The sequence below is a fragment of the Halomonas rhizosphaerae genome, from assembly GCF_030012485.1.
Lineage (GTDB): Bacteria > Pseudomonadota > Gammaproteobacteria > Pseudomonadales > Halomonadaceae > Halomonas > Halomonas rhizosphaerae.
This window is the reverse complement of record NZ_JASCQQ010000037.1, coordinates 56226-147330: the sequence shown is the minus strand read 5'-3', so window position 1 is coordinate 147330 and position 91105 is coordinate 56226. Positions and strand designations below refer to the sequence as shown.

The window sequence follows — 91105 nt, the reverse complement described above, 5'->3', positions numbered from 1 at the left end:
GAAGGTGGATCGAGAGGTCTGCTGGAGGTATCACGAGTGCGAATGCTGACATGAGTAACGACAAGGGGAGTGAAAAACTCCCCCGCCGGAAGACCAAGGGTTTCTGTTCGACGCTAATCGGAGCAGAGTGAGTCGGCCCCTAAGGCGAGGCCGAAAGGCGTAGTCGATGGGAAACGGGTCAATATTCCCGTACCTCACTGTATTGCGATGGGGGGACGAAGAAGGCTAGGTGAGCCAGGCGTTGGTTGTCCTGGTGAAAGTCAGTAGGCTGGGGAGTCAGGCAAATCCGGTTCCCCAAGGCCGAGAGACGAGACGAACTGACCACGGTCAGGAAGTCATCGATGCCACGCTTCCAGGAAAAGCCTCTAAGCTTCAGATACAGTGGGACCGTACCCCAAACCGACACAGGTGGTCAGGTAGAGAATACCCAGGCGCTTGAGAGAACTCGGGTGAAGGAACTAGGCAAAATGGTGCCGTAACTTCGGGAGAAGGCACGCCGGCATAGGGTGACGGGACTTGCTCCCCGAGCCTGAACCGGTCGAAGATACCAGGTGGCTGCAACTGTTTATTAAAAACACAGCACTCTGCAAACGCGCAAGCGGACGTATAGGGTGTGACGCCTGCCCGGTGCCGGAAGGTTAAGTGATGGTGTTAGCTCACGCGAAGCTCCTGATCGAAGCCCCGGTAAACGGCGGCCGTAACTATAACGGTCCTAAGGTAGCGAAATTCCTTGTCGGGTAAGTTCCGACCTGCACGAATGGCGTAATGATGGCCACGCTGTCTCCACCCGAGACTCAGTGAAATTGAAATCGCAGTGAAGATGCTGTGTACCCGCGGCTAGACGGAAAGACCCCGTGAACCTTTACTATAGCTTCACACTGGACGCTGATGTTGCTTGTGTAGGATAGCTGGGAGGCTTGGAAACCCGGACGCCAGTTCGGGTGGAGCCAACCTTGAAATACCAGCCTGGCATCATTGGCGTTCTAACTCAGGTCCGTGATCCGGATCGAGGACCGTGTGTGGTGGGTAGTTTGACTGGGGCGGTCTCCTCCCAAAGCGTAACGGAGGAGCACGAAGGTACCCTCAGCACGGTTGGAAATCGTGCATTGAGTGCAAGAGCATAAGGGTGCTTAACTGCGAGACAGACACGTCGAGCAGGTACGAAAGTAGGTTCTAGTGATCCGGTGGTTCTGTATGGAAGGGCCATCGCTCAACGGATAAAAGGTACTCCGGGGATAACAGGCTGATACCGCCCAAGAGTTCACATCGACGGCGGTGTTTGGCACCTCGATGTCGGCTCATCACATCCTGGGGCTGAAGTCGGTCCCAAGGGTATGGCTGTTCGCCATTTAAAGTGGTACGCGAGCTGGGTTTAGAACGTCGTGAGACAGTTCGGTCCCTATCTGCCGTGGGCGTTGGATGTTTGAGAAGTGCTGCTCCTAGTACGAGAGGACCGGAGTGGACGCACCTCTGGTGTTCCGGTTGTCACGCCAGTGGCATTGCCGGGTAGCTATGTGCGGACGGGATAACCGCTGAAAGCATCTAAGCGGGAAGCCCCCTTCAAGATGAGACATCCCCGAGGCCTCGAGCCTCCTGAAGGGCCCAGCGAGACCAGCTGGTTGATAGGCCGGGTGTGGAAGCGCTGCAAGGCGTTGAGCTAACCGGTACTAATGGCCCGTGAGGCTTGACCATATAACACCCAAGCGGTCTGCCGATGGCGACCGACAGCCGGATACGACGAGACGTTCTCGCCAGCATGATTCACCGTTTTTCGCCTGACGACCATAGCGTGCGGGAACCACCTGATCCCATGCCGAACTCAGCAGTGAAACCGCTCAGCGCCGATGGTAGTGTGGGGCCTCCCCATGCGAGAGTAGGTCATCGTCAGGCACCTATTCAGAAACCCCGGCCATTGGTCGGGGTTTCGTCGTTTCGGGGCCTCCCCATGGAGAGTCCCGGAGTGCCGGCCAAGTCATCGTCAGGCACCTATTCCGAGAAGACCCCGTGTTCGAAAGAGCACGGGGTTTTTTCATGTCTGAAGGTCGATGCCGCTTACCCACTTTGGTCGCTGGCGTTTCCGGGGGCTGGCCGCATCCGCTAGAATGTCACATTTCCCGTCAGGGGCATGAGCATGACCATCGGTGACCTGATCCGACTGCTGAGCGATGGCGAGTTCCACTCCGGCGAACAGCTGGGTGAACGGCTGGGCGTGTCGCGGGCAGCAGTATGGAAGCAGTTGCGCAAGCTGGAGTCCCTGGGCATTCCCATGGAGGCGGTCAAGGGTCAGGGGTATCGACTGGTCGAGCGCCTCGAGTTGCTGGATGGAGGCGCCATCGTGGCCGGCCTCTCGCGAGAGGCGCGTCACCACCTGACGCGGCTGTTCGTGGAAGAGAGCCTGCCGTCCAGCAACGCCTTCCTGCGTGAGCGTTTCTCCCAGGGGGCAGGGCACGGTGAGGTCTGCCTGGTGGAGCAGCAGAGCGAGGGGCGCGGACGCCGAGGGCGCGCCTGGGTGACCCCCTGGGGGCGCACCCTGATGCTCTCGATCGGCTGGCGGGTCGAGGCGGGAGTGGCGTCGCTGGAGGGGCTGAGCCTGGCGCTGGGCGTGGCCCTTGCCAGGGTACTCGAGCGCCATGGCGTCAGGCCTCGCCTCAAGTGGCCCAATGACGTGCTGCTGGAGGGTGACGACGGGGCGCTCGGCAAGCTGGCGGGCATCCTGATGGAGATCAGTGGTGATGCCGCGGGCCCGTGCGAGGTGGTGGTGGGCATGGGCATCAATGTCGACTTGCCGGCGGCGTTCCGAGGGGGCATCGACCAGGCCGTCGCGGCGGTCCATGACCAGGCGCCGGGGCTCTCACGCAATGTCCTGGCCGTCGAGCTGCTGGACGAGCTGCTGCCCCTGCTGGCGGGCTTCGAGCAGCAGGGGTTCTCCGCCTGGCGTGACGACTGGAACGCCCGACACGCCTTCGCCGGCTGCGAGGTGGAGATCCTGCAGCGGGGAGTCCGGGAGTCGGCCACCGCCGGGGATGTGGACGAGGCCGGCAATCTCTGGGTGCAGCAGGAGGGGCGGCCGGTGCGGCTGGCCGGCGGCGAGATCAGCGTGCGGAGACGCGCATGATCCTGGACCTCGATATCGGCAACACCCTGTCCAAGTGGCGGCTCAAGGATGCCGACAGCAGCGAGATCCGTTCCCGCGGGGCGGTCTGGACACGGGAGGAGTGGCGCCCGGGCGCGGATATCCCGGACCTCGACGTGGTCGAGGCGGTGCGCATCTCCAGCGTGGCGCGCAGGGCGGTACTGGAGGAGACGGTGTCGCTGCTGCGCCGTCGGGTCGGTACCGTCCATGTGGCGCGCTCGACGGCCGAGGCCCTGGGGGTCACCAATGGCTACGAGGAGCCCGGCCGGCTGGGGGTCGACCGCTGGATGGGAGCACTGGCGGGCTACCAGCTCGCCGGTGGCTGCTGCGCCGTGGACTGCGGCAGCGCCATCACCGTCGACTTCGTGCTGCCCGGCGGGCGTCACCTGGGCGGCTACATCCTGCCCGGGCTGCGGCTGATGAAGGAGAGCCTGAAGCTCGGCACCCGCAACGTGGCGATCGACCCGGACAGCGAGGCCGAAGAGCTGCTGGAGCCTGGCAGGCGCACCGTCGAGGCGGTCAACCATGGTATCTACATGGCGGCGGTGAGCGCGGTCAACCGCATCTACAGCGAGGTGTGTGACCAGCAGGGGGTGGCGCTGCCGATGATGCTGACCGGCGGGGATGCCCGGGTGGTGTCACGTGGCATCCAGGTGCCCCATGCAGTCTGGCCGGACATGGTCTACGGTGGGCTCGAGGCCTGCTTCCCGCTGACTGCGGCCGAGCGGGCGGGGCGCCTGTCCGGGGCGCCCCGCGTGCCCTCGCCGGTGGCGCTGGAAAAGATACGCGCCGCGCTTGCATTCTCCATGCTCCTTTGACACAATGCGCCGCGTTCCGGAGAGGCGTGCACGGCAGTCCCGTCGCGTTCGATCAAGAGCCAAAGAAAACAGGCACTTGACACCGAGAACAGACGCGGTAGAATGCATCGCCAGCTGGAGGGGTTCCCGAGTGGCCAAAGGGAGCAGACTGTAAATCTGCCGCGAAAGCTTCGAAGGTTCGAATCCTTCCCCCTCCACCAGGTTCAGCCGCACCCGATGCGTCGTGTGGTGGCAAGCAAGAGTGGGTCGGCGGGCATAGTTCAATGGTAGAACCTCAGCCTTCCAAGCTGATGATGCGGGTTCGATCCCCGCTGCCCGCTCCAGGTATCAGGATGTGATGCCACAAGGTTGCGCTCATGTAGCTCAGGGGTAGAGCACACCCTTGGTAAGGGTGAGGTCGACGGTTCAAATCCGTCCATGAGCTCCATATCGAGAAGGCGAGCCCCGGCTCGCCTTTTCTTTTTCTTCCCCGTGCTGATGTTGTGCGGGGGAGGGGTTGCCAGAGAGAGCGGCTTTCGCTATCATGGCGCCCGCTGTCGTACAGGTCGCCTGCAAAGGGCGGTCGCGGAAGCAGATACAGGCCAGTAGCTCAATTGGCAGAGCAGCGGTCTCCAAAACCGCAGGTTGGGGGTTCGATTCCCTCCTGGCCTGCCAGTCTTCCCCAGGCTGGCGAGATCTCATATACTTTCATGTTTCGATTGCCGCACCCTGAGGAGTCTCGTTTTCATGAAGCATAACGCCGAGGTGCAGGAGTCGCGCCACGACGGGCTCAAGTGGGCGGTTGTCGTCACTCTGCTGGTCCTTGCCGTGGTCGGCAATACCTATTTCGCCGACCAGGCGCTTCTCTATCGTGTGCTCGGTGTCGTCGTGCTCAGCGTGGCGGCGGCACTGGTGGCGCTGACCACGACCAAGGGTCGTGATCTGGTCGAGCTCGCCAGGAGTGCGAAGAAGGAAATCCAGCGTGTCGTCTGGCCGACCCGGCCCGAGACCGTGCAGACCACCGCCATCGTGCTGGTGGCCGTGCTGGTGGTCGGCTTGATGCTCTGGCTGATCGACACCCTTCTTGGCTGGGCGATGTCCGGCGTCATCGGTTAGGAGTTTTCATGTCCAAGCGTTGGTATGTCGTCCACGCCTACTCCGGCTTCGAGAAGCATGTCATGCGCTCGCTCATCGAGCGCGTGAAGATGCACGGCATGGAGGATCGCTTCGGCGAGATCCTGGTGCCGACCGAAGAGGTCGTCGAGGTGCGTGACGGCAAGCGTCGCAAGAGCGAGCGCAAGTTCTATCCCGGCTACGTGCTGGTCGAGATGGAGATGGATGACGAGACCTGGCACCTGGTCAACGAGACCCCTCGCGTCATGGGGTTCATCGGCGGCACCAAGGAGAAGCCGGCCCCGATCACCCGCAAGGAGGCGGATGCCATCCTCAGCCGAGTCAAGGACGGCACCGACAAGCCGAAGCCCAAGACGCTCTTCGAGCCGGGCCAGTCTGTGCGCGTCATCGACGGACCCTTCGCCGACTTCAACGGGGTCGTCGAGGAGGTCAACTACGACAAGAGCCGTGTGCAGGTCAGCGTGCTGATCTTCGGCCGCTCCACGCCCGTCGAGCTGGAGTTTGCCCAGGTCGAGAAGGAATAGCCTTCCGGCCCTGTCTGTTTCGTGACAACCACCCGCGGGTGGTTGTGTAACCCGGGGAGCCGCAAGGCGCTACTACCCAACTGGAGTCCATCATGGCCAAGAAAGTACAGGCTTACATCAAGCTGCAGGTCGCAGCTGGCAAGGCCAACCCGAGTCCCCCCGTGGGCCCCGCGCTGGGCCAGCACGGCGTCAACATCATGGAGTTCTGCAAGGCGTTCAACGCCGCGACCCAGGAGATCGAGCCGGGCCTGCCGACCCCCGTGGTCATCACCGTCTACTCCGACCGCAGCTTCACCTTCATCACCAAGACCCCGCCTGCCGCGGTCCTGCTGAAGAAGGCGGCCGGCATCAAGTCCGGCTCCGGCGAGCCGAACAAGACCAAGGTCGGCACCGTGACCCGCGAGCAGCTCGAGGAGATCGCCAAGACCAAGGAGCCCGACCTGACGGCTGCCGATCTCGACGCCGCGGTGCGTACCATTGCCGGTAGTGCCCGCAGCATGGGCCTGAACGTGGAGGGTCTCTGATCATGGCCAAGCTTACCAAGCGTGCACAGCAGATTCGCGAGAAGGTCGACGCCAACCGGACCTACTCCCTCGACGAGGCCGTGGCCCTGCTCTCCGAGCTGTCCACCGTCAAGTTCAAGGAGTCCCTGGACGTCGCCATCAACCTGGGCGTCGACCCGCGTAAGTCCGACCAGGTCGTGCGTGGCGCCACCGTCATGCCCAACGGTACCGGCAAGGACGTGCGTGTCGCGGTCTTCACCCAGGGTGCCAACGTCGATGCCGCCAAGGAAGCCGGTGCCGACATCGTCGGCATGGACGACCTGGCCGAGCAGGTCAAGAAGGGTCAGCTGGACTTCGACGTGGTCATCGCCTCGCCGGACGCCATGCGCGTCGTCGGCCAGCTGGGCCAGATCCTCGGTCCGCGCGGCCTGATGCCGAACCCCAAGGTCGGAACCGTGACCCCTGACGTGGCCACTGCCGTCAAGAACGCCAAGGCCGGCCAGGTACGCTTCCGCACCGACAAGAACGGCATCATCCATACCACCCTTGGCAAGGTCGACTTCGATGCCTCTGCCATCCAGGGCAACCTGGAGGCGCTGGTCGCCGACCTGAAGAAGCTCAAGCCGAGCACCTCCAAGGGCATCTATCTCAAGAAGGTCACCCTGTCCACCACCATGGGCCCGGGGCTGACCATCGATCATTCCGCCCTGGCCTGATCGGGCGGCGATCGAGACGATTGCAGGAACTTTGCGGTCCCCGTGCCGGGCTATCCTCGCCGGCGGGGCATCGTCAAAGACCGCAGGTGCCGCGTCTCTTGCGAGCGCGGCTTAATCTTCCCCCGGGGAGGCCTGCGCAGATGGTGTGGCCGCCAGGTATCTGGTGAGCACCATCACCCAGGACTCCCGACCTCCGGTCGGGAGAGATGGTAACCACCGGAATCCTCTCGCGAGGTTCCGGCACGAAGGAGTGATCACTGTGCCACTAGCACTCGAAGGCAAGAAGGCAATCGTTGCCGAGGTCAGTGAAGCGGCCAAGGATGCGCTCTCCGTCGTAGTTGCCGACTCTCGTGGCGTCGCGGTCAGCGCGATGACCGACCTGCGCAAGCAGGCCCGCGAGAATGGCGTGCAGATTCGTGTTGTCCGCAACACTCTGGCACGCCGCGCCCTGTCCGGAACTCCCTGGGAGATTCTGGACGAGACCTTCTCCGGTCCGACCATGCTGGCTTTCTCCTATGAGCACCCGGGCGCCGCCGCCCGTCTGTTCAAGGAGTTCGCCAAGGGTCAGAAGGAGTTCGAGGTCAAGGCGCTGGCCTACGAAGGTGAGCTGATCCCGGCAAGCGACATCGACCGTCTGGCAACCCTGCCGACCTACGATGAGGCGATCGCCAAGCTGATGTCCGTCATGAAGGAAGCTTCTGCCGGCAAGCTGGTCCGTACCCTCGCGGCGCTGCGTGACCAGAAGCAGGAAGAGGCCGCCTGATCGGCGAACTCTTGCGCGCAGCCCGAATCGAACATTGAATCCCCGAGCCATCGCGATGCCGAGGCTCCCGCAAAGTTAGGAATCTAGACAATGGCACTGACCAAAGAAGACATCATCAACGCCGTCGCCGACATGTCCGTCATGGAAGTGGCCGAGCTGATCGAGGCCATGGAAGAGAAGTTCGGTGTCTCTGCTGCCGCTGCCGTCGTGGCCGGCCCGGGTGGCGGTGAAGCCGCTGCCGAGGAAGAGCAGACCGAGTTCGACGTGGTGCTGACCGGCGCCGGCGACAAGAAGGTCAACGTGATCAAGGCGGTCCGCGAGATCACCGGCCTGGGCCTCAAGGAAGCCAAGGGTGCCGTCGACGGCGCACCGGCGACCATCAAGGAAGGCCTGTCCAAGGACGACGCCGAAGCAGCAAAGAAGAAGCTGGAAGACGCCGGCGCGAGCGTGGAGCTCAAGTAACCCTTGTGCCCATGGCTTCACGCGCTGCGTAAGCTTCCACGGCTGGTGGCGGGACACCCGCTGCCGGCCTTTTTCTGTTGTCACTAGCCGGTCGCCCTCGGGCCACCGCTAGCCGAGAATTCCGACGGCGAGCCTCCTGGTGGAGGCTTGCCGTCAGCGCCTGACGGAGCCGTACCCGTCGGGTGACGCCGACACGCATCGGTCACCCATGGTGAACAAGCTGGGGAATACAGATGGCTTACTCATACACTGAGAAAAAACGCATCCGCAAGGATTTCGGCAAACTGCCCCAAGTGATGGATGTGCCCTACCTGCTGGCCATCCAGCTTGATTCCTACTACGAGTTTCTCCAGCAGGATCGCTCACCCGAAGAACGCCTGGAAATCGGCCTGCACGCCGCCTTCAAGTCGGTCTTCCCGATCGCGAGCTTCTCCGGCAACGCTGCCCTGGAGTATGTCAGCTACCGTTTCGGCACTCCGGCCTTCGACGTCAAGGAGTGCCAGCTGCGTGGCGTCACCTATTCGGCTCCCCTGCGCGTCAAGGTCCGCCTGATCATCTACGACAAGGACTCGTCCAACAAGGCGATCAAGGACATCAAGGAGCAGGAAGTCTACATGGGGGAGATCCCCCTGATGACCGAGAACGGTACCTTCGTCATCAACGGTACCGAGCGCGTCATCGTTTCCCAGCTGCACCGCTCGCCCGGCGTGTTCTTCGACCACGACAAGGGCAAGAGCCACTCCTCCGGCAAGCTGCTCTATTCCGCACGGGTGATCCCCTACCGCGGCTCCTGGCTCGACTTCGAGTTCGATCCCAAGGACAGCGTCTTTGTGCGCATCGACCGTCGCCGCAAGCTGCCGGCCACGGTGCTGCTGCGCGCCTTGGGCATGAGCGCCGAGGAGATCCTCGATAACTTCTTCGAGCTCAGCACCTTCCACATCGAGAAGTCCGGCTTCTCCGTGGAGCTGGTGCCCTCGCGCCTGCGCGGCGAGACCGCCACCTTCGACATCAAGGACGGCGACGGCAACGTCATCGTCGAGGAAGGTCGCCGGATCACCCAGAAGCACATCCGCCAGCTGGAAAAGGCCGGTCTCGAGCGCCTCGACGTGCCGATGGACTACCTGTTCGGCAAGACCCTGGCCAAGGATCAGGTCGACCCGAACACCGGCGAGCTGATCTGCCCCTGCAATACCGAGATCACGCCCGAGCTGCTGGAGAAGATCGGCCAGGCGGGCATCACCACCCTCGAGACGCTCTACACCAACGACCTCGACTGTGGCCCCTTCATCTCCGACACCCTCAAGCTGGACACCACCGGGTCCCGCCTCGAGGCGCTGGTCGAGATCTACCGCATGATGCGCCCCGGCGAGCCGCCCACCAAGGAGGCCGCCGAGACGCTGTTCAACAACCTGTTCTTCAGCGAGGACCGCTACGACCTGTCGGGCGTGGGTCGCATGAAGTTCAACCGCCGGCTGCGTCGCGACAGCGACACCGGCTCCGGCGTCCTCGACCAGCAGGACATCCTCGACGTGCTGCGCGAGATGATCGCGATCCGCAACGGCTTCGGTGATGTCGACGATATCGACCATCTGGGCAACCGCCGCATCCGCTGCGTCGGCGAGATGGCCGAGAACCAGTTCCGCGTGGGCCTGGTGCGCGTCGAGCGCGCGGTCAAGGAACGCCTCTCCATGGCCGAGAGCGAAGGCCTGATGCCCCAGGACCTGATCAATGCCAAGCCCGTGGCGGCGGCGGTCAAGGAGTTCTTCGGTTCCAGCCAGCTCTCGCAGTTCATGGACCAGAACAACCCGCTCTCCGAGGTCACCCACAAGCGTCGCGTCTCGGCGCTCGGCCCGGGCGGCCTGACCCGCGAGCGGGCCGGCTTCGAGGTGCGTGACGTCCACGCCACCCACTACGGTCGCCTGTGTCCCATCGAGACGCCGGAAGGCCCGAACATCGGCCTGATCAACTCCCTGGCCACCTACAGCCACACCAACAGCTACGGCTTCCTCGAGACGCCGTATCGCAAGGTCGTGGATGCCCAGGTGACCGACGACGTGGTGCACCTCTCGGCCATCGAGGAGGGCGACTTCGTCATCGCCCAGGCCTCCGCCACCGTGGACGAGTCGAACAAGCTGGTCGACGACCTGGTGCAGGTCCGCCACCGCGGCGAGACCACCTTCATGCGTCCCGAGCAGGTCACCCTGATGGACGTGTCGCCGCGCCAGGTGGTATCCGTGGCCGCGGCGCTGATCCCCTTCCTCGAGCACGACGACGCCAACCGCGCCCTGATGGGGGCGAACATGCAGCGCCAGGCCGTGCCGACCCTGCGTGCCGACAAGCCGCTGGTGGGTACCGGCATGGAGCGCTTCGTGGCACGCGACTCCGGCGTCTGCGAGGTGGCCCGCCGCGGCGGGGTGATCGACTCGGTCGACGCCAAGCGCATCGTGGTGCGGGTCAGCGAGGACGAGATCATCGGCGGCGAGGCCGGCGTCGATATCTACAACCTGACCAAGTACCTGCGCTCCAACCAGAACACCTGCATGAACCAGCGGCCCATCGTGCGCCCCGGTGACCAGGTGCGCCGCGGCGACATCCTGGCCGACGGTCCCTCCGTCGACATGGGCGACCTGGCGCTGGGCCAGAACATGCGCATCGCCTTCATGCCGTGGAACGGCTACAACTTCGAGGACTCCATCCTGCTCTCCGAGCGGGCGGTCCAGGAAGATCGCTTCACCACCATCCACATCCAGGAGCTGACCTGCGTCTCCCGTGACACCAAGCTGGGGCCGGAGGAGATCACCTCCGACATCCCCAACGTCGGCGAGTCGGCGCTGGGCAAGCTGGACGAGGCCGGGGTGGTCTACATCGGCGCCGAGGTCGGCGCCGGTGACATCCTGGTGGGCAAGGTGACGCCCAAGGGCGAGACCCAGCTGACCCCGGAAGAGAAGTTGCTGCGTGCCATCTTCGGCGAGAAGGCGTCCGACGTAAAGGACACCTCGCTGCGTGCCCCGACCGGCATGAAGGGCACCGTCATAGACGTCCAGGTGTTCACCCGTGACGGCGTGGAGAAGGACTCCCGGGCGCTCTCCATCGAGCAGATGCAGCTCGACGAGGTGCGCAAGGACCTGCAGGAGACCTACCGCATCGCCGAGGATGCCACCTTCGAGCGCCTCAAGCGCACCCTCTCCGGCCAGGTCGTCAACGGCGGGCCCAAGCTGAAGAAGGGCGACGTGCTCTCCGACAGCTACCTCGAGGAGCTGCCGCGCCAGCAGTGGTTCAAGCTGCGTCTGCAGGACGAGACCTTCAATGAACTGCTGGCCCAGGCCGACGAGCAGCTGGAGAGCCGTCGCAAGGAGATGGACGAGCGCTTCGAGGACAAGAAGCGCAAGCTCACCCAGGGCGACGACCTGGCGCCGGGCGTGCTGAAGATCGTCAAGGTCTACCTGGCGATCAAGCGCCGCCTGCAGCCGGGCGACAAGATGGCCGGCCGCCACGGCAACAAGGGCGTCATCTCGGCGATCATGCCCATCGAGGACATGCCCTTCGATGACAACGGCGAGCCCATCGACGTGGTGCTCAACCCGCTGGGCGTCCCCTCGCGGATGAACGTGGGCCAGATCCTCGAGACCCACCTGGGCATGGCGGCACGTGGCCTCGGGGTCAAGATCGAGGGGCTGCTGCGCGATGCCCGTGAGCAGCAGGTGGCCGAGATCCGCGACTTCCTGGGACAGGTCTACAACACCACCCAGGGGACCCGCGTCGAGGACATCGACTCGCTCTCCGACGAGGAGGTGATCGCCCTGGCGAAGAACCTCAAGGGCGGCGTGCCGATGTCCACGCCGGTGTTCGACGGCGCCCAGGAGCACGAGATCAAGCACCTGCTGCGCCTCGCCGACCTGCCGGATTCGGGCCAGATGGCCCTCTACGACGGCCGTACCGGCGATGCCTTCGACCGGCCGGTGACCGTGGGCTACATGTACATGCTCAAGCTCAACCACCTGGTGGATGACAAGATGCATGCGCGCTCCACCGGCTCCTACTCGCTGGTCACCCAGCAACCGCTGGGCGGCAAGGCGCAGTTCGGTGGCCAGCGCTTCGGCGAGATGGAGGTCTGGGCCCTGGAGGCCTACGGCGCGGCCTACACGCTCCAGGAGATGCTCACCGTCAAGTCCGACGACGTGGAGGGGCGCACCAAGATGTACAAGAGCATCGTGGACGGCGACCACACCATGCAGGCGGGCATGCCGGAATCCTTCAACGTGCTGGTGAAGGAAATCCGCTCGCTGGGCATCGATATCGAACTGGAAAGCTGAGGCTGCACCGCCTGCGCTTCACAGAATGACGGTCCGCGGGGGCGGCAAGGCCCCCGCCCATGACAACTCCGCAACGGAGCCGACCCCATGAAAGATTTGGTGAAAGTCCTCAAATCGCAGTCTCAGTCCGACGAGTTCGACGCGATCAAGATCACGCTGGCGTCGCCGGACATGATTCGCTCCTGGTCCTACGGCGAGGTCAAGAAGCCGGAGACCATCAACTACCGCACCTTCAAGCCGGAGCGTGACGGCCTGTTCTGTGCCAAGATCTTCGGCCCGGTGAAGGACTACGAGTGCCTGTGCGGCAAGTACAAGCGCATGAAGCACCGCGGCATCATCTGCGAGAAGTGCGGCGTCGAGGTCACCAAGGCGGCGGTGCGTCGCGAGCGCATGGGTCACATCGAGCTGGCAAGCCCGGTCGCCCATATCTGGTTCCTCAAGTCGCTGCCGTCGCGCATCGGCATGTTCCTGGACATGACCCTGCGCGACATCGAGCGCGTGCTCTATTTCGAGAGCTTCATGGTCATCGACCCGGGCATGACCACCCTCGAGCGCGGCCAGTTGCTCAACGACGAGCAGTACTTCGAGGCCCTCGAGGAGTTCGGCGACGATTTCGACGCCCGCATGGGCGCCGAGGCCGTCCAGGCACTGCTCAAGGACATCGACCTGGGCGAGGAGATCGACCGCCTGCGCGAGGAGATCCCGCAGACCAACTCCGAGACCAAGATCAAGAAGCTCTCCAAGCGCCTCAAGCTGCTGGAAGCCTTCCAGGGCTCCGGCAACGACCCGGCGTGGATGGTCATGGAGGTGCTGCCGGTACTGCCGCCGGACCTGCGCCCGCTGGTGCCGCTGGACGGTGGCCGCTTCGCGACCTCGGACCTCAACGACCTCTACCGTCGCGTGATCAACCGCAACAACCGCCTCAAGCGGCTGCTCGACCTCAATGCGCCCGACATCATCGTGCGCAACGAGAAGCGCATGCTGCAGGAGTCGGTGGACGCCCTGCTCGACAACGGCCGCCGCGGCCGCGCCATCACCGGCTCCAACAAGCGCCCGCTGAAGTCCCTGGCCGACATGATCAAGGGCAAGCAGGGTCGCTTCCGTCAGAACCTGCTGGGCAAGCGCGTCGACTACTCCGGCCGCTCGGTGATCACCGTGGGCCCGACCCTGCGCCTGCACCAGTGCGGCCTGCCGAAGAAGATGGCGCTGGAGCTGTTCAAGCCGTTCATCTACTCCAAGCTGCAGTCGCTGGGCTATGCCTCCACCATCAAGGCGGCCAAGAAGATGGTCGAGCGCGAGCTGCCCGAGGTGTGGGACATCCTCGCCGACGTCATCCGCGAGCACCCGGTCCTGCTCAACCGCGCCCCGACCCTGCACCGCCTCGGCATCCAGGCCTTCGAGCCGCTGCTGATCGAGGGCAAGGCGATCCAGCTGCACCCGCTGGTGTGTGCCGCCTACAACGCCGACTTCGACGGTGACCAGATGGCGGTGCACGTGCCGCTGACCCTGGAAGCCCAGCTCGAGGCCCGCGCGCTGATGATGGCCACCAACAACGTGCTGTCACCGGCCAACGGCGAGCCGATCATCGTGCCGTCCCAGGACGTGGTGCTGGGCCTGTACTACATGACCCGCGAGCGCATCAACGACAAGGGCGAGGGCATGGTGTTCTCCGGCCTCGACGAGGTGGAGCGCGCCTTCGGCACCCAGAGCGTGTCGATGCATGCCCGCGTCAAGGTGCGCCTCGACGAGGTGGACATCGACGAGGAGACCGGCGAGACGAGCCACCATCGCCGCATCTACGACACCACCGTGGGCCGCGCGCTGCTGTTCCGCATCCTGCCCGAGGGCGTGCCCTTCGAGCTGGTCGACCAGCCGATGAAGAAGAAGGCCATCTCGAAGCTGATCAACGAGGTCTATCGCCGCGCCGGCCTCAAGCCGACGGTGATCTTCGCCGACCAGCTGATGTACACCGGCTTCCGCCTGGCCACCTGGTCCGGCGCCTCCATCGGCGTCAACGACTTCGTCATCCCGGACGCCAAGGCCGAGATCGTCGAAGCCGCCGAGGACGAGGTGAAGGAGATCGAGGACCAGTTTTCCTCCGGCCTCGTCACCGCCGGCGAGAAGTACAACAAGGTCATCGATATCTGGGCCCGGGCCAACGACCAGGTCGCCAAGGCGATGATGGCCGGGATCTCCAAGGAGACCGTGGTGGACCGCGACGGGAAGGAGGTCGAGCAGGACTCTTTCAACAGCGTCTTCATCATGGCCGACTCCGGTGCCCGGGGTAGTGCCGCCCAGATCCGCCAGCTGGCGGGCATGCGCGGCCTGATGGCCAAGCCGGACGGCTCGATCATCGAGACTCCGATCGTCGCCAACTTCCGCGAGGGCCTGAACGTTCTCCAGTACTTCATCTCGACCCACGGCGCGCGGAAGGGCCTGGCGGACACGGCACTCAAGACCGCCAACTCCGGTTACCTGACCCGTCGCCTGGTCGACGTGGCCCAGGACATGGTGATCACCGAGCCCGACTGCGGCACCGAGCGCGGCCTGACGCTGCACCCGGTCATCGAGGGCGGCGACATCATCGTCTCCCTGGCCCAGCGCGTGCTGGGTCGCGTGGTCGCCCAGGACGTCATCGACCCGGCCAGCGACGAGGTGCTGATCCCGCGCGGTACCCTGCTCGACGAGAAGTGGTGTGCCGAGCTCGACACCATGGGCGTCGACGAGATCGTGGTGCGCTCGACCATCACCTGCGAGACACCGCATGGCGTCTGCTCGGCCTGTTACGGCCGTGACCTGGCGCGTGGCCACCAGGTGAACATCGGCGAGTCCGTGGGCGTCATCGCCGCCCAGTCCATCGGCGAGCCGGGCACCCAGCTGACCATGCGGACCTTCCACATCGGCGGGGCGGCCTCCCGGGCCTCCGCGGTGGACAGCGTCCAGGTCAAGCACGGCGGCAAGGTGCGCCTGCACAACATCAAGCACGTCGAGCGCGGCGACGGGAAGCTGGTGGTGGTCTCGCGCTCCAGTGCCCTGGCGGTGGCCGACGATCACGGCCGCGAGCGCGAGTACTACAAGCTGCCCTACGGGGCCGAGCTGGACGTACGCAACGGCGACAGCGTCGAGGCCGGCCAGGCCGTGGCCAAGTGGGACCCGCACACCCACCCGATCATCGCCGAGGCCGAGGGACAGGTGCAGTACCGTGATCTCGACGAGGGCGTCACCATGCACCGCAGCGTGGACGAGATGACCGGTCTCTCCTCCATCGAGGTGATCGAGTCGGCCGCGCGGCCCATGGCGGGCCGCGACAAGCGCCCGATGATCATGCTGACCGATGCCGCCGGCAAGCCGGTCACCGTCTCCGGCTCCGACACGCCGGTGCAGTACCCGCTGCCCGGCAAGGCGATCATCACCGTCGACAACGGCTCGACGATCGGCGTCGGCGAGGTGGTGGCCCGTATCCCGGTGGAAGCCACCGGCAACAAGGACATCACCGGGGGTCTGCCGCGCGTCGCCGATCTGTTCGAGGCGCGCAAGCCGAAGGAGCCGGCGATCCTCGCCGAGATCAGCGGCGTGATCAGCTTCGGCAAGGAGACCAAGGGCAAGCGGCGCCTGACCATCACCCCGGAAGACGGCGATCCCTTCGAGATGCTGATCCCGAAGTGGCGCCAGATCGCGGTCTTCGAGGGCGAGTCGGTCGAGAAGGGCGAGGTGATCTCGGACGGCCCGAGCAACCCGCACGACATCCTGCGTCTGCTGGGCATCGCCGAGCTGGCCAAGTACATCACCACCGAGGTGCAGGACGTCTATCGCCTGCAGGGCGTGGGCATCAACGACAAGCACATCGAGGTGATCGTGCGTCAGATGCTGCGCAAGGTAGAGATCACAGACGCCGGCGACAGCGACTTCATCCCGGGCGACCAGGCCGAGCTGGTCCGCGTGCTCGAGCAGAACGCGCGCCTGGAGAAGGAGGAGAAGTTCCCGGCCAAGTACCAGCGGCTGCTGCTGGGGATCACCAAGGCCAGCCTGGCCACCGAGTCGTTCATCTCCGCGGCCTCCTTCCAGGAGACCACGCGGGTGCTGACCGAGGCGGCGGTGACCGGCAAGCGCGACTACCTGCGCGGCCTGAAGGAGAACGTGGTGGTGGGACGCCTGATCCCGGCCGGTACCGGCCTGACCCACCACGCGGAGCGTCGCCGCAAGCGTGAAGACGCCGAGCGACTGCTCCACCCGTCGGCCTACGACGTCGAGCAGGAGCTGGGCGCCCAGCTCACCGCACTGGACTCGGACGACGACGAGATCTGACGCCCGTGTCTCGGCACTGCGCCTCCCAGGAGGCGCAGTGCTTGACGACGCGCCGTGTCAGCCATTAGAATGCGCAGCCTTTAACAGTGGGGCGGGTGCGCCCGCACCCGCTGGACAAGGCAAGGCAACCCATTGGAGTCAGCTACACACCATGGCAACGATCAATCAGCTCGTGCGCAAGCCGCGCAAGCGCCAGGCCGCCAAGAGCGACGTGCCTGCGCTGCAGGCCTGCCCGCAGAAGCGCGGCGTCTGCACCCGCGTCTACACCACCACCCCGAAGAAGCCGAACTCCGCACTGCGCAAGGTGTGCCGTGTTCGCCTGACCAACGGCTACGAGGTCTCCTCGTACATCGGCGGTGAAGGCCACAACCTCCAGGAGCACTCCGTGGTCCTGATCCGCGGCGGCCGCGTCAAGGACCTTCCCGGTGTGCGCTATCACACCGTGCGTGGCGCCCTGGACACCTCCGGCGTGCAGAACCGCAAGCAGGGCCGTTCCAAGTACGGCACCAAGCGTCCGAAGGTCTGACCGGCCGCGGTACGCAGCAGTCACCCCATTTTGACCACGGTCTGATAAGAGTAAGGTCGAGCGCTGCCGTCGGCAGGAGTCTCGGGTTTACCTGAAGGATCCTTTGATGAGGGCTTATCATGCCTAGAAGAAGAGTTGCGGCCAAGCGCGAGATCCTGCCGGATCCCAAGTTCGGAAGCGAGCGCCTGGCGAAGTTCATGAACCACCTGATGATCGGCGGCAAGAAGTCCGTAGCTGAGCGTATCGTCTATGGTGCGCTGGACAGGGTTGCCGAGCGTAGCAAGGAAGAGCCGCTGGAGATCTTCGACAAGGCGCTGGAAGCCATCCAGCCCATGGTCGAGGTCAAGTCACGCCGCGTCGGCGGCGCGACCTATCAGGTGCCCGTGGAAGTTCGCCCCTCGCGCCGTCATGCGCTGGCCATGCGCTGGCTGGTCGATGCGGCCCGTCGCCGTGGCGAGAAGACCATGGTGCTGCGCCTCGCCGGCGAGATGCTCGATGCCGCCGAAGGCAAGGGCTCGGCCGTCAAGAAGCGGGAAGACGTGCATCGCATGGCAGAGGCCAACAAGGCCTTCTCTCACTACCGCTTCTAAACGCATCGCCAACCACAGGGGAGTTCCACCGTGGCTCGCAAGACTCCACTAAAGCGCTATCGCAACATCGGCATCGTGGCGCACGTCGATGCCGGCAAGACCACCACGACCGAGCGCGTCCTGTTCTACACCGGCCTCTCCCACAAGGTCGGCGAGGTCCATGACGGCGCTGCCACCATGGACTGGATGGAGCAGGAGCAGGAGCGTGGCATCACCATCACCTCCGCGGCGACCACCTGCTTCTGGCAGGGCATGGACAAGCAGTTCGATGAGCATCGCATCAACATCATCGACACCCCCGGACACGTCGACTTCACCATCGAGGTGGAGCGTTCGCTGCGCGTGCTCGACGGTGCCGTGGTGGTGCTGTGCGGTTCGTCCGGCGTTCAGCCCCAGACCGAGACCGTCTGGCGCCAGGCCAACAAGTACGAAGTGCCGCGCATGGTGTTCGTCAACAAGATGGACCGTACCGGCGCCGACTTCTTCATGGTCGTCGATCAGCTCAAGCAGAAGCTGGGTGCCAACGCCGTACCGATCCAGATCAACTGGGGCACCGAGGAAGAGTTCAAGGGTGTCGTCGACCTGATCAGGATGAAGGCGATCCTCTGGGACGAGGACAGCCTCGGCATGAACTACGAGCTGGTGGATATCCCCGCCGAGCTCCAGGAGACCGCCGAGAAGTACCGTGAGGAGATGGTCGAGGCGGCAGCCGAGGCCTCCGAGGAGCTGATGGACAAGTACCTCGAGGAGGGCGAGCTCACCATCGAGGAGATCAAGGCCGGCCTGCGGCGCCGTACCCTGGACAACGAGATCGTGCTGGTCACCTGCGGCTCCGCCTTCAAGAATAAGGGCGTTCAGGCCGTGCTGGATGGCGTCATCGAGTACATGCCGTCACCCACCGAGGTCAAGGCCATCGAGGGTGAGCTGGACGACAAGGACGGTACCATCGCCACCCGTGAGGCGGACGACAGCGCCCCCTTCTCCGCGCTGGCCTTCAAGATCGCCACCGACCCCTTCGTCGGTACTCTGACCTTCATCCGCGTCTATTCGGGCGTGCTGAAGTCGGGCGACAGCGTCTACAACTCCGTCAAGGAGAAGAAGGAGCGCGTCGGCCGTATCGTCCAGATGCACGCCAACTCCCGCGAGGAGATCAAGGAAGTGCTGGCCGGCGACATCGCCGCCTGCATCGGCCTGAAGGACGTCACCACCGGTGATACCCTGTGCGACCTGAACGACAAGATTGTGCTCGAGCGCATGGAGTTCCCTGATCCGGTGATCTCCGTGGCCGTGGAGCCCAAGTCCAAGGCCGACCAGGAGAAGATGGGCGTGGCACTGGGCAAGCTGGCCCAGGAGGATCCCTCCTTCCAGGTCCGCACCGATGAGGAGACCGGCCAGACCATCATCTCCGGCATGGGTGAGCTTCACCTCGACATCCTCGTCGACCGCATGCGTCGCGAGTTCAAGGTCGACGCCAACATCGGCAAGCCGCAGGTGGCCTATCGCGAGACCATCCGCGCCAAGGTCGAGCAGGAAGGCAAGTTCGTTCGCCAGTCCGGCGGTCGCGGCCAGTACGGTCATGTGCACCTGCGCATCGAGCCGCTCACCGCAGAGGACAAGGGCGAAGACGAGGACATGCACTTCAAGTTCGCCTCGGAGATCGTTGGCGGCGTGGTTCCCAAGGAATACGTGCCGGCCGTCGAGAAAGGGGCCTACGAGCAGCTGCAGAACGGTGTCATCGCGGGCTACCCGATGATTGACGTCAAGGTCACGCTGTTCGACGGTTCCTACCATGACGTGGACTCTAACGAGACCGCGTTCAAGGTTGCCTCTTCCATGGCGGTCAAGGAAGGTGCCAAGAAGGCCAAGGCCGTGCTCCTCGAGCCGGTGATGAAGGTCGAGGTCGTGACCCCCGAAGAGTTCATGGGTGACGTCATGGGCGACCTGAACCGCCGTCGGGGTCTCGTCCAGGGCATGGATGACTCCTCCATGGGCAAGATCATCCGCGCCACGGTACCTCTGGCTGAGATGTTCGGTTACGCGACCGATCTGCGCTCTCAGACCCAGGGCCGCGCAAGCTACGTGATGGAGTTTGCGGACTACGAAGAGGCGCCGTCCAGCGTCGTTGAAGCCGTCATCAACCAGAACGGTTAACCGTTAGCTAACGTAAAGAGGTTATAGCAGTGGCTAAGGAAAAATTTGAACGTTCCAAACCGCACGTCAACGTCGGTACCATCGGTCACGTCGACCACGGCAAGACCACGCTGACTGCGGCCCTGACTCGCGTTTCCGCCGAGGTGTTCGGTGGTGACTGGAGCGAGTTCGACGCCATCGACAATGCGCCGGAAGAGCGTGAGCGTGGTATCACCATCGCCACCTCTCACGTCGAGTACCAGTCCGAGGCGCGTCACTACGCGCACGTGGACTGCCCGGGGCACGCCGACTACGTCAAGAACATGATCACCGGTGCCGCCCAGATGGACGGCGCTATCCTGGTCGTGTCCGCCGCCGATGGCCCCATGCCGCAGACCCGCGAGCATATCCTGCTGTCTCGCCAGGTCGGCGTGCCGTACATCGTCGTGTTCCTGAACAAGGCCGACATGGTCGACGACGAGGAGCTGCTCGAGCTGGTCGAGATGGAAGTCCGTGAGCTCCTCGACGAGTACGACTTCCCGGGTGACGACACCCCGATCATCACCGGTTCCGCCCTGATGGCCCTGGAAGGCAAGGACGACAACGGCATGGGTACCACCGCCGTTGCCAACCTGATCAAGGCCCTGGACGACTACATCCCGGAGCCGGAGCGTGCCATCGATCAGCCGTTCCTGATGCCGATCGAGGACGTGTTCTCCATCTCCGGTCGTGGCACCGTGGTCACCGGCCGCGTCGAGCGTGGCGTGGTCAAGGCCGGCGAGGAAGTCGAGATCGTCGGTATCAAGGACACCGTCAAGACCGTCGTGACCGGCGTCGAGATGTTCCGCAAGCTGCTGGACGAGGGTCGTGCCGGTGAGAACGTCGGCGCCCTGCTGCGTGGCACCAAGCGTGACGACGTCGAGCGTGGCCAGGTCCTGGCCAAGCCGGGCACCATCACCCCGCACACCAAGTTCGAGGCCGAGGTGTACGTGCTGTCCAAGGACGAGGGTGGTCGTCACACCCCGTTCTTCAAGGGCTACCGTCCGCAGTTCTACTTCCGTACCACCGACATCACCGGTACCTGTGAGCTGCCGGAAGGCGTCGAGATGGTCATGCCGGGCGACAACGTCAAGATGGTTGTCACCCTGATCGCCCCGATCGCCATGGATGACGGCCTGCGCTTCGCCATCCGTGAAGGTGGCCGTACCGTCGGCGCCGGCGTCGTGGCCAAGATCATCGAGTAAGCGTCCCGCTGCTTGACCGATCGAAGGGGGCTCCGACAGGAGCCCCCTTTCTGCGCACCGGACGCGAGTGTTTGACTCTCGTCGCCGGCGTGCCTATAATGCGCATCCTTTGAATGCGTGGGTTGACGGCTCGCGCCGTCAGAATCCATTGGAGTTAGGGCAAATGCAGAACCAGAAGATTCGCATTCGGTTGAAGGCCTTCGACCATCGCCTGATCGACCAGTCCGCCGCGGAGATCGTAGAAACCGCCAAGCGTACCGGCGCCCAGGTCCGTGGTCCGATTCCTCTGCCGACCAATCGCGAGCGTTACACCGTGCTGATCTCTCCGCACGTCAACAAGGACGCGCGCGACCAGTACGAGATTCGTACCCACAAGCGGGTGCTCGATATCGTCGAGCCCACCGAAAAGACCGTTGATGCCCTGATGAAGCTCGACCTCGCCGCCGGCGTGGACGTGCAGATCAAGCTCGACTGACACCACACTAGACACTCGCGGCCCAGCGCCTGGTCTGTCCACCAAGAAGGCAGCGCCACGCAGCAGCCGCCACGCCGGGATGGCGTCATACAACGTGCTAGTGGAATGCTCTGGAAAGGGCAGCCATAGCGGGTGACAGCCCCGTACACTAAAGGAGACTGAGAATGACTATCGGTTTAGTCGGTAGGAAGGCCGGTATGACCCGTGTCTTCACCGAAGATGGCGCATCCGTGCCCGTGACCGTGATCGAGGTTGAGCCCAACCGCGTGACACGCGTGAAGTCCGTCGAGTCCGACGGCTACGCCGCGGTTCAGGTGACAACCGGCTCCCGCAAGGCCAAGCATCTGTCGAAAGCCCAGGCCGGGCAGTTCGCCAAGGCAGGTGTCGAGGCCGGTCGTTCGCTGATGGAGTTCCGCCTTGCAGAAGGTGACGAGGCTCCGGAAGTGGGCGGCGAACTCACCGTATCCCTCTTCGAAGCTGGTCAGATGATCGACGTGACCGGCACCTCCAAGGGCAAGGGTTTCCAGGGCGCCGTCAAGCGCTGGAACTTCCGCACCCAGGACAACAGCCACGGTAACTCCCTGTCGCATCGCGCGCCGGGTTCCATCGGCATGTGCCAGACACCGGGCCGCGTGTTCAAGGGCAAGAAGATGGCCGGCCAGATGGGCAATGTTCGCTGCACCGTGCAGAGCCTGGAAGTCGTCCGTGTCGACGCCGAACGCAACCTGCTGCTGATCAAGGGTGCCGTACCCGGTGCCACCGGCAGTGATGTCATCGTGCGCAGCGCCGTCAAAGCAGGCTGAAGGGGAACTTACCGATGAATCTGAATCTTGCAGGTGCAGGCGCCGGTACTGTCGAAGTATCCGATGCCACCTTTGGCAAAGAATTCAACGAGGCTCTCGTGCACCAGGTCGTCACCGCCTATCTGGCCGGTGGTCGCCAGGGCACTCGCGCCCAGAAGAACCGTTCCGACGTGCGCGGCGGCGGCAAGAAGCCGTGGCGCCAGAAGGGCACCGGTCGTGCCCGTGCCGGTACCATCCGCTCGCCGATCTGGCGCAGCGGCGGCGTGACCTTCGCGGCTCGTCCGCAGGACCATTCCCAGAAGGTCAACCGCAAGATGTACCGCGCGGCCATGCGCTCGATTCTCTCCGAGCTGGTCCGCCAGGAACGCCTGGTGGCCGTCGATGGCTTCGCCGTCGAGGCCCCGAAGACCAAGCAGCTGGTTGCCAAGCTCGAGGAGCTGGGCCTGGAGAAGGTGCTGATCGTCACCGAGGAAGTCGACGAGAATCTGTACCTCGCCGCCCGCAACATCCCGAACGTGGATGTGGTGGACGTCGCCGCCGCTGATCCGGTGAGCCTGGTCGCCTTCGACAAGGTGCTGGTCACCGTCTCCGCTCTGCGTAAATTCGAGGAGAAGCTGGCATGAACCAGGAGCGTGTATTCAAGGTTCTGCTCGGTCCGCACGTGACCGAGAAGGCCGCCATGGCCGCCGAGCGCAACCAGTACGTGTTCAAGGTGGCAAGCGACGCGACCAAGCCCGAGATCAAGGCTGCCGTCCAGGAGCTGTTCGGCAAGAAGGTCGACCGTGTTCAGGTGCTGAACATGAAGGGCAAGACCAAGCGCACCGCGCAGGGTCTGGGTCACCGCAAGGGTTATCGCAAGGCGTACGTGACACTGGCCGCCGGCGAAACCCTTGAAGACTTCTCTGGCGCCGAATAAGGGCAGGAGTACGGATCATGGCAATCGTCAAGACTAAACCCACATCCGCCGGTCGTCGCCACGTCGTCAAGATTGTTGGTGAGGAGCTGTACAAGGGCCGCGCCTACGCGCCGTTGCTCGAGAAGCAGTCCAAGTCCGGTGGCCGTAACAACTACGGTCGCATCACCACCCGCCACGTGGGCGGTGGTCACCGTCATCACTACCGGATCATCGACTTCAAGCGCACCAAGGATGGCATTCCGGCCACCGTCGAGCGCCTGGAGCATGACCCGAACCGCAGCGCACACATTGCCCTGCTCAAGTACCTCGACGGCGAGCGTCGCTACATCATCGCGCCCAAGGGCGTGAGCGCCGGCGACCGTCTCGAGTCCGGTGTCAACGCGCCCATCAAGAAGGGCAACGCGTTGCCGCTGCGCAATATCCCGCTGGGTTCCACCGTGCACTGCATCGAGCTCAAGCCCGGCAAGGGCGCCCAGCTTGCACGCAGTGCCGGCACCAGCGCCCAGCTGGTCGCCCGTGAAGGCAACTACGCCACCCTGCGTCTGCGCTCCGGCGAGATGCGCAAGGTGCTGGCCGAATGCCGCGCGACCCTGGGGGAAGTGAGCAACTCCGAGCACAGCCTGCGTCAGCTTGGCAAGGCCGGTGCGAAGCGCTGGAGAGGGGTGCGCCCGACCGTTCGCGGCGTGGCCATGAACCCGGTGGATCACCCGCACGGCGGCGGCGAAGGCCGCAGCAGCGGCGGGCGTCACCCGGTGTCTCCGTGGGGCATCCCCACCAAGGGCCACAAGACCCGCAAGAACAAGCGCACCGACAAGCTGATCATCCGTCGCCGCAAGGCCCGGAAATAAGATCCAACGCCAAGACATCAAGAGGTAACGGCTGTGCCACGTTCACTGAAGAAAGGTCCCTTTATTGACCTTCATCTGCTGAAGAAGGTTGAGACTGCAGTGGAGAAGAGCGACCGCAAACCGATCAAGACCTGGTCGCGTCGTTCGATGATCCTGCCCAACATGGTCGGGCTCACCATTGCAGTCCATAACGGTCGCCAACACGTCCCGGTGCACGTCTCCGAGGAAATGGTTGGCCACAAGCTGGGCGAATTCGCTGCTACCCGCCTCTACCGCGGTCATGTGGCGGACAAGAAAGCCAAACGGTAAGCCAGAGAGGATTGAGAGATGGAAGTCACAGCAAAGCTGCGTGGCGCTCGTTTATCCGCCCAGAAGGCCCGTTTGGTGGCTGACCAGGTGCGCGGTAAACCTGTCGCCGAGGCGCTCGACCTGCTGACCTTCTCCCCGAAGAAGGCCGCGAAGCTGGTCAAGAAGGTGCTGCAGTCCGCCATCGCGAATGCGGAAGAAAACGACGGCATGGATATCGACGAGCTGCGTGTCTCGACCATCTGCGTCGATGAGGGCATGACGCTCAAGCGCATCCGTCCGCGCGCCAAGGGCCGTGCGGATCGCATCCTGAAGCGCACTTGCCACATCACCGTCAAGGTAGCCGAGAAGTAGGAGTCGACCAGATGGGTCAGAAAGTCAATCCAACAGGCATTCGCCTGGGTATCGTCAAGGACCATACCTCGGTGTGGTATGCCGAGCGCGGCGCCTATGCCGACAAGCTGAACAGCGACCTCGAAGTGCGTCGCTTCCTGGAAGAGCGCCTGAAGAATGCGTCCGTGAGTCGCATCACCATCGAGCGCCCGGCCAACAACGCCCGCATCACCATTCACACTGCCCGTCCGGGCATCGTGATCGGCAAGAAGGGCGAAGACGTCGATCGTCTGCGTCGCGACGTCACCGCGATGATGGGCGTGCCTGTGCACGTCAACATCGAGGAAGTCCGCAAGCCGGAACTCGATGCCAAGCTCGTCGCGCAGAACATCGCCGGGCAGCTCGAGCGTCGCGTGATGTTCCGTCGCGCCATGAAGCGGTCCGTGCAGAACGCCATGCGCCTGGGCGCCGGCGGTATCAAGGTGATGCTTTCCGGTCGCCTCGGCGGCGCGGAAATCGCCCGTACCGAATGGTACCGGGAAGGTCGCGTCCCGCTGCATACCCTGCGCGCGGACATCGACTACGCCACCTACGAGGCCAAGACCACCTACGGCATCATCGGTGTCAAGGTCTGGGTCTTCAAGGGTGAAATCCTCGGGGGCATCGAGGAGGTCCGCGCCAAGGCGAAACAGCCGCAGGCCGCGCCCTCCAAGAAGAAAGGTTCCAGGTAAGGGGAGAGCGAGTCGATGTTACAACCTAAGCGTATGAAGTTCCGCAAGATGCAGAAGGGCCGCAACCGTGGCCTGGCGCATCGCGGAAGCAAGGTGAGCTTCGGCGAGTATGGCCTCAAGGCCACTGGCCGGGGCCGTGTCACCGCCCGTCAGATCGAGGCTGGTCGTCGTGCGATCACCCGTCACGTAAAGCGTGGCGGCAAGATCTGGATCCGTGTCTTCCCGGACAAGCCGATTTCCAAGAAGCCGCTGGAAGTCCGCATGGGTAAGGGGAAGGGCTCCGTCGAGTACTGGGTCGCGCAGATCCAGCCGGGTCGGGTCCTGTACGAGATCGAAGGCGTTTCCGAGGAGCTGGCTCGCGAGGCATTCGCCCTGGCTGCCCAGAAGTTCCCGGTCTCCACCACCTTTGTGAAACGGACGGTGATGTGATGAAAGCCCAGGAAATTCGTGAGAAGTCAGCCGAGCAGCTCCAGGAGCAGCTCTTCGAACTCCTCCGCGAGCAGTTCAACCTGCGCATGCAGAAGGCCACCGGTCAGCTGAGCCAGACTCATCTGCTCAAGCAGGTTCGTCGGGACATTGCCCGCGTGAAGACTGTGCTCAACGAGAAGGCAGGTGACTGAGATGGCCGAAGAGAAGAAAGCCCGTACGCTCACCGGGAAGGTGGTGAGCGACAAGATGGACAAGTCCATCGTTGTGATGATCGAGCGTCGTGAGCGCCACCCGATCTACGGCAAATACGTCAAGCGCTCCACCAAGCTGCACGCCCACGACGAGTCGAACCAGGCCAAGGCCGGCGACACGGTGTCCATCCAGGAATGCCGTCCGCTGTCGAAGAACAAGGCCTGGACCCTGATCGAAGTCGTCGAACAGGCCAAGGGTTGATCGGCTCAGGCCGGTCAAGCCAGTGCAGTCAGATTAGGTTTGGAGAAAACCGATGATTCAGACTCAGACAATGCTGGATGTCGCCGACAACAGCGGAGCGCGCCGGGTGCAGTGCATCAAGGTGCTGGGCGGTTCTCACCGTCGCTACGCTCGCATCGGTGACATCATCAAGGTCACGGTGAAGGAAGCCATTCCGCGTGGCAAGGTCAAGAAGGGCCAGGTCCTCAAGGCGGTGGTGGTTCGCACCCGTAGTGGCGTCCGTCGTAACGACGGGTCGCTGATCCGCTTCGATGGAAATGCGGCTGTGCTGTTGAACAACACCAACGATCAGCCGATCGGTACCCGTATCTTCGGGCCGGTGACGCGTGAGCTTCGCAACGAGAAGTTCATGAAGATCATTTCCTTGGCGCCTGAAGTGCTGTAAGGAGCGAGGCGGATATGCAAAAGATCAAACGTGACGATGAAGTGATCGTCATCGCCGGCAAGGACAAGGGCAAGCGCGGCACCGTCAAGCGGGTTCTCGAAAACCGCTTCGTGGTGTCCGGTGTGAACATGATCAAGCGTCACACCAAGCCCAACCCGATGGCGGGCAACCAGGGCGGTATCGTCGAGCGCGAGGCACCGATTCACGCGTCCAACGTGGCCATCTTCAACCAGGAGACCGGCAAGGCGGATCGCGTCGGCTTCCAGGTTCAGGAAGACGGTACCAAGGTACGTATCTACAAGTCGACGCAGTCGCAGATCGACGCCTAACGCGAGTCGGATAGCAAAATGGCGAACTTGAAAGAACGTTATCAGAACGAGGTGGTGGCTCAACTCCAAGAGCAGTTCAGCTACGCCAACGTGATGCAGGTACCGCGGGTCACCAAGGTGACCCTGAACATGGGTATCGGCGAAGCGACCAGCGACAAGAAGCTGATCGACAACGCCATCGGCGACCTGGAGAAGCTCTCCGGTCAGAAGCCGCTGGTGACCAAGGCACGCAAGTCCATCGCGGGCTTCAAGGTGCGTGAAGGCTGGCCGATCGGGATCAAGGTGACCCTGCGCTCCGAGCGCATGTGGGACTTCCTCGATCGCCTGGTGAATATCGCGATCCCCCGCGTTCGTGACTTCCGTGGTCTCAACCCGAAGTCCTTCGACGGTCGTGGCAACTACTCCATGGGGGTGCGTGAGCAGATCATCTTCCCGGAGATCGAGTATGATAAGATCGACCGGATCCGTGGTCTGGATGTCACCATCACCACCACCGCCAAAACCGATGAAGAAGGTCGCGCGCTACTCGGCGCGTTGAACTTCCCGTTCAAGAAATAAGGGTGGGATCATGGCAAAGAAAAGCATGGTAGAACGCGAGCTCAAGCGCACCAAGCTGGTGGCGAAGTATGCCGCCAAGCGCGCCGAGCTCAAGGCGGTCATCCAGGACGTCAACGCTTCTGACGAAGAGCGCTTCGACGCGCAGCTCAAGCTGCAGCAGTTGCCGCGCGACTCCAGCCCGGTGCGTCAGCGCAACCGCTGCCGCATCACTGGACGCCCGCACGGCTACTACAACAAGTTCGGCCTCGGCCGCAACAAGCTGCGTGAAGCCGCCATGCGTGGCGACGTGCCCGGGCTCAAGAAGTCCAGCTGGTAACGCCACGTAGAATCATCAGGAGCGCAACGTAAATGAGCATGCAAGACACTCTGGCGGATATGTTCACCCGTATCCGCAATGCGCAGATGGCCACCAAGGAGACGGTTTCCATGCCGTCCTCCAAGCTCAAGGTCGAGGTGGCCCGCGTGCTGAAGGAAGAGGGCTATATCAGCGACTTCGCCGTCAGCGAGACCGCCAAGCCCGAGTTGACCGTGACCCTCAAGTACTTCGAGGGCAAGCCGGTCATCGAGCACCTGCAGCGGGTTTCCAAGCCGTCCCTGCGCCAGTACAAGGGCAAGGACGCGCTGCCGAAGGTCGCCGAAGGTCTGGGCGTTGCCATCGTCACCACCTCCAATGGGGTGATGACCGATCGCGCGGCGCGTCAGGCGGGTGTCGGTGGTGAAGTCATCTGCACCGTATTCTAGGAGTTTGGAATGTCCCGCGTAGCCAAATATCCGGTCAAATTGCCCGCAGGCGTCGAGGTCAAGCTCGACGGTGACCAGCTGTCCGTCAAGGGCAGCCAGGGCACGCTGTCCCAGACCGTTCACCCCGATGTGGTGATCGGTCAGGAAGAGGGACAGCTGACCTTCCAGCCGAGCGAGTCCGCGAAGAGCTGGGCAATGGTCGGTACCACCCGTGCCCTGGTCCAGAACCTGGTCACCGGTGTCAGCGAGGGCTTCACCAAGAGCCTCGAAATCATCGGCGTCGGTTATCGTGCCCAGGCCAAGGGCCAGACGCTCAATCTTACACTGGGCTTCTCGCACCCGGTCGATTACACGCTGCCTGAAGGTGTCACGGCGGAAACGCCCAAGAACACCATCATCGTGCTGAAAAGCGCGGACAAGCAGAAGCTCGGCCAGTGTGCTGCGGAAATCCGCGCCTTCCGTCCGCCCGAGCCCTACAAGGGCAAGGGTGTCCGGTACGTCGACGAGCAGGTGCGTCGCAAAGAAGCCAAGAAGAAGTAAGGCAGGGTTATGAACGCGAAGAAAGAATCTCGTCTCCGTCGTGCCCGCCGTGCTCGCGCCAAGATCCGCGAGCTGGGCGTGTATCGCCTGTGCGTCAACCGTACCCCCCGCCACATCTACGCGCAGATCATCTCGCCGGATGGTGGCAAGGTCCTCGCCAGCGCTTCCACGCTGGACAAGGCCCTGCGCGAGGGTGCGACCGGCAATGCCGACGCCGCCGCCAAGGTGGGCGCACTGATTGCCGAACGTGCCAAGCAGGCTGGCATCACCCAGGTGGCCTTCGATCGTGCCGGCTTCAAGTACCACGGTCGTGTGAAGGCCCTGGCCGACGCCGCTCGTGAAGGCGGCCTGGAATTCTAAAGGGTTTTACGATGGCGAAGAACGAACAGCAAAGCGGCGATCTGCAGGAAAAACTCGTGCAGATCAACCGTGTCGCCAAGGTGGTCAAGGGTGGCCGAATCTTCGGTTTCACCGCCCTGACCGTCGTGGGTGACGGTAACGGTCGTGTGGGTTTCGGTCGTGGCAAGGCACGTGAAGTGCCGGTCGCGATCCAGAAGGCCATGGACCAGGCGCGTCGCAACATGGTCAAGGTGAACCTCACCGGTGGCACCCTGCAGTACCCCGTCAAGGCCCGTCACGGCGCCTCCAAGGTGTACATGCAGCCCGCCTCCGAGGGTACCGGGATCATCGCCGGCGGCGCCATGCGCTCCGTGCTCGAACTGGCCGGCGTGCACAACGTCCTGGCCAAGTGCTACGGCTCCACCAACCCGGTGAACGTGGTGCGGGCGACCGTCAACGGTCTGGCCTCCCTGCAGTCGCCGGAAGACGTGGCCGCCAAGCGCGGTCTGCCTGTCGAAGCGATCACGGGGTAAGCACCATGTCAGCAACGATCAAGGTTACCCAGACCCGCAGCACCATCGGCGTACTGGCCAAGCACAAGGCCACCATGAAGGGCCTCGGCCTGCGTCGCATCGGTCACACGGTTGAACTGGAAGACACCCCTGCCGTCCGCGGCATGATCCACAAGGTCAATTACCTTGTGCGTGTTGAGGGAGAGTAATCCATGAAACTCAATAGCCTGAGCCCGGCACCGGGTTCCAAGCACGCCGAGAAGCGCGTCGGCCGTGGCATCGGCTCCGGTCTGGGCAAGACCGGCGGCCGTGGCCACAAGGGCCTGAAATCGCGCAGCGGCGGCAGCGTGAAGCCCGGTTTCGAGGGCGGTCAGATGCCGCTGCAGCGGCGCCTGCCCAAGTTCGGCTTCACTTCCGCGAAGTCGCTGGTTTCCGAGGAAGTCCGCCTGGCCGAGCTGGCCCGGGTCGCGGGTGACGAAGTCACCCTGGACACCCTCAAGGAAGCCAACGTGCTGAAGGACGCCACCAAGCATGCCAAGGTGATCCTGTCCGGCGAACTGAACAAGGCGGTCACGGTCCGCGGCATCAAGGTCACCAAGGGTGCCCGTGCCGCGATCGAAGCCGCCGGCGGCAAGGTAGAGGACTAAATGGCCAAGTCAGGAAACATGCCGGCGATGGGCAGCGGTCTGGGTGAACTCTGGGCGCGTCTGCGCTTCGTGCTCCTCGCCATCGTGGTTTACCGTATCGGTGCCCACATCCCCGTGCCCGGTATCAATCCTGACCAGCTTGCTGCCTTGTTCAGGGAGCAGCAGGGCACCATCCTGGGCATGTTCAACATGTTCTCGGGTGGCGCCCTGGAGCGCATGAGCATCATGGCGCTGGGCATCATGCCCTACATCTCGGCGTCGATCATCATGCAGCTGATGACCGCGGTCTCGCCGCAGCTCGAGCAGCTGAAGAAGGAAGGTGAGGCCGGTCGCCGCAAGATCAGCCAGTACACGCGCTACGGCACCGTGCTGCTGGCCCTGGTCCAAGCCACCGGCATGTCGGTGGGCCTGGCCAGCCAGGGGATCGCCTACACGGCCGACTTCAGCTTCTACTTCACCGCCATCGTGACGTTCGTCACCGGGGCGGTGTTCCTGATGTGGCTGGGCGAGCAGATCACCGAGAAGGGCATCGGCAACGGCATCTCGCTGCTGATCTTCGCGGGTATCGTCGCCGGTCTGCCGGGCGCCGTGGGGCAGGCCTTCGAGCTGGCCCGCAACGAGGGTGCCTGGAACGTCCTGCCGCTGCTGGCCCTCACCGTGCTTGGCGTGGCTACCGTGGCCTTCGTGGTGTTCATCGAGCGCGGCCAGCGCCGCATCACGGTGAACTACCCGCGTCGCCAGGTGGGCAACAAGATGTATGCCGGCCAGAGCAGCTACCTGCCGCTCAAGGTCAACATGGCGGGCGTGATCCCGGCGATCTTCGCCTCCAGCATCCTGCTGTTCCCGGCCTCGCTGGGGCAGTGGGTGGGTGCCGGCGATGGCATGGAGTGGCTGCAGCGTGCGTCCCAGGCCCTGGGCCCGGGTCAGCCGCTCTACATCTTGCTTTTCGGCGCGGCGGTGGTATTCTTCTGCTTCTTTTACACAGCGCTGGTCTTCAACCCCAAGGATGTCGCTGACAACCTCAAGAAGTCAGGGGCCTTCCTGCCGGGCATCCGCCCTGGCGAGCAGACCGCTCGCTACATCGACAAGGTCATGACCCGTCTGACCCTGTTCGGTGCCCTCTACATCACTGCGGTTTCCCTGATGCCCCAGTTCCTGATCGTGGCCTGGAACGTGCCGTTCTTCTTCGGCGGTACCTCGCTGCTGATCGTGGTAGTGGTCATCATGGACTTCATGGCCCAGGTGCAGTCGCACCTCATGTCGCACCAGTACGAGTCGGTGATGAAGAAGTCCAACCTGAAAGGCTACGGTAGCGGCGGCATCATGCGCTGAGAGGCGTCGCTGGCGACTTGGTGCGCCGCGAGCCGGGTTTCGGCTCGCGGCGCGAGCCAACTTTGGAGATGGAACGATGAAAGTCCGAGCTTCCGTGAAGAAAATGTGCCGCAACTGCAAGATCATTCGTCGCAATGGCGCCGTGCGCGTCATCTGCATCGAACCGCGGCACAAGCAGCGCCAGGGTTGATCCCGACGCTGCACTGAACCGGGTGCCGGCATGCCCCTTGTCCTCGAGCGAGGAAAGGGGTATGCTGTTGCGCCTTTTGTAGATGATTAATCGAGCAAGCCGCTCAAATTTCGGAGTAAGCTGATGGCCCGTATTGCAGGCGTCAATATCCCGGACAACAAGCATGCGGCGATCTCGCTGACCTATATCTTCGGGATTGGCCGTACGCGCGCTCAGGACATCTGTGCCGCGACCGGCATCGCGCCGACCACCAAGATCCAGGAGCTGTCCAGTGAAGATCTGGATACCCTGCGGTCCGAGGTCGGCAAGTACACCGTGGAAGGTGACCTGCGTCGTGATGTCACGCTTAACATCAAGCGTCTCATGGACCTGGGTTGCTATCGTGGTCTGCGTCATCGTCGTGGTCTTCCGCTGCGTGGTCAGCGTACCAAGACCAATGCGCGTACCCGCAAGGGCCCGCGCAAGCCGATCCGCAAATAACACGCACGTTCTGGCGTAAAGACAGGAATAGACATCAACATGGCTAACCCGCGTAGCAACCGTAAAAAGGTTAAAAAGCAGGTAGTGGATGCCATCGCGCATATCCACGCCTCTTTTAACAACACGATCATTACGATCACAGACCGCCAGGGCAACGCCCTTTCCTGGGCGACTGCCGGTGGTTCGGGTTTTCGTGGTTCTCGCAAGAGCACCCCGTTCGCTGCTCAAGTGGCAAGCGAACGTGCAGCGACCGCTGCAGCCGAGTATGGTGTGAAAAACGTCGACGTGCTGGTCAAGGGCCCCGGTCCTGGCCGTGAATCCGCCGTGCGCGCGCTCAATGCCGCCGGCTTCCGCGTGCAGAGCATCACCGACGCGACGCCCATTCCCCACAATGGCTGCCGTCCGCCGAAGAAACGCCGCGTTTAAGGAGACAGATTCATGGCTCGTTACATTGGACCGAAGTGCAAACTGTCTCGTCGTGAGGGGACCGACCTCTTCCTCAAGAGCGGTGTCACTCCCTTCGAGAAGAAGTGCAAATCCGAGCAGATCCCGGGTGTGCACGGCCAGCGCCGTCAGCGTCTTTCCGACTACGGCTTGCAGCTTCGCGAGAAGCAGAAAGTACGTCGTATGTACGGCGTACTCGAGAAGCAGTTCCGCAACTACTACAAGGAAGCGGCCCGCCTGAAGGGCGCGACCGGTGAGCTGTTGCTGCAGCTTCTCGAATCCCGACTGGACAACGTCGTCTACCGCATGGGCTTCGGCTCCACTCGTTCCGAGGCGCGTCAGCTGGTCAGCCACAAGGCGATCGCCGTCAACGGCAAGACCGTCAACGTGGCGTCCTACCAGGTCAAGCCCGGTGACGTGGTCTCCGTGCGCGAGAAGGCGAAGAACCAGGCGCGCATCCAGACTTCCCTGGCCATCGCCGCCAACCGCGGCGACGTGGTCTGGGTCGAGACCGATGCCAAGAAGATGGAAGGCACTTTCAAGGCCCTGCCCGAACGCGGCGACCTGTCTGCCGACATCAACGAAAACCTGATCGTCGAGCTGTACTCCAAGTAAGCGGCGCCCGCGTCGTGCCGCTCCCCGCCCGCGGGGAGCGGCCGGAGAGTACCGACAATCCGTTTGGCAGCCTGAAAGGTGTTCATATGCAGCGTTCAGTGACAGAGTTTCTCCGTCCTCGCGACATCAAGGTCGAAGAGATCAGCGCACACCACGCGAAGATCGTGCTCGAACCCTTCGAGCGGGGCTTCGGCCACACGCTGGGGAATGCCCTGCGTCGCATCCTGCTCTCGTCCATGCCCGGCTGTGCCGTGGTGGAGGCCGAGATCGCCGGTGTCGAACACGAGTACAGCGCGATCGAGGGCGTCCAGGAAGATGTCATCGAAATCCTCCTGAACCTCAAGGACGTGGCGCTCCGGATGCACAGCCGCGACGAGGCAGTGCTCTCGCTGAACAAGCAGGGGCCGGCCGTCGTGACTGCAGGGGACATCGCTCTCGACCATGATGTCGAGATCGTCAACCCCGAGCATGTCATTGCCCACGTCAACGAGGGGTCCGAGCTGAAGATGCAGCTCAAGGTCGCTCGCGGCCGCGGCTACGAGCCGGCGGACGTGCGTGGCGATGCCGACGACGAGTCGCGCGCCATCGGTCGCCTGCAGCTGGATGCTACCTTCAGCCCCGTGCGCCGGGTTTCCTACAGCGTCGAGGCCGCGCGTGTCGAACAGCGCACCGACCTCGACAAGCTGATCATCAACCTGGAAACCGACGGCACCCTGGATCCGGAAGAGGCGATCCGTCGCAGCGCGACCATCCTGCAGGAGCAGCTGGCCGCCTTCGTCGACCTGGAAGCCGACAAGGAACAGGAAGTGGTGGAGGAAGAGGATCACATCGATCCGATCCTGCTGCGCCCCGTAGACGATCTCGAGTTGACCGTTCGCAGCGCCAACTGCCTGAAGGCCGAGAACATCTACTACATCGGGGATCTGATCCAGCGCACCGAGGTGGAGCTGCTGAAGACCCCCAATCTCGGCAAGAAGTCCCTGAATGAGATCAAGGACGTGTTGGCCGCCCGCGGGCTTTCCCTGGGCATGCGGCTGGAGAACTGGCCGCCGGCAAGCCTGAAGGACGACAAGGCCTCCGCGTGAGCCTCGACTCGAGTCCCAGTTTGGTAAGGAATCACAACCATGCGTCATCGTAAGAGTGGTCGTCACCTGAATCGCACCAGCTCGCACCGCCAGGCCATGTTCAAGAACATGTCCGTCTCGCTGGTCGAGCACGAAGTGATCAAGACAACCCTGCCCAAGGCCAAGGAGCTGCGTCGCGTCATCGAGCCGCTGATCACCCTGGCCAAGCAGGACAGCGTCGCCAATCGTCGTCTGGCCTTCAGCCGCACCCGCTCGAAGGAAGCGGTCGGCAAGCTCTTCAACGAGCTGGGGCCGCGTTACGCCGAGCGTCCGGGCGGTTACGTCCGTATCCTCAAGTGCGGCTACCGCACCGGCGACAACGCGCCCATGGCCTTCGTCGAGCTGGTCGACCGTCCGGTCGTCGAGGAAGCCGCTGCCGAGGAGTGATCCTCGACCGGCCTTCCGCCAGTGGCACGCCAAACCGGCTCCTCAAGGGGAGCCGGTTTTTTTTATTCCAGTGACAAGCTGCAAGGGGGCAAGTCACAAGGAAACCCCTTGTAGCCCGCCGCGAGGCGCATCCTGTCTTGCTCCTTGCTCCTTGCTCCTTGCTGCTTGCTCCTTGCCGTTATGCGGTGGTCTCCGGCTCCGCCTTGCTGGCCTTGGCGCGCTCCAGCAGCGGCTTCAGGAAGCGACCGGTGTGCGACCCCTCCATGCGTGCCACCTGCTCGGGGGTGCCCTCGGCGATGATGCGCCCGCCCCCGGAGCCGCCCTCCGGGCCCAGGTCGATCAGCCAGTCGGCGGTCTTTATCACGTCCAGGTTGTGCTCGATCACCACGATGGTGTTGCCGTGGTCGCGCAGGCGGTGCAGCACGGTGAGCAGCTGGCGGATGTCCTCGAAGTGCAGGCCGGTGGTCGGCTCATCGAGGATGTAGAGGGTCTTGCCGGTATCGCGCTTGGCCAGCTCCCGAGCCAGCTTGACCCGCTGGGCCTCGCCGCCGGAGAGCGTGGTCGCGCTCTGCCCCAGGCGGATGTAGGAGAGCCCCACGTCGAGCAGTGTCTGCAGCCGCCGGGCGATGGCCGGCACCGGCGAGAAGAAGGCCAGGGCCTCCTCCACGGTCATCTCCAGGACCTCGTGGATGCTCTTGCCCTTGTAGGCGATCTCCAGGGTCTCGCGGTTGTAGCGCTTGCCCTTGCAGACGTCGCAGGGCACGTAGATGTCCGGCAGGAAGTGCATCTCCACCTTGATCATGCCCTCGCCCTGGCAGGCCTCGCAGCGCCCGCCCTTGACGTTGAAGGAGAAGCGGCCCGGCTTGTAGCCCCGCGAGCGGGCCTCCTGGGTACCGGCGAACAGCTCGCGAATCGGCGTGAAGATGCCGGTGTAGGTCGCCGGGTTGGAGCGCGGGGTGCGGCCGATGGGGCTCTGGTCGATGTCGATCACCTTGTCGAGGTGATCGAGGCCCTCGATGCGGTCATGCACCTCCGGCGTCAGGCTGGTGGCGCGGTTGAGCTCCCGGGCGGCGATGGGCATCAGGGTGGCGTTGATCAGCGTCGACTTGCCGGAGCCGGAGACGCCGGTGATGCACACGAAAAGCCCCAGCGGCAGCTCAAGGGTGACGTCCTGGAGGTTGTTGCCCCGGGCGCCGGTCAGACGCACCACCTTCTCCGGGTTGCCGGGAATGCGCCAGGGCGGGACCTCAATGCGCCGGGTGCCGGCGAGGTACTGGCCGGTGAGCGACTCCGGCGCGGCGATGATCTCTTGCGGGGTGCCCTGGGCGACGATACGCCCGCCATGGACGCCGGCGCCCGGACCGATGTCGAGCACGTGGTCGGCGGCGCGGATGGCGTCCTCGTCGTGCTCGACCACGATCACGGTGTTGCCCAGGTCACGCAGGCGCTCCAGGGTCTGCAGCAGGCGATCGTTGTCGCGCTGGTGCAGGCCGATGGAGGGCTCGTCGAGGATGTACATCACGCCCACCAGGCCGGCGCCGATCTGGCTGGCCAGGCGGATGCGCTGGGCCTCGCCGCCGGAGAGTGTCTCGGCGCTGCGCTCCAGGTTCAGGTAGTCGAGCCCCACGTTGACCAGGAACTCCAGGCGGGCGTGGATCTCGTTGACGATCTTGACGGCGATCTCGCCCTTGCGTCCCGGCAGGCTCAGTTCCCCGAAGTAGCTCAGGGCCTCGCCGATGGGCAGGTGGACCAGCTGCGGCAGGGTGCGGTCGTCGATGTAGACGTGCCGCGCCTCCCGGCGCAGCCGCGAGCCGTGGCAGGTGGGGCAGGGCTGCACGGCGATGTGGCGCGCCAGGTCCTCGCGCACCATGCTGGACTCGGTCTCGCGATAACGGCGCTGCATGTTGGGCAGCACGCCCTCGAAGGGGTGCTCGCGGGTGACCTTGCGGCCGCGGTCGTTGACGTAGCTGAAGGCGATGTCGTCGCTGCCGCTGCCGTGGAGGATGATCTCGCGCTCGTGGCGGGCGAGGTCCTGCCAGGGGGTCTCCAGGGTGAAACGGTAGTGGTCGGCCACCGCCTGCAGCTGGTTGAAGTAGTAGACGCTGCGCCGGTCCCAGCCCTTGATCACCCCCTCGGCCAGCGACAGCTCGGGATGGCTGATCAGCTTGTCAGGGTCGAAGAACTGCTGCACGCCCAGGCCGTCGCAGGTCGGGCAGGCGCCGGCCGGGTTGTTGAAGGAGAACATGCGCGGCTCGAGCTCGGCGATCGAGTAGCCGCACACCGGACAGGCGAAGCGCGCCGAGAAGGCGATCTCCTCGTGCTCGCCATCCATGAAGTGGACCGTCGCCACGCCGTCGGCCAGGTTGAGGGCCGTCTCGAAGGACTCGGCCAAGCGCTGCTGCAGGCCGTCCCGCACCTTGAGGCGGTCGACCACCACGCTGATGTCGTGCTTCCTGTTCTTGTCGAGCGGGGCGATGTCGTCGAGCTCCAGCACCTGGCCGTCGACCATGGCGCGCACGAAGCCCTGGGCGCGCAACTCGGCGAGCAGCTGCAGGTGCTCGCCCTTGCGGCCCTTGACCACCGGGGCCAGCAGCATCAGCTTGCTGCCCTCGGGCAGGGTCAGCACCTGGTCGACCATTTGCGAGACGGTCTGGGCCTCGAGGTCCTCGCCATGCTCCGGGCAGCGTGGGGTGCCGGCGCGGGCGAACAGCAGGCGCAGGTAGTCGTAGATCTCGGTGATGGTGCCCACGGTGGAGCGCGGGTTGTGGGAGGTGGACTTCTGCTCGATGGAGATCGCCGGGGAGAGCCCCTCGATATGGTCGACGTCGGGCTTCTCCATCATCGACAGGAACTGGCGCGCATAGGTGGAGAGCGATTCCACGTAGCGGCGCTGGCCTTCGGCGTAGAGGGTGTCGAAGGCGAGCGACGACTTGCCCGAGCCGGAGAGCCCGGTGACCACGATCAGCTTGTCGCGGGGCAGATCGACGTCGATGTTCTTCAGGTTGTGGGTGCGGGCACCCCTGACCAGAATTGTGTCCATTCCCACCTCGCCGGACGCGGCAAAAGCTCGATTATACGGGGCGGGCCGCATCGGCGGCAAAGCGCGCGCCGCCATCGGCTTTCCCTGCGCCCCGGCGAGCCGCTAGAATATGCGGTCCACCTCCGGGCCCGAGGGTCCGTCCACGGAAGTTCGAACCGCCATGCGAAAGGTCTCAGGACTGCTGTTAGCCACCGAGCGTCGCGCCATCACCGGGCTCGCGGGGCTCTATGCCACGCGCATGCTGGGCCTGTTCATGGTGCTGCCGGTGCTGGCCCTGTATGCCGATGAGCTGAGGGGGGCGACGCCGCTGCTGGTCGGCCTGGCGCTGGGCATCTACGGCCTCACCCAGGCGCTGCTGCAGATCCCCTTCGGCCTGCTCTCCGACCGTCTGGGGCGCAAGCCGGTGATCGCTGCCGGTCTGGTGCTGTTCCTGATCGGCAGCGTGGTGGCTGCCGGTGCCGACTCCATCGGCGGGGTGATCCTGGGGCGCTGCCTGCAGGGCAGCGGCGCCGTGGCCGCGGCGATCATGGCGCTGCTCGCCGACCAGACCCGGGAACAGGTGCGCACCGCGGCCATGGCCACCATCGGGCTCTCCATCGGCGTGGCCTTCGCCGTGGCCATGGTGCTCGGTCCCTGGCTCGCCGCGGGCTTCGGCCTGGCCGGGGTCTTCTGGTTCACCGCGGTCCTGGCGGCCCTGGGCCTGGCGGTGCTGTGGAAGCTGGTGCCGCCGGCGCCGCGTCGGGTGCGCCACCGCGACGTGGGCATGGACCGCGGCCAGCTGCGAGGCATCCTCGGGCGCGGCGACCTGGGGCGCCTGGACATCTCGATCTTCGCCCTGCACCTGGTGCTGATGGCGATCTTCGTCGCGGTGCCCTTCCGGCTGCTCGAGGCGGGCATCGCCGTCGAGCGCCATGGCCTCACCTACCTGGGCATCATGCTGCTGGCCTTCGTGGCCATGGTGCCGCTGGTGATCATCGCCGAGAAGCGGCGGCGCATGAAGGCCATGTGCCTGTCGGCGATCACCGCCATCACCCTGAGCCTGTTCGGGCTGGCCGGCCTGGGGGAAGGGTTCCCGGCGCTGTTCGGCTGGCTGCTGCTCTTCTTCATCGCCTTCAACCTGCTCGAGGCCACCCTGCCGTCGATGCTCAGCAAGCTGGCCCCGGCGGGGGCCAAGGGCACCGCCATGGGCATCTATTCCACCAGCCAGTTCCTGGGGGCCTTCTTGGGCGGGGTGCTGGGCGGTGCCCTGGTCCAGCAGTGGGGGCTTTCCGCGGTCTTCATCGGCTGCGGCCTGTTGGGCCTGGCATGGCTGGCGGTGATGGCCGGCATGACGCCCCCTCGCCACCTGACCAGCGAGGTGGTGGCGCTGGACGACAATGAGCAGGAAGATGCCCTGGACACCCTGATGGCGCGTTTCGCCGAAGTGGCCGGGGTGGAGGACGTGCTGGTCGTCCCCGAGGAGCGGCTGGCCTATCTCAAGGTGGATCGCCAGCGTCTCGACGAGCAGGCCCTGGCACGCCTCACCGGTTCCGGGAATCACCACAGCGGCGCCTGAGCCGCGTATGATCCTTACAACGTATTCATGACAGCAAGGAGTCCCTCATGGCCCGTGGCATCAACAAGGTCATCCTCATCGGCAACCTGGGCCAGGATCCCGAGGTGCGCTTCACGCCCTCCGGTACCGCCGTTGCCAACCTCAACCTGGCCACCACCGATACCTGGATGGACAAGCAGAGCGGCCAGCGCCAGGAGCGCACCGAATGGCACCGTGTCGTGCTGTTCAACAAGACCGCCGAAATCGCCCAGCAGTACCTCAAGAAAGGCAGCAAGGTCTATATCGAGGGCCGCCTGCAGACCCGCAAGTGGCAGGACCAGAACGGCCAGGACAAGTACAGCACCGAGATCGTCGCCAACGACATGCAGATGCTGGACTCCCGCGGCGGCGACTTCGGCGGTCAGCAGGGCGGCCAGTACGGCGGACAGCCCCAGCAGGGCGGCAACTTCGGCGGTCAGCCCCAGCAGGGCGGCTACGGCAACCCCCCGCAGCAGGGCGGCAACGTCGGTGGCGGTCAGCCCCAGCGTCCGGCCCCGCAGCCGGCTCCCCCGCAGCAGGGTGGCGGTCAGCAGCAGGGCGGCAACTACGGTGCCCCGGACCCGGGCAGCTTCGACGATTTCGATGACGAGATCCCGTTCTAGCCGGAATAAGAAGTGTTGTGTAAAGATGCTGGTGAGATATTGAAGTGAAAACTCTTTAAAATCAAAAGACTAAGTTGAAATCCCGAAGCCCCGCTCCTTGTAAAAGGTGTGGGGCTTTTTCTTGACATAATTTCAGCAATAATAATACTGCCAATGTCAGATTTGACAAGATGAGAGAATGCCCATATCATGTACGTAAAGATAAGGGGTTTATCATGAAATACGAAATCATCTCTCATCCAAACGGACATCAGCTTCCAATCGTACTGGACGATGAGGGAATGCCTGAGCCGCTTTATAACGAATATCTACTAAGCAGAGATAGGCAAAAAGCAAACACTCTTAAAAGAAATGCAAGCGAACTAGTTGTTATAGCTCGCTGGGTAGAGAATCAAAAGATTGATTTGGTCGAAAAGTTTGTAAAAGGGACTCTCAAAGAGGCTGAGCTGAGAGGTAGCTTGATCCCTTGGCTAAAAAGAAATCATAGAAAAGGGGTTAAGGTACATAATATATATGTGGCCCCTGAAGTATTCAATCAACGGCTGATAGCTTTGCGTGCCTTTCTGGGCTGGGTTTACGATGAGAAAGTTGTCGGGATGAGTTACTCCTCTGAAGCATTTGTCGCTTTGACTCATTCAATGGAGAGAGTTTCAAGAATTATCGATGATTCGTATATAAAAAAGCCACCATTAAAATCGGTAAAAAATCTTGGGCTGACTTTGGATCAAGCTAATGATCTATTAGATTGTGTTGATCCGAACAACCCCCTAGCATACGGAAGAGATCCGGCTATCAAGCATAGGAATTATGTTATTGTTCTATTGCTTTTGTCGACTGGCATGCGTCCGGGAGAACTCCTAAGCCTTAGGGTAGAAGATGTTAAGACGGGAGCAATTCCTGCAATACATATGCAGATTCGTGAACCGGACCCAAATGATCCACGAAAAGATAAGCCATCTGTAAAGAGGAACGCAAGAATAATCCCTATCATGGATCGTAACTTAGCTTACCAGCTAGACAAATACATTGTTGATACTCGCGATGATCTTGAAGAAAAAAGCAAGCTTGCTGGTGACTATTTGATCTTGAGTAGCAATGGGGAGCCGTTAACCCTGAAGAGTTTGGGGAACTTTTTCAGAATAATCAGAGATAAAAATAAAGACAAGTTGCCCTCGCACTTGAGTCCTAAGGCGATGAGGCATACTTTTTCTACATATATTCTCAAAGAGCTGAGGAGTTCTGGTTTAGACGAAGATGAAGCTAGGCTTAGTCTTGCTATTCTGAGGGGAGATTCAAATTTAGATTCGCAAGATGACTATACCAAACAGTTCTACGAAGACAGCACAAGGAACTCTATGCTTTCTTACCAAAAAAGGATTATGCGAGAAGAGGTGTCCTGGTGATCATCGTCAAGCAGCAAAGGGACCTTGCCAAGCTGATTAAAGACTATGGCTGGCCGGACATTCCTGATTGTTTCTCAACCCGTGACAGGAAAACAGTTCAATCTGGCACAGACACTTGGGTGTTGCCGGATCCGGGTATTAGAACCCCCAGGATAGACTTTTCAATAATAACAGACCATTCAATTAAATGGGCGGTAAAGTCATATATAAAAATGGTCATGGAGACGCAGTCATCCAGAAGTGCAAATAATGATTATGCTGACTTGAGAAGATTAGTAATATGCAAGCTGGATGAACATTATGACGACCTTGAAGGCAGACTAATTGAAGTGTATGAAGACCTGCTCTCAGAGTCTCGTGAAGCGCAAAAAACATGGCAGTGTTATAGGGTTTTTAAGTGGTACCTATGGTGCGCTGATAATTATCCAGAGTTGGGCTTTAGCGAAGATTATGCGAACCGTTTAGACGCAGTTGAACTAGGTGGCAACCCTAAAGGTTATGCAGTAAAGTCAGAGGACCCGGCTAAAGGTCCTTTAGCTCCTATTGAGTTTAAGCTGTTAATTTCAGCATTGAAAAATGATGATGACCAGACTTTTTCTGCTATACAGCAGAGAGCCGCAATTTCATTGTTGATTGCTACGGGGCGTAACCCTCAGAATCTCACATTCTTGAGAGAGAGCGATCTAATGAATGTGGCTCCAGAAGGGGTTGAGCCCTGCTATATTTTGAAGATGCCCAGGATAAAGAAAGGGTTTCTCTCCCCAAGAGATGATTTACTTGAGGAATCTATAGACGAGGCTATCGCTGGACACATTGTCGCTCTTATAGATAAGAACAAAGAGATCAGAGATGATCTAAAGTTTGACAGGTTTTCAGGTTCTTTACCTGACGCTCTTTTCATTAACACCGATGGTAATAGTTCGGCATTGCTATCATATGATTGGGACAATGCTCTAAATATGTCATCCCAACAATTGAGCCTACTTGTTGAGCGCTTCTCTAGCAGGGTGAACATAGTTTCTCCTGTTACCAAAAAGATATTGAGAATTTATCCGAGGCGGCTTCGCTATACATTTGCATGCAACATGGTCTCAGAAGGAGTAAGCCGACGAGAGCTTGCAAGGATGCTTGATCATTCAGACACACAGAATGTTGGAGTCTACTATCAAGTCGCAAGCAAAATAGTGCCTCATCTTGATAAGGCTATGGCAAAAGAGTATGCATCTATCCTTGGCCTGTTTAGAGGCAAGGTTGTAACTTCAGACGCTGCGGCAGTTAATGGCGATAGGGAAGACAAGCATCTTTCATTTCATGGTCTGCAAAATGAAGATGTGAATGGCGAAGAAATTGGTGTTTGTGGCGATTCAGAAGTTTGCCACCTTGATCCTCCATATAGTTGTTATCTATGTCACAAGTTTCAGCCATATGCTACAGCTGATCATGATCACGTACTTTCTTGCTTATTAGAGAATCGCGAAGAAAAGATTAAGAAATATGAATCTAAACGTATCGGTGTTCAGCTAGATGATGTGATCATCGCTGTTGCTGAAGTAGCTGAACGCTGTAAGGAGTCTAATAAAAATGCCTAAGAAAAGCACAAGAAAAGTTGTTCCTCTCTTAAGCAAAGTGGAGAGGGACAGGAATAAGAATCAAGTATTGTTTATAGAAAAGGCTAAGCTCCTAAGCCCTTCTGGCCTAGAGAAAGTGCAGTGGGAGGATGACGAGTGGATAGCCGATCATGGTCGACTGACCAAGGATTCCTCAAAAAAGTCTGGTGAGGTTAAGATTGGGTTTTGTTTTTCTCCGAAGCTTGGAGGGGAGCCTCTCCCTGAAGTGTGGTCTGCTATAGCTAAAGCAATGATGGTTGTTCGTTACCATCGTGCAAATCAGTCATTAAGTAATCAACGTCAATTCGTCAGGTCGTTAGGGTATGTGGCCAAAGCAGCTACGGAATCAAGACTTAGCCTAGAAAAAATTACGGAAGGAGTCCTGGACTCAGCATGCCGATTGATATCGGAACATTACAAACCCTCTACTGCTTATAATATGCACAAAGCAGTGGCGGAGTTCTCCGCCATTTGTGATGCTAATGGTTTGTGCGCGAAAAAATTCAATTATAGATATCGGAAGATGCGTCGTCCAGAGTCTAGTGGTGGCATGTCTGGAATGAGGCTAGATGATCCTAAGTTGAACGATTATGTTTCGGATAAGCTCGTTCCAGAAGATGTCATGAGGAGCGTCGGGGAGCTATATCAAACGGTACCAAGCGAGCATAAATATCGGCATTATATTTTGATGCTCTCACTTTTCGCAATTCTAGGAAGAAGGTTTTCTGAAATAGCATTATTGCCCAATCAGGAAGTTGGGCTGAGTGCGGATGGATATTCTTTTCTATTTTACTTCCCTAGGAAGTCTTCCAAAGGGAATAGGCTGACTCCCAAAGAAAAAGTATTCATACCTACATCGGCAGTTGATTTGGTAAATGAGATTGTGAGCGAAGCTGCAACCATCAGCAGTGGTCCAAGAAAAGTAGCAACTTACATGCAGGGCGCGTGTGAACCAGACTTTTCTTTCCTTGCTGGGTACAAGGAAGAGGATAGGCTATACAAAGATGACCTGAATGAGCTGGGTGTGAATCCCCAGTTGCTCAGTGGTTATGCATGGCTTGGCAAGCGTGGGTACACATATCCGGACAGGGATAAGCTGAATTCAAAGGGTGTGAAATCGGCAAATCCGCCGCGCTATACATTAGTCAGGTACTTGAAAGAATATTGCCGAAGCCAATATGAGCATCGAATTCTAGAACCTATCCACACAGATGAAACTGGGAAGAAGTACTATTTCCATGATCTAATGTTTGTTCGATACCAAGGCTTATCAAGTGGGGCGTATGCACATTGGCTTGCAACATATGTCTCTCACGCAATGTTTAAAAGATTCGTTGATTCAGGAATGTCTGAGTTGGTTGAAGAATATTGCCAAGCTGAATCGCTTAGCAAGTTCACTAGTCACCAGTTTAGGCATACACTTAATACCCTTGTTGATGAGGGTGGCTTGAGTGATGCCCTGCAAACGGAATGGTTTGGTAGGAAGAACCCAGTTGACACAAAGGCGTATCAACATACAAGCCGCGAGCAAAAAGTTTTATCCATACACCAAAAGCTTAAAGAGGGAGGGGTAGGCGGGATCATTTCGAAAGAAATACAAAAGGTTCCTATTGATCAGCAGGATGCATTTATCAAAGCCAGGGTAAAAGGTGTGCATGATGTTGGAGTTGGTATTTGCATACATTCATTCTCACAAAATAGTTGTGAAAGGCACCTACAGTGCTCCGCTAGCTGTCGTGATTTTGCATGGTTGAAGGATGATGCTGAACGTATTGATGAAGTTAAGCGGCAGTATGCTATGACTTTGGTTTCTCAAAATGCTGCTTTCGAGGCGGCTAAAAGTGGGAAGGGGAAATACAGCTCTGACTGGGTAGAGCATAATCGTAAAAAGTTGATCACTTTAAAAGAGGAGCTTGATGATTTGGGAATCGAAGATTTTGATCACATATCATATTTGGAGGGTGTGAAATGAGTAAGACGTACAGGAGAATTTCAGACTCTGATCAGCAGTCAATAATAAAGTATGTATCTGACCTTGCTGAAAAGAATGGTGAGGTTCTTTCTTGGAAACTTCTGGAGAAGAAATTTGGTTTTACTCGGCAGGCGATGCAAGCAAAGCCAAGAGTGAAGTTTGCCTTCCAGAATGCTAAAGAGGCTATTAGAAATGAAGGCAAGGTTTCAAGAAGAATAGGCGCGCTATCACATGAAGAACTCGTTAAAAAAGTTGAAGAGCTTGAAGGGTATGTCAAGCAGCTTGAGGAAAGAGAGGTGAAATGGAAGCAGCGTTGGCAGCGAATAGCCTACAACCTAAGAAAGAAGGGTCTCCAGGTTGTTGAAGTTGATTCCTCTCCAGCAGGAGGAGCGGAACTGCCAAACCATCAAGAAGCAGATAAAATTCTTCGTCTTGTTGATGATGACGAAATTCCGCCTCCTCTATCGTAGCTCTGATAGCAGCGTGTTTAACATGATTGCGAGGTTTGTGTAAGGAATGGAGGTGGTTTGGATCTACCAAAATTAAGAAAATTCCGTATAGCCTATGCTAAGCTGGCACCATGAGGCACAACGTGACCAGCCACTCGACTGAGTGTCGACGGACGAGGGCGCAGTATGGCAGTGTGCAGTAGGGGGCAGAGCCGTGGTAGCGGTCGAGGAAATCGACAAAAGAAAAACTATGAATCCCTGAAAGCTAGTGGCTTGACCAAGCGCGAGTGGCTCCTCAAGAAGGTGAGCAAGTATGAGACGAGAAGCAGTTTAGTCGCAAGGTTGGGGATTTCAGGACAACGCAAAGGGAGTCTACATGAAGGCATCGGAAGCCAACCTCATGGAGGTGCTGGAGAAGCCGCGCCAATTCCGCATTCCTATCTATCAGCGAAATTACGCGTGGGGTGAGGCTCAATGCCTCCAGCTACTCAACGATGTGCTGGCCGTGGGCACTGATGAACAGGCCCCCACTCATTTCTTGGGTACCATCGTCTACGTCGAGCGTGCTCAGTCGATTCTCGTTAGGCAAGAGCCGCTCATGGTTATAGACGGTCAGCAGCGCCTAACCACGGTGACGCTGATGCTCTTGGCGCTCTACCATCACCTGGCACACGGACTGGCAGCTGATCAGGCAGAGGCGCTTCGCCGACGCTTCTTGATCAATCCCAACGAGACCGGCGAGATGGTTTACAAGGTCGTTTTGTCAGATATTGACCGGCCAACGCTGATCTCGCTCATCGATGAGGTGCCAAGGCCGGAACCGTACAGCTCCCGCGTGATGGCCAACTACGAACTCTTCAAGGAATGGTTCGAAGCTAACCCCGAACAGCTAGATGCCGTCTATCTAGGACTCTCCAAGCTGGAGATCGTGGCGGTTGCCTTGGAACGTCAACGGGACAATCCTCAGCTGGTCTTTGAGAGTATGAACTCCACTGGTTTGGATCTTAGCCAGGCTGACCTGATTCGGAACTTTGTCTTGATGGGACAGGAGCCCAATGAGCAGGAGGCGCTTTACACGCACTATTGGCGCGCCATGGAGGACGGTTTCGGTCAGGCGGCGTATGCACGTCACTTTGACAGTTTCATGCGCCACTACCTGACTGCGGTTACCAGTGATATCCCCAATATCAACAAGGTGTATGCGGCTTTCAAGCAATATGCGGAAGGCTACGATGGCTCTATCCGTGACCTGGTCAAGGAGGTGCATACTTATGCCAAGCACTATTGCGCCATGGCCTTGGGCAAGGAGTCAGACCCCAAGCTGAAGCAGGCCTTCAAGGACTTGAGGGAGCTGAAGGTCGATGTGGCATACCCACTTTTGCTTGAGGTCTACCACGACTACAACAAAAAGCAACTACTCTCTGCCGAAGAGCTAGAAAAGATCGTGAGGATGATTGAGAGCTACGTCTTCCGCCGCGCGGTCTGCGGAATCCCAACAAACTCTTTGAACCGGACATTTGCACGATTTACTCATAGCTTGCGAAAGGATCGTTACCTGGAAAGCGTAAAGGCAGCCTTCATGCTGTTGCCGTCATACCGTCGCTTTCCAAGTAATAGCGAATTCCAAGCGGCTTTGCGAGAGCGGGATCTGTATCACTTTCGAAACTTACGATATTGGCTGCGCCGACTGGAAAACCACGGTCGTAAAGAAACCGTGTTTATCGATGAATTCACTGTTGAACATGTGATGCCTCAGAACCCTGAGCTGTCACGCGAATGGCAAGAAGTACTTGGGCAGGATTGGCAAAGTGTTCAGGAGACTTATCTGCATACTTTAGGAAACCTAACGTTGACTGCTTATAATAGCTCCTATTCCGATAAGCCATTCCGCGAAAAGCGTGATGCAAAGGACAAGAGCAACAAACCTATCGGATTTGCGCATAGCCCGTTGCACCTCAACAGTGACCTGCGTTACCTCGAGACTTGGGATCAGGATGCCATTCTTAAACGAGCTACTCGACTGTCGGAGTCTGCCCTTTCTGTGTGGCAGGCGCCCAGTCTCAGTGATGATATTCTTGAGGCTTATCGCAAGCCCTCGCAGACTGATGACACTGCGTACACGTTGGATGACCACTCCTACCTGACAGGGGGAGGTGTGCGGGAGCTTTTTGATATGTTCTCCACTGAAGTATTGGCTCTCGATCCATGCGTCTATCAAGACGTTAAGAAGCTTTATGTTGCTTTTAAAGCAGAGACAAATTTTGTCGATGTAATCCCGCAAGCCAAACGACTTTTGCTGTCCTTGAATATTTCTGTGGCTGACCTTGAAGATCCGCGTGGATTAGGACGTGATGTGACCGGCCTTGGGCGATGGGGTAATGGCGATATAGAGGTTCCCTTATCATCAGCCAGTGATCTTCCCTACGTAGTGGGTCTAGTGCGTCAGGCTTTGGAACAACAGATGGACAGCACACAGTGATGAAGTAGTACGATTTTTGATTTATACGTGCTGTTGTTGAGGTGCTAGAAAACTGTGGTACCTCAATATTTGGTGTGTTTACTCACACATTAAGTGACATCATCATCCCACGTGAGTAGGCTGATTCTAATATGTATATGGGCTCCACCAGAGCCAGCAAGCAGGGAGCACACACCGCATGGCATTCGACCAGACCTACTGTATGGACACCCTCACCGCTGCGACCCGGCCTGATGCCGACAGCGGTGAGTTCATCTACGCCTTCCTCGACGCCTATGCCTTCCCCAAGGCAACCATCACCCAGGTTCGGAACGGCGGTCAGCGCAACGTATCCAGCCGCAAGGAGGAGGGGCACGTCGCACTGAAGAACTGGCTCTACTTCATGCCGGTGCGCCAAGGCGAGAGTATCCACGAGGCGTTGCAGGTGCTGGCCGACGAGGACGAGCCCGCCAGGCACAAGTGCCGCTTCCTGGTGGTGACGGACTTCCGCGAGCTGACGGCGCTGGATACAAAGACCGACGAGCGTCTGGAGGTCGGGTTCGGCGAGCTGGCCACCCAATATCTCTTTTTCGCCCCGATGGCGGGCCTGGAGCGCACCAAGCACTTCGAGGAGGCGTCTGCCGACCTGAAGGCAGCGGCCAAGATGGGGCGGCTGTTCGATCGCTTGAAGGAGGTCAACGAGTTCAGCACGCCGGAGCAGCTGCATGCGCTCAACGTCTTCCTGACCCGCCTGCTGTTCTGCTACTTCGCCGAAGACACCGGCATCTTCCCGAAGAACGCCTTCACCAAGGTCATCACCGAGGCGAGCGGCGAGAGCGGGGAAGGGCTGCCTGACCTGCTCGCTCAGCTGTTCCGTGTCATGAACCAGCCAGAAGACAAGCGCCCGGCTGACCTGCCTGCCCACGTTGATCAGTTCCCCTACGTCAACGGTGGTCTGTTCCGCGATGACCTTCCCGTGCCCGAGATTCGCGGCAAGGGCCGGCGAATGATGATCGAGTGCGGGCAGCTTGCCTGGGAGGCGGTGAATCCCGACATCTTCGGCTCGATGTTCCAGGCGGTCGTGGACAAGGAGAGCCGCGACTCGCTGGGGCAGCACTACACTTCCGTGCCGAACATCATGAAAGTGATCCGCCCGCTGTTCCTCGACAAGTTGTATGCAGAGCTAAACAAGGCGAAGAGCAACCGCAAGAAGTTGGAGGCGCTGCTGGAGCGTCTGACGCGGATTCGAGTATTTGATCCGGCCATGGGCTCGGGAAACTTTCTGATCATCTCCTACAAGGAACTGCGCCGCTTGGAGATGGCTGTGTTCCGGGCGCTACAGGAAGTGTCCGGCCAGCAAGAGATGTTCATGAGTGGGATTCGGCTCAGCCAGTTCTATGGCATCGAGATCGACGACTTCGCGCATGAGGTAGCGCAGCTGTCGTTGTGGCTGGCTGAACACCAGATGAACACGTTGTTCGCAAGTGAATTTGGTCACTATGAACCTGCTTTGCCTCTTAAAGATACGGCTAATTTGGTGGCCGGAAATAGCCTTCATATGGACTGGAGTCATGTGTGTCCTAGCGGTGAGGGCGTGGAGGTTTTTGTTTGCGGAAATCCTCCTTTTCACGGCACGACGGGTAGAAGTGTCGAGCAGTCTCATGACATGAAGAAGGTTTTTGGAAAGAAGACTCTCGGCTATTTAGACTATGTTGCCTGCTGGTTTCATAAGGGCGTAGAGTATTTGAGAGAGGGTGGAGAAGCTGCATTTGTGGCCACTAACTCTATCTGTCAAGGCCAGCAAGTCGCCACATTGTGGCCTGCAATCATGGGGTTGGGTGTTGAGATTTCTTTCGCTTACCAGACGTTTCCTTGGCGTAATAGTGCACAGGGAAATGCAGGTGTCCATGTGGTGATCGTTGGTTTGAGGAGAGTGTGCTGCGAGCAAAAAAAGCTTCTCTATCAGAATATTGATGGCAGATGGCATTGTCGTCAAGTAGAGAATATAAGCCCTTATCTGCTTGAGGGGGAAGACACTGTTGTCACAAGTCGCAGGTCTCCTTTCGGAAGCGCCTCTAGGATGGTTTTCGGGAATAAGCCCACAGACGGTGGGAATTTTATTCTCTCTGAGTCTGAAAAAAAGATTTTGCTTGAGCGGGAACCGAGACTTGAGCCTTGGATACGGCCTCTAATTGGCTCGCAAGAGTTTTTCCGGGGTAGCTTGCGGTGGTGTCTTTGGTTGGTGGGCGCTCCTGAAGAAATATTGAGTATTCCTGAGGTTAGATCTAGAGTCGATGCGGTTCGCGATTTAAGAGTTGATGCAGGACATGCTGCGGCACTATTGGGCGCTACAAGGCCACACCAGTTTCTACAGGTCGCGCAGCCGGAGGAGGGGAGCTACATCCTCGTTCCTAGCGTTTCGTCAGAAAGACGTTTATATGCCCCCGTTGGCATGTTTGACCACACAGTGATCGCCACAAATCTGGTGCAGATGATTCCAGGTGGGACTCTCTTCGATTTCGCGATTCTCTCCACCCAGATGCACATGGACTGGCTCCGTCTCGTCGGTGGCCGCCTTAAAAGCGACTATCGATACTCCGCATCGTTGGTCTACAACACCTTCCCATGGCCCGATGCGTCAGAGCGTCAGCGCCAGGAGATCGAGCAACTGGGCCGTGATGTGATCCTTGCCCGTGCCGCTCACCCTGACAAGACCATGGCGCAGCTCTACGACCCCGACAAGATGCCCGAGAACCTGCTGGAGGCCCATCAGGCGCTCGATCGAGCCGTGGAGAAGCTCTATCGAGATCGCCCGTTCCGCGACACCGCCGAGCGTCAAGAGTATCTACTGGCTCGCTACGAGGAGTTGATCGAGGCTGAGAAGGCGGCCAAGGTTGGTGGAAACAAGAAAACCCGCAAAGCCACTACCACGGAGGGCTAAGGCATGGCGGAGCTGATCAAGGTCGAATACGCCCGCACCGGCAAAAGTGCCAGCAGCAACCAACTGGGCATGCGTGAGATGCAGGCGCGTGCCTACGAGAAGGGCGATAGCCAGTATCTGCTGCTGAAGGCGCCGCCAGCTTCAGGCAAGTCGCGGGCGCTGATGTTCCTGGCTCTCCACAAGCTCAATCGCCTGGGGCTACGCAAGGTCATCGTGGCGGTGCCCGAGATGTCCATCGGGGCCTCCTTCAAGGATACCAACCTCACCACACACGGCTTCGATTGGGACTGGCACGTTGAGGACCGCAACGACCTGTGCCGGGCCGGCAACGACAGCGGCAAGGTGGACGCCTTCTGCCGCTTCATGGCCGACCCCAAGGACCGAACCCTGGTCTGCACCCACGCCACGCTGCGCTACGCCTTCGCCAAGCTGAAGTCCTCGGACTTCGACAACTGCCTAGTGGCCATCGACGAGTTTCACCATGTCTCGGTGGACGAGAGCAACAAGCTCGGCGGGCTGATCGACGACCTGATCCAGCTCTCCACCGCGCACATCGTCGCCATGACCGGCAGCTACTTTCGTGGAGACGCCGCCCCGATCCTGCTGCCCGACGATGAAGCTCGCTTCGACAAGGTGACTTACACCTACTACGAACAGCTCAACGGCTATCGCTATTTGAAGTCCCTGGGTATCGGCTACCACTTCTATCAGGGTCCATACATCAATGCCGTCCATGAAGTCTTGGACCCGGACAAGAAGACCATCGTCCACATCCCCAACGTCAACAGCGGCGAGAGCACCAAGGACAAGTATGGCGAGGTCGACTACATCCTGGACGCGCTGGGCGACGTCGAGGTGCAGGACAGCCGCACCGGCATCGTCACCGTGCGCCATTCCAGTGGCAAGCTGCTGAAGGTTGCCGATCTGGTGACCGATACCCCCATCCGACGCGATGTGCAGGAATACCTGCGCAACGTGACCAAGCCCGAGGACGTCGACGTCATCATCGCCCTGGGCATGGCCAAGGAGGGCTTCGACTGGCCCTTCTGCGAGCATGTGCTGACCATCGGTTACCGCAACTCGATGACCGAGATCGTCCAGATCATCGGGCGTGCCACCCGTGACAGCGAGGGCAAGGCCCACGCTCAGTTCACCAACCTGATCGCCCAGCCCGACGCCGATGATGATGACGTGAAGGTGAGCGTCAACAACCTGCTCAAGGCCATCACCGTCTCGCTGCTGATGGAGCAGGTGCTGGCCCCCAGCGTGTCGTTCAAGCCGCGCTCCAGGATGCGTGAGGGCGAGAAGGCCGAGCCGGGCACCGTGATCATCGAAGACACTCAGGCGCCGGTCTCCGACAAGGTGATGGGTATCCTGGAGTCCGGCGGGCAGGAGGACATCATCGCGGCGCTGCTTCAGAAGCCCGAGGTGGCCGCCGCTGCGGTGACGGAAACCACCGAGCCCGAGGTCATCAACGAGGTGGAACTGCCGAAGGTCATCGAGCGACTGCACCCTGACCTAGACGATAACGAGCGTGAGGTGCTGCGGGAGACCGTGCTGACCACGATGGGCGCTCGGGCCACGGGCGGCCTGTTCAGCGAAGACGAGCTGCCCGAGGGTGCCGAGATCCACGAGCCGGGGCAGATCTACGGCACCGATGAGAATGGCGTGCCTGTCGATCCCAGTGCCGCTCCGGATGGTCGGGATCTCGGTGATGACGCCAATGACGGCGAGCCCAAAGGTAACCGCCAGTTCCTCAAGATCGGCGAGAAGTTCGTCAACATCGAGCACCTGAACATCGACCTGATCAACCAGATCAACCCCTTCCAGGGTGCCTACGAGATCCTCTCCAAGGCGCTGACGGCCCCGGTGCTCAAGACCATCCAGGACACGGTGGTTGGCAATCGCACGCAGATGACCGAAGAAGAGGCGGTGGTGTTGTGGCCCAAGATCGTCGCCTTCACCAAGGAGAAGGGCCACCCGCCGTCGGTGCACAGTGATGATCACATGGAGGTCCGCTACGCCGAGGCGTTGGCCTATATCCAGCAAAAGAAACGGGAGAGGATGAAGGGAGCGTCGGCATGATCCGGACTCGCCGCGAGCCGCCCAAACAGCGCACTCTGGACGACATCTTCGCCGAGACCGATGAGCTGGGCCTACTTACCGTTGCACCGCCCAGGTCGTTGGCACCGAGTGCTGATCAGCGGCTAGTGGCGACGCTTCACAACATCGAGGCATTCGTAACCCAGCATGGGCGCGAACCACAAGAAGACGCGAAAGACCTCAACGAAGCCACGCTAGCCGTCCAGTTAGCCGCTCTGAGAGGCGATCCTGCCAAGGTAGAGGGATTGGCTGCCTGGGATACGCTCGGCCTCCTGGGCGACTCTATGGGTGATGCTGTAGATGTCAGCCGCGACGACCAGCCTGCCATGAGCGATGGAGCAGGACAGGGGGGCGGTAGCGCCGCATCCGAGGCCACCTCGTCCTCGCCCAAGGAAGCGACCGTCACACCCGACAGCGTCACCTCGCTGGATGACATCTGGGACAGCGACACCCTCGGCCTGCTGAGCGGCGGGGATGAGAGCGTCGAATCCATCTTCGACCTGACCCATGTGCCCGAGCGCAACGAGCGGGAGATGCCGGACGAGATCGCCCAGCGTGCCCACTGTGAGGACTTCTATCGTTTCGAGAGCCTGTTCGACCAGGTGCGTGAGGAGCTACGTGAAGGCGATGCCGAGGCAGTGCCGTTCCAGATGGAGTCGCAGATCGACGAGGGCGACATGTTCGTCCTCAACGGCATGCTGTGTATCGCCGATCAGGTAGGCACGGAGAGCGTTGGTGCAGGTCGCAAGTTCAACCCTCGTTTGCGGGTCGTGTTCGACAACGGCACCGAGTCCAACCTGCTCCTGCGTTCGCTCGCCAGGGCGCTCTACAAGGACGAGACGGGGCGGCGAATTTTGCGTCCTGACAGCACCTTCGACTCGATGCAGGGAATCACCCACCACGACAAGCGCACCGGGGTCATCTACATCTTGCGCTCGCTCAGCCAAGATCCAGCGCTACGGGGTATCCGCAACCTCCACAAGATCGGATACACCGAGAAGGAGCTGGACCAGCGTATTGCCGGTGCAGAAAGGCAGCAGACCTATCTGGAAGCGCCTGTGCAGGTCGTGACTTTCTTCGACTGCTACAACCTCGACCCGCGTCGATTTGAGCGCCTGGTCCACGCCATGCTTCATCATCAGCGAGTCAACGTGCTGCTGCATAGTCGTGATGGCAGCACCTATCGACCCCGTGAGTGGTTTGATGTCGAGTTAGATACCGCTCGGGAGATTGTGAAGCGGATCGTGGATGGGACGATTGCGCAGTATCGAATGGACAATACAACAGGGCGGCTTGTTAAGAAGCGGTAGTTATATTCTCCCGAGGGCACGTGATGGCTGCGAAGAAGCGAAAGAAAGCGAGAATTTCTGATGTGGATAGACTGCAATCTCAGCTAAGTGCCCTCAAGAAGAACTTGCCGAACTGCAAGAGTGAGGAATCGAGGTCGAGGACGAAACTCAGGATTTTTGAGGTTGAGCGAAAGCTGAAGATTGCAAGGGGGAATGTGAAGTCCGGACTGGCTGGCAGGGGAGTGAGTATCGTCCCGGGAGGCAGTCCTGGACTTGGGAAGAGGTGAGATTTCAATGCCTAGTTATTGGTGCTTGAACGATATACTGCATAACAGCGATGGTAGGACTTATCGGGCTGGTGAATTGGTTTTCCTCGAGTTTTTGCCTCCCACGATATCGTCAGGCGCATTTTAGACGGCATGGACTGGAGGAATGAAAAACAAGTAGTTGTCTAGTGCAATAAATCCGGCAACGAAAGTCGCTGCCGGGAAGAGGCTTCGGTAATGTTTCGCCTCAGACTGTATGAGGAATAGCGCTTTGTTGATATTTGCTGTCATCAAAATTCACAGCGCTTTGATAATCGCCAATACCATATTCCCCTAGTTTGGCCTCAATATTTCCCATAATCATATCCCTGACTATTTCCTGCCCCCGCTCACTAACTGAGAATTTATCAAAAAACTCACTCAGGCTTTCATTGAATTCGTCGTCATTATCACCACTAAACTCCAAGCCGTTCTCGTCAATTTCAAAAGGCACGCGTTCGAATACCATGGCCTCTCTACTAATACCCTGCTTAGTAGCCATCTTACTTGGATCAATCACAATATCGACATCAAAGAATCCGCTGTTCCATCCTTCCTCAGTATAAATGCGAGGATCCACAGCGACGATCACTTCGGGAACATTGATTTCATCAGTCATTACTTCTTCAACAGATCGGGAAAGATCAGATGTGTAGTTTGGAACTTCTTTCTCGACATATTCCTGCCATTCATCTGCAATCATCACGGAGAAGTTACTTTTATCAAAGGTGTAGATACGGTACAAAGCATCAGTATCTTCATGCCATTTTTGAATGGTAGACACATAGCCCTCAAAGGAACCCACATGTCTGCCATTTACCTCACAACGCCCAGTCCCGCAATAGGACGGTGTGTCGCTATCTTTACTTCCATTGAAGCAATGGACCTCTAAGCTGTTGCCAGAAATTGAGATGCGGCTCATATTTCATTTCTCCTTTGTGCATTGATGATATCAAAGAGTGTCGATAGAAAACACTCTCAAGATTTAGGGGTATTCCTATTCCTTGGGTTAATTTTTTTCCAGGGGTTCTTTCGGAAAGCTATCAACTGTTAATTAAGAATGTGGCATCTATGAAAAGCGATTCCAACATGCTTCCTCGCCCTTACAAAATCAATCACTGCCTTGAGGATTACGGCTGTTTCACGAACATTGGTGAAATCATGCTGAGCATCATCAGGCTGAATTGCTAAAGTTAAAAAATCTATAGCTTCAGGCTCGGTGAATGAAGGCAAAGATTTGTCTGGTCCAGCACTAGTTAGATATTCAGTGATATTCCGCTGTAGCTGGTCTTCAAGTGTCATGTCGTATCTTCAAATTGTGGTTCTATTTTATTCAGATGATTGGTCATGAGTCAATGAGCTAGAAGAAAATAATGACAAACAGCTTGAGAAATACCTGTAATGGAATTTTGATTCCATTGCTTTCGATTTCTTTGCTTTCCTGATCCATCAGTAGGGGGCTGGAGGGAAGCGTAAACACAACCTATGGACATGTATTTCCTTAATCTGGGTATTCACGGCAATGGCCTTCACCAGAGCGCCTACAAGCTGGTTGATGCCTTTGCCAATACTGCTGCTGTGGCCATCATGAAGGCGGATGAGGTGCCGGGGTAGCCGTGGAGCTAGAAAAGACTGCTTAAGCTAGCCAGGCGTATCGAAAAATGACTTTAGGGATAGTGTCCACGAATGAGGTTTTGGCCTTTCCCCAGAATGACTGGTAAGCCACAGTGCCGAATCGCCTGCATGGCTGGACGGAGCAAAAACACTATAATTGGTCATTCGAACCATCTGATGATTCACTCTACACGCTGAGGATAGGGGCTCCGACCTCATCACTGTCGGGTGAAAGGCTGGGTAGGATCGGGCCGAATTCGTAAATCAATTCATACAGAAAATGCTTTTCGCGATCCGTCATGGTGTCCAGATCGATATCGAACCAGTGTTCGGTGTACCACAGGTGAGCTTCGTTATTCGTTATCTCGGCATCCGAGAGGCCATGCAGAAGGACGCTATTGTTGAGTTGCGGATAGTCAGCCACTTTTACTCTGGCTTTTCTTGAGATCGGAGTGAGACGGGTAATAGGGCGACCCCATGTATACGGTCTCTCAGCGCTATACGTCTGAAAAGTTCGATATCTCGGCACCAAGGGGCCAAATTCATTGATCAGGCTATTTATCAGCTCAATCTCATGATCCTTGAGAGAACGAATCGACACATACTCCCAAGTCGAGCTGTAGTGCTCGTATGCGTCTTGACGGGAAATGACTTTCTTGTCAGGAAAACTCCACAGGATGATGCGAAGTGAGATATAGTCATCTATGCGTATCATGTTATCCATCTCTATAGCTCACAAGATGCGGAAAAATGAAAAATGGCAATAACCTAGCCCTGGAAGTGATTTTGCACCGTGTTGAGGCTTGGGCAGGCTCCAGGTCAGCGGCTGAACAATGGTACAGGGAGACACCCATCCCGTCGTTGGGAAGCCTCACAGCGCAGCAGCTGGTCGACAAGGGGAGGGTGGCCGAGGTTCTGCGCTACCTTGAGCGCATAGAGCAGGGCGGTTACGCCTAGGAGTGCCCGTTGTGATCAGTCATGATCCGGCCCTTGGATCTCGCCTACGTCGCGCTCAATGGCCCTGATGGTATGCAGCGATTGACCGATTGCTCTCATTTTGGCAGCTTCCTTCAGAGTAGCAAACACTTCTTCCCCATCGCCCACTAGGCAGTAAAGTGAATTTTTTGTTTTCACTAGCCCTGTCTCTTCATCAAAGTCTGTCACTGAGCTGGTGAACACATAGTCACCATACTGCCATCGACACTTGTAGTCGCTAACCACTGTGCCATAAAGAAAGTGAGTTTCTTGGCCATCGAGATCGATAGAGACAAGCTCCCACTCCTGGACAATGCAGGCTTGGTTACGATGCCTGCTAGCTGTTTCTTCCCACGCAGGTAGAGCTTTGATGGGATTTGGTTCTTTCATGATCAGTACCATTTTAAGGGTCAATAATGACTCTAGCAGAAATCACGAAAATGTAGAATAAAAATCGCTCTTCTTGGTTCTTCAGCTGTAACTGATCATGAGTGATAGCTTAAGCCACTGTCTACGATCTAATTGATCACATATGATCAGATATAGTGCTCATGCTATTAACCAAGAGGAGTTAATTGTAATGGTGGCTTCCCTATTCTCGATCACCAGTTAGGAGCCTGGCGAATCATGAATACCATTTCTCGATTTTTCGATATTCCTCAACAACATCTCCATGACCCAAGCTGACTAGTAGTTTGCACAGCACCTCATCTGCATCAACATGTCGCTTATGCTGATCCACAACCAATTCTTGCAGCCACGAATTGTACTCAGCTGACCTATTCTGAATCGCCACGAGCTGTTTGATCGCTTCTTGCTTGTCCATTTTTGTTCACCCTTAGCGTTTTGAACGCATAAAAGCCATTAAGTCATTATACAGCTTATCTTCATCATCCCATATGTTGTACTCGCGACCCGATGAAAATTCCTCAAGCCACGGCGTGCGGTGCAGTGCAAGCAGCCAGTCGTAACCTCCATTCAAGACGCCGTTTAGAAGGTTACTGTGTAGGTGTTTGACAGCTTGTTCGGGACTGGCTCCTGTGCCGTTAAATTCCCCAGTGGACTCGCCGAGGGGTACAGGCAGTTCATTTACCAGCATTGCTTTCCAGAAAGGCTCCCCATCTAGATTGAAAAACAAGGCAAACTCCTTGCTTCCTGGTTTCTTTTCGATGCATTCAATAATTAATTAATTGAGATTTGTCATGACTCGTCTCGACGCGGGATATCCCGCATGGCTGGTAATTTGCCACCCAAGGCCGCAAGCCGTCGCGCAGCCTGGACTCGAACATATGTTTTGATCGCTTCACGGAAAAGCGCTGATGTGCTGTCTACACCGGGATCAGAAAGATCCATGGCTTGTTTATACAGGGCATCATCAATGGTGACCGTGGTTCTCATTATCCTCTCCATTTCATTTTGAAATCATAACGACACATGTGATTCCTATATTATGAACTCCCTGATCCACATATGTGCCTGTGGTTGACCTCTAACTGAACTCCCCGCGCTTGATCCTGCCGAGCACATCCCGCACCATGGCTCTACCCTGAAACGTGTCTAGAAGATCGACGGGGCGCGACCCTGACAGCGCTGGGATCTCGCAACTAAACCACCCTCTGACGATGTCGTCGCTGTCGAAAATCGAAGAGCTATACGAAAACAGACGCAGTAGGTCAAGGATCTGTTCACTCTGCATCTTACCAATAGCTGCTTTTTTGTAGGTGCGGTGAAGATTGCTAGGTGTAGTCCCTGCTAGCTCTGCAACCAGCTGTTGGTGCCCGCCAAGCAGGGCAACAGTCTGTCGAACTACCTGTCCGGGGATTCCTGTTCTGACAGCATGGATGAATGCCACGTCGTCACACAGAACATCCGGAGGCAACCCATCTACATGAAGGACCTTCATTTCCAGTTATCGGTATTGCGGCTATGATAAGTGTATAGTAGTAGGGGGAACGGAATTACGACAGGAAGCTGACCACAGGCCTTGCCATGAACCAATACCTTGAAATGATTTTGATAGCATCGCCTCTCTTGGGCCTGGGTGTGCTGGTGGCGCTTGCAGCGTGGCTATCATATCGCAATTCAAAAAAGTGATTTTTTCTCACATAGGAGCCTCAACATGTCAGGGCTAAGCCTAGCGGTTACGCATCTTAACGTTCCCTATGGAGACGTCGTTTCTGAGGAAGAGCTTTCGCTCGCACTGCGTTACGGCACAACCCAAATCGATGGTATTTCGGAGTCGTCAGCGGCAATTATAGCAAGTGCTTTTGTCGAGACGACACCAAACCTGCTAATGCGGTGCATTAACGAGGCAGGCGCTGATATAAGATCGGCTAATGAATTATACAAAGAGTCGCTCCGAGACAACATGCCGCGATGTCCGGAATGGGAGGACGCTGTCAAGCAATTCCTTGATGAACCTCTTGAGAGGCTGAAGGGAAGCGTGGGAAAATATCATCGACCATTTGACCCAGCAGATGACTGACGACTATACGCTGATGATGAGTGGCCCTATCTCATCACTGTTAACCGTGAGGCTCGGCAGGATCGGTCCAAACTCAAAAATCAAGTTGTTCAGAAAGTGCTTTTCATGTTCACACATCGTGTATAAGTCGATGTCGAAATATTGTCGCTGTATCAGCTAAAGTATCATTTATATCTGTCATTTCCTCAGTAGCGATTAAGTCTTGGCGAAGAACACTTTTGTGGAGTTGTGGATAGTCTGCCGCCATTACTGTGGGGGGGTGGGCGATACGGAAAAGATTAATGATCGGCCGACCTAAGGTGTAAGGCAATCATCACCTTAGGTCTGGAATGCTTGATCTGAAATGAAATGCTATAAGGGGGTGACCATGAATCAGACACTACTCTTCATCTTGTTCGGGCTGGTCTGCCTACTTTCGACTAAGAGGTGACTGTGGGGGCTTGAACTTGGCGTGGCGGCCGGATAACTCTGACGACAGTAAAATAGGCCGCCTTAGCCCGCCTGTGGTGTTCAGACGTTACCCGCTGAGTTGCAGGCTTTACTGCGCTCAGTGCCAATGGCAGTCCATATCAAATGATCAGCGGCTCCTTAATTCAGGAAGAAGGCTTCGCGTCCAGCTAATTTCTTGATATATCTGATGAAGTAATTCACGTGAATTAGTGTCGAAACTATCTGTACGGCCAGCCGTGTTGAAGAGAATTGTTCTGAGGTTTCCTTCATCAAATATAAAGCGTATTCCTCCAATTTCCAAAGTTTCTTCTATATCCCCAAGGTGCACGTCAAGAGTAATTAAGTGCCCATCCTTAAAAAGACCGATTGAATCGTGCTTGACGCAGCACCTAAGAAATTTGTAATCAAGTGCCTCTCCTTTGAATGTTATTACTTCATGCTTTTTAATGGCGATTTCTCTCATGTTTTACCTTTTCGATGGATGTAAGCTGTAATGATTAGCTCTATTCGTTTAGTTCATTAATGCTCAGTGCTTGTCCTTTGATATTTACAGCTCCTTCTAGGCATGTCAAAGAAATTTATGGATAGGATTTTGCAATGGAATTTATTCGTGTACTATGGAGTGGCTGAGATTTTGCTCGAATGTCATTTATTATTTGCAATATTAAATAGTTGGCACTGGGCTTCCCGAGAGATAATGTCCCACTAGGGAAACGCTGCATAAATTCCGCCGCTGCTGCCTTGTGGCAACCGGCGGGGTAGAATCTGAGCTTCCTGCCACCGTCTGACAGAGCCACCCGATGAAGCAGATCTCATTCGCCCAGGCTGAGCACCAGAACAAGAAGAAGGTCACCCGTCGAGAGCGATTCCTGGCCCAGATGGATGCCCTGGTGCCATGGCAATGACTGGTCGACGCCCTGTCGCCGCCCTACTTCCCCAATGCAGCGGGCAAGCGGGGCCGACCGCCGATTGGCCTGGAGCGCATGCTGCGGATCTACTTTCTTCAACAGTGGTATGCGATTGCCGACGAGGCGATCGAAGAACCCACCTATGTACCAGGCCATGTGCGATTTCATCGGTATCGAACTGGCCATCGAGAGCGTGCCCGATGTCACCACCCTGCTTCGTTTCCGTCATCTGCTCGAGAAGCATGTCCTGACCCAGCGGATCTTCGAGGAGATCAATGCCAGCCTGGCCGAGGCAGTAGTATTAATAGGTATAAAGTCTGAAGTTTGGGTGCCTAGATCGTATGGTGTGAGATATATTTTTTAAAACAAAGTGCTTAAATATTTAAAATTGATTGCCTGCCCCTGATGATTCGATAGCAGCATTCATGTCCTCAATGGAGACGGGGGATGAGGGCTTCTTAACCATGCCTTTCAAATCAGAAACCGTGTGTGTGGATGCTATAAAGAGATATTTGCCTTCTGCGAGAGGTACAAACTCTAGTCGATCACCAGTTGATAGGCCAAGCGAAGCCCTCACCTCAGCAGGTATCGTCACCTGACCCTTGGATGTAACGGTCGCGGTTGCCATGACAGATTTCTCTACCGCAATGAACATTCCTTATTTTAGTGCAAAGAGAGTGTCGCCGCTACCTCGGCCAACGTCGCCGATATCACCATGTCCGGCGCCCTGGTCTGGGAGGATGACAAGCGGGTATACGGCGATGCGGGCTACACCGGCATGTGGAAGCATCTCGACGAAGAGAAGATGCCCCGGACTCCCGGAGCTGTGTTGCTGCTAAGCTGGCGCTCTCAAGAGAATGCCAAACAGCCCCATGAAAAGGCTGCTACTGGCGATCAAGAAGGCCAAGTCCAGCATCCGAGCCAAGGTCGGCACCCGTTTCATGTCATCAAGAATCTCTTGGCTACTGAGGAGGTGCGCTTCAAGGGGCTGGCGGAGAACAAGGCGCAGTTGTTTATCTTGTATGCCCTCGGCAATCTGGTGCTGGCAGGACGATGCCTGGCTCATGTTGACTGGGCCAGTTTGTCTTGAATCCGGCCTCACAGCTGGAAAACACGGCTATTAGGGAAAAACAGACCACCTGAGGTGGTCATGAAATGACCACTGAGACGATGATCTGACTAGGCTGAGCGGTTCAGCCAATCAGAAGCGAATTGTTCAGCGGTTCCCTTAGTCTCTCCAATGATTCATCTTTTTAGAATATGTGTAGCTAGTGATTTTTTCTATATCAGAAAAAATCGCTTCTAAGCCTTGATTCAGCGGATTCCCAGCTTGAATTCGGCGTTCTACCCAGCATATCCACTCCGCCAGCGCTTTCTCTCCCACCTTGCAGTCTGGAGTGATGTCGACCTGCTTGAGGGCTTCTAGGAAGTTACGTGCATGCTCGTAATGCTGCCATGTGTCGGCAATTTCGAGAAACCGTTGCCACTGATTGTCGTCACGCTTGCGAGCCTGCTCGACCAAATAGCGCTCATGGGCTGCTATGTCAGCAAGCCGCTTTTGCTCCAACCTTTCCCGTGTCTGCTGTGCTAGTATCGGAGCAACCTGTCGTAGTGTCTTGAAAATCTCAGAAAGAAGCTCTTCCATGGGAGATTCGTCAGTTTCCAGCCATTGGGTCTTGAAACCTGAAGGAAGGTAGCGCTTGACCTCAAAGATGAGCTTTCCCGTGGGCTGAAGCTCCTGCCGCCACTCCTTGTCTCCGGGCCTGTGCCAGCGTTTCTCAGTATCGGTTAGTGGGCGGCGAATCTGTTTTTGCTTTTCGCGAAGTTGAAAAGGGATCTTCTCCCCTTCTAACTCGACAGCCAATGACCTGCGTTCCTCTTCCAGGGCTTTGCCTCCTACATTCTCAATAGCTTTGAGAAAAGTATCCAAAATGCGATGGCGGCGTCGATCCATGGGGGAGAAGGGTGTAGGAGGGAAATTAATCCAGTGGTGCTGCTTGGCTTCCTCCTCCCTCTGCTTGTGTTCCGCAAGCCAGCCCGCGATGATCCGATGTGCACGCCCCAGCTTAGCTGGTACCACCAAGTCATCATCTCGCCTGGACTTGGTAGTTTTTGTTGATACCACTGCATCCAGATCGGCTGCTGGATGAGTTGTTGTACTTGGACCTTCTTCATGGCAGGAAGGTGCTGGCTTTTTTTTGCGATGGACGGTAGGAGCAATAGTTACCCATATTGACTCCGGAGATGATTTAGGAAGTTTCGGTTGATGCACGGCCTTTCCAGCGGCGACGCGTGACCAGTGGCCTGAGGTAGGGGTTGGAATATTTGCTCTTTCACAAATATCCTTAAGCTTTTGGCCCGAAACGCCATACAGTTGTGCCAAGTGGCTCATCGGACGCGACCACACCTGTTCGTAAAGCCTCTCACGCTCTACTTTTGTGACTGGCATATTCAACCTCCTTCCATAGTCTGCCTACCAAAAACCATAAAACACCTGTTTAAGCACTCGAATAATGCAGCAAAGGACCTACTACTGATGTACCTGCTGAACCTAGAGGCTGTGGTATCAACGCGATTTATCGTTCAGGCTATTGATCATGATGGTAAGGAATGCACTCCCCGCAGGGTGATGGAAGTCGTCGTGTCGTGTTTACTGCAACAACTGACATTATGGCTGATTGATCATCGATGATGGTGAACATGTTTTCCTTGGGCGCTCCTGACAAGCCTTCTAGTCTAGCGACATATTTAGACACGATGGTTCATGGGTCAGCCATGGTCGATGATGCGTTACATACCCTATATCCTGTTGCTGGTCACTATCCCAGCTAAGATGGCACGTTGGAAAGAGGCTGGAGGGCGGTCAACTTGGCACGATAGCTCACCGGAAGCGAAGAGCCCGTAGGGTATGGAGGATCCTCGGCTCTATCCAGTTTGGCACCCCCAGCTGGGCAGGATTGCTCGCCTCTCACCTCACCAGCCGGGTGCGTTGCCTACACCACATCCCCCCCAGGTCCCCATGGGGCATGAAGGTATTCCGTGGCGCATGAAGGTATTCCGTGGCGCATTCTGCGCGCCGATAGCTGATAGTTGGGCCGAGAGGTAGGGAGAATCCACGGCTCTATCCAGGTTGGCAACCTCAGATAGGCCCGATGGCCCGCCTCTCGACCCACCAACCAGGGTGGGTTGCGAATACCATATCCCCCCCCAGGTCCCCATGGCGGATGAAGGCATTCCGTGGCGCCAATCAAGGCATTCCGTGGCGCAGCCCGCTTGCTGGAAGGTGAAAATAGGGCCGTAGCGTATGGAGGATCCTCGGCTCTATCCAGTTTGGCACCCTCAGATAGGCCCGATGGCCCGCCTCTCGACCCACCAACCAGGGTGCGTTGCGAATACCATATCCCCCCAGGTCCCCATGGGGCATGAAGGCATTCCGTGGCGCCAATCAAGGCATTCCGTGGCGCAGCCCGCTTGCTGAAAGGTGAAAATAGGGCCGTATGGTATGGAGGATCCTCGGCACTATCCAGCTAGGCACCCCCAGCTGGACACGATTGCCTGCCTTTCGCCTCACCAGCCGGGGTACGTTTCCTACACCACATCGCCCCGGGTCCCATCTGCGCATGAAGGTATTCCGTGGCGCAGTCCGCTTGCTGGAAGGTGAAAATAGGGCTGTAGGGTAGGGAGGATCCACTGCCCAATTCCTGTGGGCTCCGCTCAGCTCGGCACGATGGCCCGCTTTTCACCTCACCCCCTCGGTGCGTTGCCTACACCACATCGTCCCAGGTCCATCTGGGTGTGAAGGTATTCCGTGGCGCATTCTGCGCGCCGCTGGCTGAAAGTTGGGCCGTGGGGTAGGGAGGATCCACGGCTCTATCCAGGTTGGCACCCCCAGATAGGCCCGATGGCCTTCCTCTCGACTCACCAAACAGGGTGCGTTGCCTACACCACATCTCCCCAAGTCCCCTCTGCGCGTGAAGGTACTCCGTGGCGCAGCCCGCTTGCTGGAAGGCGAAAATAGGGCTGTGGGGTAGGGAGGATCCATGGCTCTATCCTGGTTGAGCCAACTCGGCTGGGCCCGATGGCCCGCCTTTCGCCTCACCAACCGGGGTACGTTGCCTACACCACATATCCCCAGATCCCCATAGCGCGTTGAAGGTATTCCGTGGCGCTCCCGCTTGCTGGAAGGTGAAAATAGGGCCGTAGGGTAGGGAGGATCCTCGGCTCTATCCAGTTTGGCACCCCCAGCTGGGCACGATAATTCGCCTCTCACCTCACCAGCCGGGGTGCGTTGCCTACACCACATCTCCCCAAGCCCCCTCTGCGCGTGAAGGTACTCCGTGGCGCAGCCCGCTTGCTGGAAGGCGAAAATAGGGCTGTGGGGTAGGGAGGATCCATGGCTCTATCCTGGTTGAGCCAACTCAGCTAGGCCCGATGGCGCGACTCTCGCCTCACCAACCGGGGTACGTTGCCTACACCTGAACCGCCCCGGGTATTCTAGACATCCGTCAGGCTCTGGGTGTAACACCGCTCGTACTCGATGGGAGACAGCCCATCGCCCTCAGGGTATTCGCGGCCGCCGAAGATCCCGAAACATGAGCAGAGCCAGCGTCAGCGCCGTAATCGGCAATACGAAGTAGAGCATCACCACGCCAAATCCAGGCAGGGCATCGTGGCGTGCCGCTGCCAGTAGCAGATAAAGGGTATATGCCAGGTAGTACCCCAAAAAAACGCCTCCTTCCCAGCGGCTGATCTGGCCTCCGGTAAAGCAGATCGGTAGGCACGCCAAGGCAACCGCGATCATCACCGGCAAATCGAAACCGATCATGGCTTCCGAGAGAGCAATACCTGAGGGAGCCAGCAGGCCAGTGAGACCAAGAACGCCGAGAATGTTGAAGACGTTGCTGCCCACCACGTTGCCCACGGCGATGTCGCGTTCACCGCGCAAGGCCGCGATGATTGAGGTCACCAACTCGGGTAGCGATGTGCCCGCAGCGATAATGGTCAGCCCGATCACCTGATCACTGACTCCCAGGTAGGCGGCGAAGGCCACGGCACCCTCGACAAACCAGCGCGAACCGATCACCAGCAGGCCCAGGCCGCCCGACACCAGCAGCAGGTCAATGACCCAGGGCGGTGAGGTCCTGGTGGTGGATTCAGGACTGGCAGCACGCCTGCCCTGACGCAGCAGGAAGGTCGTATAGGCGGCGAGAGCGGTCACGAGCACCAGACCATCGAAGCGTCCGATGGCCCCGTCCAGCGACATCAGTAGCACCAGCACCGACAGGGCTACCATCAGTGGGATATCGATGCGCACCAGTTGCTGGGCCACCGCCATTGGCACGATCAGTGCCGAGAGGCCGAGGATGAACAACACGTTGAATATGTTGCTTCCTACTACATTGCCCATGGCAAGCCCGGCTTGACCGTCCATAGCCGCCTTGAGGCTGACTGCCAGTTCCGGCGAGCTGGTGCCAAAGGCGACGACTGTCAGGCCGATGATCAGCGATGAGATACCCAGGCGGGCGGCCAGCCGTGAAGCTCCCCGGACCAGCCCTTCCGCTCCAACGATCAACAGCACAAGCCCAACTACGAAAGCGGCGATGGTCATTCCCGTATCCCCTTAGCCTAGTGAGGAGCCACATCATGCCCGTTCTTCATCCTAGGCCAAGCGTCGGTGCGCGCAGCGGGAATCTCCAACCGAGTCGCTGGGGGGGGATAAAGGGGCAGCTCGTGGTTGCTGATGCAGGCTTCATCGGAAGGTATGTTGAGCGGAGGTATACATAGCGGGGATGACGTCGTCGGGACTCCGTTTCCTCCTCTGGTAGCCAGGTTGCCTCCAGCTGCTTCTTATACCCCAGGCAGTGAGGCACTCGCGGGTGCCTCATTTGTCGACCACCGACTGGTCTAGCCTTTACTGTAGTAATCGACTCTGCCGCCGCAGGTGCTGACGTAGTCAGTCAGATTGCCTCGGCGGTCATGCCAATACATGGTTTTGCAGCGGGAACCATATCCATTGCTGGTATCGACATCACTTGGCTTGCCAAGGATATCGATGACGTCCTTCTCTTCCATACCAATCAGGATGATTCCGCGACTTCGAGCCTTTACCAAGTCATTCCGGCTGATCCCCATACCTCTGGCGCGGTCTGCTACCGAACTCGGGCCTGAGGACGGGCGCATTGACGTGCTGCCTCCAGTATTTTTCTCGCCACTAGAGCGTCTAGTGCTAGGTAGCGGGCGAATAGGGTGCCGCTCAGGAGCTGAATAGCTAGAAACGCCGCTACCCTGGAAGGCCTCTCCTCCCGGACATTGATCGCTGTACGAGCCATCAGGGCACTTCATGACCTGGGCGTGCACGGCCAGCGGCATTAAAGCTATAGCCATCGCGATGAGTCGCATTCTGTCCTCCTTGGCAAGGCCGTTAGGGTAGCAGCTAGCACGGCGTATATTTTCCTTCATGGGCAATGGATTACAGGATATGTCGGCAATTTCTTACATAGACCTCCTCCCACCTATGACCGACGTAGCACCAATTTGACACGACTCAAAGCTACCATTCGCTAATCGTCTGAAGGTTGATTAGGCTGTCATGTGAAAGTATGTATCTGCCTGATGCCGCTGTGTCTCTAAATGGCGACGCTTTGGGCTTCCATGGAAGGGGAGGCGTTTGCTCGCGCCAGGATTCCCTAGCGGTAGCGTGCCTGCTCATATGAAGGGGATGCGTTCAAACTCGGTGTATCAGGTGAAAGACACGGAACGACTCAAAGCGATTATACAGGTAATGGTTGGGGCCACCTAAATCCGGATTATGCAGCTGTCACGATGTCCGGTATTATACTGTCAAATTTTAATTAATTTTAATAACATAAATAATGTTTACGTACGGTACAATGTTGCTGAGCGCGCGTTAGCATGCAAGCGGAATATTAAGCATGCTATATAATACGAGCGTTAATAAGCAAAGAGTTGGTGGGTTCGGGAAAGAGAGGCTGTATCGGTATAGCTAACATGCAAGGCGGATACGTTGATACAGGGAAAGCTCAGTAATGCTCGCGATCAGGAATTTAGTAGTTCAAAAAGTTAGCTCATTGGCCAAGGTGCGCTGATAAATCATAATCAAGAGGTAGCCATGCTTAAAATTACTGGACTTGAAAAGTTGCAAAAAGAGCTAAAAGAAGCAGAGCAAGCATTGAGTGAATTGGATGGCGAGTTGGGCGTCGTTAACTTTGACCCTCATGATCCTGCCAGTATTGAAGCTGCTATCCAGTCAGTGAATCGAATGATTGATAGTCGTGTTGAACCGCACGTCGATAACCCTATTGTCGGGTCGCTTGCCGATCAAATGAAAGATAGCTATAGAGAAAACATTCTCCAAAAAGCCGCTGAGGCCCGATTGCAGGCTGACGAGGATAAATGATGGCTCACGATATTTTCGCAGAAATTAACAACGCTGTTTTTGACTTACAAAATTCGCAGTTACAGACGTACGAACGTCCATTGAAAAAGCTTGCCCAATTGTTGCGGCATCCTGATCTTGAACCTTACAACGAGGAACTGACGAAAGGGGTCGACCTCGATGCTTTCATTGCGGAAAGCGAAAAAACTGGGGGTAGCATGGTTGGAAGCGCCCAGCTTGCGTGGCCAGATGACCCCAACAAAACGATGGGGTTGACGTTACTTTTGATCGAGAAACTAGCCGATGATCCTAGTTACGCTACCAACTTCGCCCATCATTTTTTCTATTCTGGGAAGAAAGTCATCGCCGGTATTCATGCGCTTACTGGGCAGCTTATCATCCCCTTCGTTCGTGATTACAAGAGCTATGTTCAATCAAAGGGAAGTGCTGAAACTGTGTTGAAGCCACCATTCTCACGAAAGATATTTATTGTTCACGGGCATGACGATGGTGCGCGCGAAACAGTGGCTCGCTTTCTGGAACGTATTAGTTTGGAGGCAGTCATTCTCCATGAACAGGCCAATCAAGGAAGAACCATTATCGAAAAGGTCGTTGCGCACAGCGATGTTGGGTTTGCGGTAGTCCTTCTCACACCAGATGATGAGGGCTGCGCAAAGGGAGGTAAACCCGAGCCACGGGCTCGGCAGAATGTATTATTGGAACTTGGCTATTTCATTGGCCGCTTGGGCCGAGACAAAGTATGCGCCCTCAAGCGCGGCACGTTGGAAATTCCAAGTGATTTTGCAGGTGTCGTCTGGGAGACAATGGACAGTAATGGTGGCTGGAAGCAGGCACTTGCGCGAGAACTTGAAGCGGCTGGTCATAGTATAGATTGGAACAAAGTCATGCGCGCTTGATATGCGCGCGCTACCACCGAAAGAGCGTTGTAGCAGTTATAGTATATGGTTTTTCTTCGCCTAGATTTATTAATGGACGGTATTGATTTCTAGAAGACATCAGAAGCTTATCAGGGAAATGCTTTAACAAACCCAGCCAGAGGAACTTCCACACTGCGTGTTCCAACTCATACTTGCTACGCTTCACATCAGCAAAAACTAAATTAATGCTTCTGGCTGCATGCTGGAATTCAGTTTTCTTTGATGGAGCACGGCCAAAAAAATCCCCCTGCTGCCAATGGAGTAGGCCAAGTCCAGCCCCACGAGTGGCCAGAGGTCTTGGCAGGCGATGCCTCCTGCACGATACTGTATAAATATCAGGTATCGATAGGAGGCCATCATGTCCCACGACGCGCTCACCCGTGCCCATCCGGCACCGCCGTCCCTCCCGCTCCCTTTTCCGTTGACGCTCACGCGTGGCGGGCTCTCTGGCTTTCCCAGCCCGGCCCAGGACTACGAGGGCCGCACGTTGGACCTCAACGAACGGCTGGTGAAGCGAGCGTCCTCGACCTTCTTCATGACGGTGACAGGCGACAGCATGGAAGCGCTCGGCATCCATGCTGGCGATCTCCTTGTGGTCGATAGCGCTATCGAGCCGAGGCCGGGACACATCTTGGTGGCGTCAGTGGAAGGGGAGCTGGTGGTGAAGCGCTATGAGCTGCTGGGCAATCGCCCCTACCTAACCTCAGGTAACCCCAGCTATCGACCGATCCCGGCTGCTGACCTGGAGTGCCAGGCATGGGGCGTAGTGCGTGCCGTGGTTCATGAGTACCCGGTGTAGCCTGGAAGCCAACGCTATGATCGGGCTCATCGACTGCAATAACTTCTACGTTAGCTGTGAGCGGGCCTTCCAGCCCCGTCTGGAGGGTGTTCCCGTGGGGGTGCTCTCCAACAACGATGGTTGCGTGATCGCACGCTCCAATGAACTCAAGGCTCTGGGCGTGGAGATGGGCACGCCGGCCTTTGAGCTGAGGCCGCTGCTGCGTCAGCACCGGATCCAGCTGCTGTCGTCTAACTACGAACTCTATGGCGACATGTCTGCTCGGGTACAGCATGTGCTGGAGGAATTCTCGGCAGGAGTCGAGCCGTATTCGATCGATGAGATGTTCGTGCGCTTCGACGGCTTCGCCCCAGGCCAGATGCATGCCCATGCGCAGGAACTGTTCACCAAGGTACGGCGCTTCACGCATATCCCCGTCAGCGTTGGAATTGCCCCAACCCGCACCCTTGCCAAGCTGGCCCACGGGGCGGCCAAAAAGATACCGATCTATGGCGGCGTCTGTGTACTCAGTCCCGGCAGTGCTGAGTGCGAGGCGTTGTTGCGGCAGGTGTCGCTAGGTGATGTATGGGGTGTGGGACGTCGGCTGGTCGAACGGCTTGGCCTGCTTTGCATGCAGACGGCATGGGACCTGGCACAAGCGGAGCCGAAACAGATTCGCCAGCGCTTCTCGGTGACCCTGGAGCGTACCTGCCTGGAGCTGAAGGGCGTTCCCTGCATCGAGATGAACGACCCGGGGGAGGCGCGTCAGCGGATCATGACCTCGCGGTCCTTTGGCCGTCTAACCGACAACCGGCAGGAGATCCACCAAGCGATCCGTCAGTATGCTCAGCGCAGCGCCGAGAAGCTACGTGCTCAGGACAGCGTGGCGCGTGCCGTCTACGTATTCCTCAAAACCAACCGGCACCGACCTGACCTTCCGCAGTATTCACCCAGCGCGATTGTGGAGCTGCCAACGCCCAGCGACGATAGTCGAGACATCCTGCATGCCGCCAGCCAAGCATTCGATGCCATCTATCGTCCATGTTACCTGTTCATGAAAGCGGGTGTGATGCTGGTCGATCTGGTGGATGCCAACCGGCAACAGCTCTCGCTGCTGGATACTACGGAGAGCCGAGCCGACCGTGAGCGTAACGACCGCCTTATGGCGACCCTCGATAACCTCAACCGCCGGATGGGTCGCGGCACCGTGACGTTTGGGCGCCCCTCACCTGGTGCTGCCTGGCATCTCCGTTGCGCTAACCGCACACCGCGCTGGACGACGCGCTGGGACGAATTACCCAAGGTGCGCTAATTCCTCACTGGCACAGCAGGTCGCTAGTCTGGATCTCCTGCACCCTGGCGGTACCAAGTCCGTTAACACGGGTAAGGTGATCAGCAGATGCCCACGGCCGCGCTTCCACGATGTCCTTGGCTCGGGCAGGGCCGATGTGAGGCAGCTCATCCAGGCGCGAGACACTGCTGGTGTTGAGATCGATGCACTCAGGTGTCGAGGCGCGGGGCACCGAGGTCCCGTCAGTGGCGTGCTCGGGGTGCAGCTTGGCACCGCTCAGGCCGACATAGACCGGTGCGTGGTCGGAGATGCGGTCACGGGCCTCCTGGTGGCCCATGGTTAGGAGGTCCGGGAAGCGCAAAATGCCGCGATCGGATGAATCCAGGACAGAGGCGTCGTACCAGATGTTGTCATAGAGGTTACTGTAGCCACCCGCTGTGGTGGAAAGGGTAGTGAGCCCGTCGGTGATCGCTGGTTCCGCGCCGAGCCTTCTCAGTGGTGCCCAGCCAGCGTGGTCCGGAGCCAGATTGAAATCGCCCATCAGCAGCCGTGGGGTTCCTTGTGCAATCTCGTCCAGCCATTGCCAGTAATCGGCCAGGGCCTCAATCTCCGGGAGTCGGTGACTGACGCCGTCGCCGTAGACGACATGAACAGTGGCGGTGGTGAACACGTCATCAGTCTCCAAATCACGGAAACGAGCCGCATAGGGCTCACGGCTGAAGACATCACCGTGATCGAGGAACACCACCGCGCTGTCCGAATAGGCGACCTCGCTCTCGCGCCAAAGGAAGGCGTAGTGCTCGGTGTACGACGAGTGGCCCAGCTCACGGCTGGCCATGGAGGACCAAGCCTCGCCGGAGATGGCTTCAACTTCTTGCTCTAGTCGGGCCAGGGCCGAGGTATCCATCAGCTCTTGGATCGCGAGCAGGTCGAAGTGGTTGGCCACATGGGCCACCTGAGGCATGGCCTTGTCGTTGTTCCAACCGAGGTGCTTGATGTTCCAGCTGCCCATCAGGACATCGGCCTGCGTGGACAGGGGGAGGAGGGCCAGCCAGGCCACGAACAGACGAAGGACCATTTCCAGTGTGCTCCATGCGTGAAACGAACTATGGTCGTTGGCGCAGGGACAAATATCAATCGGAGCCCGAGGTAACAGGCTCGATCAGTTTGGGATCGTTCTCGGCGGGCTTGTTGACTCGAGATGACACTGGCCAGTGAGTGATGTGCTCAGCGCTCAGGTGATGAATGATCTGGCGCAACGTCTCGCGTTCGGTCATGTCCGAATCGAGCCATGGCTCCAGGCTCTCGTCATCTAGCACTAGCGGCATGCGGGGATGGATCTGCTGGGCAACTCCGCGAGCGGGTTCGGTCAGGATAGCGCAGCCGGGTGCACCGTCTGCGCGTTCGGCCCAGATGGCTGCCAGCCAGATGGGCTCCCGATCCTCCCGGCACAGGAAGTGAGGTTGCTTGTGACCATCAACTGCCACCCACTCAAACCATCCATCGGCCGGTACAAGGCAGCGATGATGGGAAAACGCTCCTTTGAAGTAGCTGGAGGTGGCCACCTTCTCGACAGTGGCATTGATCGGCTCGGGGGCGTTCTCCTTGGCCCACTGAGGCTTGTAGCCCCACCATACCTGATCAAGCAGCAGAGGAGAGTCGTTATCACGCCGTCGGGCGGCAGGAATCCAGGTGCCGGGAGGGATGTTATAGCGTGCCTGCCATTGCGTCTTTGCTTCGGGCAGACCGAGGCGACGCGTGATGCGCGGAGGATCCGAGAACAGCGCGAAGCGTCCACACATGGGTCAGTCGCTCCTGTTGATTTCATCGGCCTCGACCAGCAGCTGGCTGATCAGCTGAGAGGCATTCTGCCCCGACGCCTTCTTGAGATGGTTGAGTGCCGCCTCGGCGTCGAGTGACAGCTCGATTATCATGGTTTTGGTCGGTGCTGGGGCAAACGCGGTACCCGTGTTTGCCAGCCAATGACGGAGTTCCACCAGTCGAGACACGCCGATGCCTGTTGGTTGACCGCGTTGGATCCTGCCGTTCTCCCACGCCTCAACCAGGGCCTCTCGGCTAGTGATACCGGCCTCACTGAGGCAGTGCATGGTGCGAGTGCTTAGCCCCTCGTGCCAGGGCGGAGCCTGCTGGGCGATCTCGGGCCAGCGACCGATCCAAAGCTGGATGGCACTGGTCGGCTTGCCCATCGCATCGGCAATGTCGTCGATGGCATAACCCTGCTCCTTGAACTGCTAGGCTCGCCTCGCGAGCGTCTCGACTCGTATCATGATGAAGAGCCTCCCTGCTGGTCACGATGTCAGCATAGCAAGTGCTGGGATAATAGAGGGACTGATCGTCGTATAAGACGAGGAGCTAAAACACTCGGGATGTATATGGTGTGCTGGTGTGAGATGATTAATTTGGCTTATTAAAGTAAAAGACAGCTGACGAACCTAATCCGTCATGCTGGGAAAGGCTGCGAGCACGTTCATATTGGGATATACAGCATGCATGATAATTGGTGTTATACTTCTGAGCTATGCTTAATTCATAAGGTTTTCAATGGGGTAATGGATGGTCGAGCTTGCAGAATAACGCTGTTGAACGAGCGTGCGAGTTCATGTTAAATATCGAGCAAGCGTCCTAATATCTGTTGGTTGAATTGATGAGCTATTTTCATGCAATCAGTCTGGCCGATTTTCTGCCCTGTAATAATTTTGCAATCGCTGGGCGGATTTGGTCACCGAATTATCTAGCTTTTATTGAACCAGGTTTGGGGGCAGTACATAAGCCTGTCGAAGATTTTTCGATTGAAGATCTTCGCCAAAACGGTTACCAAGGTGGCGCTGTAACCCCCAGAAGCGCAACGACCTTGATCAAAGCGGCAATGTTGCGGCGAAGGTTACACATGGTGGATGGCCACGGGAACGAGATCCTTGTATCTGCACAGGAAAAGCAGAGAATTCTGGAATTGTCTGAAGCAGAGTTGTCGCTGGAGCAATTGAGGAGATCGGATTACCCAGACAAAGTTAGTCGGCTTTCATGCGTTTGGTTAGCAGATGAAAACGAAGAGGGAGCCAAACACATTGAGAGAATGCTGGGAGATCAAGTTTATATGGTCAGCGTGAAAATCACCAATCAGATTGCTCTCTCGAAAGTTAACACACACTGGTTCGATGAGTTTATCAGAACAGGTGATAAGGACTACGCACATCGCTATTGGGCTGGGGATGCGGCTCCACATGGCGGCAGTTGGGAGTATTTACTCGATGGGGAAATTGTTATTTCCGATCCTGAACAATTGGAATACATTCGAAGTTATGGGAGTATGCTGCCATAAGTCACACAACAATCGGCTGCAAACCGACCGGGTTTCGACGCTTCGCGACTCCAAAACGGCACGTGAGCCTGGCGTTGGGTTGTTTGCGAGAGGAGTCACATGACCGAAACCTCGAAAGTGATGACGGAAAGAATTGTATATTCGGGCTGGGACTTTCAGCAGGCCCTTTCAGCTCTTACTTTTCTACTTGACGAATGCGACTTTGAGCAGGAGTATAACTATGTCGACTTGAGAAGATTCCGTTGCTTTGAAACCGCCATGATCGTCGCATTTTCACGCCCGTTTAAAGTAGGGCGCGGAAGGAGGCCGTTTGATCTAGAAGTAATTGGATTTGAGATGTCGACGGCGGAAATCGGGCTTAAGAAAAAAATACTATACCTGAGGGATAAATCAGTAAGCCATTCCGACGAAGAAGAGATGGAGTTTCTCATATCTTCAATTAGGCCTTGCGATGATCATGGAGTGAGGATGCCCTTGGAGCGCTTCCAGGAGGGTCTGCAATTTGACGAGAGGGAGTTAAGAGAAATCGAGGGACTTATTCGAGAAATACTTCGCGCTATTGCGATATTCAAATTTGATTTCGTCCAGGCGAACCCTGATGAATTTGATCGAATTAAAAGTAAAAAGCCCTAACAATCAGCATAACGGTGAAAACCGCGCCAGCCCAGTTTCGCGTGTGCTGGGCGTTATACATCTGAAAATCTAAATGACCGCTTTTGGCAGAATGACGTCTTTCAGCCTATGCTGATGAATATATCACGTCAGCTCGGGACCCTCTAGCAATGTACAGGCAAAGACGTATGCGCGTTTATCCAATACCAGAGCAAGCTACCTAATCACCGATAGTTTTTCAACGTGAGGAACACATGGACCCAATTTCAGCCTTGTTTGCAGCGGTATTGGATAGCACTTCAAGTGCTGTGAGCAATCATATGCAAGAGTCGTTGGGAACAGAGGTTAAAACTGTCGTAGTTGATCACCAAGATCAGAGCATTTCGTTCCAGCATCAATTGTGGCGCATACGTGACAAATCTGTCTGTGTAGACAAAAGAGACAGAATGGCCGATTTCTCCAAGTGCACCTTGGCAGCAAAGGAATTCTTTGTTGATGCATGCCGTTATCTTCGCGAGAGTCGCGGAAGCGGATTGAAATACGACAAGACGAAGAATATGTACTGCGCAGCGTCTGGCTCCTTCAGACCTACCATTGCTTTTGTTGCCCCTGCCAGCCAAGCCTCTCCACTTGAGTTGGCGAGAAGGGAATGCAACAGACTGGTTCTTCAGCAATCGGCAAGCGCTGAGGCCCGCGAAGAGGCATGTGAACGCTATCGAGCGTTAAAGAGTCAGGAGCAGTAAAAGTAGGGCGCCCATAACTACAGGCATACTCAACATGATGCCTTTTCCAACAATTTTCCAGTGAGATACAACCTTGGATCATTCTTTGTTCATCAATGAAGTCTTGAGACCGTTGTGGTGGGTCATTCCCGTTGTCTTTCTGATTGGTCTCATCAAGACACCTTGGTTTAAAGGCTTGTGCGGTGAAGCTTTGGTTAAAGCGGCCGCCAAGTTTCGGTTGCCAGCTGAGACATACCGGCCGATCCACAATGTTACACTGCCTACGCCGGACGGCTCAACTCAGATTGATCATATCTTTGTGTCTCGATTCGGGATCTTCGTCGTGGAGACAAAGAACATGAAGGGTTGGATCTTTGGTGAAGAACATCAGGCACAATGGACCCAAAAGATCTATCGGAAGTCTTTCAGGTTCCAAAATCCGTTACGCCAGAACTACAAACATGTAAAGGCTTTGGAGAAAGGCCTCGATGTTCCTTCGGCAGTCATTCATTCTATTGTGGTGTTTACTGGTAGTGAGAAGCTAAAGACCAAGATGCCGAAGAACGTCACACGTGGCGGCGGTTACGTGAATTACATCAAGTCGTTTCAGGAAGTCGTTCTATCTGAGGCGCAGGTTCAAGAGGTCTTCACGAAAATCCAGGCGGGAAGGCTTGCTCCCACACGAGAGAGCCACCGAGCACACGTTGCACGGCTTAAAACTCGTTCTGATCCTAATGCGCAGCGCAAATGCCCCAAGTGCGGTAGCAGCATGGTATTGCGGACATCGAAAAGGGGTAAAAATGTTGGGAATCAGTTTTGGGGGTGTACTGGATACCCGAAGTGCAAAGTCGTGCAAAGCCTCAGTTGAGCACTATCCAAAAGAACCTTTTGTTAATGTTAATTATCTTATCCTAAGTATGGAGAAATTTGCTTAGGTGAGTAATATTATTTATACATTGCGGTAAGCCTGCTCTCAAAAAACAAACCTGAAAAAATGGTGAACTATGGGATGTAATGCATGGAACCATCCTCCTGAATGTACCTGCGGCTGGGGTGGAGATGGGCATCTGGGCAAAGGTGGAAGGAGTGGCTTCAGGGAGAAGCATTCAAGATACCAGGCAAGCACAAAATCAACTATTTCAAGGGATAGTAGCTGCCGTCCGACCCGATGTCCAAAATGTGGTGATCCAGTATTTTTTATTAAACATAATGGGGGTTCAGTCTGGTTGGATCCCCCTCTTTCACCTCCTTGGTATTTGCATCCTTGTTTTGAGGATAATGCGGAGGATAGTAAGCGTAGCCGCTTAGGAGATAAAGACATAAGGAATAGCGCCTCAAAGCTATCCTCACTTGGCGTTGTAACTCAATGTGAGTACTCTGATTACTATCATTCAACAAAGCTATCTATGGAAGCTGAAGACAAGATTATTGTGTTTGAGTGTAGGGGTGACGCCAGAAGCTTTAGCGGACAGCTTTGCGTATATGATGCTTATGAGAGGGTAGTGTGGGATTTTTATGACCCAAAGAAAAAGTATAACTGTATTGGGATGCCAATGGAGCTTGATGGCCCGAGGGAACCAGTGAATAAAGATAAAGTATCAACAAAAAAAGAAAATCCCGCAGGCATAAGGGTTTTATTGAAATGCAAGCTCTGTGAAGCAAGGCTGAAACCGACAGATACCAAAATTTCTAAGCATTATAAAAAAGTCCATAATTGTTTGGTAACAATTTCTGAAGGAAATATAACAGGGGTTCTCATACTAAGCCAGAGAAATTAGAGTTAACCACAAAACCGAAAGCTGATCATCGCTGTTTTAGGGCTCTTCGTCGTTGGGGTTGGAATTCGCCCCCTGAGCTGGGCCAGGATATAACCTCCACGACGACAGGAGGTATGGCATGGACGGCACCCAGATTCTGACCCTCGGCCTGGGCCTGGAAACGCCCTGGATCCTCAAGGACCAGCACCTGCATACCGCCGTGTCACCCCACCGCCTGGATCTCTATGTCGAGGCCGATCGAGGCTGCCTCAACCCCTGCCCAGAGTGCGGCAAGGCCTGCCCGGCACACGACTTTGCCGAGAAGACGTGGCGACATCTGATCTTCTTTCAGCACCACTGTTACTTGCATGCGCGGGTGCTGCGTACCAAGTGCACCGAGCATGGCGTCAAGCGCATCGAGGTGCCCTGGGCGCGGTCTGGCAGCGACTTCACTTTGCTGTTCGAGCAGGTCGCCATGTCGTTGGTCAAGGAGGTGTCGGTGCTGGCCGTTTCCCGGCAACTGGAGATCTCTGACAAGCGCCTGTGGCGCATCGTGCACCACTATGTGGGACGGATGCTGGGTGAGCTGGATCTGTCCAGCGTGGCCACTGTCTGGGTGAATGAAACGGCCTCCCGGCGCGGCCAGCGCTACGTCGCGGTGTTCCTCGACATGCAGCGCAAGCAGGAGCTTGTGATCTTCGCTGTACCGGGGCATGGCAAGGTTACCATCGTGGCCTTCAGCGCCTTCCTGGCGGCGCACGGCGGCGACCCGGACAACGTGGTCGAGGTGGTCTGCGACATGTCTCAGGCCTTCCTGAGCGGCGTTGTCGAGAACCTCCCCAACGCCCAGGTGACGGTCGACTGGTTTCACATCGTGCAGACCTTCACCAAGGCGCTGGACGAGGCTCGAAAGAAAGAACGGAGTGAGAAGGGGCACCCCAAAGCCCTTCGGTGGGCGGTCTTGAAGAGCCTGGAAAACGACAACCTGACCCCCCAAGCAGCTGGCGGCGCACCAAGAGCTGGTGGCCGATCAGAGTGCAGCTGCCGATGCCTGGGTGATCAAGGAGAAGCTGCGCTGGATCCAGATGGCCCCGACGCCCCGAGCGGCTCGGTGGCGCATCACGAACTACCTCAAGGTCATGCGCGAGGCAGTCACCGATCAGCCACTGATCACGCCGATGGCAAAGGCCTTGACGACGCTGGAGCGCCACGCAGAGCAGGTGGTAAGGCGCTGGACTCCGGCCTAACAAACGCCCGTCTGGAGGGCATGAACGGTCTCTTCCAGGCGGCCCGATCACGCGCACGCGGCTACCGGAACGAAGCCAACTTCATCGCGATGATCTATCTGATTGGCAGCCCAGTGGGGCGCCTGATCGATCAGGCCAAATCCACATGAAGTGACGAAGAAGCAGTTTAAGGGATGGCATATGAAGACTGTTAGCATTTTAAAGAACATTGCTTACACCATACTGGTGGCAGGGTTTTCAATAGAAATCTTAGCGGATGAAGAAAAGAAGTATGAGAAATTCACTGACATCAAAGACACTTTGCTTTCCAATGAAATTATTATTAAGTGTTCTGATTATGACCTCAAGTATGTTAATGGTTTTTTAAGAAAAGAACGGTTTTTTTTGAAAAAAGGCCTTGATTGGAAGGAAATAAAAGACTTTGAAGTAAAAGATGCAGGTGTTGTTTTCCATCAATACTCAGATTTTTCTATTCGAGAAGTAAGTGATCTATCTTTAACTCCTTCCATTGAAGATCCTAAAGGTAATGTTATTCATAATTCAAGAGACTTTCTTGAGGTTAATTTTTGGGCAATTAGCTCTCCATTGGTTTTTGAGCTTGATATTTACTCCATGGTTTTGCATGTGTATAACAAAGAGGAAATAGAGGCTCCGGTTGAGGTTAATGAAAGTAAATATATTGAGAGCCAGAAAAACATAGGTGCTCCTAATACGATTTCTATATCATCACTTGAAAATCACAAAATTCTATTGGAAGCTGAGCTTGATGTAGTTAGCGCGCGAGGAGAAAATCCATTTTCTGATTATGACGAAAGGGAAAAAGAGCTTATTGAGGAAATAAGGAATGTAAATGATAGGATAAAAAGACAAGAGAGAACTTCTGAAATTAGAAAGGAAGTTCAGGGGCAGAATATAGGAATGGCAAAAGAAAAACTCCTAGATTATAGAGAAGATGATCTTACAGCAACCGTGCTTCCAGGGGATTTAAATTGGCAGTTTCACTGCAAATAATCTTCTGGTCGCGGGTAATCAATCACCCGGGATCCGACAAGTGCCATATTTTTGATTTTGGAGGTTGTGTGATAAATGCTAAACTGCCATTAGTTGGTTCGCTTCTATTATTCCAAATTTTTTCATTTGCTCATGCGTCTGCCCTTGATGGTGATATGCAGGCGGAATTGGTAGCTAAAATCAATGAGGAATGTGAAGCGCAAGCTCAAGTTCGTGCTAGTGCACAGTGGACTGCTATTTTAGACGGTGGTTTGTCTGGTCAATATCCTAGCGATTATAAAGAACGTATATACTATATATCTTTCGCTAAGTGTGCTCTCACCCAGCAAGTTCTTGTTCTTCAAGATGCGAAGGAGGTTCTTACTGATGATGAATGGTTAGAAGCTGGCGGGCCAGAACAGCTTTACGATCTACGTGAAAAACTAATTGAATTGTATAAAAATAAATAAGATATAAATTGTTAAGTTACTACGATGCAGGTGTAGGGACCCTGATGATCAGATGGTACGGATGAAAACAGCTCCGTAGTGGTAGGGAGGAAACTCCATCTGCTTCTCCAGCTTGAAGCCAGCAGGCTCGATCACCGTCCGAGTATGTTCTCCTGACATGCGCATTGCGGCCTTGGGGCCTCGCGGCTGCCCAAGAACAGTCGTCTGTTCCCGTGGCAGGGGATGCCAATTCACGATAGCAAAGCGGCCGTTCTGCTTCAGGACCTTGGCGACTTCCCGGGCCAGGGCTGTCTTATCCTGTACTCCATGATAGGTGTTGGCGATTAGCATATAGTCCACCGATGGATCCAGAAGACGACTGAGTGCCATGGCGTCCCCAAGTAGCAAGTTGCAATTCAACATCCCTTCGCATGCTGCTTGCGCCTGCTCGAGCATGACTGGGTCGAGGTCGAAACCGATGACGCGTCCCGCGCCCACCTGGCGGGCGATTGCGGCGGTAAAATAGCCATCGCCACAGCCTAGGTCGAGTACCTTCATCCCCGGCTCGATGCGCAAGGCCTTGATGACCCTGTCGGGGTTGGGCCATAGGGCATGCCACCAGCCCCTGTCCGGCATGGCAGTGGCGGGAAACATGGGGTTCGACATTCGTGATCCTTCTTTACCCGCTAGTACTCCTCTCGGCCGATCTTGCCTCGTGCCAATCGCCGGTCCAGGACTACATTTGCGCGTCCATTTCCGAGGAGCGTCCCGCGTCCTCTACTTTTGGCAGCCAGCGCTGCGAAAGGGGGAAGAGGAGCATATGACAGGGATGACCGAGGGAAATCTCCGTATCAGGGTAAACCAATACCACAACCCATGCCGCCAAATTACGGAACCTTCCAGGTTGTCACCCATGCAGGGCGGCGCTCAACCGATGAACTGGTCGGATTCACCGCGTCCGACAAAAGGCTGTGTCTAACTATCCTTACGTTCTTAACAGTGGCAGCGGATATGTGAGCCATGTTCAGGCTCTTGAGCGGCGCCCTGCGATTGCAGCCTAGTCCGAGCAGATGTGATTTCCGTCCATGCTCGTGGACCTCCATCTCTTCTTTTCCACCGACACTCGAGATGAAAGAAAAAATCTCGTTGCGTTTCTATTTGTCGTTAATTATCATGCCACATGTAAATTCAACAGCTAGAGACCTATTCTATGTCAAGCCTCCTCACGGCCTACGCCCAGCACGAGCAACAAAAGCAGCAGCTGGAAAAGCAGCTTGAAGAGATGCGAGCTGATCCACGCCTACAGGCCGAGATTGAGTTCAAGGACAAACTCGAGGCGCTGATGAAGGACTACGAGAAGAGCGCTGCGGATGTCATTGCTCTACTAGACCCGAAGCCTGCTTCTTCTTCAGCAGCGCCTTCAACCGGCGTTCGTCGCAAGCGTAAGCTCAAGATTTATAAGAACCCGAACACCGGTGAAGTCGTAGAGACCCGTGGTGGTAACCAGAAGACGCTCAAAGCATGGAAGGAAGAATTTGGTGACGAGACCGTCGAGTCCTGGCTGGTCCGCACGGAAGACTGATTCAGCACAGCGATAGCCTCCGAAGCTCGATCATCAAGCCCCACATACGCTCAGCGATGTGGGGTTTTTGCTTTCTGGAGGATGTATGCGTCCATGGCGGCGTTTCTCTAGTAATACGGCTTGAGCGTCTCACTAATGAGCGGATAGAGCGCTGTACCCACTCCTGTCAATGTATGGCTAGCGGGATGAAGCTATGTCTTCATCCATCCCAGTTCCGTGCACAACAGGCAGCGCTACCATGGGCAATCGGCTAACATGAGAGTTAGTACGCGTGACAGAAGGGGAGAGGCATGACTCACCCATCACCACCTGATTCAGAAGACCCGCTGGACCGGATCTTTGCTTATCGGGCCTTTGACCTGCGAGATCGGTTCCCTCAGCCCCTGGAGACCTTCCGCGAGGCACTGGAGTGCCTGCAAAGCGACCGTGCGTACCTCCCTTGTTGGAGTGGGGAAATCGTAGCCTATCTGCATGGAGGCGATTCGATTGTCATCCCTGAACGGTTCTTCTTTCGAGATGAACCGGGGTTGTGTCAAGCTATTGTTTTGCCAGAAGATAATGATGAGGTGTGTGTTGATGTAGAGGAGTGGTTACGACAAGAATTGCAATCACCACGCGGGGCAGGGGACTCTTGAGAGAACGCGTGGAGGCAGTTCCGATACTGGATGGTAGTGGCTACATCACTTGCTTGGCCAAGAGTGTGACTGATCTGCATTTCCGCAATATAAAAAAGGTTGCAGGATGTATGTTGTGGTTCTTATCATGAGTATGTTTTTTGGTCTGTTTGATTATGTTTCTATCTGTGCGGTAGCATGCTTTTTATATGCGCTTTTTATCGCATCTAGAATCTGGGGGTACTCACATATCAGAGCATCTCTGTCCGCTCCCATTGGCACTTGGCCTAAGTGATCGACACAACCTCTGATGACGCGGGACAGCATCGGATTGGGTAGGTCATATTCATTATCGACATCATCATAAATAGCGTCATACAGCTGCAATGCGCGTGCTTCTTCCAGCAACACAGCAATAAGCACCTCACCGGCCTCTTGGCGCTCTTCCGAAAAATTAAAAAGTCTTTGTTGGACAGAGAAGGGGAGTGACCCGATAAAATCTGTTGCCTCTTGATAATCGTTCAGAGTGCCTTTCCCTTTGTCCTCCATAGCACCCTCCAGCTTGGGTCTATTCTGTATCAAGTTTTCTAGGTAACTGTCGCTTACGGCCCTCTTTGTCTATCGACACGAGTCGCTCGGGATCCTCAGGGTCGACTCCATATCTCACATCACTGCCAGATACTACCCGTGCTAGTTTTCCGGTGCGACGGTCTTGTTCTAAATTTTCTAGAACGTCGTCCATGTCAATATTTTTTCTCATCAAGCCCCCCTGGTCACTTTTGTAGCATGAAACCAGCAAAACCCGAGGTTCAGGGTGTTTTGCGCAACAGCAGTACAGCCCAATAGCCCAGCGGTCACTTGCCACATACAGGGGTGGGCACTTCCTCAGCGCTCCCCCAACTGGTCAGCCACTTCTCCACTTCGTCAGCGGTTGCGTGAAGGCCGGTGGCTTGGTAGTCCTCCCATGCCTTTAGCGTGTCTTGATTGAGGGCCTCTCGCTTCTCCTCCCGCTCCACGTACTGTTCAATGGCTTCTTGCATGAGCCAGTCCACCGGGCGCAGGCGAGCTTCTGCCAGACGCTGAGCGCGCTCTTTAAGGTCCTCATTGAGCGTGATGGACGTTGGTGTTGCCATGTTGGCCTCCGGATCTAGAGTTGTAGCTAGTACTACTCTAGACCGATCCGGCATGGATGTCGATTTTACCGTAGTGCTGGAACAGCCTCTGGCACCAAGCCGCCTATGTGCCGGGGAGGGGATATTCCACAAGTTGCATCGTAACGCCATCACAACTTTTCAATAGATTGAACATAGCCAATGATTGGGTAGCCTGCTGCTTTCGCGGCTTTTTCTGCGTCGATGCGCGCTTCAAGTTCAGAGATTTTGGAAGACTGGTACTCGAACACCTCATCAAGCAGGCTCATCTTCTTTTCTCTTACAACAAGCTTAATAATGTATCCCGTTTTATACGCAACGCCAGTGTACGCTTTGCCTCGGGATTCTTGAGGTGATTTTTTGGGTTCTTGTTGAGGCAGGTCGATCTTCTTTGCTGAGACACGCCGCTTGCCAAACTGCTCCTGGGCGCGTTGAACCGAACGGTTGTGCTGCTCGACAAATTTCTCCCGTGACGACAATAATGCTTCTTCGAACGCTTGCAGGTCTGTCATTTGCTTCCTCATTGGTTTGAAATAGCTTGTATGTTTTCAGCGCAATCCATGATATCCCCCGCCTTGAACATCATTTCAGATTTTCGTTGGCCGGCGTTGAACAATGGCTTGGGTGGGGTTACGCCATGAATCTTGCTGCCGGAGAGGATGGCCTCCCGTAACTCGGTAACAGTGACCCCAAGCATCAGCGAAGCATTGCGGATGCCAATGCGGGAGTCGCGGAATTCTGGCATATTGAGCAATCCTTTTGGTTTGTGTTATTGAAATTGAATTGCGCCATCGTTTCACCAGTATCCTTGCAGCCACCTCATGCCCTGATGAAAAGCGATTTTAACAAAGGTTCCATGATGATGGCAGTACGATATGATCCCCAGCGTCGTACATGCGTTCCAGCATCATGTTGGTAGCCCCTTGAATGCGCAAGTGATGATCATTGTAAATGCCTGTGGTATCTAGGCTATCTGTGTCGTGCTTTCACGAAGCGCTGATCCTAGATACTCGACGGTTACGGCAATATCTCTGGGTTGTGCTGTTGCGTAAGGGCAAGGCCAGTTTCTCATCAAGCACATCTTTCAGTTGGTATGACACTGAGGAGGTCCGATGGATTCCTGGGTCCATGGGTTGTTACACAACTATACGCTTCAGCGAGTGATTGAAGCACTTGCTCAACAGACTTGACGGGCTTTCAATTGAGCCCCGAGGTAAGACTCGCTAGCTCATGGTGCCTGGCTGAGAGGGCTTCATGCCCCTTGCTAAGCTCCCTTGGGAGCCCCTTCAGAGTTGCCAAACCGGGATGATAACAGATACCTGATGAGTTTGCGTGGCATGTATCAGTTATCGTTGTCAACGTTAGCGAAGGTTGTCTGGATTTCATCAATTCAGATTGTCCGGTGTTCATCAGTCTTCACTCATCGGAACAGGGTCAGGGGCGTGTGAGGTCTCGTCCTGCTTCGTGGTCGGTGTGGTCACCAATCCGGCTCGACGCTTGTCTTTCAGCCGGTAGCTCTCGCCTTTGATGTTCAGCGTGGTCGAGTGATGCAGCAGCCGATCCAGGATCGCCGTGGCGATGACTTGGTCACCGAAGATCTCGCCCCAGTCCATGAACGACTTGTTCGAGGTGAGGATTGTGCTGACCCGCCAGTATGGTGTCTCCCCCGCGACCATCCGGCGCTGGCGGTACCGCGACGAAGTCCATGACCGACCGCACACGCGTCACAACCTACTGGCCACCCTCACGTCTGAGCAGGAGGAGGTGCTGATCGCCGCTCGTGAATTCCTGCGCCTCGGCCTGGATGATCTGCTCGTCGTGGCACGTGAGTTCCTGAACCCTCGACTGTCTCGCTCAGGCCTGCACCGCATGCTCCAGCGGCGCGAGGTGCCGACACTGGCAGAACTGGCTCGGCAGGACGCTGGCGATTATGGAAAGCCCCGGCACAAGCCCTTCAAGGACTACGAGCCCGGGTACGTGCATATCGACATCAAGCACCTGCCTCAGATGCCTGATGAGGAGCAGAAGCGCTACCAGTATGCCGCCATCGACCGTGCCACACGCTGGGTCTATCTGGAGGTCAGGCGCAGCCAGTCTGCCAAGGATGCCAAGGCGTTCATGAAGTGCCTCGAGGAGAAGGCTCCCTTCACGATCCAGACGGTGCTCACTGACAACGGCAAGTCGTTCACCGATCGCTTCACGCGGGCAGGTGAGCGCACGCCCAGCGGCCGCCACCCCTTCGACCAGGAGTGCCAGGCCCATGGTATCGAACATCGCCTGATCAAGCCGGGAAGGCCACAGACGAACGGTATGGTGGAGCGGTTCAACGGCCGCATCAGCGACGTGCTCGCGACCCGGCGCTATACCTCAGGTGAGGATCTGGAGCAGACGCTCAAACGCTACGCTTGGCTGTACAATTACCACATCCCTCAGTAGGCGCTGCATCATCAATCACCGATTGCAGCTATGAAGGAATGGCAGGCCAAGCGGCCGGAGTTATTCACCAAGCGGGTAGTCAATCACACGGGACCCGACACCCTCCTTTAAGGCATTGGCAGTAGCTTCCCTGCTATGCGAAGTACTGCGCACAGAAACCTGGGGAGCACTGAACAGCTCGGTTCTGTTCAGAGGAACCGTTCAGCCTGATCAGGTCAATACCTCAGATGTCATCACAACAGCACGCAAGCGGCCTGACCTTCCTGGTAGCCGTATAACACGGCTACAGCCGAAATAGGACCCCTGTGTGGTTAGAAACTAACCGCTGAAGCTCTCTAGTTACTGCGCTGTGTGCCGAACGCATTTGGCATCAAATTGACCAGCGATTCCCTAGTGGCAATTATAGCTGTTAAAAGAAATTGATGTTTTCAATCATTTATTTCCCAAGGCTGTAGGAGATTGAGTGCTGACTCGAGGCATAGGTTACGGTTGGCAATATCCCCAAAATGACTTATCCATTTTATGTTTTTTATTACTTCTTTATAGTATGGTTGCCCGCGCTCCCTGTTTCTGTTGGCGAGAGTTATCAAAATGCTAGCAGGCTCATTGGCTGGTGTTAAATAATATAAATCGAACCCTAGCTCAAATCCTTCCCCAGATAATTGAATTGCATCTCTATCGGTTTCTGCAACCAGATCCGACGGATCGAAATGTTTGATCCACAACTCGCTGTTGTCAAGCGTGCCGTTCGGAAGCTTTTTTTGCATGAACAAAAAGCGATAAATAGTATCCCCATCGCTGAAAGTCAACAATACCCATTTTTGTATATCTGGATAATCCATCTTTCATCTCCATAAGGCTGATAATGTAAGTTTCGCGATTTCTGCTCGCCTGTCAACCCTGATAGTGAACTATTTTTGCTCTTTGTTATTATTCGATAAATTAATTATTTTGCCATGCTAGTTGTTAAGCCTAATGGTGTGTGTGTTCTTTTTGGTATACCTTAGTGAGCACGGTCTAGTTGGTATCTTTCTTGTACTGATAACTTTGCTTTTTATACCCAAAGCGGTACAATAGATATAAATACAACCAAAACGGTACAAAGAGGTATGCTAATCATGTCCCCCCAAATTTTTGTCCGTGGATACCTTCGAGCTTCCACAGATGACCAAGATGCGAATCGTGCTCGAGAAGTGCTCAAGCGATTTGCTGATGAGTATGATGCTAGGATCGCTGCGTGGTACACCGAAAATGCAAGTGGTGCTCAAGCAGATCGCTCTGAGCTTCTCAGGCTTCTTGCAGATTCAGGTCCAGGCGATGTTCTGCTAATAGAGCAGGTGGATCGATTGACCCGTTTGGCCCGCGCTGATTGGGAATCGCTCAAAGTGGCTATTCAGGTAGCTGGGGTCCGCATCGTTGCCCTTGACCTGCCAACGAGTCATGCAGCGATGCGAGCCACAGGTGGTGAAGATTTCACTGCTCGGATGCTCGATGCTGTGAATGATATGTTGCTAGACATGCTAGCAGCGGTTGCGAGGAAGGACTATGAGGATCGCAGGAGACGGCAATCTGAAGGCATCGAGAAAGCCAGGGCACGAGGGGCTTATAAGGGTAGGCCTGCCAATAATGCACTACATATGAAAGTGGCAGAAATTAGAGCTAAGGGATTCAGCATACGCAAGACAGCTGAGCTGGCTGGGTGTTCTCCTAGTACTGTGCAAAGAGTTTTGGCTTTAAGTAAAGTAACTGGTTTTTGATAGTTCTTGAGTTTTGTTTAAAATGCTGGCCTGTCAATTTTCTGTCACAGCGTCAAAGGAATGATAGGCTATACGGTCGGATTTTTTCGACGCGCGTGGTCAATCACACGGTATCTAACAGCTAATCATACTGGCCATAATCGATTCTCTTGTGTTATGTATGCCTCGATGCAATGATCAATGGATACACCTAGGAGCCAGTATGGCCAAGGAAAGCAAAAAGCCCCTCGTCGAGTTAACTGCCGAAGAGCGACTGTCCATTGCCGAGGGCATCGAGCATCCGTCGCTCAAGAAGGAACTCGCTAGCGTTCCCTTTCCCCCGTCAATGCCCCACGAGCCCTACGAGCAACTTCGCCATCGCGTCATACAGCTCGATCAGTGGCGGCGTATCGCCGATCAAGCTACCTCATGGCCTCGGCAGCGTGTGGTTCGAAACTATATTAAGCATCAACTCAAATTGGCAGGACGCTTGATGCGAAAGCATCATAAGGTTAAAGCGCTGGAGGATGTCGAACTTTGGGGGCATCTTGACGAAGATACCCGCATTCCTCTCGCCTATCGTGCCGTCAAGCCCGTAATGAAGGCTTCAGGTTATAGCAACTATTACACCTCTTCTTCTCGGACCCATCGTGATCGCCTGATCGCCGAGGACTTTGCCACCAAGGAAATGGAGGACCCTAAAACTGCTGAACGGGTGAGACAGATCCTTGTCCATGACATGTTTCGGATTGCGCTCCCGGGCTTGCCTCGCAGCAAGGGACCCCGTCCACGAAGCCCGAAGGAGGCGGCTCACTTCGTTACATTGGCCAACCTAGAGTTGGCATGGCTCCGCTCCTATCCAGCCTCCCCCGACACTGTTCTCGCGATCCGGGCGATGTGCTTTCTCAAGGCCCGTTATCTGGATGACATGACTCATCACTCGGTGATTGAGGTGGCATACGATAACGACTGGTATATGGACGAGTTTCTTCCCCCTGAGGAGCGTACACTCGTTGTTTCTCGCTGGCGTAAGTATCGTGGAAAACTTAAAGAGCAAAAACGCCTCAAGAAAGAGGCGGATCAACGGGCAGAAGAGAAGCGCCGCGCAGAATGGCGGGAGTACGTCGAGCAGTACGGAGGTCCTGCTGGTGCTAATAAATCGCGAACCCGAACGCCCAAGGGAGGGAGTATTCGCACCGTACAGGGCGGCGCCCCTGGACTAGGAAAAGGGAAATCGTAATTTATGACTTGTCGTAATGGTCTGTGTCCTTCCCCTTGGTTTAGGTCCACCTACGATGTGGGACATCGTACCTTTATGCACACTGCTGGGTATAAACAACCGGTGGCATATAGCCCAGCGAGGTGTGCGGTCTCTCATGGCTTTAGTGGCCTCTTCATTGGTTAATTTCATTCATCACATCGGTCAGGCTCAGAAACCAGTGCTGATTCAGGCAGCCACCCCGGAACTCGCCGTAGAATCTCTCGATACGGGATTCTGTGTCGACTTGCCAGGATCTATGTAAGCTAGTGTGACCTTCGGCTTACGTGCCCGAAGAACACCCCCCTTGCTGGTCAGCTTGCGGTTGACCACCAGGTCCTCTTGAAGCAACAAGGTGTGCAGCAACAGGTAACCGTAGCGGGGGTAGCCGCTCGCCATGCGTTCAGCCGAGCCCGAAGCGCCTCTTCGTCACTCGGTATCGCCTAGTAGCGGGCCACCGGTCTTGGCAGACCCTGCAAGCAACAGGCATACCACTGGTTGAGCCAGCCGCCAGTCACCAACTGCGTTACGGCCCGCCGCTTCGCTTCGGGCGTCATCACTTTCTCGAGACGGTCTCCTTGAGGGAGGCATTGTCGAGGGTGTCTTTCTGCCAGTAGTTCCATTGGCCGGGCACCAGATCTCGGAGACGCTTTGCCTCCGATACCTCCATCCCATCTTAGTATATCGATTACGCTTCATCGCGAGATCCACGGAGACCAGGGTAAATGTAGCGGATAGCTTACATTTCCGGTCGGCAGGCTGATGAGGATATAGCCAGGGGGATCCGGGGGGGCATTGTGTTTGCCTCCTCCTTTCGGGGGCGGCATGCTGCGGGGGAGCAGTAGACTAGGCAGGTGCTGCTACTGACGTGCATCCGTCATGAAGTTATCATGATCACCAGACGGGGCCTGGCTTTCAGCGTGTAAAGATAGCTAGCTTTACATCCGATCATGTGGGCGCTCGACCTGTCCGCATCTTGGTCCATTCCTTTACATTTTTCTTTGCTATTTCGTTTTCTAGAGGGTAAAATTCGATGCATAACAAATATTTAGGCAGAAAGACGGCAGCCCCTTTCCATGTCTTATGCCGACTACCGTTCTAAGCAGGGGCCAGCCGTGAAGCTGCTGATTCTGGAGGCCGGGCACTGCCTGAGCCTGGCGCTGGCTCGCGAGGCCAACCGGCGCAGCGACACCGAGCTCACCATCGAGCCGGGCCTGGCGCCCAGCCTCCGGTTGCTCGAGGAGTTGCGGCCGGATGCGCTGGTGATCCCGCCGCTGTCGCGGCCGATCACCGCCGAGCCGGCGGCCGTCACGGCCCATGCCGAGGCGGTCGAGGCCTGCATGGAGGCGTGTCGCGAGGCGGACATCCCGCTGGTGTGGTGCGTCTCCGACCAGCTCTATGAAGACGGCCTCGACGTCCCCATCGACGAGCATGTGATCCCCGAGCCCCGCGACGACAGCCTGAGGCGGCTGATCCGCACCGGCGACCGGATCCGTGCCGAATATCCCCGGCACCTC

The 91105-nt window shown here is 57.2% G+C and carries 93 protein-coding genes, 4 tRNA genes, 2 rRNA genes and 4 pseudogenes (1 of these 103 running past the window's edge); 79 read left to right on the top strand and 24 right to left on the bottom strand.

Annotation, left to right across the window (positions count from 1 at the left end; translation table 11 throughout):
• The 48 genes and pseudogenes from QLQ86_RS17440 to rplQ form a co-directional block, all read left to right on the top strand.
• Positions 1 to 1692 (top strand): 23S ribosomal RNA (locus QLQ86_RS17440); the annotation flags it as partial.
• Between the two features lie 82 nt (positions 1693 to 1774).
• Positions 1775 to 1890: ribosomal RNA gene (gene rrf / locus QLQ86_RS17435) — 5S ribosomal RNA — on the top strand.
• 241 nt (positions 1891 to 2131) lie between these two features.
• A complete protein-coding gene (locus tag QLQ86_RS17430) occupies positions 2132 to 3115 on the top strand; it encodes a biotin--[acetyl-CoA-carboxylase] ligase (RefSeq protein WP_282817799.1) in 984 nt (327 codons plus the stop codon).
• Positions 3112 to 3951: a type III pantothenate kinase gene (locus tag QLQ86_RS17425; protein ID WP_282734492.1), complete on the top strand. Its 840-nt coding sequence runs from the start codon at positions 3112 to 3114 to the stop codon at positions 3949 to 3951. The genes QLQ86_RS17430 and QLQ86_RS17425 overlap by 4 nt, the downstream gene beginning before the upstream one ends.
• Before the next feature lie 116 nt (positions 3952 to 4067).
• A tRNA-Tyr gene (locus QLQ86_RS17420) sits at positions 4068 to 4151 on the top strand.
• Between the two features lie 49 nt (positions 4152 to 4200).
• Positions 4201 to 4274: transfer RNA gene (locus QLQ86_RS17415), tRNA-Gly, on the top strand.
• 29 nt (positions 4275 to 4303) lie between these two features.
• Positions 4304 to 4378: transfer RNA gene (locus QLQ86_RS17410), tRNA-Thr, on the top strand.
• A gap of 151 nt (positions 4379 to 4529) precedes the next feature.
• Positions 4530 to 4605: transfer RNA gene (locus QLQ86_RS17405), tRNA-Trp, on the top strand.
• Positions 4606 to 4677: 72 nt separating this feature from the next.
• Positions 4678 to 5046 carry a preprotein translocase subunit SecE gene (secE, locus tag QLQ86_RS17400; RefSeq protein WP_133636922.1) on the top strand — a complete coding sequence of 123 codons (369 nt, stop codon included), beginning with the start codon at positions 4678 to 4680 and terminating at the stop codon, positions 5044 to 5046.
• Between the two features lie 8 nt (positions 5047 to 5054).
• Positions 5055 to 5588 (top strand): transcription termination/antitermination protein NusG, encoded by a 534-nt coding sequence (gene nusG, locus QLQ86_RS17395; protein WP_040183153.1) that lies wholly within the window; start codon positions 5055 to 5057, stop codon positions 5586 to 5588.
• Positions 5589 to 5680: 92 nt separating this feature from the next.
• A complete protein-coding gene (gene rplK, locus QLQ86_RS17390; protein ID WP_282734491.1) occupies positions 5681 to 6112 on the top strand; it encodes a 50S ribosomal protein L11 in 432 nt (143 codons plus the stop codon).
• A gap of 2 nt (positions 6113 to 6114) precedes the next feature.
• Positions 6115 to 6738: pseudogene (gene rplA / locus QLQ86_RS17385) on the top strand (50S ribosomal protein L1); the annotation flags it as partial.
• A 328-nt stretch (positions 6739 to 7066) separates the two neighbouring features.
• Positions 7067 to 7570 carry a 50S ribosomal protein L10 gene (gene rplJ, locus QLQ86_RS17380; protein WP_071943769.1) on the top strand — a complete coding sequence of 168 codons (504 nt, stop codon included), beginning with the start codon at positions 7067 to 7069 and terminating at the stop codon, positions 7568 to 7570.
• A gap of 90 nt (positions 7571 to 7660) precedes the next feature.
• On the top strand, positions 7661 to 8032 hold the full coding sequence (rplL, locus tag QLQ86_RS17375) for a 50S ribosomal protein L7/L12 (RefSeq protein WP_282734490.1): 372 nt from the start codon (positions 7661 to 7663) through the stop codon (positions 8030 to 8032).
• A gap of 233 nt (positions 8033 to 8265) precedes the next feature.
• Positions 8266 to 12345, top strand: coding sequence for a DNA-directed RNA polymerase subunit beta (gene rpoB, locus QLQ86_RS17370; RefSeq protein WP_282734489.1), 4080 nt, complete (start codon positions 8266 to 8268; stop codon positions 12343 to 12345).
• 87 nt (positions 12346 to 12432) lie between these two features.
• Complete coding sequence (rpoC, locus tag QLQ86_RS17365; RefSeq protein ID WP_282817798.1) at positions 12433 to 16650, top strand: DNA-directed RNA polymerase subunit beta'; 4218 nt, start codon at positions 12433 to 12435, stop codon at positions 16648 to 16650.
• A gap of 151 nt (positions 16651 to 16801) precedes the next feature.
• Complete coding sequence (gene rpsL / locus QLQ86_RS17360) at positions 16802 to 17176, top strand: 30S ribosomal protein S12 (RefSeq protein ID WP_071943783.1); 375 nt, start codon at positions 16802 to 16804, stop codon at positions 17174 to 17176.
• Between the two features lie 119 nt (positions 17177 to 17295).
• The gene (gene rpsG, locus QLQ86_RS17355; protein WP_040183143.1) at positions 17296 to 17766 is read left to right on the top strand and encodes a 30S ribosomal protein S7; all 471 of its coding nucleotides are present in this window, start codon (positions 17296 to 17298) and stop codon (positions 17764 to 17766) included.
• 30 nt (positions 17767 to 17796) lie between these two features.
• Positions 17797 to 19917 carry an elongation factor G gene (gene fusA / locus QLQ86_RS17350; protein WP_282734487.1) on the top strand — a complete coding sequence of 707 codons (2121 nt, stop codon included), beginning with the start codon at positions 17797 to 17799 and terminating at the stop codon, positions 19915 to 19917.
• A gap of 29 nt (positions 19918 to 19946) precedes the next feature.
• Positions 19947 to 21140 (top strand): elongation factor Tu, encoded by a 1194-nt coding sequence (gene tuf, locus QLQ86_RS17345; protein WP_282734486.1) that lies wholly within the window; start codon positions 19947 to 19949, stop codon positions 21138 to 21140.
• A gap of 163 nt (positions 21141 to 21303) precedes the next feature.
• Positions 21304 to 21615 carry a 30S ribosomal protein S10 gene (gene rpsJ, locus QLQ86_RS17340; RefSeq protein ID WP_021819602.1) on the top strand — a complete coding sequence of 104 codons (312 nt, stop codon included), beginning with the start codon at positions 21304 to 21306 and terminating at the stop codon, positions 21613 to 21615.
• Between the two features lie 164 nt (positions 21616 to 21779).
• Positions 21780 to 22418: a 50S ribosomal protein L3 gene (rplC, locus tag QLQ86_RS17335; RefSeq protein ID WP_106232375.1), complete on the top strand. Its 639-nt coding sequence runs from the start codon at positions 21780 to 21782 to the stop codon at positions 22416 to 22418.
• 14 nt (positions 22419 to 22432) lie between these two features.
• Positions 22433 to 23041 carry a 50S ribosomal protein L4 gene (rplD, locus tag QLQ86_RS17330; protein ID WP_106232376.1) on the top strand — a complete coding sequence of 203 codons (609 nt, stop codon included), beginning with the start codon at positions 22433 to 22435 and terminating at the stop codon, positions 23039 to 23041.
• Positions 23038 to 23334: a 50S ribosomal protein L23 gene (gene rplW, locus QLQ86_RS17325; RefSeq protein ID WP_089714412.1), complete on the top strand. Its 297-nt coding sequence runs from the start codon at positions 23038 to 23040 to the stop codon at positions 23332 to 23334. The genes rplD and rplW overlap by 4 nt, the downstream gene beginning before the upstream one ends.
• Before the next feature lie 17 nt (positions 23335 to 23351).
• Entirely contained in the window at positions 23352 to 24182 is an 831-nt protein-coding gene (rplB, locus tag QLQ86_RS17320) for a 50S ribosomal protein L2 (protein ID WP_106232377.1), read from the top strand.
• 33 nt (positions 24183 to 24215) lie between these two features.
• Positions 24216 to 24491 carry a 30S ribosomal protein S19 gene (gene rpsS / locus QLQ86_RS17315; protein WP_089714455.1) on the top strand — a complete coding sequence of 92 codons (276 nt, stop codon included), beginning with the start codon at positions 24216 to 24218 and terminating at the stop codon, positions 24489 to 24491.
• An 18-nt stretch (positions 24492 to 24509) separates the two neighbouring features.
• On the top strand, positions 24510 to 24842 hold the full coding sequence (gene rplV / locus QLQ86_RS17310; protein WP_040183132.1) for a 50S ribosomal protein L22: 333 nt from the start codon (positions 24510 to 24512) through the stop codon (positions 24840 to 24842).
• An 11-nt stretch (positions 24843 to 24853) separates the two neighbouring features.
• Entirely contained in the window at positions 24854 to 25552 is a 699-nt protein-coding gene (gene rpsC / locus QLQ86_RS17305) for a 30S ribosomal protein S3 (RefSeq protein WP_089714404.1), read from the top strand.
• Positions 25553 to 25567: 15 nt separating this feature from the next.
• A complete protein-coding gene (rplP, locus tag QLQ86_RS17300; RefSeq protein ID WP_021819610.1) occupies positions 25568 to 25981 on the top strand; it encodes a 50S ribosomal protein L16 in 414 nt (137 codons plus the stop codon).
• Positions 25981 to 26172 (top strand): 50S ribosomal protein L29, encoded by a 192-nt coding sequence (rpmC, locus tag QLQ86_RS17295; RefSeq protein ID WP_040183129.1) that lies wholly within the window; start codon positions 25981 to 25983, stop codon positions 26170 to 26172. Before rplP ends, rpmC begins: the two co-directional genes overlap by 1 nt.
• Position 26173: 1 nt before the next feature.
• Complete coding sequence (rpsQ, locus tag QLQ86_RS17290) at positions 26174 to 26434, top strand: 30S ribosomal protein S17 (protein WP_106232379.1); 261 nt, start codon at positions 26174 to 26176, stop codon at positions 26432 to 26434.
• Positions 26435 to 26486: 52 nt separating this feature from the next.
• Complete coding sequence (gene rplN / locus QLQ86_RS17285; RefSeq protein WP_106232380.1) at positions 26487 to 26858, top strand: 50S ribosomal protein L14; 372 nt, start codon at positions 26487 to 26489, stop codon at positions 26856 to 26858.
• 14 nt (positions 26859 to 26872) lie between these two features.
• Positions 26873 to 27187, top strand: coding sequence for a 50S ribosomal protein L24 (gene rplX, locus QLQ86_RS17280; protein WP_040183125.1), 315 nt, complete (start codon positions 26873 to 26875; stop codon positions 27185 to 27187).
• 18 nt (positions 27188 to 27205) lie between these two features.
• Positions 27206 to 27745, top strand: a complete 540-nt coding sequence (rplE, locus tag QLQ86_RS17275) for a 50S ribosomal protein L5 (protein WP_106232381.1) — start codon at positions 27206 to 27208, stop codon at positions 27743 to 27745.
• A gap of 10 nt (positions 27746 to 27755) precedes the next feature.
• Positions 27756 to 28061 (top strand): 30S ribosomal protein S14, encoded by a 306-nt coding sequence (gene rpsN / locus QLQ86_RS17270; RefSeq protein ID WP_278032024.1) that lies wholly within the window; start codon positions 27756 to 27758, stop codon positions 28059 to 28061.
• Between the two features lie 32 nt (positions 28062 to 28093).
• The gene (gene rpsH, locus QLQ86_RS17265) at positions 28094 to 28486 is read left to right on the top strand and encodes a 30S ribosomal protein S8 (RefSeq protein WP_151442454.1); all 393 of its coding nucleotides are present in this window, start codon (positions 28094 to 28096) and stop codon (positions 28484 to 28486) included.
• 9 nt (positions 28487 to 28495) lie between these two features.
• A complete protein-coding gene (gene rplF, locus QLQ86_RS17260) occupies positions 28496 to 29026 on the top strand; it encodes a 50S ribosomal protein L6 (RefSeq protein WP_282734484.1) in 531 nt (176 codons plus the stop codon).
• 9 nt (positions 29027 to 29035) lie between these two features.
• Positions 29036 to 29386: a 50S ribosomal protein L18 gene (gene rplR, locus QLQ86_RS17255; protein ID WP_102626746.1), complete on the top strand. Its 351-nt coding sequence runs from the start codon at positions 29036 to 29038 to the stop codon at positions 29384 to 29386.
• An 11-nt stretch (positions 29387 to 29397) separates the two neighbouring features.
• Positions 29398 to 29898 (top strand): 30S ribosomal protein S5, encoded by a 501-nt coding sequence (gene rpsE, locus QLQ86_RS17250; protein WP_133636904.1) that lies wholly within the window; start codon positions 29398 to 29400, stop codon positions 29896 to 29898.
• Between the two features lie 5 nt (positions 29899 to 29903).
• Complete coding sequence (rpmD, locus tag QLQ86_RS17245; protein WP_013331010.1) at positions 29904 to 30086, top strand: 50S ribosomal protein L30; 183 nt, start codon at positions 29904 to 29906, stop codon at positions 30084 to 30086.
• 3 nt (positions 30087 to 30089) lie between these two features.
• Complete coding sequence (gene rplO / locus QLQ86_RS17240) at positions 30090 to 30524, top strand: 50S ribosomal protein L15 (protein ID WP_250063416.1); 435 nt, start codon at positions 30090 to 30092, stop codon at positions 30522 to 30524.
• Positions 30525 to 31856: a preprotein translocase subunit SecY gene (gene secY / locus QLQ86_RS17235; RefSeq protein WP_282734483.1), complete on the top strand. Its 1332-nt coding sequence runs from the start codon at positions 30525 to 30527 to the stop codon at positions 31854 to 31856.
• 76 nt (positions 31857 to 31932) lie between these two features.
• A complete protein-coding gene (gene rpmJ / locus QLQ86_RS17230) occupies positions 31933 to 32046 on the top strand; it encodes a 50S ribosomal protein L36 (protein WP_009099023.1) in 114 nt (37 codons plus the stop codon).
• Positions 32047 to 32169: 123 nt separating this feature from the next.
• On the top strand, positions 32170 to 32526 hold the full coding sequence (rpsM, locus tag QLQ86_RS17225; RefSeq protein WP_282734482.1) for a 30S ribosomal protein S13: 357 nt from the start codon (positions 32170 to 32172) through the stop codon (positions 32524 to 32526).
• A gap of 39 nt (positions 32527 to 32565) precedes the next feature.
• Positions 32566 to 32952 (top strand): 30S ribosomal protein S11, encoded by a 387-nt coding sequence (gene rpsK, locus QLQ86_RS17220; protein ID WP_040183105.1) that lies wholly within the window; start codon positions 32566 to 32568, stop codon positions 32950 to 32952.
• 12 nt (positions 32953 to 32964) lie between these two features.
• Positions 32965 to 33585 (top strand): 30S ribosomal protein S4, encoded by a 621-nt coding sequence (rpsD, locus tag QLQ86_RS17215; protein WP_108447061.1) that lies wholly within the window; start codon positions 32965 to 32967, stop codon positions 33583 to 33585.
• An 86-nt stretch (positions 33586 to 33671) separates the two neighbouring features.
• Complete coding sequence (locus QLQ86_RS17210; RefSeq protein WP_106232388.1) at positions 33672 to 34670, top strand: DNA-directed RNA polymerase subunit alpha; 999 nt, start codon at positions 33672 to 33674, stop codon at positions 34668 to 34670.
• Positions 34671 to 34709: 39 nt separating this feature from the next.
• The gene (gene rplQ, locus QLQ86_RS17205) at positions 34710 to 35096 is read left to right on the top strand and encodes a 50S ribosomal protein L17 (protein ID WP_282734481.1); all 387 of its coding nucleotides are present in this window, start codon (positions 34710 to 34712) and stop codon (positions 35094 to 35096) included.
• 178 nt (positions 35097 to 35274) lie between these two features.
• Here the strand turns inward: rplQ and uvrA are convergent, their stop codons facing one another.
• Entirely contained in the window at positions 35275 to 38136 is a 2862-nt protein-coding gene (gene uvrA / locus QLQ86_RS17200) for an excinuclease ABC subunit UvrA (RefSeq protein ID WP_282817797.1), read from the bottom strand.
• A 160-nt stretch (positions 38137 to 38296) separates the two neighbouring features.
• Between uvrA and QLQ86_RS17195 the strand changes: the two genes are divergently transcribed.
• The 10 genes from QLQ86_RS17195 (at position 38297) to QLQ86_RS17150 (ending at position 54575) form a co-directional block, all read left to right on the top strand.
• Complete coding sequence (locus tag QLQ86_RS17195; protein WP_282817796.1) at positions 38297 to 39691, top strand: MFS transporter; 1395 nt, start codon at positions 38297 to 38299, stop codon at positions 39689 to 39691.
• Positions 39692 to 39738: 47 nt separating this feature from the next.
• Complete coding sequence (gene ssb / locus QLQ86_RS17190) at positions 39739 to 40332, top strand: single-stranded DNA-binding protein (protein WP_282817795.1); 594 nt, start codon at positions 39739 to 39741, stop codon at positions 40330 to 40332.
• Positions 40333 to 40547: 215 nt separating this feature from the next.
• Positions 40548 to 41735, top strand: a complete 1188-nt coding sequence (locus QLQ86_RS17185; protein WP_282817794.1) for a tyrosine-type recombinase/integrase — start codon at positions 40548 to 40550, stop codon at positions 41733 to 41735.
• Entirely contained in the window at positions 41732 to 43324 is a 1593-nt protein-coding gene (locus QLQ86_RS17180; RefSeq protein WP_282817793.1) for a tyrosine-type recombinase/integrase, read from the top strand. Before QLQ86_RS17185 ends, QLQ86_RS17180 begins: the two co-directional genes overlap by 4 nt.
• Positions 43317 to 45314, top strand: a complete 1998-nt coding sequence (locus tag QLQ86_RS17175; RefSeq protein WP_282817792.1) for a hypothetical protein — start codon at positions 43317 to 43319, stop codon at positions 45312 to 45314. The genes QLQ86_RS17180 and QLQ86_RS17175 overlap by 8 nt, the downstream gene beginning before the upstream one ends.
• Positions 45311 to 45784, top strand: coding sequence for a hypothetical protein (locus QLQ86_RS17170; RefSeq protein ID WP_282817791.1), 474 nt, complete (start codon positions 45311 to 45313; stop codon positions 45782 to 45784). Before QLQ86_RS17175 ends, QLQ86_RS17170 begins: the two co-directional genes overlap by 4 nt.
• 355 nt (positions 45785 to 46139) lie before the next feature.
• The gene (locus tag QLQ86_RS17165; protein WP_282817790.1) at positions 46140 to 48242 is read left to right on the top strand and encodes a DUF262 and DUF1524 domain-containing protein; all 2103 of its coding nucleotides are present in this window, start codon (positions 46140 to 46142) and stop codon (positions 48240 to 48242) included.
• Between the two features lie 178 nt (positions 48243 to 48420).
• Entirely contained in the window at positions 48421 to 51162 is a 2742-nt protein-coding gene (locus QLQ86_RS17160) for a DNA methyltransferase (protein WP_282817789.1), read from the top strand.
• A 3-nt stretch (positions 51163 to 51165) separates the two neighbouring features.
• Positions 51166 to 53247: a DEAD/DEAH box helicase gene (locus tag QLQ86_RS17155; RefSeq protein ID WP_282817788.1), complete on the top strand. Its 2082-nt coding sequence runs from the start codon at positions 51166 to 51168 to the stop codon at positions 53245 to 53247.
• Complete coding sequence (locus tag QLQ86_RS17150) at positions 53244 to 54575, top strand: GIY-YIG nuclease family protein (RefSeq protein WP_282817787.1); 1332 nt, start codon at positions 53244 to 53246, stop codon at positions 54573 to 54575. Before QLQ86_RS17155 ends, QLQ86_RS17150 begins: the two co-directional genes overlap by 4 nt.
• Before the next feature lie 492 nt (positions 54576 to 55067).
• On the opposite strand, the gene QLQ86_RS17145 is transcribed toward QLQ86_RS17150, so the two are convergent.
• The 3 genes from QLQ86_RS17145 to QLQ86_RS17135 all read right to left on the bottom strand — a co-directional run bounded on the left by QLQ86_RS17145 (position 55068) and on the right by QLQ86_RS17135 (position 57197).
• Positions 55068 to 55781 carry a hypothetical protein gene (locus QLQ86_RS17145; RefSeq protein WP_282817786.1) on the bottom strand — a complete coding sequence of 238 codons (714 nt, stop codon included), beginning with the start codon at positions 55779 to 55781 and terminating at the stop codon, positions 55068 to 55070.
• 128 nt (positions 55782 to 55909) lie between these two features.
• A complete protein-coding gene (locus tag QLQ86_RS17140) occupies positions 55910 to 56161 on the bottom strand; it encodes a hypothetical protein (protein ID WP_282817785.1) in 252 nt (83 codons plus the stop codon).
• A gap of 499 nt (positions 56162 to 56660) precedes the next feature.
• Complete coding sequence (locus QLQ86_RS17135; protein WP_282817784.1) at positions 56661 to 57197, bottom strand: hypothetical protein; 537 nt, start codon at positions 57195 to 57197, stop codon at positions 56661 to 56663.
• Positions 57198 to 57223: 26 nt separating this feature from the next.
• On the opposite strand from QLQ86_RS17135, the gene QLQ86_RS20180 reads away from it, so the two are divergent.
• On the top strand, positions 57224 to 57430 hold the full coding sequence (locus tag QLQ86_RS20180; protein WP_407650113.1) for an antitoxin Xre/MbcA/ParS toxin-binding domain-containing protein: 207 nt from the start codon (positions 57224 to 57226) through the stop codon (positions 57428 to 57430).
• Between the two features lie 15 nt (positions 57431 to 57445).
• On the opposite strand, the gene QLQ86_RS17130 is transcribed toward QLQ86_RS20180, so the two are convergent.
• The 5 genes from QLQ86_RS17130 to QLQ86_RS20175 form a co-directional block, all read right to left on the bottom strand.
• Positions 57446 to 57838 (bottom strand): DUF6957 family protein, encoded by a 393-nt coding sequence (locus QLQ86_RS17130; RefSeq protein WP_282817783.1) that lies wholly within the window; start codon positions 57836 to 57838, stop codon positions 57446 to 57448.
• 235 nt (positions 57839 to 58073) lie between these two features.
• Positions 58074 to 58274, bottom strand: coding sequence for a hypothetical protein (locus QLQ86_RS17125; protein ID WP_282817782.1), 201 nt, complete (start codon positions 58272 to 58274; stop codon positions 58074 to 58076).
• A gap of 12 nt (positions 58275 to 58286) precedes the next feature.
• The gene (locus QLQ86_RS17120; RefSeq protein ID WP_282817781.1) at positions 58287 to 58586 is read right to left on the bottom strand and encodes a hypothetical protein; all 300 of its coding nucleotides are present in this window, start codon (positions 58584 to 58586) and stop codon (positions 58287 to 58289) included.
• A 62-nt stretch (positions 58587 to 58648) separates the two neighbouring features.
• Positions 58649 to 58846, bottom strand: coding sequence for a type II toxin-antitoxin system VapB family antitoxin (locus QLQ86_RS17115; protein WP_282817780.1), 198 nt, complete (start codon positions 58844 to 58846; stop codon positions 58649 to 58651).
• Between the two features lie 91 nt (positions 58847 to 58937).
• Positions 58938 to 59144 (bottom strand): antitoxin Xre/MbcA/ParS toxin-binding domain-containing protein, encoded by a 207-nt coding sequence (locus QLQ86_RS20175; RefSeq protein ID WP_407650116.1) that lies wholly within the window; start codon positions 59142 to 59144, stop codon positions 58938 to 58940.
• A 423-nt stretch (positions 59145 to 59567) separates the two neighbouring features.
• Between QLQ86_RS20175 and QLQ86_RS17110 the strand changes: the two genes are divergently transcribed.
• Entirely contained in the window at positions 59568 to 59933 is a 366-nt protein-coding gene (locus QLQ86_RS17110) for a hypothetical protein (protein ID WP_282817779.1), read from the top strand.
• A gap of 577 nt (positions 59934 to 60510) precedes the next feature.
• On the opposite strand, the gene QLQ86_RS17105 is transcribed toward QLQ86_RS17110, so the two are convergent.
• Positions 60511 to 60846, bottom strand: coding sequence for a hypothetical protein (locus QLQ86_RS17105; protein ID WP_282817778.1), 336 nt, complete (start codon positions 60844 to 60846; stop codon positions 60511 to 60513).
• A gap of 587 nt (positions 60847 to 61433) precedes the next feature.
• Here QLQ86_RS17105 and QLQ86_RS20170 point away from each other — a divergent pair.
• Complete coding sequence (locus QLQ86_RS20170; protein WP_407650115.1) at positions 61434 to 61655, top strand: transposase; 222 nt, start codon at positions 61434 to 61436, stop codon at positions 61653 to 61655.
• 18 nt (positions 61656 to 61673) lie between these two features.
• Here the strand turns inward: QLQ86_RS20170 and QLQ86_RS17095 are convergent, their stop codons facing one another.
• Positions 61674 to 61919, bottom strand: a complete 246-nt coding sequence (locus QLQ86_RS17095) for an AbrB/MazE/SpoVT family DNA-binding domain-containing protein (protein ID WP_282817777.1) — start codon at positions 61917 to 61919, stop codon at positions 61674 to 61676.
• 87 nt (positions 61920 to 62006) lie between these two features.
• On the opposite strand from QLQ86_RS17095, the gene QLQ86_RS17090 reads away from it, so the two are divergent.
• Positions 62007 to 62381, top strand: a complete 375-nt coding sequence (locus QLQ86_RS17090; RefSeq protein ID WP_407650112.1) for a hypothetical protein — start codon at positions 62007 to 62009, stop codon at positions 62379 to 62381.
• 138 nt (positions 62382 to 62519) lie between these two features.
• Here QLQ86_RS17090 and QLQ86_RS17085 read toward each other — a convergent pair whose 3' ends face one another.
• The 3 genes from QLQ86_RS17085 to QLQ86_RS17075 form a co-directional block, all read right to left on the bottom strand.
• Positions 62520 to 63740 carry a ferritin family protein gene (locus QLQ86_RS17085; RefSeq protein ID WP_282817776.1) on the bottom strand — a complete coding sequence of 407 codons (1221 nt, stop codon included), beginning with the start codon at positions 63738 to 63740 and terminating at the stop codon, positions 62520 to 62522.
• Positions 63741 to 65849: 2109 nt separating this feature from the next.
• Positions 65850 to 66899 (bottom strand): calcium/sodium antiporter, encoded by a 1050-nt coding sequence (locus QLQ86_RS17080; RefSeq protein ID WP_282817775.1) that lies wholly within the window; start codon positions 66897 to 66899, stop codon positions 65850 to 65852.
• A 296-nt stretch (positions 66900 to 67195) separates the two neighbouring features.
• Positions 67196 to 67690 carry a hypothetical protein gene (locus QLQ86_RS17075; RefSeq protein ID WP_282817774.1) on the bottom strand — a complete coding sequence of 165 codons (495 nt, stop codon included), beginning with the start codon at positions 67688 to 67690 and terminating at the stop codon, positions 67196 to 67198.
• A gap of 730 nt (positions 67691 to 68420) precedes the next feature.
• On the opposite strand from QLQ86_RS17075, the gene QLQ86_RS17070 reads away from it, so the two are divergent.
• The 4 genes from QLQ86_RS17070 to QLQ86_RS17055 all read left to right on the top strand — a co-directional run bounded on the left by QLQ86_RS17070 (position 68421) and on the right by QLQ86_RS17055 (position 71715).
• A complete protein-coding gene (locus tag QLQ86_RS17070) occupies positions 68421 to 68708 on the top strand; it encodes a hypothetical protein (protein WP_282817773.1) in 288 nt (95 codons plus the stop codon).
• Positions 68708 to 69604 (top strand): nucleotide-binding protein, encoded by an 897-nt coding sequence (locus QLQ86_RS17065; RefSeq protein WP_282817772.1) that lies wholly within the window; start codon positions 68708 to 68710, stop codon positions 69602 to 69604. The genes QLQ86_RS17070 and QLQ86_RS17065 overlap by 1 nt, the downstream gene beginning before the upstream one ends.
• 379 nt (positions 69605 to 69983) lie before the next feature.
• On the top strand, positions 69984 to 70424 hold the full coding sequence (locus QLQ86_RS17060) for a LexA family protein (RefSeq protein ID WP_282817771.1): 441 nt from the start codon (positions 69984 to 69986) through the stop codon (positions 70422 to 70424).
• A gap of 16 nt (positions 70425 to 70440) precedes the next feature.
• On the top strand, positions 70441 to 71715 hold the full coding sequence (locus tag QLQ86_RS17055) for a Y-family DNA polymerase (RefSeq protein WP_282817770.1): 1275 nt from the start codon (positions 70441 to 70443) through the stop codon (positions 71713 to 71715).
• A 4-nt stretch (positions 71716 to 71719) separates the two neighbouring features.
• Here the strand turns inward: QLQ86_RS17055 and QLQ86_RS17050 are convergent, their stop codons facing one another.
• Genes QLQ86_RS17050 through QLQ86_RS17040 form a run of 3 tightly spaced genes read right to left on the bottom strand, consistent with a single transcriptional unit; the run spans position 71720 to position 73901 of the window.
• Positions 71720 to 72772 carry a helix-hairpin-helix domain-containing protein gene (locus QLQ86_RS17050; protein WP_282817769.1) on the bottom strand — a complete coding sequence of 351 codons (1053 nt, stop codon included), beginning with the start codon at positions 72770 to 72772 and terminating at the stop codon, positions 71720 to 71722.
• Between the two features lie 55 nt (positions 72773 to 72827).
• Complete coding sequence (locus tag QLQ86_RS17045) at positions 72828 to 73496, bottom strand: SOS response-associated peptidase (protein ID WP_282817768.1); 669 nt, start codon at positions 73494 to 73496, stop codon at positions 72828 to 72830.
• A 3-nt stretch (positions 73497 to 73499) separates the two neighbouring features.
• Positions 73500 to 73901, bottom strand: a complete 402-nt coding sequence (locus tag QLQ86_RS17040) for a hypothetical protein (protein WP_282817767.1) — start codon at positions 73899 to 73901, stop codon at positions 73500 to 73502.
• A 458-nt stretch (positions 73902 to 74359) separates the two neighbouring features.
• Between QLQ86_RS17040 and QLQ86_RS17035 the strand changes: the two genes are divergently transcribed.
• The 8 genes and pseudogenes from QLQ86_RS17035 (at position 74360) to QLQ86_RS17000 (ending at position 80832) form a co-directional block, all read left to right on the top strand.
• The gene (locus QLQ86_RS17035) at positions 74360 to 75034 is read left to right on the top strand and encodes a hypothetical protein (RefSeq protein WP_282817766.1); all 675 of its coding nucleotides are present in this window, start codon (positions 74360 to 74362) and stop codon (positions 75032 to 75034) included.
• A 99-nt stretch (positions 75035 to 75133) separates the two neighbouring features.
• The gene (locus QLQ86_RS17030) at positions 75134 to 75667 is read left to right on the top strand and encodes a hypothetical protein (protein WP_282817765.1); all 534 of its coding nucleotides are present in this window, start codon (positions 75134 to 75136) and stop codon (positions 75665 to 75667) included.
• 233 nt (positions 75668 to 75900) lie between these two features.
• On the top strand, positions 75901 to 76389 hold the full coding sequence (locus QLQ86_RS17025; protein WP_282817764.1) for a hypothetical protein: 489 nt from the start codon (positions 75901 to 75903) through the stop codon (positions 76387 to 76389).
• A gap of 73 nt (positions 76390 to 76462) precedes the next feature.
• Positions 76463 to 77236, top strand: coding sequence for a nuclease-related domain-containing protein (locus QLQ86_RS17020; RefSeq protein ID WP_282817763.1), 774 nt, complete (start codon positions 76463 to 76465; stop codon positions 77234 to 77236).
• Between the two features lie 136 nt (positions 77237 to 77372).
• Entirely contained in the window at positions 77373 to 78146 is a 774-nt protein-coding gene (locus tag QLQ86_RS17015) for a hypothetical protein (RefSeq protein WP_282817762.1), read from the top strand.
• 118 nt (positions 78147 to 78264) lie between these two features.
• Positions 78265 to 79521, top strand: a pseudogene (locus QLQ86_RS17010) (ISL3 family transposase).
• A 31-nt stretch (positions 79522 to 79552) separates the two neighbouring features.
• Positions 79553 to 80383 (top strand): hypothetical protein, encoded by an 831-nt coding sequence (locus tag QLQ86_RS17005; RefSeq protein WP_282817761.1) that lies wholly within the window; start codon positions 79553 to 79555, stop codon positions 80381 to 80383.
• A complete protein-coding gene (locus QLQ86_RS17000; protein WP_282817760.1) occupies positions 80362 to 80832 on the top strand; it encodes a hypothetical protein in 471 nt (156 codons plus the stop codon). The genes QLQ86_RS17005 and QLQ86_RS17000 overlap by 22 nt, the downstream gene beginning before the upstream one ends.
• A 48-nt stretch (positions 80833 to 80880) precedes the next feature.
• Here QLQ86_RS17000 and QLQ86_RS16995 read toward each other — a convergent pair whose 3' ends face one another.
• Positions 80881 to 81477: a class I SAM-dependent methyltransferase gene (locus QLQ86_RS16995; RefSeq protein WP_282817759.1), complete on the bottom strand. Its 597-nt coding sequence runs from the start codon at positions 81475 to 81477 to the stop codon at positions 80881 to 80883.
• Between the two features lie 544 nt (positions 81478 to 82021).
• On the opposite strand from QLQ86_RS16995, the gene QLQ86_RS16990 reads away from it, so the two are divergent.
• Positions 82022 to 82393 (top strand): histone-like nucleoid-structuring protein, MvaT/MvaU family, encoded by a 372-nt coding sequence (locus QLQ86_RS16990; protein ID WP_282817758.1) that lies wholly within the window; start codon positions 82022 to 82024, stop codon positions 82391 to 82393.
• Positions 82394 to 83181: 788 nt separating this feature from the next.
• Here QLQ86_RS16990 and QLQ86_RS16985 read toward each other — a convergent pair.
• From QLQ86_RS16985 to QLQ86_RS16965, 5 genes and pseudogenes are all read right to left on the bottom strand, one after another.
• Positions 83182 to 83556, bottom strand: coding sequence for a hypothetical protein (locus QLQ86_RS16985; RefSeq protein ID WP_282817757.1), 375 nt, complete (start codon positions 83554 to 83556; stop codon positions 83182 to 83184).
• Positions 83557 to 83861: 305 nt separating this feature from the next.
• Positions 83862 to 84140, bottom strand: coding sequence for a CopG family ribbon-helix-helix protein (locus tag QLQ86_RS16980; protein ID WP_282817756.1), 279 nt, complete (start codon positions 84138 to 84140; stop codon positions 83862 to 83864).
• 149 nt (positions 84141 to 84289) lie between these two features.
• Positions 84290 to 84670: a hypothetical protein gene (locus tag QLQ86_RS16975; protein ID WP_282817755.1), complete on the bottom strand. Its 381-nt coding sequence runs from the start codon at positions 84668 to 84670 to the stop codon at positions 84290 to 84292.
• An 8-nt stretch (positions 84671 to 84678) separates the two neighbouring features.
• Positions 84679 to 84903, bottom strand: a complete 225-nt coding sequence (locus QLQ86_RS16970) for a hypothetical protein (protein ID WP_282817754.1) — start codon at positions 84901 to 84903, stop codon at positions 84679 to 84681.
• 664 nt (positions 84904 to 85567) lie between these two features.
• Positions 85568 to 85813 (bottom strand): annotated as a pseudogene (locus QLQ86_RS16965) (ATP-binding protein); the annotation flags it as partial.
• Here QLQ86_RS16965 and QLQ86_RS16960 point away from each other — a divergent pair.
• Positions 85737 to 86705, top strand: a pseudogene (locus QLQ86_RS16960) (DDE-type integrase/transposase/recombinase). The pseudogenes QLQ86_RS16965 and QLQ86_RS16960 overlap by 77 nt on opposite strands.
• Positions 86706 to 87022: 317 nt before the next feature.
• Here QLQ86_RS16960 and QLQ86_RS16955 read toward each other — a convergent pair.
• Complete coding sequence (locus tag QLQ86_RS16955; protein ID WP_282817753.1) at positions 87023 to 87436, bottom strand: hypothetical protein; 414 nt, start codon at positions 87434 to 87436, stop codon at positions 87023 to 87025.
• A 276-nt stretch (positions 87437 to 87712) separates the two neighbouring features.
• On the opposite strand from QLQ86_RS16955, the gene QLQ86_RS16950 reads away from it, so the two are divergent.
• From QLQ86_RS16950 to QLQ86_RS16935, 3 genes are all read left to right on the top strand, one after another.
• Positions 87713 to 88351, top strand: a complete 639-nt coding sequence (locus tag QLQ86_RS16950) for a recombinase family protein (RefSeq protein WP_282817752.1) — start codon at positions 87713 to 87715, stop codon at positions 88349 to 88351.
• Positions 88352 to 88553: 202 nt separating this feature from the next.
• Positions 88554 to 89570, top strand: coding sequence for a hypothetical protein (locus QLQ86_RS16945; protein WP_282817751.1), 1017 nt, complete (start codon positions 88554 to 88556; stop codon positions 89568 to 89570).
• 1133 nt (positions 89571 to 90703) lie between these two features.
• A protein-coding gene (locus tag QLQ86_RS16935) for a sugar nucleotide-binding protein (protein ID WP_282734477.1) crosses the window boundary here: on the top strand, positions 90704 to 91105 show its 5' portion. Its footprint extends 489 nt past the window's final position; 402 of the gene's 891 nt are visible here — the first part of the coding sequence; the start codon lies at positions 90704 to 90706; the stop codon falls past the right edge of the window.

Coding starts and splice junctions, on each gene's coding strand:
- QLQ86_RS17430 (WP_282817799.1), top strand. CDS start 2,132: ATGACCATCGGTGACCTGATCCGACTGCTGAGCGATGGCGAGTTCCAC.
- QLQ86_RS17425 (WP_282734492.1), top strand. CDS start 3,112: ATGATCCTGGACCTCGATATCGGCAACACCCTGTCCAAGTGGCGGCTC.
- secE (WP_133636922.1), top strand. CDS start 4,678: ATGAAGCATAACGCCGAGGTGCAGGAGTCGCGCCACGACGGGCTCAAG.
- nusG (WP_040183153.1), top strand. CDS start 5,055: ATGTCCAAGCGTTGGTATGTCGTCCACGCCTACTCCGGCTTCGAGAAG.
- rplK (WP_282734491.1), top strand. CDS start 5,681: ATGGCCAAGAAAGTACAGGCTTACATCAAGCTGCAGGTCGCAGCTGGC.
- rplL (WP_282734490.1), top strand. CDS start 7,661: ATGGCACTGACCAAAGAAGACATCATCAACGCCGTCGCCGACATGTCC.
- rpoB (WP_282734489.1), top strand. CDS start 8,266: ATGGCTTACTCATACACTGAGAAAAAACGCATCCGCAAGGATTTCGGC.
- rpoC (WP_282817798.1), top strand. CDS start 12,433: ATGAAAGATTTGGTGAAAGTCCTCAAATCGCAGTCTCAGTCCGACGAG.
- rpsL (WP_071943783.1), top strand. CDS start 16,802: ATGGCAACGATCAATCAGCTCGTGCGCAAGCCGCGCAAGCGCCAGGCC.
- rpsG (WP_040183143.1), top strand. CDS start 17,296: ATGCCTAGAAGAAGAGTTGCGGCCAAGCGCGAGATCCTGCCGGATCCC.
- rpsJ (WP_021819602.1), top strand. CDS start 21,304: ATGCAGAACCAGAAGATTCGCATTCGGTTGAAGGCCTTCGACCATCGC.
- rplC (WP_106232375.1), top strand. CDS start 21,780: ATGACTATCGGTTTAGTCGGTAGGAAGGCCGGTATGACCCGTGTCTTC.
- rplD (WP_106232376.1), top strand. CDS start 22,433: ATGAATCTGAATCTTGCAGGTGCAGGCGCCGGTACTGTCGAAGTATCC.
- rplW (WP_089714412.1), top strand. CDS start 23,038: ATGAACCAGGAGCGTGTATTCAAGGTTCTGCTCGGTCCGCACGTGACC.
- rplB (WP_106232377.1), top strand. CDS start 23,352: ATGGCAATCGTCAAGACTAAACCCACATCCGCCGGTCGTCGCCACGTC.
- rplV (WP_040183132.1), top strand. CDS start 24,510: ATGGAAGTCACAGCAAAGCTGCGTGGCGCTCGTTTATCCGCCCAGAAG.
- rpsC (WP_089714404.1), top strand. CDS start 24,854: ATGGGTCAGAAAGTCAATCCAACAGGCATTCGCCTGGGTATCGTCAAG.
- rplP (WP_021819610.1), top strand. CDS start 25,568: ATGTTACAACCTAAGCGTATGAAGTTCCGCAAGATGCAGAAGGGCCGC.
- rpmC (WP_040183129.1), top strand. CDS start 25,981: ATGAAAGCCCAGGAAATTCGTGAGAAGTCAGCCGAGCAGCTCCAGGAG.
- rpsQ (WP_106232379.1), top strand. CDS start 26,174: ATGGCCGAAGAGAAGAAAGCCCGTACGCTCACCGGGAAGGTGGTGAGC.
- rplN (WP_106232380.1), top strand. CDS start 26,487: ATGATTCAGACTCAGACAATGCTGGATGTCGCCGACAACAGCGGAGCG.
- rplX (WP_040183125.1), top strand. CDS start 26,873: ATGCAAAAGATCAAACGTGACGATGAAGTGATCGTCATCGCCGGCAAG.
- rplE (WP_106232381.1), top strand. CDS start 27,206: ATGGCGAACTTGAAAGAACGTTATCAGAACGAGGTGGTGGCTCAACTC.
- rpsN (WP_278032024.1), top strand. CDS start 27,756: ATGGCAAAGAAAAGCATGGTAGAACGCGAGCTCAAGCGCACCAAGCTG.
- rpsH (WP_151442454.1), top strand. CDS start 28,094: ATGAGCATGCAAGACACTCTGGCGGATATGTTCACCCGTATCCGCAAT.
- rplF (WP_282734484.1), top strand. CDS start 28,496: ATGTCCCGCGTAGCCAAATATCCGGTCAAATTGCCCGCAGGCGTCGAG.
- rplR (WP_102626746.1), top strand. CDS start 29,036: ATGAACGCGAAGAAAGAATCTCGTCTCCGTCGTGCCCGCCGTGCTCGC.
- rpsE (WP_133636904.1), top strand. CDS start 29,398: ATGGCGAAGAACGAACAGCAAAGCGGCGATCTGCAGGAAAAACTCGTG.
- rpmD (WP_013331010.1), top strand. CDS start 29,904: ATGTCAGCAACGATCAAGGTTACCCAGACCCGCAGCACCATCGGCGTA.
- rplO (WP_250063416.1), top strand. CDS start 30,090: ATGAAACTCAATAGCCTGAGCCCGGCACCGGGTTCCAAGCACGCCGAG.
- secY (WP_282734483.1), top strand. CDS start 30,525: ATGGCCAAGTCAGGAAACATGCCGGCGATGGGCAGCGGTCTGGGTGAA.
- rpmJ (WP_009099023.1), top strand. CDS start 31,933: ATGAAAGTCCGAGCTTCCGTGAAGAAAATGTGCCGCAACTGCAAGATC.
- rpsM (WP_282734482.1), top strand. CDS start 32,170: ATGGCCCGTATTGCAGGCGTCAATATCCCGGACAACAAGCATGCGGCG.
- rpsK (WP_040183105.1), top strand. CDS start 32,566: ATGGCTAACCCGCGTAGCAACCGTAAAAAGGTTAAAAAGCAGGTAGTG.
- rpsD (WP_108447061.1), top strand. CDS start 32,965: ATGGCTCGTTACATTGGACCGAAGTGCAAACTGTCTCGTCGTGAGGGG.
- QLQ86_RS17210 (WP_106232388.1), top strand. CDS start 33,672: ATGCAGCGTTCAGTGACAGAGTTTCTCCGTCCTCGCGACATCAAGGTC.
- rplQ (WP_282734481.1), top strand. CDS start 34,710: ATGCGTCATCGTAAGAGTGGTCGTCACCTGAATCGCACCAGCTCGCAC.
- uvrA (WP_282817797.1), bottom strand. CDS start 38,136: ATGGACACAATTCTGGTCAGGGGTGCCCGCACCCACAACCTGAAGAAC.
- QLQ86_RS17195 (WP_282817796.1), top strand. CDS start 38,297: ATGCGAAAGGTCTCAGGACTGCTGTTAGCCACCGAGCGTCGCGCCATC.
- ssb (WP_282817795.1), top strand. CDS start 39,739: ATGGCCCGTGGCATCAACAAGGTCATCCTCATCGGCAACCTGGGCCAG.
- QLQ86_RS17185 (WP_282817794.1), top strand. CDS start 40,548: ATGAAATACGAAATCATCTCTCATCCAAACGGACATCAGCTTCCAATC.
- QLQ86_RS17175 (WP_282817792.1), top strand. CDS start 43,317: ATGCCTAAGAAAAGCACAAGAAAAGTTGTTCCTCTCTTAAGCAAAGTG.
- QLQ86_RS17170 (WP_282817791.1), top strand. CDS start 45,311: ATGAGTAAGACGTACAGGAGAATTTCAGACTCTGATCAGCAGTCAATA.
- QLQ86_RS17165 (WP_282817790.1), top strand. CDS start 46,140: ATGAAGGCATCGGAAGCCAACCTCATGGAGGTGCTGGAGAAGCCGCGC.
- QLQ86_RS17160 (WP_282817789.1), top strand. CDS start 48,421: ATGGCATTCGACCAGACCTACTGTATGGACACCCTCACCGCTGCGACC.
- QLQ86_RS17155 (WP_282817788.1), top strand. CDS start 51,166: ATGGCGGAGCTGATCAAGGTCGAATACGCCCGCACCGGCAAAAGTGCC.
- QLQ86_RS17150 (WP_282817787.1), top strand. CDS start 53,244: ATGATCCGGACTCGCCGCGAGCCGCCCAAACAGCGCACTCTGGACGAC.
- QLQ86_RS17145 (WP_282817786.1), bottom strand. CDS start 55,781: ATGAGCCGCATCTCAATTTCTGGCAACAGCTTAGAGGTCCATTGCTTC.
- QLQ86_RS17140 (WP_282817785.1), bottom strand. CDS start 56,161: ATGACACTTGAAGACCAGCTACAGCGGAATATCACTGAATATCTAACT.
- QLQ86_RS17135 (WP_282817784.1), bottom strand. CDS start 57,197: ATGGATAACATGATACGCATAGATGACTATATCTCACTTCGCATCATC.
- QLQ86_RS20180 (WP_407650113.1), top strand. CDS start 57,224: ATGAAAAATGGCAATAACCTAGCCCTGGAAGTGATTTTGCACCGTGTT.
- QLQ86_RS17130 (WP_282817783.1), bottom strand. CDS start 57,838: ATGAAAGAACCAAATCCCATCAAAGCTCTACCTGCGTGGGAAGAAACA.
- QLQ86_RS17125 (WP_282817782.1), bottom strand. CDS start 58,274: ATGGACAAGCAAGAAGCGATCAAACAGCTCGTGGCGATTCAGAATAGG.
- QLQ86_RS17115 (WP_282817780.1), bottom strand. CDS start 58,846: ATGAGAACCACGGTCACCATTGATGATGCCCTGTATAAACAAGCCATG.
- QLQ86_RS20175 (WP_407650116.1), bottom strand. CDS start 59,144: ATGCAGAGTGAACAGATCCTTGACCTACTGCGTCTGTTTTCGTATAGC.
- QLQ86_RS17110 (WP_282817779.1), top strand. CDS start 59,568: ATGTCAGGGCTAAGCCTAGCGGTTACGCATCTTAACGTTCCCTATGGA.
- QLQ86_RS17105 (WP_282817778.1), bottom strand. CDS start 60,846: ATGAGAGAAATCGCCATTAAAAAGCATGAAGTAATAACATTCAAAGGA.
- QLQ86_RS20170 (WP_407650115.1), top strand. CDS start 61,434: ATGTACCAGGCCATGTGCGATTTCATCGGTATCGAACTGGCCATCGAG.
- QLQ86_RS17095 (WP_282817777.1), bottom strand. CDS start 61,919: ATGGCAACCGCGACCGTTACATCCAAGGGTCAGGTGACGATACCTGCT.
- QLQ86_RS17090 (WP_407650112.1), top strand. CDS start 62,007: ATGTCCGGCGCCCTGGTCTGGGAGGATGACAAGCGGGTATACGGCGAT.
- QLQ86_RS17085 (WP_282817776.1), bottom strand. CDS start 63,740: ATGCCAGTCACAAAAGTAGAGCGTGAGAGGCTTTACGAACAGGTGTGG.
- QLQ86_RS17080 (WP_282817775.1), bottom strand. CDS start 66,899: ATGACCATCGCCGCTTTCGTAGTTGGGCTTGTGCTGTTGATCGTTGGA.
- QLQ86_RS17075 (WP_282817774.1), bottom strand. CDS start 67,690: ATGCGACTCATCGCGATGGCTATAGCTTTAATGCCGCTGGCCGTGCAC.
- QLQ86_RS17070 (WP_282817773.1), top strand. CDS start 68,421: ATGCTTAAAATTACTGGACTTGAAAAGTTGCAAAAAGAGCTAAAAGAA.
- QLQ86_RS17065 (WP_282817772.1), top strand. CDS start 68,708: ATGGCTCACGATATTTTCGCAGAAATTAACAACGCTGTTTTTGACTTA.
- QLQ86_RS17060 (WP_282817771.1), top strand. CDS start 69,984: ATGTCCCACGACGCGCTCACCCGTGCCCATCCGGCACCGCCGTCCCTC.
- QLQ86_RS17055 (WP_282817770.1), top strand. CDS start 70,441: ATGATCGGGCTCATCGACTGCAATAACTTCTACGTTAGCTGTGAGCGG.
- QLQ86_RS17050 (WP_282817769.1), bottom strand. CDS start 72,772: ATGGTCCTTCGTCTGTTCGTGGCCTGGCTGGCCCTCCTCCCCCTGTCC.
- QLQ86_RS17045 (WP_282817768.1), bottom strand. CDS start 73,496: ATGTGTGGACGCTTCGCGCTGTTCTCGGATCCTCCGCGCATCACGCGT.
- QLQ86_RS17040 (WP_282817767.1), bottom strand. CDS start 73,901: ATGGGCAAGCCGACCAGTGCCATCCAGCTTTGGATCGGTCGCTGGCCC.
- QLQ86_RS17035 (WP_282817766.1), top strand. CDS start 74,360: ATGAGCTATTTTCATGCAATCAGTCTGGCCGATTTTCTGCCCTGTAAT.
- QLQ86_RS17030 (WP_282817765.1), top strand. CDS start 75,134: ATGACCGAAACCTCGAAAGTGATGACGGAAAGAATTGTATATTCGGGC.
- QLQ86_RS17025 (WP_282817764.1), top strand. CDS start 75,901: ATGGACCCAATTTCAGCCTTGTTTGCAGCGGTATTGGATAGCACTTCA.
- QLQ86_RS17015 (WP_282817762.1), top strand. CDS start 77,373: ATGGGATGTAATGCATGGAACCATCCTCCTGAATGTACCTGCGGCTGG.
- QLQ86_RS17005 (WP_282817761.1), top strand. CDS start 79,553: ATGAAGACTGTTAGCATTTTAAAGAACATTGCTTACACCATACTGGTG.
- QLQ86_RS16995 (WP_282817759.1), bottom strand. CDS start 81,477: ATGTCGAACCCCATGTTTCCCGCCACTGCCATGCCGGACAGGGGCTGG.
- QLQ86_RS16990 (WP_282817758.1), top strand. CDS start 82,022: ATGTCAAGCCTCCTCACGGCCTACGCCCAGCACGAGCAACAAAAGCAG.
- QLQ86_RS16985 (WP_282817757.1), bottom strand. CDS start 83,556: ATGGAGGACAAAGGGAAAGGCACTCTGAACGATTATCAAGAGGCAACA.
- QLQ86_RS16980 (WP_282817756.1), bottom strand. CDS start 84,140: ATGGCAACACCAACGTCCATCACGCTCAATGAGGACCTTAAAGAGCGC.
- QLQ86_RS16975 (WP_282817755.1), bottom strand. CDS start 84,670: ATGACAGACCTGCAAGCGTTCGAAGAAGCATTATTGTCGTCACGGGAG.
- QLQ86_RS16970 (WP_282817754.1), bottom strand. CDS start 84,903: ATGCCAGAATTCCGCGACTCCCGCATTGGCATCCGCAATGCTTCGCTG.
- QLQ86_RS16955 (WP_282817753.1), bottom strand. CDS start 87,436: ATGGATTATCCAGATATACAAAAATGGGTATTGTTGACTTTCAGCGAT.
- QLQ86_RS16950 (WP_282817752.1), top strand. CDS start 87,713: ATGTCCCCCCAAATTTTTGTCCGTGGATACCTTCGAGCTTCCACAGAT.
- QLQ86_RS16945 (WP_282817751.1), top strand. CDS start 88,554: ATGGCCAAGGAAAGCAAAAAGCCCCTCGTCGAGTTAACTGCCGAAGAG.